This window comes from Arcanobacterium bovis (assembly GCF_004331995.1).
Lineage (GTDB): Bacteria > Actinomycetota > Actinomycetes > Actinomycetales > Actinomycetaceae > Arcanobacterium_A > Arcanobacterium_A bovis.
Genome location: NZ_SJDT01000005.1, coordinates 1 through 115,343, shown reverse-complemented (window position 1 = coordinate 115,343; position 115,343 = coordinate 1). Strand labels below are relative to the sequence as shown.

Annotated in this window: 96 protein-coding genes and 3 tRNA genes (1 of these 99 running past the window's edge); 48 read left to right on the top strand and 51 right to left on the bottom strand. The window is 50.9% G+C overall.

Annotation, left to right across the window (positions count from 1 at the left end):
• The 5 genes from EZJ44_RS07140 to nrdH form a co-directional block, all read right to left on the bottom strand.
• Positions 1-330, bottom strand: partial view of a low molecular weight protein-tyrosine-phosphatase gene (locus EZJ44_RS07140; RefSeq protein WP_131281771.1) — the 5' portion only. 285 nt of this gene lie to the left of the window's left edge; only the first 330 of its 615 coding nucleotides appear in the window; its start codon is at positions 328-330; its stop codon lies off the left edge, out of view.
• Positions 331-341: 11 nt separating this feature from the next.
• Complete coding sequence (gene nrdF, locus EZJ44_RS07135) at positions 342-1,319, bottom strand: class 1b ribonucleoside-diphosphate reductase subunit beta (protein WP_131281767.1); 978 nt, start codon at positions 1,317-1,319, stop codon at positions 342-344.
• 56 nt (positions 1,320-1,375) lie between these two features.
• On the bottom strand, positions 1,376-3,523 hold the full coding sequence (gene nrdE, locus EZJ44_RS07130; RefSeq protein ID WP_206661872.1) for a class 1b ribonucleoside-diphosphate reductase subunit alpha: 2,148 nt from the start codon (positions 3,521-3,523) through the stop codon (positions 1,376-1,378).
• Positions 3,508-3,909: a class Ib ribonucleoside-diphosphate reductase assembly flavoprotein NrdI gene (nrdI, locus tag EZJ44_RS07125; protein WP_131281760.1), complete on the bottom strand. Its 402-nt coding sequence runs from the start codon at positions 3,907-3,909 to the stop codon at positions 3,508-3,510. The genes nrdE and nrdI overlap by 16 nt, the downstream gene beginning before the upstream one ends.
• A gap of 112 nt (positions 3,910-4,021) precedes the next feature.
• Entirely contained in the window at positions 4,022-4,270 is a 249-nt protein-coding gene (gene nrdH / locus EZJ44_RS07120) for a glutaredoxin-like protein NrdH (RefSeq protein ID WP_131281756.1), read from the bottom strand.
• Positions 4,271-5,022: 752 nt separating this feature from the next.
• On the opposite strand from nrdH, the gene EZJ44_RS07115 reads away from it, so the two are divergent.
• Together EZJ44_RS07115 and mtnN are read left to right on the top strand one after the other, a co-directional pair.
• Positions 5,023-5,448, top strand: a complete 426-nt coding sequence (locus tag EZJ44_RS07115; RefSeq protein ID WP_131281752.1) for a Fur family transcriptional regulator — start codon at positions 5,023-5,025, stop codon at positions 5,446-5,448.
• A gap of 244 nt (positions 5,449-5,692) precedes the next feature.
• Positions 5,693-7,096, top strand: a complete 1,404-nt coding sequence (gene mtnN / locus EZJ44_RS07110; protein WP_131281749.1) for a 5'-methylthioadenosine/S-adenosylhomocysteine nucleosidase — start codon at positions 5,693-5,695, stop codon at positions 7,094-7,096.
• A gap of 86 nt (positions 7,097-7,182) precedes the next feature.
• On the opposite strand, the gene EZJ44_RS07105 is transcribed toward mtnN, so the two are convergent.
• Both EZJ44_RS07105 and EZJ44_RS07100 read right to left on the bottom strand, forming a co-directional pair.
• On the bottom strand, positions 7,183-9,276 hold the full coding sequence (locus tag EZJ44_RS07105; RefSeq protein ID WP_131281743.1) for a S9 family peptidase: 2,094 nt from the start codon (positions 9,274-9,276) through the stop codon (positions 7,183-7,185).
• Between the two features lie 206 nt (positions 9,277-9,482).
• Positions 9,483-9,959, bottom strand: coding sequence for a ribonuclease H family protein (locus EZJ44_RS07100; RefSeq protein ID WP_131281739.1), 477 nt, complete (start codon positions 9,957-9,959; stop codon positions 9,483-9,485).
• A gap of 235 nt (positions 9,960-10,194) precedes the next feature.
• Between EZJ44_RS07100 and EZJ44_RS07095 the strand changes: the two genes are divergently transcribed.
• The 5 genes from EZJ44_RS07095 to EZJ44_RS07075 all read left to right on the top strand — a co-directional run bounded on the left by EZJ44_RS07095 (position 10,195) and on the right by EZJ44_RS07075 (position 14,877).
• Positions 10,195-11,100 (top strand): macro domain-containing protein, encoded by a 906-nt coding sequence (locus tag EZJ44_RS07095; protein WP_131281736.1) that lies wholly within the window; start codon positions 10,195-10,197, stop codon positions 11,098-11,100.
• Positions 11,101-11,107: 7 nt separating this feature from the next.
• The gene (locus EZJ44_RS07090) at positions 11,108-11,848 is read left to right on the top strand and encodes a trimeric intracellular cation channel family protein (RefSeq protein ID WP_131281733.1); all 741 of its coding nucleotides are present in this window, start codon (positions 11,108-11,110) and stop codon (positions 11,846-11,848) included.
• A 189-nt stretch (positions 11,849-12,037) separates the two neighbouring features.
• Positions 12,038-13,666, top strand: a complete 1,629-nt coding sequence (locus tag EZJ44_RS07085) for a sodium-dependent transporter (RefSeq protein WP_131281731.1) — start codon at positions 12,038-12,040, stop codon at positions 13,664-13,666.
• Between the two features lie 36 nt (positions 13,667-13,702).
• Positions 13,703-13,813, top strand: a complete 111-nt coding sequence (locus EZJ44_RS07080) for a methionine/alanine import family NSS transporter small subunit (protein ID WP_131281729.1) — start codon at positions 13,703-13,705, stop codon at positions 13,811-13,813.
• Between the two features lie 119 nt (positions 13,814-13,932).
• Positions 13,933-14,877 (top strand): DUF808 domain-containing protein, encoded by a 945-nt coding sequence (locus tag EZJ44_RS07075; protein WP_131281727.1) that lies wholly within the window; start codon positions 13,933-13,935, stop codon positions 14,875-14,877.
• A gap of 114 nt (positions 14,878-14,991) precedes the next feature.
• On the opposite strand, the gene nadE is transcribed toward EZJ44_RS07075, so the two are convergent.
• Positions 14,992-15,813 carry an ammonia-dependent NAD(+) synthetase gene (gene nadE, locus EZJ44_RS07070; RefSeq protein ID WP_131281725.1) on the bottom strand — a complete coding sequence of 274 codons (822 nt, stop codon included), beginning with the start codon at positions 15,811-15,813 and terminating at the stop codon, positions 14,992-14,994.
• A 266-nt stretch (positions 15,814-16,079) separates the two neighbouring features.
• On the opposite strand from nadE, the gene EZJ44_RS07065 reads away from it, so the two are divergent.
• On the top strand, positions 16,080-21,689 hold the full coding sequence (locus tag EZJ44_RS07065) for a S8 family serine peptidase (RefSeq protein ID WP_131281723.1): 5,610 nt from the start codon (positions 16,080-16,082) through the stop codon (positions 21,687-21,689).
• A 168-nt stretch (positions 21,690-21,857) separates the two neighbouring features.
• Here the strand turns inward: EZJ44_RS07065 and EZJ44_RS07060 are convergent, their stop codons facing one another.
• Entirely contained in the window at positions 21,858-22,850 is a 993-nt protein-coding gene (locus EZJ44_RS07060) for a class II aldolase/adducin family protein (RefSeq protein ID WP_131281721.1), read from the bottom strand.
• Positions 22,847-24,307, bottom strand: coding sequence for an aspartate aminotransferase family protein (locus EZJ44_RS07055; RefSeq protein ID WP_131281719.1), 1,461 nt, complete (start codon positions 24,305-24,307; stop codon positions 22,847-22,849). The genes EZJ44_RS07060 and EZJ44_RS07055 overlap by 4 nt, the downstream gene beginning before the upstream one ends.
• A gap of 132 nt (positions 24,308-24,439) precedes the next feature.
• Between EZJ44_RS07055 and EZJ44_RS07050 the strand changes: the two genes are divergently transcribed.
• Together EZJ44_RS07050 and EZJ44_RS07045 are read left to right on the top strand one after the other, a co-directional pair.
• Positions 24,440-26,041, top strand: coding sequence for a xylulokinase (locus EZJ44_RS07050; RefSeq protein ID WP_131281717.1), 1,602 nt, complete (start codon positions 24,440-24,442; stop codon positions 26,039-26,041).
• Positions 26,038-26,490, top strand: a complete 453-nt coding sequence (locus EZJ44_RS07045) for a GtrA family protein (protein WP_131281715.1) — start codon at positions 26,038-26,040, stop codon at positions 26,488-26,490. The genes EZJ44_RS07050 and EZJ44_RS07045 overlap by 4 nt, the downstream gene beginning before the upstream one ends.
• A gap of 184 nt (positions 26,491-26,674) precedes the next feature.
• Here the strand turns inward: EZJ44_RS07045 and EZJ44_RS07040 are convergent, their stop codons facing one another.
• Entirely contained in the window at positions 26,675-27,340 is a 666-nt protein-coding gene (locus EZJ44_RS07040) for a hypothetical protein (RefSeq protein WP_131281713.1), read from the bottom strand.
• A gap of 513 nt (positions 27,341-27,853) precedes the next feature.
• Positions 27,854-27,940, bottom strand: a tRNA-Leu gene (locus tag EZJ44_RS07035).
• Positions 27,941-28,255: 315 nt separating this feature from the next.
• Between EZJ44_RS07035 and EZJ44_RS07030 the strand changes: the two genes are divergently transcribed.
• From EZJ44_RS07030 to pknB, 6 genes are all read left to right on the top strand, one after another.
• Positions 28,256-28,954: an FhaA domain-containing protein gene (locus tag EZJ44_RS07030; protein ID WP_131281711.1), complete on the top strand. Its 699-nt coding sequence runs from the start codon at positions 28,256-28,258 to the stop codon at positions 28,952-28,954.
• On the top strand, positions 28,951-29,448 hold the full coding sequence (locus tag EZJ44_RS07025; RefSeq protein WP_131281709.1) for an FHA domain-containing protein FhaB/FipA: 498 nt from the start codon (positions 28,951-28,953) through the stop codon (positions 29,446-29,448). Before EZJ44_RS07030 ends, EZJ44_RS07025 begins: the two co-directional genes overlap by 4 nt.
• Complete coding sequence (locus EZJ44_RS07020; RefSeq protein ID WP_131281707.1) at positions 29,445-30,896, top strand: protein phosphatase 2C domain-containing protein; 1,452 nt, start codon at positions 29,445-29,447, stop codon at positions 30,894-30,896. The genes EZJ44_RS07025 and EZJ44_RS07020 overlap by 4 nt, the downstream gene beginning before the upstream one ends.
• 10 nt (positions 30,897-30,906) lie before the next feature.
• Complete coding sequence (locus tag EZJ44_RS07015; RefSeq protein WP_131281705.1) at positions 30,907-32,478, top strand: FtsW/RodA/SpoVE family cell cycle protein; 1,572 nt, start codon at positions 30,907-30,909, stop codon at positions 32,476-32,478.
• Positions 32,475-33,911: a peptidoglycan D,D-transpeptidase FtsI family protein gene (locus EZJ44_RS07010; RefSeq protein WP_131281703.1), complete on the top strand. Its 1,437-nt coding sequence runs from the start codon at positions 32,475-32,477 to the stop codon at positions 33,909-33,911. Before EZJ44_RS07015 ends, EZJ44_RS07010 begins: the two co-directional genes overlap by 4 nt.
• A gap of 115 nt (positions 33,912-34,026) precedes the next feature.
• A complete protein-coding gene (gene pknB / locus EZJ44_RS07005) occupies positions 34,027-35,871 on the top strand; it encodes a Stk1 family PASTA domain-containing Ser/Thr kinase (RefSeq protein ID WP_131281701.1) in 1,845 nt (614 codons plus the stop codon).
• Between the two features lie 67 nt (positions 35,872-35,938).
• On the opposite strand, the gene EZJ44_RS07000 is transcribed toward pknB, so the two are convergent.
• Genes EZJ44_RS07000 through EZJ44_RS06995 form a run of 3 tightly spaced genes read right to left on the bottom strand, consistent with a single transcriptional unit; the run spans position 35,939 to position 37,612 of the window.
• The gene (locus EZJ44_RS07000; protein ID WP_131281698.1) at positions 35,939-36,505 is read right to left on the bottom strand and encodes an anthranilate synthase component II; all 567 of its coding nucleotides are present in this window, start codon (positions 36,503-36,505) and stop codon (positions 35,939-35,941) included.
• A complete protein-coding gene (locus tag EZJ44_RS08755; protein ID WP_165496146.1) occupies positions 36,505-36,660 on the bottom strand; it encodes a hypothetical protein in 156 nt (51 codons plus the stop codon). Before EZJ44_RS08755 ends, EZJ44_RS07000 begins: the two co-directional genes overlap by 1 nt.
• A gap of 55 nt (positions 36,661-36,715) precedes the next feature.
• Positions 36,716-37,612 (bottom strand): class E sortase, encoded by an 897-nt coding sequence (locus EZJ44_RS06995; RefSeq protein ID WP_241658629.1) that lies wholly within the window; start codon positions 37,610-37,612, stop codon positions 36,716-36,718.
• 292 nt (positions 37,613-37,904) lie between these two features.
• Here EZJ44_RS06995 and EZJ44_RS06990 point away from each other — a divergent pair, with 292 nt between their 5' ends.
• Positions 37,905-38,180, top strand: a complete 276-nt coding sequence (locus tag EZJ44_RS06990; RefSeq protein ID WP_131281696.1) for a cell division protein CrgA — start codon at positions 37,905-37,907, stop codon at positions 38,178-38,180.
• Positions 38,181-38,756: 576 nt separating this feature from the next.
• Here EZJ44_RS06990 and EZJ44_RS06985 read toward each other — a convergent pair.
• Complete coding sequence (locus EZJ44_RS06985; protein WP_131281694.1) at positions 38,757-39,389, bottom strand: rhomboid family intramembrane serine protease; 633 nt, start codon at positions 39,387-39,389, stop codon at positions 38,757-38,759.
• Between the two features lie 8 nt (positions 39,390-39,397).
• Positions 39,398-39,919 (bottom strand): peptidylprolyl isomerase, encoded by a 522-nt coding sequence (locus EZJ44_RS06980; RefSeq protein ID WP_131281692.1) that lies wholly within the window; start codon positions 39,917-39,919, stop codon positions 39,398-39,400.
• Positions 39,920-40,167: 248 nt separating this feature from the next.
• Between EZJ44_RS06980 and EZJ44_RS06975 the strand changes: the two genes are divergently transcribed.
• Positions 40,168-40,956 carry a hypothetical protein gene (locus tag EZJ44_RS06975; RefSeq protein WP_131281690.1) on the top strand — a complete coding sequence of 263 codons (789 nt, stop codon included), beginning with the start codon at positions 40,168-40,170 and terminating at the stop codon, positions 40,954-40,956.
• Between the two features lie 343 nt (positions 40,957-41,299).
• Positions 41,300-42,097, top strand: coding sequence for a CAMP factor family pore-forming toxin (locus tag EZJ44_RS06970; protein WP_131281687.1), 798 nt, complete (start codon positions 41,300-41,302; stop codon positions 42,095-42,097).
• A gap of 344 nt (positions 42,098-42,441) precedes the next feature.
• On the opposite strand, the gene EZJ44_RS06965 is transcribed toward EZJ44_RS06970, so the two are convergent.
• The 10 genes from EZJ44_RS06965 to dnaA form a co-directional block, all read right to left on the bottom strand.
• Positions 42,442-42,514 (bottom strand) — tRNA-Ala (locus EZJ44_RS06965).
• 24 nt (positions 42,515-42,538) lie between these two features.
• On the bottom strand, positions 42,539-42,661 hold the full coding sequence (locus EZJ44_RS08975; RefSeq protein WP_277751403.1) for a hypothetical protein: 123 nt from the start codon (positions 42,659-42,661) through the stop codon (positions 42,539-42,541).
• A gap of 32 nt (positions 42,662-42,693) precedes the next feature.
• Positions 42,694-42,767: transfer RNA gene (locus EZJ44_RS06960), tRNA-Ile, on the bottom strand.
• Positions 42,768-42,974: 207 nt separating this feature from the next.
• Positions 42,975-43,415, bottom strand: a complete 441-nt coding sequence (locus tag EZJ44_RS06955) for a DUF3566 domain-containing protein (protein WP_241658628.1) — start codon at positions 43,413-43,415, stop codon at positions 42,975-42,977.
• Positions 43,416-43,482: 67 nt separating this feature from the next.
• On the bottom strand, positions 43,483-46,095 hold the full coding sequence (gene gyrA, locus EZJ44_RS06950) for a DNA gyrase subunit A (RefSeq protein ID WP_131281877.1): 2,613 nt from the start codon (positions 46,093-46,095) through the stop codon (positions 43,483-43,485).
• An 83-nt stretch (positions 46,096-46,178) separates the two neighbouring features.
• Entirely contained in the window at positions 46,179-48,155 is a 1,977-nt protein-coding gene (gene gyrB, locus EZJ44_RS06945) for a DNA topoisomerase (ATP-hydrolyzing) subunit B (RefSeq protein WP_241658637.1), read from the bottom strand.
• A 310-nt stretch (positions 48,156-48,465) separates the two neighbouring features.
• Complete coding sequence (locus tag EZJ44_RS06940; protein WP_131281682.1) at positions 48,466-49,209, bottom strand: DciA family protein; 744 nt, start codon at positions 49,207-49,209, stop codon at positions 48,466-48,468.
• Positions 49,206-50,432 (bottom strand): DNA replication/repair protein RecF, encoded by a 1,227-nt coding sequence (recF, locus tag EZJ44_RS06935; protein WP_131281680.1) that lies wholly within the window; start codon positions 50,430-50,432, stop codon positions 49,206-49,208. Before recF ends, EZJ44_RS06940 begins: the two co-directional genes overlap by 4 nt.
• Positions 50,433-50,444: 12 nt before the next feature.
• Entirely contained in the window at positions 50,445-51,578 is a 1,134-nt protein-coding gene (gene dnaN / locus EZJ44_RS06930; RefSeq protein ID WP_131281678.1) for a DNA polymerase III subunit beta, read from the bottom strand.
• 439 nt (positions 51,579-52,017) lie between these two features.
• The gene (dnaA, locus tag EZJ44_RS06925; RefSeq protein ID WP_131281676.1) at positions 52,018-53,676 is read right to left on the bottom strand and encodes a chromosomal replication initiator protein DnaA; all 1,659 of its coding nucleotides are present in this window, start codon (positions 53,674-53,676) and stop codon (positions 52,018-52,020) included.
• A gap of 403 nt (positions 53,677-54,079) precedes the next feature.
• On the opposite strand from dnaA, the gene rpmH reads away from it, so the two are divergent.
• From rpmH to EZJ44_RS06885, 8 genes are all read left to right on the top strand, one after another.
• Entirely contained in the window at positions 54,080-54,220 is a 141-nt protein-coding gene (gene rpmH / locus EZJ44_RS06920) for a 50S ribosomal protein L34 (protein WP_084707475.1), read from the top strand.
• Between the two features lie 7 nt (positions 54,221-54,227).
• Positions 54,228-54,608 carry a ribonuclease P protein component gene (gene rnpA / locus EZJ44_RS06915; protein WP_131281674.1) on the top strand — a complete coding sequence of 127 codons (381 nt, stop codon included), beginning with the start codon at positions 54,228-54,230 and terminating at the stop codon, positions 54,606-54,608.
• On the top strand, positions 54,605-55,078 hold the full coding sequence (yidD, locus tag EZJ44_RS08995) for a membrane protein insertion efficiency factor YidD (RefSeq protein ID WP_131281672.1): 474 nt from the start codon (positions 54,605-54,607) through the stop codon (positions 55,076-55,078). The genes rnpA and yidD overlap by 4 nt, the downstream gene beginning before the upstream one ends.
• Positions 55,079-55,147: 69 nt before the next feature.
• A complete protein-coding gene (gene yidC / locus EZJ44_RS06905; RefSeq protein WP_131281670.1) occupies positions 55,148-56,305 on the top strand; it encodes a membrane protein insertase YidC in 1,158 nt (385 codons plus the stop codon).
• A 33-nt stretch (positions 56,306-56,338) separates the two neighbouring features.
• Positions 56,339-56,917, top strand: a complete 579-nt coding sequence (locus EZJ44_RS06900; protein ID WP_131281668.1) for a Jag family protein — start codon at positions 56,339-56,341, stop codon at positions 56,915-56,917.
• Positions 56,918-57,013: 96 nt separating this feature from the next.
• Positions 57,014-57,670 (top strand): 16S rRNA (guanine(527)-N(7))-methyltransferase RsmG, encoded by a 657-nt coding sequence (rsmG, locus tag EZJ44_RS06895; RefSeq protein ID WP_131281666.1) that lies wholly within the window; start codon positions 57,014-57,016, stop codon positions 57,668-57,670.
• Positions 57,671-57,876: 206 nt separating this feature from the next.
• Complete coding sequence (locus EZJ44_RS06890; protein WP_241658627.1) at positions 57,877-58,839, top strand: ParA family protein; 963 nt, start codon at positions 57,877-57,879, stop codon at positions 58,837-58,839.
• Positions 58,840-59,188: 349 nt separating this feature from the next.
• The gene (locus tag EZJ44_RS06885) at positions 59,189-60,487 is read left to right on the top strand and encodes a ParB/RepB/Spo0J family partition protein (RefSeq protein ID WP_131281664.1); all 1,299 of its coding nucleotides are present in this window, start codon (positions 59,189-59,191) and stop codon (positions 60,485-60,487) included.
• A 96-nt stretch (positions 60,488-60,583) separates the two neighbouring features.
• Here EZJ44_RS06885 and EZJ44_RS06880 read toward each other — a convergent pair whose 3' ends face one another.
• The 7 genes from EZJ44_RS06880 to EZJ44_RS06850 form a co-directional block, all read right to left on the bottom strand.
• The gene (locus EZJ44_RS06880; RefSeq protein WP_165496145.1) at positions 60,584-62,857 is read right to left on the bottom strand and encodes an oxidoreductase; all 2,274 of its coding nucleotides are present in this window, start codon (positions 62,855-62,857) and stop codon (positions 60,584-60,586) included.
• Positions 62,858-63,141: 284 nt separating this feature from the next.
• Positions 63,142-64,098 (bottom strand): D-alanine--D-alanine ligase family protein, encoded by a 957-nt coding sequence (locus tag EZJ44_RS06875; protein WP_131281662.1) that lies wholly within the window; start codon positions 64,096-64,098, stop codon positions 63,142-63,144.
• A gap of 66 nt (positions 64,099-64,164) precedes the next feature.
• The gene (locus tag EZJ44_RS06870) at positions 64,165-65,487 is read right to left on the bottom strand and encodes an aminotransferase-like domain-containing protein (RefSeq protein WP_131281871.1); all 1,323 of its coding nucleotides are present in this window, start codon (positions 65,485-65,487) and stop codon (positions 64,165-64,167) included.
• A gap of 41 nt (positions 65,488-65,528) precedes the next feature.
• Positions 65,529-66,455 carry a thioredoxin-disulfide reductase gene (gene trxB, locus EZJ44_RS06865; protein WP_131281660.1) on the bottom strand — a complete coding sequence of 309 codons (927 nt, stop codon included), beginning with the start codon at positions 66,453-66,455 and terminating at the stop codon, positions 65,529-65,531.
• Positions 66,456-66,574: 119 nt separating this feature from the next.
• Positions 66,575-68,764 carry a hypothetical protein gene (locus tag EZJ44_RS06860; RefSeq protein ID WP_131281658.1) on the bottom strand — a complete coding sequence of 730 codons (2,190 nt, stop codon included), beginning with the start codon at positions 68,762-68,764 and terminating at the stop codon, positions 66,575-66,577.
• Positions 68,765-68,911: 147 nt separating this feature from the next.
• Positions 68,912-71,197, bottom strand: coding sequence for a DUF6049 family protein (locus tag EZJ44_RS06855; protein WP_131281656.1), 2,286 nt, complete (start codon positions 71,195-71,197; stop codon positions 68,912-68,914).
• Entirely contained in the window at positions 71,194-71,688 is a 495-nt protein-coding gene (locus tag EZJ44_RS06850) for an NUDIX hydrolase (protein ID WP_131281869.1), read from the bottom strand. The genes EZJ44_RS06855 and EZJ44_RS06850 overlap by 4 nt, the downstream gene beginning before the upstream one ends.
• Before the next feature lie 193 nt (positions 71,689-71,881).
• On the opposite strand from EZJ44_RS06850, the gene EZJ44_RS06845 reads away from it, so the two are divergent.
• From EZJ44_RS06845 to rplI, 8 genes are all read left to right on the top strand, one after another.
• A complete protein-coding gene (locus tag EZJ44_RS06845) occupies positions 71,882-73,297 on the top strand; it encodes a CCA tRNA nucleotidyltransferase (protein WP_131281867.1) in 1,416 nt (471 codons plus the stop codon).
• Complete coding sequence (locus tag EZJ44_RS06840) at positions 73,294-74,613, top strand: MFS transporter (protein WP_206661871.1); 1,320 nt, start codon at positions 73,294-73,296, stop codon at positions 74,611-74,613. Before EZJ44_RS06845 ends, EZJ44_RS06840 begins: the two co-directional genes overlap by 4 nt.
• A 100-nt stretch (positions 74,614-74,713) precedes the next feature.
• On the top strand, positions 74,714-76,288 hold the full coding sequence (locus EZJ44_RS06835; RefSeq protein ID WP_131281652.1) for an AI-2E family transporter: 1,575 nt from the start codon (positions 74,714-74,716) through the stop codon (positions 76,286-76,288).
• A 15-nt stretch (positions 76,289-76,303) separates the two neighbouring features.
• Positions 76,304-78,523: a transglycosylase domain-containing protein gene (locus tag EZJ44_RS06830; RefSeq protein ID WP_131281650.1), complete on the top strand. Its 2,220-nt coding sequence runs from the start codon at positions 76,304-76,306 to the stop codon at positions 78,521-78,523.
• Positions 78,524-78,685: 162 nt separating this feature from the next.
• Entirely contained in the window at positions 78,686-78,988 is a 303-nt protein-coding gene (gene rpsF / locus EZJ44_RS06825; RefSeq protein WP_131281865.1) for a 30S ribosomal protein S6, read from the top strand.
• Positions 78,989-79,016: 28 nt separating this feature from the next.
• Positions 79,017-79,532, top strand: coding sequence for a single-stranded DNA-binding protein (locus tag EZJ44_RS06820; RefSeq protein ID WP_131281648.1), 516 nt, complete (start codon positions 79,017-79,019; stop codon positions 79,530-79,532).
• A 133-nt stretch (positions 79,533-79,665) separates the two neighbouring features.
• Complete coding sequence (gene rpsR / locus EZJ44_RS06815; RefSeq protein WP_131281646.1) at positions 79,666-79,902, top strand: 30S ribosomal protein S18; 237 nt, start codon at positions 79,666-79,668, stop codon at positions 79,900-79,902.
• Between the two features lie 18 nt (positions 79,903-79,920).
• Entirely contained in the window at positions 79,921-80,367 is a 447-nt protein-coding gene (gene rplI / locus EZJ44_RS06810; protein ID WP_131281644.1) for a 50S ribosomal protein L9, read from the top strand.
• 139 nt (positions 80,368-80,506) lie between these two features.
• Here the strand turns inward: rplI and EZJ44_RS06805 are convergent, their stop codons facing one another.
• From EZJ44_RS06805 to EZJ44_RS06790, 4 genes are all read right to left on the bottom strand, one after another.
• Positions 80,507-82,252, bottom strand: a complete 1,746-nt coding sequence (locus tag EZJ44_RS06805) for an FAD-dependent oxidoreductase (RefSeq protein WP_131281642.1) — start codon at positions 82,250-82,252, stop codon at positions 80,507-80,509.
• Between the two features lie 65 nt (positions 82,253-82,317).
• Complete coding sequence (locus tag EZJ44_RS06800) at positions 82,318-83,811, bottom strand: DHA2 family efflux MFS transporter permease subunit (protein WP_131281640.1); 1,494 nt, start codon at positions 83,809-83,811, stop codon at positions 82,318-82,320.
• A 109-nt stretch (positions 83,812-83,920) separates the two neighbouring features.
• The gene (locus EZJ44_RS06795) at positions 83,921-85,237 is read right to left on the bottom strand and encodes an MATE family efflux transporter (protein WP_131281638.1); all 1,317 of its coding nucleotides are present in this window, start codon (positions 85,235-85,237) and stop codon (positions 83,921-83,923) included.
• A 45-nt stretch (positions 85,238-85,282) separates the two neighbouring features.
• On the bottom strand, positions 85,283-85,771 hold the full coding sequence (locus EZJ44_RS06790) for a hypothetical protein (RefSeq protein ID WP_131281636.1): 489 nt from the start codon (positions 85,769-85,771) through the stop codon (positions 85,283-85,285).
• A 572-nt stretch (positions 85,772-86,343) separates the two neighbouring features.
• Between EZJ44_RS06790 and dnaB the strand changes: the two genes are divergently transcribed.
• A complete protein-coding gene (dnaB, locus tag EZJ44_RS06785; RefSeq protein WP_131281634.1) occupies positions 86,344-87,693 on the top strand; it encodes a replicative DNA helicase in 1,350 nt (449 codons plus the stop codon).
• A 260-nt stretch (positions 87,694-87,953) separates the two neighbouring features.
• Here dnaB and EZJ44_RS06780 read toward each other — a convergent pair whose 3' ends face one another.
• From EZJ44_RS06780 to EZJ44_RS06760, 5 genes are all read right to left on the bottom strand, one after another.
• The gene (locus tag EZJ44_RS06780) at positions 87,954-88,640 is read right to left on the bottom strand and encodes a hypothetical protein (RefSeq protein WP_131281632.1); all 687 of its coding nucleotides are present in this window, start codon (positions 88,638-88,640) and stop codon (positions 87,954-87,956) included.
• Positions 88,641-88,657: 17 nt separating this feature from the next.
• The gene (locus tag EZJ44_RS06775) at positions 88,658-89,536 is read right to left on the bottom strand and encodes a C40 family peptidase (RefSeq protein WP_241658635.1); all 879 of its coding nucleotides are present in this window, start codon (positions 89,534-89,536) and stop codon (positions 88,658-88,660) included.
• 92 nt (positions 89,537-89,628) lie between these two features.
• Positions 89,629-90,327, bottom strand: coding sequence for an HD domain-containing protein (locus EZJ44_RS06770; protein WP_165496144.1), 699 nt, complete (start codon positions 90,325-90,327; stop codon positions 89,629-89,631).
• Positions 90,327-91,127 carry a bifunctional hydroxymethylpyrimidine kinase/phosphomethylpyrimidine kinase gene (gene thiD / locus EZJ44_RS06765; RefSeq protein WP_131281626.1) on the bottom strand — a complete coding sequence of 267 codons (801 nt, stop codon included), beginning with the start codon at positions 91,125-91,127 and terminating at the stop codon, positions 90,327-90,329. The genes EZJ44_RS06770 and thiD overlap by 1 nt, the downstream gene beginning before the upstream one ends.
• A gap of 18 nt (positions 91,128-91,145) precedes the next feature.
• On the bottom strand, positions 91,146-91,994 hold the full coding sequence (locus EZJ44_RS06760; RefSeq protein WP_131281624.1) for an aldo/keto reductase: 849 nt from the start codon (positions 91,992-91,994) through the stop codon (positions 91,146-91,148).
• 39 nt (positions 91,995-92,033) lie between these two features.
• Between EZJ44_RS06760 and EZJ44_RS06755 the strand changes: the two genes are divergently transcribed.
• Entirely contained in the window at positions 92,034-92,732 is a 699-nt protein-coding gene (locus EZJ44_RS06755; RefSeq protein ID WP_241658626.1) for a methylated-DNA--[protein]-cysteine S-methyltransferase, read from the top strand.
• 113 nt (positions 92,733-92,845) lie between these two features.
• Here EZJ44_RS06755 and EZJ44_RS06750 read toward each other — a convergent pair whose 3' ends face one another.
• The 4 genes from EZJ44_RS06750 to ilvA are packed head-to-tail and all read right to left on the bottom strand — an operon-like array spanning position 92,846 to position 97,263.
• Positions 92,846-94,234 carry an alpha/beta fold hydrolase gene (locus tag EZJ44_RS06750; protein WP_131281622.1) on the bottom strand — a complete coding sequence of 463 codons (1,389 nt, stop codon included), beginning with the start codon at positions 94,232-94,234 and terminating at the stop codon, positions 92,846-92,848.
• 50 nt (positions 94,235-94,284) lie between these two features.
• Positions 94,285-94,881: a 1-acyl-sn-glycerol-3-phosphate acyltransferase gene (locus EZJ44_RS06745; RefSeq protein ID WP_131281620.1), complete on the bottom strand. Its 597-nt coding sequence runs from the start codon at positions 94,879-94,881 to the stop codon at positions 94,285-94,287.
• A 4-nt stretch (positions 94,882-94,885) separates the two neighbouring features.
• Complete coding sequence (locus EZJ44_RS06740; RefSeq protein ID WP_131281618.1) at positions 94,886-95,806, bottom strand: DsbA family protein; 921 nt, start codon at positions 95,804-95,806, stop codon at positions 94,886-94,888.
• A 47-nt stretch (positions 95,807-95,853) separates the two neighbouring features.
• Complete coding sequence (ilvA, locus tag EZJ44_RS06735) at positions 95,854-97,263, bottom strand: threonine ammonia-lyase IlvA (RefSeq protein ID WP_131281616.1); 1,410 nt, start codon at positions 97,261-97,263, stop codon at positions 95,854-95,856.
• A 34-nt stretch (positions 97,264-97,297) separates the two neighbouring features.
• Here ilvA and EZJ44_RS06730 point away from each other — a divergent pair, with 34 nt between their 5' ends.
• Both EZJ44_RS06730 and EZJ44_RS06725 read left to right on the top strand, forming a co-directional pair.
• Complete coding sequence (locus tag EZJ44_RS06730; protein ID WP_131281614.1) at positions 97,298-97,975, top strand: CYTH domain-containing protein; 678 nt, start codon at positions 97,298-97,300, stop codon at positions 97,973-97,975.
• Between the two features lie 524 nt (positions 97,976-98,499).
• A complete protein-coding gene (locus EZJ44_RS06725; RefSeq protein WP_131281612.1) occupies positions 98,500-100,278 on the top strand; it encodes a BCCT family transporter in 1,779 nt (592 codons plus the stop codon).
• Positions 100,279-100,509: 231 nt separating this feature from the next.
• Here the strand turns inward: EZJ44_RS06725 and EZJ44_RS06720 are convergent, their stop codons facing one another.
• Entirely contained in the window at positions 100,510-101,409 is a 900-nt protein-coding gene (locus tag EZJ44_RS06720; protein WP_131281610.1) for a DUF4862 family protein, read from the bottom strand.
• Positions 101,410-101,557: 148 nt separating this feature from the next.
• On the opposite strand from EZJ44_RS06720, the gene EZJ44_RS06715 reads away from it, so the two are divergent.
• The 4 genes from EZJ44_RS06715 (at position 101,558) to EZJ44_RS06700 (ending at position 106,512) form a co-directional block, all read left to right on the top strand.
• A complete protein-coding gene (locus EZJ44_RS06715) occupies positions 101,558-102,394 on the top strand; it encodes a DUF4261 domain-containing protein (RefSeq protein ID WP_131281608.1) in 837 nt (278 codons plus the stop codon).
• A gap of 574 nt (positions 102,395-102,968) precedes the next feature.
• Positions 102,969-103,757 carry a queuosine precursor transporter gene (locus EZJ44_RS06710; protein WP_376988310.1) on the top strand — a complete coding sequence of 263 codons (789 nt, stop codon included), beginning with the start codon at positions 102,969-102,971 and terminating at the stop codon, positions 103,755-103,757.
• A 46-nt stretch (positions 103,758-103,803) separates the two neighbouring features.
• Entirely contained in the window at positions 103,804-105,033 is a 1,230-nt protein-coding gene (tgt, locus tag EZJ44_RS06705) for a tRNA guanosine(34) transglycosylase Tgt (protein ID WP_131281606.1), read from the top strand.
• A gap of 255 nt (positions 105,034-105,288) precedes the next feature.
• Positions 105,289-106,512 (top strand): dicarboxylate/amino acid:cation symporter, encoded by a 1,224-nt coding sequence (locus tag EZJ44_RS06700; protein ID WP_241658625.1) that lies wholly within the window; start codon positions 105,289-105,291, stop codon positions 106,510-106,512.
• 145 nt (positions 106,513-106,657) lie between these two features.
• Here the strand turns inward: EZJ44_RS06700 and EZJ44_RS06695 are convergent, their stop codons facing one another.
• The gene (locus EZJ44_RS06695; RefSeq protein WP_131281602.1) at positions 106,658-107,992 is read right to left on the bottom strand and encodes a DUF1444 domain-containing protein; all 1,335 of its coding nucleotides are present in this window, start codon (positions 107,990-107,992) and stop codon (positions 106,658-106,660) included.
• Positions 107,993-108,225: 233 nt separating this feature from the next.
• Between EZJ44_RS06695 and EZJ44_RS06690 the strand changes: the two genes are divergently transcribed.
• The 5 genes from EZJ44_RS06690 (at position 108,226) to EZJ44_RS06670 (ending at position 112,958) form a co-directional block, all read left to right on the top strand.
• Positions 108,226-108,870, top strand: a complete 645-nt coding sequence (locus tag EZJ44_RS06690) for a TetR/AcrR family transcriptional regulator (RefSeq protein WP_165496143.1) — start codon at positions 108,226-108,228, stop codon at positions 108,868-108,870.
• Positions 108,871-108,942: 72 nt separating this feature from the next.
• Positions 108,943-109,587, top strand: a complete 645-nt coding sequence (locus EZJ44_RS06685) for an HAD-IA family hydrolase (protein WP_131281598.1) — start codon at positions 108,943-108,945, stop codon at positions 109,585-109,587.
• 14 nt (positions 109,588-109,601) lie between these two features.
• Positions 109,602-110,750: a methyltransferase domain-containing protein gene (locus EZJ44_RS06680; protein ID WP_206661870.1), complete on the top strand. Its 1,149-nt coding sequence runs from the start codon at positions 109,602-109,604 to the stop codon at positions 110,748-110,750.
• A gap of 108 nt (positions 110,751-110,858) precedes the next feature.
• Positions 110,859-111,788 carry a diaminopimelate epimerase gene (dapF, locus tag EZJ44_RS06675; protein ID WP_206661869.1) on the top strand — a complete coding sequence of 310 codons (930 nt, stop codon included), beginning with the start codon at positions 110,859-110,861 and terminating at the stop codon, positions 111,786-111,788.
• 9 nt (positions 111,789-111,797) lie between these two features.
• A complete protein-coding gene (locus tag EZJ44_RS06670; RefSeq protein ID WP_131281596.1) occupies positions 111,798-112,958 on the top strand; it encodes an LL-diaminopimelate aminotransferase in 1,161 nt (386 codons plus the stop codon).
• A gap of 96 nt (positions 112,959-113,054) precedes the next feature.
• On the opposite strand, the gene gdhA is transcribed toward EZJ44_RS06670, so the two are convergent.
• Complete coding sequence (gene gdhA, locus EZJ44_RS06665) at positions 113,055-114,392, bottom strand: NADP-specific glutamate dehydrogenase (protein ID WP_131281594.1); 1,338 nt, start codon at positions 114,390-114,392, stop codon at positions 113,055-113,057.
• Positions 114,393-114,575: 183 nt separating this feature from the next.
• Positions 114,576-114,827 (bottom strand): ribbon-helix-helix domain-containing protein, encoded by a 252-nt coding sequence (locus EZJ44_RS06660; RefSeq protein WP_131281592.1) that lies wholly within the window; start codon positions 114,825-114,827, stop codon positions 114,576-114,578.
• Positions 114,828-115,343 lie beyond the last annotated feature (516 nt).

The window sequence follows — 115,343 nt, the reverse complement described above, 5'->3', positions numbered from 1 at the left end:
GCGGCTAATATCGCCACCTACAGATTCGACCATCCGCCGCAACGAGCGCGCATGCCCCACTGTCATGGCGAGGATAAGATCGGAATTTCGCAGCTCGTCGTCAGTAGCACGATGCGCATGGTGAGGTTTGGACGTATCGTAACCATGCTCGGCTAACACCGACCGCGCCCGCGAATCTACTGGATTACCTGATTCTTCCGTAGAAACGCCGGCCGATCGCACGTCAACATCACCAAGTCCCGCACCGCGTAATCGTTGCCGCAAAACGATCTCACCCATAGGCGAGCGGCAAATATTACCTGTACAGACGACGAGCACACGAAAAGTCATAACGAACCTGACTAGAAATCCCAATCGTCGTCGGTGGTTGCTTCGGCTGTGCCGATCACATACGACGAACCTGACCCTGAGAAGAAGTCGTGATTCTCGTCCGCACTTGGGGAAAGAGCAGCCAAAATAGCTGGATTCACCGCAGTCTGATCTGGACCAAATAAGGCCTCGTATCCAAGATTCATCAAAGCCTTGTTCGCGTTATAGCGCAAGAACATCTTGACGTCTTCGGTCAAGCCCATTTCGTCATACAGCGATTCGGTGTAGCCTTCCTCGTTATCGTAGAGATCGAGAAGGAGTTCAAAGGTGTAATCCTTGAGCTCTTGCTGACGCTCTGGTGAGGACTTCTTCACTGCCTGCTGGTACTTGTAGCCAATGTAGTAGCCGTGCACAGCTTCGTCACGAATAATAAGGCGGATCAAATCAGCAGTATTTGTGAGCTTTGCGTGAGCCGACCAGTACATCGGCGCATAGAAACCCGAGTAGAAGAGGAAAGACTCAAGCATGGTTGAGGCAACCTTGCGCTTCTCTGGATCGTCGCCACGGTAGTAATCGAGCACGATCTTCGCCTTCTTCTGAAGGTATTCATTTTCTTCCGACCAGCGGAAAGTCTCCTCAATTTCCTCGGAGGAAATGAGCGTGGAAAAAATCGAGGAGTACGACTTCGCGTGTACCGACTCCATGAAGGCGATATTGGTGTAAACCGCTTCTTCGTGAGGAGTGATGGCATCAGGAATCAGTGAAACTGCACCAACCGTGCCTTGCACCGTGTCGAGCAAGGTCAAGCCCGTAAAGACGCGCGTCGTCATCATCTGCTCGTGCGGCTTGAGGGTGTTCCACGACTGAATATCGTTCGACAGCGGAATCTTCTCAGGCAACCAGAAGTTTCCAGTGAGACGATCCCACACTTCTTGGTCTTTTTCGTCGGTGATCTTGTTCCAGTTGATAGCCTGAACGCTATCTACCAGCTTCAACTTTGGTGGATTCATCGATACCTTCTTTACAGTAGTTGGCTCACGTATATATAAGAAATAGTCACACGCTGCTAGAGCATGCAGGAAACACAGCCTTCAACTTCAGTTCCATCCAAAGCTGCTTGACGAATTCGCATGTAGTAGAGCGTCTTGATGCCTTTACGCCACGCATAGATGTAGTTCTTGTTCACATCGCGGGTGGTCACTGTGTCTGGGTAGAACAGCGTGAGCGAGAGTCCTTGATCCACGTGCTGCGTAGCCACAGCGTAGGTGTCGATGATGGCTTCTGGGCCAATCTCATAAGCATCTTTGTAATACTCGAGGTTGTCGTTCGTCATGTAAGCTGCCGGGTAATACACACGGCCAATCTTGCCTTCTTTTCGAATTTCGATCCGCGACACGATTGGGTGGATCGACGACGTCGAGTTGTTGATGTACGAAATCGAACCAGTTGGAGGAACTGCCTGAAGATTCTGGTTGTACATGCCGTATTTCTGCACGTCAGCCTTTAGTTCACGCCAATCTTCTTGAGTTGGGATGTGCACATTCTTAAACAGTTCAGCCACACGTTCGGTTTGTGGTATCCACTCTTGATCAGTGTATTTATCGAAGAAGACTCCCGCGGCGTAATCAGAGTTCTCAAAATTATCGAAACGCTCGCCACGCTCTTTGGCGATCTCCATTGAGCTCTTTACCGCATGGAACACCACCGTATAGAAGTACATGTTAGTGAAATCCAGAGCTTCTTCGGAACCGTAATGAATCCGCTCACGTCCCAAATATCCATGCAGATTCATCTGCCCAAGACCAATCGCATGTGACATCCGGTTTCCTCGCTCAATGGAAGGAACCGAGGAAATATCCGATTGATCAGAGACGGCGGTCAGCGCCCGAATTGCCGTGCGAATCGTCTTGCCGAAATCTGGGGAATCCATCGTGCGTGCAATATTGAGCGAGCCCAAATTGCACGAGATATCCTTGCCAACCTTGGCATACGACAAATCAGCATTAAATTCAGATGGCTCGGATACCTGGAGAATCTCCGAGCAAAGGTTCGACATCGTGATTCGGCCCTCGATCGGATTCAGCTTGTTCACTGTGTCTTCAAAAAGAATGTACGGATATCCCGACTCAAACTGGATTTCAGCGAGCGTCTGGAAGAAGTGACGGGCATTGATCTTCGACTTGCGAATGCGCTTGTCATTAACCATTTCCTCGTATTTTTCCGTCACGGAAATCTCGGTGAACGGCACGCCATAGACGCGTTCAACATCGTACGGCGAGAACAGATACATATCCGCGTTACGTTTCGCCAGGTCAAAAGTGATGTCTGGAATTACGACGCCGAGTGAGAGCGTTTTAATTCGGATCTTTTCGTCCGCGTTTTCACGCTTGGTATCCAAGAAACGCAAAATATCTGGGTGATGAGCGTGCAGGTAAACAGCACCTGCTCCTTGGCGAGCACCAAGCTGATTCGCATAAGAGAATGCGTCCTCGAGTAGCTTCATCACTGGATTCACGCCAGAAGATTGGTTTTGAATCTTCTTGATCGGAGCACCAAGCTCGCGAAGGTTCGAGAGGTTAAGCGCCACTCCGCCACCGCGCTTTGAAAGCTGCAACGAGGAATTCACTGCGCGAGCAATTGATTCCATGTTGTCCTCCACGCGCAGCAAGAAGCAAGAAACAAGCTCGCCACGTGCTGCTTTACCCGCATTGAGAAATGTTGGCGTAGCTGGCTGGAAGCGACCTTCAATGATTTCTTCCATGAGTTCCATTGCTAGCTGCTCGTTGCCCTCAGCAAGCGTTAGTGCAACCATGCACACACGATCTTCAAACCGCTCCAAATAACGGGTACCATCGAAGGTTTTAAGCGTATAAGACGTGTAGTACTTGAAAGCGCCCAAGAAGGTTGGGAAACGGAATTTGTGAGCGTAACACGCCTTGTAGAGACGCTTGATGAAATCAAAATCGTACTGGTCAAGCACACGCTTTTCGTAGTATCCCTCTTCCACCAAGTACTCCATTTTTTCTTCCAAATCGTGGAAGTAAACAGTGTTCTTGTTGACGTGCTGCAGGAAGTACTGACGCGCAGCTTGCCGATCGGCGTCGAACTGAATCTTGCCATCGGCGTCGTAAAGATTTAACTGGGCATTAAGCGCATGGTAATCAAGCGCCGGATCAGTAAGTTCTTCACCAGTGTCGGTCAAAGTCGTGTCCAAAATTCTTCCAATCCTTTACGAACTTTTTGCACGTCAAGCGGCGTGCCCAGTAGCTCAAATTTGTACATATGAGGAACGTGAGTTTTTGCAGAGATTATGTCTCCAGCTAAACAGTATGCCTCACCAAAATTTGTATTCCCACCCGAAATCACACCTCGGATAAAAGAGCGATTTTTTTCGTTATTGAGGAACTTAATGACTTGCTTCGGCACAGCCCCTCGCTCATTTCCACCACCATAGGTAGGGACGATGAGCACATATTCCTCATCCACTTCAAGAAAATCTTCATACGGATAGAGGGGAATACGTTTGGCAGGAAAACCTAATTTCTCAACAAAGCGCTGGGTGTTATTCGTTGCTGATGAGAAATACACGATGTTAACCATCGATTTATGCCTTCCCTGCATTCGTCTTGCTGTTTTATTTGCCTAGAAGTTTTTAATTGCCACAGTGCCGTTGCCAAAGCATTTAACCACTTCGGCAACGGCACTGAGCATATTAAGCAGTTGCAACCTTTTCGGAGACCGTTACCAATGCCTTGATTTTGTCTGGGCGGAAACCTGCCCAGTGATCGCCGTCAGCAAATACAACTGGAGCCTGCTGATAGCCTAGGGCTTTGACTGTTGCAAGAGCTTCTTCGTCCTGCGTCAGATCAACTTCAACATAATCCAAACCACCCTTATCAAGAGCGCGCTTGGTTGCATTGCACTGAACGCAGGAGGGCTTTGTATAAACGGTGATGCTCATTGGCTCCCCTTCCAAATCTGCTATAAATCAACTTTTCATATTCGCACACAGGCCGTTATTAACTGCTTAGTAGCCGTCTAACAACTTTCTGCGAGGTACGAATATAGACACTACACCTAGTGGTGGAAGTTTTTCGATACCACTAGATGGCGTGCCGTCGCGTTCTATCTCACTGTTTTTCGAGGTGCAAATGTGAGTAGAATGTGGATTCCCTGCGAACACTTTTCTCACCTTCGATCCTCTCGCGAACTAATCCACTATTGACTCGCAACAATATCCACGATCGCTCCGAGAAAATATAGCTCTGCACAGAAATTTGAACCGGACACTCCCATTGTGAAATTCGCTTCCCGCCAAAAATGCGTGCCAAGAATCCATGCCGGAAAATTTCTCAGCCTAAAAATATCCACATATCCACATAGTGTGGACAAAAATTTATGCACTTTCCCCACTATGTGCACAAAAATATCCACAACTGTGGACCAGATGCTGAAATCTTCCTCTTTCCACAGCCAAATCCAGCCGATTTTTCTCCCCAGAAATCGGCGTGTCGTATTTATGGGAGTGTCGCGCTCGTGGGCTTATCGGGTGCGCGGGAACTTGCTCGCGACTGCACACTGCCTTCCTACCTGCCACGCACCCACCACACCCACTGCACATCTCACCAAAAGCTAATAAAACCGACATTTAACCACAGTAACCAAATGTGTGAAATGTTGAACCATTGAGAAAAAGCGGGAACAATAAAGCCTATGAATTCAAAGTTTTCGGACACTCTCCGCCAAGCAGGCCTGCGCGTAACTCGGCCGCGCATTTCCGTGCTTGAAGAAGTATCCCGAAAGCCTCACACAAGCGCCGAAACGATCAAAAATGGCGTTACATCCAAGCTTGGATCGGTATCGACACAAGCAATTTACGACGTGCTCCACACGCTAACCGCCAAAGGATTGCTACGAAAAATTGAACCAGCAGGTTCAGTGCCACTCTATGAAATTGCCACTCACGACAACCACCATCATCTTGTGTGCCGCAATTGTTTCACAGTGATCGATATTCCCTGTGTCACTGGAGTTCCTCCTTGTTTAGAAATCCCAGATCCCCACGGTTTCCTGATTGATGAAGCCGAAGTCACCTTTTGGGGATTCTGCCCACGCTGCTTAAAGAACCTGCACAAATAGGCGACCAAACCGCGCGTCGTCGATCAATACCGCACGCACAATATTTCATTTACACACTCGTTTACAGAAGAGCATTAATTTCGCGCTATAATAACAGGGAAGCATTATAAAGTGAACAATCCGTTCTCTTAAATTTATTTAGAGCATCTTTGTGTGGGCAAGACACGAAGAAAATAGCGGATGAACGGATCACTGCATAGAACGCCTCATCTACCCATCAATACCATTTGGAGAATGTACACATATGAACGGCGTAAACGCCCTTATCGTTGCGGCAATGCCTGAGGAAATGGCCACTTTCCGGTCACTTCTCGATGGCTACACAATCAGCACAGTCCCTTCCCCTGGTGGAGACTGCTATCTCGCCAAACGCGGCTCCATCTCGCTCTTATTGCTGGTGAGCCGAATCGGAATGGTTTCAGCAGCTTCCAAACTCACTTGGGCTCTCACTCACTACCTTCCTAGAGGAATCATCAATATCGGCTCAGCAGGCGGTTTGAGTCCAGACGCGCGCGTAGGGCAGGTAGTGATTGGTAACCAGTACGTCAATGGTGGTGCGGACGGTACCGCATTCGGATACATGCGTGGCCAAGTACCAGGCCAGCCCGCCGTCTTCCCTGGCTCAGAGATACTTCTTTCCTCCGCTCGGGATCTCATTAACGATATTCACGACGGCGTGATGCCTACGGATTCCGCAGACCTCATTAACGCTGATACCACAGTACGTATCGGACAAATGCTATCCTCAGATTTCTTCGTGACTGAATCCAACGTGGGAGACATGCGCGAGGCTTTCCCAGACGCGATCACAGCCGACATGGAGTCGCAGGCATTTGCGCAGGTAGCAAACGTATGGGGAATCCCATTCATCGCTGTGCGTGGAATTTCTGACCTCTGTGGCGAGCCAGACGAGCAATCAGTGAGCTTCCATGCTGAGCTGTCTGAAGTGGCAGAAGCCGCTGCATGCACCACGCTCTCGATTTTGCGCCGCGCTGCTCAGCTCGCCATTGATTTCGAAACGAGCAATGTTCAGCAGTTCTTCGACAACACCGCTCTTAAAGCATCGCTCTATCTTATGTTTGGTGTGAAGAACAAACTCACCGAAGCGGACCTGAGCAAACTCCCAGTTGACTACGTGGAAGTGGTGCGTCAGCATCTACATTTCGTGCCTGCTGAGCAGCTTGATACCGTGCTCACTTATATCGCCGCTGCCCGCGAAAAGATCAAAGAATGCAACGGTGCACAATGTGCACTGTCGGCAAAAGATTACGACTCAACTCGAGCGCTTATCCAAGAAAAATTGGGAATGTCGAGCAGTCGCGGTCAATACAGCTGGCCACCGACGTCGCAAACCCTCATCAAGCGCTTTAACGGCTACTGGAACGACGCTTTGCAATCGATTGGTTTGAAACCACAGCGTGGCCGAGCTCGTGGTGGACTCAAGTTCACTGAAACCGACTACACGAACGCCCTGATCAAGTACCGTGTTTACGCTCAAGAAAACGACAAAACTACCTCGTTCGCTGGCTATTCTGAGTGGCTGAAATCCTTGCCAGGTAATCGCAAGTACCCATCTGGAGCAGCTATCCGCCAGCGTTATGGCTCATGGCGCTCAGCGCTCGCCACGGTTGCCGACCAGCAAAACTGAGTTACTGTTGGCAATGACGAACTGAACTGGCGGAAAGTAGCAAGACGCTACTTTCCGCCAGTAGTTTTAGGTCACTACATGTAAATTTACTCAGTAATGCCCAGTTGATCGAAGATAAAAGCTAGCTGGTGAGCGCGATCTTCCCAGCGCTTATATCTTCCCGATCCGCCGCCATGCCCTGCTACAAGCTCAGTTCTTTGCAAAATGGGCCGAGCTTCGAAATCATTAGCCACCGTGGCACGCAATTTCGCAACCCATTTAGTAGGCTCAACAAAACTCACTCGAATATCGTTGATCGACGTAGAAGCCAAAATCGCCGGATACTCCACCGCCTGAATATTCTCATACGGGGAATACGACTTCATGTATCGGTAGATTTCTTCCGATTCAATCGGATTGCCCCATTCTTCCCATTCACCAACCGTCAAAGGAAGCTCAGGCTTCAAAATCGTGGTCAAGGCATCCACAAAAGGCACAGCAGCGTGGATTACGCGGAATCGCCACGGCGCTAGGTTGGCAATCGCGCCCATGAGTAAGCCACCTGCCGAACCACCTTCGGCAGCTACTCGCTCACTCGCCACTAACCCTAAGTCCACCACGTGCTGCGCGGCGTCGATAAAATCGGTGAAAGTGTTGCGTTTCTGGAGCATCTTCCCCTGCTCGTACCACTTTCTTCCCATCTCGCCGCCACCACGAACATGTGCAACCACATACACCATGCCACGGTCAAACATCGGCAGATAAGCTGCACTAAACCACGGATCCATCGAAATCTCATACGAACCATAGCCGTAGATTAGCCCTGGATTATGCCCTTGACAGTCAAGATCAGCGCGATGTGCAATAGTCAGCGGGATTTTGGTTCCGTCCTGCGCCGTCGCCCATTCGCGGTACTCAACATATGCCTCAGCGTCGTAACCAGGCACATGCGTAACCTTCACCGTGCTCGTCTCGCCCGTCCGCACGTCGTAATTCAGATGCGTAACAGGGCGGGTCAACGACTCCACCGAGAATAGGATCGATGTCGCGTCCCAATTGGCTTCGGCATTCAACTCAATTGTGGCAAGCTCCGCACCTGGAATCACCTGCGGCTCGAGCCAATTATCCCCATCGCGCTTCATCACGCGAAGTTGTTGCGAACCGCCCGAGCGCATCTGCACAACAGCGAAATCTCGGAAAGCACCCACACCATTGATATGTTCACCATCACCAGCAGAAATAACCAGTTTCCACTGCTCGGGCGTACTAATTCCAATAGGCGCGCGAGAAATCTCGAAATCCGGGTTGTGGGCGTTGTGGGTAATGAGTAGATGATCGCCGGCCACTTCCGCAGCGTATTCGAGATTTTCCATACGCGGGCACACCAATATTGGTGCGGCAGCGACGTCGTCCAAGGAAAGCAACCGCTGCTCAGACTGAGTAGTAGAGCCTGCGAGTATGGACATCCACTTCCCGTCGCAGGAACGCATGATACCCACGTTGAATTTCTCGTCATCTTCTTGGTAAATGAGCTGGTCAGCCGAGGGATCAGTGCCAAGTTCATGGCGCCACACCTGGTAGTTGCGCCACGCCTCGTCGGTGCGTGTGAAGAAAATATGACGCGAATCGGCGCTCCACACCAGTCCATAAGCTACATCGCTGAGCGCATCATCGACCACTGCACCCGATTCAATATCGTGGATACGCAGCGAAAATGTTTCGTCACCCGAATCGTCAATCGCGAGCGCAGCTAACTTCCCATCAGGAGAAATCGCCGCCGAACCGATCGAGAAAAACTCTTTTCCATCTGCTAAGACATTGCCGTCGTACACCACGGTTGGGTTAGAAATCTTCAGCGGATCTGGGCGCACGTTCGGATCGACGACGGCGGTGCGGAAAAGTCCCGGATAACTCTTACCTTCCCAGGTGCGAGTCCAATACCAGTAGTCACCTTGCCGAATAGCTGGTGAAACGTCATCTTCTTTGGTGTGGCGAGCGATCTCATCAACGATATTCTTACGCAGACCCGCTAGATGCTTGGTGCGCTCTTCATAGTAGGCGTTTTCTTGCGTAATATGCTCCATGACCTTCGGATTTGTTTCGTCACGGAACCACTCGTAGTCGTCGAAAAATTCATCGCCATGAAAGACGCGAGCCACTGGCTGCCGCTCAGGCATAGGGTATGTTTGAACTTCACTCATGACACAAGTCTATAAAACCGAGTCAAATTGGATATTGATAATCAACCATGTGAACAGCTCAGCGTAAACTCATTGTCACAAGCGCTTTGAGCTACACGCGACACCTACCGTGAGCTCCACGCCGCACCTAACGCGATCTAGGCACGCCACCTCGCGCGAACTACACGAGTTAGTCACCGTGAGCCACACACAACGCGCAGCTTGAACTACTTGGCGTGAGCTTGGGTCTGTGCAACCGCAGCTCGGTCAACAAACTCATTTGCTTCGTCGCCGCTGTGTCCACGCACCCACTCCACCTCGGTGTAGCCCGTCCGCGACTCGTAGAGATTCAATAGCCGCTCAATCAATTCTTGGTTAAGCACTGGCTTACCGTCCGATTTGCGCCAACCTTTCGCGCGCCAACCTTTGGCCCACTTCGTCATCGAATTAATAACGTAGGAGGAATCAGCACGAATAAGCAGGCTACCAGCAGGTCCAACGAACTCAAGCGCCTTAATCATTGCCGTGAGTTCCATAATATTATTGGTGGTTTGCGCCGAGCCGCCCGATTCAGAGCGCCCAGAAATCTGCTCGACCCAGGCCCAGCCGCCCGGTCCGGGATTGCCAGAACACGAACCGTCAGTGGCAATCACAAAATCAAAGCCCGGACGCGGTTTTCCAATCGGCTTCTGAACTGGCATCATTCCTCATTTCCGTAAATCTTTTACAGTAATACTCGAGAAATCTTTCACAGTGTTACTGGGACAGTGTTACTGAGCGATTCTTTCACAGTGACTCGACCAACACGATACACAGGATCACTACAGCGCCTGCTATTTTATCGCGAAAAGCGAGTTTTATCGCCAAAAGCACGTTCCCTGTATTTCAGTTGCTCGCATTCTTCGCTAATCTAGTAAGTAGAACTGAGAAAGGGCCACAATGCTGAAGCTTTCCGAATATCGCGACCTTATCAACCTCGATTGCGACTTCCCGGATCCGAAAAAAGACAAACGATCAAACTACGATCTTCTCATGACGGCGCTCGGCGGGCTCCGCAACAAGCACTTCACCGGCACGTCGTCTATGGCGCATCTTTCCACCGACGACGGTCTGTTCCGTTGGCTTCAAGCCGAGCTATCGTTGCGTGAGCCAGCAGCAATCGATCCAATCACCTCCCGCGCCATCAACACCTTGCTCTATCGCGAGACTGGAAAACGTGGGCGCGTCGAGGCATCTCACCTGCGACGCGTATCGGAAATTTTGCCTGAATGCGATTATCTCGACGCAAACCAGGTAGTTCTCTACCGCGGCGACATTCGCCAACTTGTGGTGGACGCCGTCGTCAATCCTGCCCTGCCTGAACTCACCGGTTGCCCAATCCCGCTACACGGCTGCTTGGATTCCGAAATTCACGCGCAAGCTGGCCCGTGGCTACGCAACGATTGTGCGAAGATCATTGAGCTCCAAGGTCATAACGAAGAGCCGGGCGATGTGACCATGACCCGCGGCTATCGTATGCCCACCAAGTACATCATTCACGCACTTGGCCCAGACGTGAAGAATCGTGAGGCGACTGACGCCGATCGCCTCGCCTTGCGTAACTGCTATCTGAACGCGCTTGATCTTGCTGCGGAAAAGGGCGATATTCACTCAATCGCATTCCCGGCAATCTCGACTGGTTGGAATGGATTCCCAGTTCACGAAGCCGCCACGATTGCCTTGGGCGCCGTTGAGGACTGGATGAAGAACCGAACATCAGAGATGGATCTCGTGGTCTTTTCGGTGCATTCTGATGAAGATGCCGAAGTCTATATGGATATTTTGGCTCGTTGGGTAGCTGACTAGGAGTCTCGTGAATCCAGAAGATCTTTTTCGTCTTGTTGACGTTACTGGCGTAATCGCCAACGGATTAATTGGTGCAGCTCTTGCACGTAAATATGGATTTGATCTGATCGGATTCTTAGTTCTTGGCGCAGCCTCCGCTCTAGGCGGCGGTTTGTTGCGTGATATGATGCTCGGAATTGGTTTTCCAGTGGCATTGACAGATCCTTGGTACTTGGGCGGCGCCTTTGGCGCCGCCACCTTTGCCTACTTCGTACCTTTGGAAAGTAAATGGTCACAACGCGCCTTGAGCTTTGGCGACGTCTTAGCCTTGGGATGCTGGTCAGCTACCGGAGCTTCAAAAGGTTTATCCGCTGGTCTCGGCGTTGTTTCCTCGATATTTTTGGGGGTTGTTACCGCCGTATGCGGCGGAATGATCCGTGACGTGCTCGTCAATCAAATCCCCTCTATCTTTGGCGGCAATCCCCTGTATGCCACCTTCTCTGTATTTGCAGCAGCTCAGATGGTATTTTTCCAGAGCCGGCATCAATATGCGCTAGGTATGGGGCTGGCTATCGTGCTGTGCACGATTTTTGGGATCTTGGCGCGCCGTTATCAATGGATTTTCCCCAAAGCCTACGATCTTCGCACAGCTACCAGCAAAATGCGCAAACGGCGTCTCCAACAACCATCTGCGAAAGCTGGACGTAGAAACTTGCGTTTTTTGCGGCGTCAGCATGAAGAGCAGCAGCACAACAACCCAAGTTCCTGATCCTTTCAAACCAATTTCACCACACGACTCGTCTCAATCGTTTTCAACGGCTGATTTCATTCAATGTGTTTTCACTGAATCCTTAAAACCGCAGGTCAAATCACCCCATCTCCACATAATGGACACATATTCCTCAATGTGATACACCCGTGTAGCTTGTAAATCCGGAAAATAGTTCACGGAGGAATCATGTCTGCTGCAGCAAAGCAACACTCAAAACATCACGGTCATCGTGAAGAATGGTCGGGCCAATTCGGATTTATCATGTCCGCAATCGGTTCAGCAATCGGTCTTGGCAATATTTGGCGCTTCCCAGGTGTGGCTTACACCAATGGTGGAGGCGCATTTCTCGTTCCGTACATCGTAGCGCTTCTCACCGCAGGCATTCCGATTCTCCTCCTCGACTACGCCCTCGGCCACCGCTATCACGGATCGTCACCTACCGTATTCCGACGTCTCGGCAAGGCTTGGGAATCGGTAGGTTGGTTCCACGTGATGATTTGCGTGGTAATCACGTCGTATTACGCCGTCATTCTCGCCTGGGCAGTGCGTTACGTTATGTTCTCCACCAACCTCGCATGGGCCGACGACACCACCTCCTTCTTCCTCAAAGACTTCCTCAAAGTGGGAGAGCCTGGCGTAAATGCCGATATCGTGGTGGGAATCTTCATTCCGCTCGCGCTCGTATGGATCGCCGCGTTCATCGTCATGGCTCTGGGAGTGACGCGCGGAATCGAACGTATCAACCGATTCTTCATTCCCTTCCTCGTAGTAATTTTCGCAGCTCTCGTAATTCGCGCCCTCTTCTTGCAAGGCGCCCTTGACGGACTCAATGCTTTCTTTACGCCGAATTGGTCGGCTTTGTCTGATCCTGGCGTATGGATTGCCGCGTATTCACAAATCTTCTTCTCTCTCTCAGTTGGCTTCGGAATTATGCTCACCTATTCGAGCTATCTCAAAGCCAAATCCAATATCGTGCCAACTGCGCTGGTCACCGGCTTTGCCAATTCTTCGTTCGAGATCCTCGCGGGAATCGGCGTGTTCGCCACTCTAGGTTTCATGGCTGCTCAGCAAGGTGTCCCAGTAAATGAGCTCCAAGGTTTGAGCGGACCAATCCTCTCCTTCGTGACTTTCCCAGCCGTGATCTCTATGATGCCGGGCGGTCCACTGTTTGGAATCGTATTCTTCCTTTCGCTCACAATTGCTGGATTCACCTCGCTCGTTTCCTTGCTACAGGTAACTTCGGCAGCCTTCCAGGAAAAGTTCGGTATCTCTCGGCGCTCCGCAACCATGTGGATCACGGGCGTTTCCGGCGTCGCCTCGGTATTTATCTTCTCTACTACCGATGGGCTCAACGCCCTCGATGTCGTGGATAAATACATCAATGAGCTGGGAATTATCGGCGCAGCTATCGTTGCATGCGTTGTTGTGTCATTCGTGCTTCGTCGTCTGCCTTTGTTGCGTGCGCACCTGAACTACAACTCGATGTTGAAACTTGGACCTTGGTGGTACGCGATGGTTGCAGTGCTCGTGCCAGCTGTGCTGTCGGTGATTTTGGTGGCTACCGTCATTGAGCTCATCAAAGAGCCTTATGGCGGATACCCAGTGTGGTTCAACGCCACGTTTGGCTGGGCAATGATTGTGGGCACTATTGCAGCCTCGGTGATTTTCAGCTTGCTCCGTTGGAAGACGCCGGTGGACGATTTCGATCCGATGACCTTCCATGGCATCGAAGCTGCAGGCGGTTACAACGATTCTCCTGTTGGTGCCACGGCAACCGAAGCTTCGGCGTCGTCGTCAGCCTCTACGAAGCAATAGAACATACAACTCACTTCAAGCAGATAAGGAAAAGACATGGGAACTTCTGCAATCGTCATGATGGTGGTCTCCATCGGCACTGTATGGGGCGGGCTGATTGCCTCCATCGCATACCTCACCACTCATCCAATGGATGACTCTGAGTAAAGCTACAACTATCTGATTCAATCCAAGGTAGTTGAGACCTCCGAGATAATATCGAGTTGAAACCGGTAGACTAAACTCTGCATTACCGTTTCGGCGCTATATTTCTCGGAGGTTTCCTCATGGCTGGTGGTCTCGCCGCTCTTCTCGACGACGTCGCAGCAATTGCGAAACTTGCTGCCGCGAGCGTGGACGACGTCGCTGCTGCCGCAGGTAAAGCCTCAGTCAAAGCGGTGGGAGTTGTGGTTGACGACGCCGCAGTAACCCCGCAGTACGTGCGGGGATTGTCGCCCAAACGCGAACTTCCAATCATTTGGCGTATCTCCCAAGGCTCGATCCTCAATAAGTTGATCATCATCTGCCTCGCACTGGCTATGAATCAGTGGACTCCGTGGCTACTCACCCCACTGCTCATGCTCGGCGGCACCTACCTTTGTTTCGAGGGCACCGAGAAAGTTATTGAGCACTTCACATCACGCGGAAACCATGAGGAAAAACCTGCCGTCGACCAGGGTAAAGACGCCGAAAAAACGGTGATTCGCGGCGCAGTGCGCACCGATTTCATTCTCTCTGCTGAGATTATTGTGATTGCGCTCAACGAGGTCAAAGACAAATCTTTCGGGCTAATCCTCGGCGCGCTCATCATCACCGCTTTTGTGATCACCGCTGGCGTCTACGGCGCAGTAGCCGTGCTTGTGAAGATGGACGACGTTGGCATCAGCCTCATGACACGAAAACGCACCACCACCGTCGGGAAACGCATCGGCGCTGGTCTTGTGCGTGCGATGCCCAAAGTCATGGAGTTCATTTCGGTAGTGGGTACGCTGGCGATGATGTGGGTGGGTGGTCACCTTTTCATTCAAGGTCTCGCCGATCTGGGGTGGTCGCCAATTTACGACGCCGTACACAACGTTTCGCACGCACTGAGCGGCATCGCCGGTATCGGCGGCTTTTTGGCATGGACCACCAACACAGTTCTCTCGATGCTCTTTGGTTTCCTGTGGGGATCAGTGTTTGCGATGCCAATTATGGCACTTCACCAGCGGAAATCGAACGCAGCAAACTAAACAAGGCATAGCGATCTGAAGCCAGTGCGGCAAAATGGCACAGAAGCACAGCACTCTAGCTAGTGGTAGTGATCTTGTGTCCACGATCAAACGATAAAGCGCAACAGCGTTGCTTTACTTCCACCACGTTTCCCAAGGCGTCACTGGCATTGTGCGCTTGTGGCGGGTGCGTAAAAACATCGTTTCGATCTTTTGAGCAGCGGATTCGTTAACGTCTTGCCCTTCAAGATAGTCGTCAATATCTGCGTAGCGAAGGCCGAGCTCATCCTCATCGGCTCGACCCGGATTTTTGTCGAGCAAATCGGCAGTGGGAACTTTCATCGCGACTGATTCCTCTCCGCCGAGATACGAAACTAGCGATCTTACCTGCCGTTTGTTCAAACCAGAGAGGGGGGTGAGATCTGCACCGCCGTCGCCATACTTCGTATAAAAACCCGTTACAGCCTCCGCCGCATGATCAGTGCCAATAACCAAGAGGTGCTCATCGCCAGCAATCGCATATTGCGCCACCATTCGAAGGCGCGCTTTGGTATTTCCCTTGGTGAAATCACTCATTTGCATGGCCACGGAGCGATCGTATTCCTGTTCAAAGGCATCAACTGCGTCACCAATATTGAAGGTGACCACTCGATCAGGCTGAATGAAACGCAAAGCTGCCTGAGCGTCGTCTTCGTCTACTTGAATCCGATACGGAAGACGGACAGCCACAAACGTAGCCTCGTGCCCTTGTTCGCGTAAGCGTTCCACAGCGAGCTGGGCAAGACGCCCACCAAGGCTCGAATCGACTCCCCCAGAAATGCCCAGTACAAATCCCTTTGTTTTCGTAGCCAGGCAGTAATTGACGAGGAAATCCACACGTTTTTCCACTTCAGAGGCAGGATCGATGCTTGGCTGCACGCCAAGCTCGGCAATAATTTCTCGCTGTAGTTCTCGCATAGTATGTAGCCTACTCTGAGAGCTTAGTTACGGAAAATAGAAGACATAGCTACCACCAGCGGTTTTAAGTAATTATGTTCACAGCATATTCATCAATTGTCCATAGACGACTTATTGAGAATGTGCGAGACTGAGAGAGTTATCGAAAATTAGGGAATTTAAGAGTTTCTCCCGTATAACGAGGTACCCCCAAGGCGCATCATAATATTGTTTTGGAATATCTCCCCATACGTAATGATTTAACTTTTAACTACTTTGGGGGTAATATGCGTTCCCGACTTCAACTATCCACAGCTACGCTTGCTGCGGCTTTATTATTTATTTCTGGTCAAGCCGCGGTGGCGACCAACGCCTCGGCAGCTCCTTCCACAGTAAAACAACAGACGGTCGCGACTGCACCACAAAGTGTGGAACCACCTAGTCCCACACCACCCTCACTTAAAGAGCTGGGCGGGATTGAGAACCTCGCCCATGACTCTGTCAAGGTGATGGTTATCCTCAAGCAACAACCAAGCACACCGTCGTCTACCGCTGAGAAAAACAATCTCAATACCCAAAACACTATGCTCAGCGACTGGCAAAGCAAATATGGCATCACCGTTGATCGCCAGTTTGGGTACTTGGTCAACGGATTCTCGGCAACGATGCCTTCTGCCAATATTGCTCGCCTTGCAACCGATTCGCGCGTGGAATCAGTCAAGATTGAGCGCGTCTACTACCCAACCGAGACTAACGCTCGCGAACTGGAAGGCGCATCGGCAGCTTTCACTGCCGCTGGCGTGGATGGTACCGGTATGGTTGTGTCAGTTATCGACACGGGAATCGACACCAAACATCAAGATATTCGTCTTGACGACGGCAAATGCGCCGCCTCAAAAATCCAAACTTACGACACCTCAAAGGGTTTTACCTGCAAAGTTCCAGCAGGTTATAACTACGCTGACGAGAACTACACGATCATAGACACCACTGGCTCAGAGCACGGGCAGCACGTAGCTGGAATCATTGGTGCCAACGGCGGAGTTGGCGATGCTCCAGCTCCTCCAGGACGTCTCGACGGTATTGCACCAAATGCGCAGCTACTCGCCATGAAAGTCTTTTCTAATCGCGGTGGCGGAGCAAGTGATTCGGATATTATTGCCGCCATCGAAGATTCGGTGAAGCTCAAGGCAGATGTCATTAATATGTCGCTCGGCGTACCCAACGGGGCAAATAACACCTCTGACGGAACATTCCGCGCTATCGCCGCAGCTCGTAATGCTGGCGTAATTACGCTGGTAGCTGCTGGAAACGAAGGTCTCAACTTCTCTCCAACTGGGCAAACAGACGATAAAATCGGCTACTACGACGACGCAACAGCGGGAACGCCGGCAGTGTTTACCGATGCTTTCGCCGTCGGATCAATCGACAACGCCCCAGTTGTTACCTACACCGGCTACTGGAACGACGGCACTGATAAATCGCTATCTTACGTGCAGGCAACGGGCACGCCAGACGGCGCTAACCACGAGCTAGTTAATGTGAACCTTGGGCGTACCGAAGACTACACCACCCTCGGAATCACTGATCTCACTGGCAAATACGCGCTCGTTGAGCGTGGCACCACGACTTTTGCAGAGAAGTATCAAGCTGCAATCGATCACAAGGCAGCTGGCATTGTTATCTTTAACTCGGCAACGTACGGCGAGGATTTCGTGGCGATGTCCGGCATTGAATCGTTCACAATTCCAGGCACCTCGATTCATCGTGCCGATGCCTTATCAATCCGTACAGCTCTCCAAGCTGGCAAGACAGTCAATATTCGATTCACTTCGGAGTCCACCAAGAGCATTCCGACCACGCTTCAACCGTCGTCGTTCAGCTCATGGGGGCCGACGCCAAATTTGGACTTCGCACCACAGATTTCCGGCATCGGTGGCGGTGTGAACTCCACCCTCAATGGCAACCGTTATGGTTATAAATCTGGCACGTCGATGGCTACCCCAAATGTGGCTGGCACTTCGGCGCTCCTCCTCCAGAACTTCGCTCAGCGATTCCCTTCGCTCACCGGCACCGCGAAGGTAGATAACGTCAAAGTTGCGCTCATGAATACTGCGCAAATCCCGGTTGATGCACAACAAAAGCCATTCGCACCACGCCAAGTTGGTGCAGGTCTTGCGCGTATTGACCTCGCGTTGAAGAACAACGTGTTCGCCACTGTAAACGGTTTGCCATACGTGTCGCTCCACGAAGTTAATTCATCGCGTACCTTTACCGTTACACTCAGCAATCAGGGAAGTAACGCTGTTTCGTACTCACTACCAGCACAAAAAGTGCTCAATGAGACGAACGCAGCGCAGCAGTACACAGTAACCACGCTCTCGTCTGAAACCTTGACGCCGAGCGCACAAACTGTAACCGTACAACCAGGCTCCACAGCGAGCGTAACCTTCACGTTGGCCCCAAATACTGGTTCGTCGCACTTCATTGAAGGCTGGGCACAATTTAAGTCTACGACGGCTGACGCGCCAGATATCGCAGTTCCATATCTCGGTTTCGTTGGAAACTGGAACGCAGAAAATATTATCGACGACGGTTCCAAACTCGGCTACGAGAGCTTCCTCGGGCTCCAGTACCAGGGAAGCTATGTACCGGTCGCGGCGTCGTCGCGCTCCTATGAGTACTGGCTTTCCCCGAACGGCGACGGAAACTTCGACTACGTCACTCCGGTTCTATTCTTGCTACGAAATGCAACGGAAGCACGCTACGAAATCTGGGATTCATCCAAATCTCAATTCATCACCACGGTAGGTGAAGAAGTTTCTTTGCGACGTCAGATATTGAGTCAAGTGACGCGTCTGGGCACGTCTTCTCGTTACGCTGCCGCCTCAGGTAACTTCGATGGAAATACTTGGGATCCGCAGGCAGTAGCTTACAAGAATCTTCCAGACGGTCGCTACACTTACCGTGTTAAAGCGAGAGTTGGTACAAATTTCGATTGGCAAAACAAAGATTTCTCGTTCGGCATCGATACCACTCAGCCCACCATTTCCTTTGGCTCTGTTGTTAACGGACAAGTGAGTGTGACAGTTGGCGATACTGGTTCTGGCATTTTGCAGGCACCAACTGCAAAGTCGTCCAATGGCGCTAGCTTGACAGTGACACCAACCGGCACGAATACCTATTCGATTTCCCTACCGACTGACGGTTCAACACAAATTTTCGCCTATGCTTATGATCGAGCCCTCAACTCGACTGTGAGCTCGAAACTTATATCCGGCGCATCGGTGCTGGTGGCAAGTGCCGATTTGCTTACATCGTCGGTCATCGGACCTTCAAATCCGTTGGTGCACGACGGCAGCGTTGAGATTCGCGGTGTTGTGAATGACGATATTTCCAAGGTCATGGTCAATGACCAAGAAGTGACGCCGAAAAATGGCACCTTCTCAGTGATGGTCCCACTATCGGAAGGCGTGAATGAGCTGTCGGTGCGCGCATACGTCGGTGATGCCCAAGCTGGCGACGCGATTAATTTGGCGCCAATCTACGATTCTTCGGCACCGAAGGTTGAGTTCGATTCGAAATCCCTTACCTCCGATGGCAAGCTTCTGATTGCCGACGACGGTTCGGCAACGCTCACAGGTACCGTCACTGATTCACGTAACGGCGCAAAGTTGTCGCTGAACATCAACGGTCAAAACGTAACAGTTGCCGACGACGGAACCTTTAGCTTCACGATCAAGGACGCTACCTCGCTCAATTCCTTGGCGATCAGCGCTTCCGATCAAGCGAACAACACACTTGCTACGCTGGCAGTGCCAACTGTGAGCCCAACAGCCACATTCGTGGAGCCAACAGTCACAAATGCTAGCTGTAACGGGCTTATAACCTGCTTGGTTCCTCCTGTATCGTCAGATACCACTACTCAAGGATTCACGGTTCGTGGCACACTTGGCGATGCTAAGAGCATCAGCTTCCAACCAGGAGATCGCGCTATCAGCAGCGGAGCCTATACATCGAACACTCCGATCAACGTAACCACTGCTGCTGATGGAACATTCACTGTCAAATTGAATTTAATCACTGGTTTTAACGATTTCCGAGTGAAGGTTTACGATTCCACCGGCGCTGTACACAGCGATTTTGCGTCGTCGTTCCTATTCGACGTAACGCCGCCAAGCGTGAAATTCTCTGATCCTAAGCTTTACCACGGCACCTTGATTACGAATCAAGATTCGGTAGTCATGCGCGGATCAGCGTCCGATGATGGTTGGGGCTACAAGCTGCTGCTTAACGATATTTCCGCCAAGGAAGTATTTGAGTACGGCGGAATCGGACCTGCATCGAACCAGCGTACCTTTGATCAGACCTTGCCGGTACAGCAAGGCGATCAACTTCTTGTTGCTTTCGCAGATCAGATGGGCAATGCTCTGTCGGGACTCATTCCAGTAGTGGTGGATAAAACTGCACCGGGTTTGAGCTTGACCGGCTTGACCGCAGGATCACAAATCAATAAGGATACGCCGGTGACGGCAACCGTCAACGACCCATATTTGGCCAATATCAAGGTTTACCTTGATGGAGCACAAATCGGAACACAATCCACTCAGTTCTCACAAACCACCAATCCTGTTGAATCAATTTTGGTACAAGGAAGTAGTGCGCCAGTAAATACCGCCGCGACTTCAACCGAGACCACTCTTCAACAGGCAGTGGTAGCGTCAGCACAAACGGCCGGCTACCACAAGATAACGGTGACGGGAACCGACGTCGCGGGCAATACTGTTTCGCAGGACTTCCCTTACGCCGTCAACCTCGGCTATACCTTGCTCGGGCCTGATACGCTGACGATGGATATCACCACTGATCAGCTCGCCGATCAAGCTAAGCTCTACGCCACAATTGCGTCGAACTACAAGGCCTCGTTGACGACGGACACCTCAGGTATCGATCCAAATGCTAAGGTTACGGCGACATCACTCTCGTCGCTCACGAACGGAACACAAACCGTCGTCATCACGACGACGAACCAGTTCGGAGTGCAAACGACGAAGTCGATCACCTTGACTTTGAATGCAACCACTCCGCCGCTTCCACCCACCACACTTTCGCTGTTGTGGATGGAGCGCACCTACGATATGGCTGTGGGCGTCTCACCATCGCCAAGTACTGATCAGCTTGAATACCGGTTCCTCTCTTACAACCTGTCCACCAACAAATGGACGGTGTTCCAAGACTGGAGCACGGCAAACTGGGCAGGATGGACCGCCGATAGCGGTACGTATTGGTTACATGTTGAGGCACGACACAAGGTGACCAAGGCGAGCGTAAGCGATAAGACGATTGCCTTCGCTTATCCAAAGCTCAAAGGTGATTTGTCCGGCACAACGTTCTCGCTGTTATGGATTCAACGTGAAGAGGATATGGCCGTTGGTGCTGCTCCATCAGTTAGCACCGATCAGATTGAGTACAAGTTCTTGAGCTACAACACTCAAACAGGCACTTGGAAAGTTCTACAAGATTGGAATGTCAGCAACTGGGCAAGCTGGAGAGCAGCAAGCGGTTCCTACTGGCTCCGAGTTGAAGCGCGAAATAAGGTGACGAAAGCCTATATTGGCGACAAAACCATCGCGTTTGCATATCCACACTTGTTGGACATCAGTGGCACCTACGTTGCTACACAAAGCGGCTATACACTCACCGGAGTGTCGTCATACAACCCGAAGGCTACCTTCAAGACTTCCATATATGACCACAGCACAGGACAATGGATCTCATCGTCCACGGTTCAGTGGCAAAAATGGTACTTGAAACCAGGAAACTACACCGTTCGTTTCGACGTATTCACCTCCGGCGGGGAACTCATCGAACAGCGCTACTACGGTTTCACGGTATAAAACCCAATCAGCGGGTGTGCACTGCTAAAACTGCACAGCTAATTGTGCGGTAACAACTAGAAGGTTCGGGTGGGAATGATATCATTCCCACCCGAACCTATGTGTATCCCAATGAAAATCCAGTGCCTTAACACGATTCCATATCGTGTAAGCCTTATTTAACTCACGTTATGCCGACTTCTTATCCTTCAGTTTCGAATATTTGAGTCGATAAACCGCATTCATCAAGATTCGATCAAAGAAAGCAATCGGCTTTGCCGCAAAGCTGCGAGCCATCGTTGCCGCGAGCGCATTCTTGTGTACAACCATGCGCACAGCCTCAGCGTCAGAAGCATCTTTGCCGAGGTAGTAAACAGTTCCTGCCCCAAATACCGCATTGGCGAACGGGGTGTCAGTCATACGCAATCCAACGAGCTGCGCGAAATCATCCAAGTACGGCACGAGCTTGTCTTTGAAGTTGAGAGCAACCGGATCCTCATCGGCGTAGATCACCTCAACGTCGTCGCGCTTGGCGAAAATATGCGCAGCTTCTGCTGGAATACCCGAATCGTTACGCTTCCACATCTTTGGAACAAGCGTTTCGTCAGGAACTAACGATGTGCGCTTGGCAAACTCCGCCCGGCAAAACTCTTCCACGTCCAGCGCAAGCTGTAGAGCTTCGTCTGCACTGCGGCCAAATACGATCATTCCATGCGCTTTCATCAAAATCGCATGAGCTCCCGTATTGCGAAGCACTTCCATAATGGCGTTATGAAGTTTCTTCTGCCCAGGAAGACCATAGTTAGCAATCGGCAATGAGTCGCTACCAATCTTCTGTGCCAAGTCGGCAGGAAGTGGGTACGGCTTATTACCCAACGACATCGCCGAAGCATAGGGCTGATGAGTGTGAATAATAAACTGAGCATCTGGACGCTCGGAATAGATCAGAGCGTGAAGTGAGCGTTCGGTGGTTGGTTTGAGATCGCCGTCGTAACTACCGTCCAAACGCACCTTAATCATTTCCTCTGGAACAAGATCCGTGTAATTACGCCCAGACGGGGTGCAGTAAAACGTTCCCCCGTCAATACGCTGCGACAAGTTGCCCCACGTACGCGCCACTAGCCGCTTTTCAAGCAGCTTCTGCGAGGTAGCGATGATATTGTTTTGGATATCGTAGCTCATGGCAGAACCTCAACATGCGCAAAGACCCGATCAAAACGACGCAGAGCTTCGTCAATCATCTCTTCGGTGTATGCCGCTGAGGTGTACAAACGCGACCCAGCGAGCGTCACCAATCCTTCGGCCATGTATGCAGCACCCATGTGCTCCATTTCCTTCTTGCGCTTTCCAGTTTCTTTCAAAACGTTTGGAATCGTCCATGGCTTCTTCCAGTTGATCGCGAAATGCATCGTTCCAACCGTTTCGAGGTGGCACACCGATTCTTGGTTGAAAGCAACAAATGGCAGGTTGTGCTTGCGAATCAATTCTTGCAAACCAAGCGTGAGACGATCACCCATTGCTGCGGCCTTTTGGCAAGCACCTGTCTCTGCGATTTCTTTCAAAGTGTAGTAGCCAGCGAGCGAAGACAGCGGCGTAGCAGCCATCGTTCCACCAATGAGTGCTTTCTTGACCTTGTCGCCAGTTTGGATACCGGCAGCTAGGTACTTCATGTACTCCTTCTTGCCGCCAAGGCCGCCGGCACCTGGATATCCACCTGCGATGACCTTTCCAAATACGGTCAGGTCTGGCTCAACTCCGAAGTACCCTTGTGCGCCATGCTCGGAAATACGGAATGCAGTAACCACTTCGTCGAAAATCAACAAAGCGCCGTAACGGTGAGCGAGTTCCTGCGCGCCGAGCAAGAATTCTTTGTCGATTGGGCGAGTTCCTGATTCCGGTCCGATTGGTTCGATGAGCACGGCTGCTGTGCCACCACGGAACTTCTTCGCCTTAAGCTTGCGCTCCAAATCTTCAAGTGAGCCTGGGAAGAATTCGTCAGTGTAACGGAAGTAGGTGAGCGGGACGCCGTGTGCCTGGGTGAACTTCGAACCTGGGATACGAATACCGTAGGCAAGGGAGTCTGACCAGCCATGGTATGCGCCACCCATCTTTAGAACGTGCTTGTTTCCAGTGGCTAGGCGGGCTACACGGATCGCGGCCATATCAGCTTCGGTGCCTGATCCGAGCATACGGAACATATCCACATTTGGGATGAGCTCGCAGATAAGGCCAGCCAGTTTGGCTTCGTACTCGTGGAACAGACCTGTTGATGGGCCACAGGTGTTGAGAAGGTCAATCACCTTCGTGCGAATACTTTCCGGATTGGATCCCAACACTGTTGGACCACCTGCTTGCAGGAAGTCGAAGTACTCGTTTCCGTCCACGTCGCGCAAGATTGCACCAGAGGCTTTATCGAAAGCGAGTGGGAATGGGTGGTTGAAAGCCAAGTTGTGCTGTACTCCGCCAGGAATGACTTCGCGGGCAGCATCAATCATTTCTTTGCTCTTTTTGCATTTCTTTCCGAAATACTCTTCTTCATAGTTCTTTAATGCTGATGGGCTGATCGAATAAATCGGCTGCTGAATCAGGTTGTCGAGTTGCTGTACGATACTGCGCACGCTTGGTTCGTTCATCGACATTGGTGACTCCTCATCGAGTTGTTTGGGTAACTTCCTCTTTTATGTTACCGCGAACACAGTTTTAACGATACTCTAAATCCTAGATAGATTTTGGAAAATATCTATCACTTAACAAAGATGTTGAGGAGCACTATGTACATACTTTCTTATGATATTGGCACGAGTGGAGTAAAAACTTGCCTTTACCTGCTCGAAGACCAAAGTCTCACCACAGTAGGAAGTTCTCTACGCGAATACGATCTTCATATCTATCCCGACGGCGGTGCCGAACAAGATCCTGAGCAGTGGTGGGAAGCGCTGTGCGAGTCCACCCAAGAGCTTCGAAAAACCTACCCAGATCAACTCGATCAAGTAGAAGGAATCAGCTTCTGCTCCCAAATGCAATCGGTGGTTTTGGTAGACGAAGACGGAAACGCCCTGCGCCCATCAATGAGCTATATGGATCAGCGTGCCGAGAAGCAGCGCCGAGAAGGTATTGCTCATGGTGTTCAGATTGCCGGCCTCAATGCCCGCAAACTCCTCGTTAGCCTGCGGCACACTGGCGCAGTGTCCGCCTCGGTTAAAGATCCTGTTTGGAAGTACCACTGGGTGCGCGACAATGAGCCAGAAATATTTGCCAAAGTTCACCGCTGGGTTGACGTCAAAGAATACCTTATTGGACGCATGACCGGGCGTTTCATTATGAGCGAGGACTCTGCGTTCGCTGCTCTGCTCCTCGATGTCCACGCCAAAACCCCACAGTGGTCCAAACCAGTTTGCAAGCTGTTCAACGTAAACATGGATCACTTGCCTGAAATCGTGGCTTCCACCACCGTCGTCGGCCCCTTGCGCGCGAAACAAGCGGAAGAACTTGGCCTGCGCGAAGGCGTCAAAGTGATCGCGGGCGGCGGCGATTCCTCGCTGATTCCAGTTGGTGCTGGTGCCGCGAACTTGAACGACACCCATATCTACTGGGGAACTTCCGGATGGGTGGGCACTGTGACCAACAAACAGAAGGTGGATCTCAGTGCAATGATCGCATCAGTGACCGGAGCTCAGCACGGTTATTACAACTATTTCGCGGAACTGGAAACCGCCGGAAAGTGTTTCCAATGGGTCCGCGATCATCTAGCCTTGGACGAAATTAATATCTATCTGGAGAAAAAGGACATCACCTCCGATCCAGAAGCTCAAAACACCTCACTATACGAGTACATGTCCAAGGTGATTGAAACTTCACCACCGGGAAGTAACGGAGTAATTTTCACGCCATGGCTGCACGGGAATCGCTGCCCATTTGAGGATCCAAATGCGCGCGGCATGTTCTTCAACCTCGGCATTGAAACCGGCAAGCGTGACATGATCCGCGCGGTTATTGAAGGCGTGTGTTACCACTTGCGTTGGTTCGTCGAAACACAGGAAAAGAAGGTGAAGACGTCGAAGGCGGTTCGTTTCGTTGGAGGCGGAGCTTTATCGCCAACAACCTGTCAGATCTTGGCGGACGTGCTTGGGCGAACCGTCGAAATCGTTGACGATCCTCAAAACGTGGGCTCGGTCGGTGCTGCAATCGTTACCGCGTGCGGTCTTGGCGCTTACAACAGTGTGAACGCAGCTGCACAGCTCATTAAACCCACCCATCGCTACACTCCCAATCCTGATAACCGCGCTGTGTACGATCACAATTTCGCAGCTTTTATCTCACTTTACAAAAACAACAAAAAGACGTTCGCAATGCTCAATGGAGGCAAAAAATGAACTCGACTGGCAAACAGGCCGTACTCTTCACACTACTATCTCTCACCGCGGGTGCTGTTGAAGCAATCAGCTACGCAATATTCATCGAATTCACCCCGATGAGCGCTGGTTGGGCGCAAGCTCTTTCCCTGATTTTATCCGTGGTGTACAACTTCACCATCAACCGTAAATTTACCTTTAAGTCTGCAAACAACATTCCCATCGCGATGTTGAAAGTAGCCGCGTTCTACGCAGTGTTCATTCCAGCTTCGGCATGGTGGGTTGAAGCACTGACGAATGCAGGCTGGCACGAGTACTTGGTCAAGGTAATCACGATGCTCATTAACTTTGTTGGCGAATTTACCTGGTGGAAGTACGTTGTATTCCGCAATTCGGAGGGTTCAGCCGTAAAGAACAACAATGCTCAAGCCCCAATCGAGAGCAACGACGATCTCGGTTCTGCGAAGTAAAGCTTAGTTAGGCATCGCTAGCAATGCGGTGGCGGGTGAAGCAAAGACGCTTCACCCGCCACCTTGTTTAGCTCATGTATTAGTGGTTATGTGCCTACTTGTAGCCATTGACCGCTTTTGGTATTGAGCATGTGCATTGATCCGTCTAGCACTAAGACAGCGCTAGACGGATCAACATTAGGCACTACTTCTTAGGCTTGATCACAACACCGCCAATAACAAGCGCTGCACCAAGTACGATCAACACAATTCCTGCATAGAGAGCAATTGTGCCAACCAAATACCAGCCGTAAGCATTGAGCAACATTCCACGTAGCGAGTTTCCATTCAAGAAAGTGTTGGTACGAAGATCGCTGAGCTTAGCAATCTTCTGTGCTGTTTCATTGGTGGTCGCTTTATTAGCAATTTCCTTTGCTACAGCAGCATCGAGGGCTTTATCGTCAAGAGCAGGGTTCGCAGCCTTGAGTTCTTTACCAAGCTTTGCTTTTTCTTCATTGACTACTTCGCCAATTCCTTCAAATGTGGCTTTGTCGTCTGGAATCTTGGCTGCTTTTGCAGCGGCCGTCATGTGTGCAGCGATGTAATGATCGGAAAAGGCGCGTGCTTGTGGGCCGGTAGTCATCATTTCACCAGCAAAAGGATAGAGGGCATCGGCGTCTTCCTGCGCAATGCGCCCACCTTTAACTTGCCCATCAAGAGCATCTTTTTGTGGCATCTCAATTTTCTGTGCACCGAGCTGGTCGGCCACGAAAGAGTGTGCAAATTTTCCGCCAAATGCAGCACCTGATCCAATCAAAATCAGGGCAATTCCAACGATCGTGGCGAGTGTTTTGTAGATTTTTGCCGTCATAGCTATTCCTAACCGAGTGTTAATTTTCTGATGTGGTTGTGAACAAATCGCATCGAGAACAGTCCTCTTAAATCTCTCTGCATCATCTTGTGTGACCAGCCCGAGACTCCCCGATTGCTACGTTGCAAATGTTCCACACACCACCCAAAGTAGTTGAAACATAAACTTTGTACTTTTTACACTATTGATCTACAACTTCAACAGCCAACCTCAGAGGGGTTTTTATCTTCATGATACCTTCTCTTAATAAGATAAAACCCCAGCTAAAAATCACGGATGCAAAAATATCGACACTAACACAAGAATATTCTGGGACTTTGGTCGAGGTTATAAACCGCTATAAAAACCCCAAATTCAACAAGCATCGTGAAGAACTTTCCCTAACACATGCGATTTTTTGAACATCGAACTCATATAAGGCGATGGATAAGAGATCGCCTAAGTTCGGGAAAGTAGTTTAAGTTTGGGAAAATGGCTATAACCCCACCTGCAATGCAGGGATTCCTTAACCTGTGGTGCTCAAGGGGGGAGTTGAACCCCCACGCCCTTGCGGGCACACGGACCTGAACCGTGCGCGTCTGCCTATTCCGCCACTTGAGCTTGTACCGACCGATTTGCCACTATCTGCTTGCAATCCGCAGCACGTCTCGCCGTCCCGGTCAAACAAGATCGAACGAGACCAAGCTAGATCAAGCTAAACAAATCAATATAGCAACGATCAGCTTACACTCCTACCAATGCTATGTCCAAGCAGACAAAGCGAACCTACAAGGTGATTCTCCACACCAGAATGCACGCCAAGCGGGGAATTAGATACCACAACAGCCAAAAACAAAGTAACCTTTGAGTGACTATGCTTTTATGTATCGCAATTTTCTTGCTACACCAAAGCGCAAAAATAGATTGGAGCTACGGATGGGTGCTTTCGACAAGATCGAACGCAGCGTCGAGAACGCAGTAGATAATATGTTTTCACGCGCCTTTCACTCAGACCTCAAGCCAGTTGAACTCGCTTCGGGCATCAAAAAGTCAATGGACGATCGCGCCGCGTCAATCACTCGCGACCGCACCGTCGTGCCGAATGACTTCCTCATAAGCCTCTCATCAAGCGATTTTTCGAAAATCGCTGAATGGGGCGAAGATGAACTCATCAGTGAACTCATTGACGTCGCCAAGCAACACGCCCAAGAACAGCGCTACACCTTCCTTGGCCCAATCACCATTCGTTTTAGCAAAGATCCAAATCTCACCCGCGGGAAGATCTCCGTTCGTGGCACATCAAAGCGTGGCGCGGTAGCCCCAGCCACCACCTCAGACGCTTCAGCACAAAACCCAATTCTGGAAATTGGTGCCGATAGATACGTGCTGACCGGCGCAGTAACCACTATCGGGCGCGGATCGAGCTGCGATATCACTGTGGACGACTCCGGTGTCTCACGCAAACATCTTGAAATCCGCATAACGCCTGGCGGTGTAATCGCCAAAGACCTCGACACCACAAATGGCTCTTTCGTCGAAGGCCACCGAATCAGCGCCGCCACTTTGCTCGACGGCAACACAATCACTATCGGGCGCACAAAAATAATGTTCTGGACCTCGCCGGAGGTTCAATGAGCACGTTATTTATCACGCTTTTGCGTTTCGGTTTCCTTCTCCTTCTGTGGCTTTTCATCCTATTTATGCTCATTACGATACGTAATGACGTATTTGGAACCACGGTGACGGATCGTCGTCAGAAGAAAAAGAACAACCAACGCGCGCAAGCGTCGTCGGCTACTCAGGGTAAGGGCACAACCCCTCCCAAAGACGCCGCAGCCCCCCAGCTCAAACTGGTCGTCACGCAAGGTCCGCTCGCCGGAACTGCGCTTCCACTCGGCACACAAACGCTTCTCATCGGTAGGTCGCCCGACTCCGCTCTTGTGCTCGACGACGGTTACGCCTCGTCGCGCCACGCTCGCGTATATTACGACGCCGGGTACTACTACGTCGAGGACCTCAACTCCACAAACGGAACGTGGGTTGGCCAAGAACGCATTCACCAGCCGATCCCCTTGAATATCGGCACACCAATCACGATCGGCAAAACTGTGATGGAGCTTCGCTCATGACGATTCAGCTGCGCTATAGCGCCTTCTCCGATACCGGTTTGGTTCGTAAAAACAATCAAGATTCTGGTTACGCATCACCAAATTTGCTGGTGCTTGCCGATGGAATGGGCGGAGCGGCTGCCGGCGACGTGGCATCTTCCGTTACGGTAGCGCACTTGGCTCAGATCGACGACGTTCACCCCATTGACGATCTGCTACCAACCTTGCGTCGCGCCCTCGCTGGGGCACATGACGAACTCATTCAGCGCGCAACCGAGGATCCACAACTTGCTGGCCTTGGCACTACTTGCATCAGCTTGCTGCGCTCAAACAACAAGCTCGCGATGGTGCACATTGGCGATTCGCGCGCCTATCTTTTGCGTGACGGCGTCCTCACGCAGGTCACGCGCGATCACACCTTGGTTCAATACCTTGTCGATCATGGGGAAATCACTCCTGAACAGGCAGAAAACCATCCAAAGCGCAATGTTATTATGCGTGCTTTGGGTGATAACCCAGGCGATCTCGAATTCGACGAATCAGTGCGCGAAGCTGTGCCAGGAGATCGGTGGCTGTTATGCTCGGACGGCCTTTTCGGCGTCGTGTCTAAGGAAACGATTACACAGACCTTGATCGAATGTGCGAACATCGACGAATGTGGCCAGCAGCTTGTGGAACTTGCCCTGGCAGGTGGAGCGCCTGATAACGTCACGGTTGTGCTCGCTGACGTTTATGCCACTGCCGACGTCGAAGATCTGCGTGAGTGCGATCGCGGGGCGATCGTCGTGGGTGCGGCTGCTAACAAGCCAGCCACTACCAACAAACTAATGACGCATCCCACCCGAGCAGATGGGAAAATGTCAGCAGCCGAGCAAGCTGCACAGCTCATTCCTCCAGCTGAGGATGCAGAAGATCCTATCGAAGAACCGTCTCGACGCCGCACGCCACTGGCGAGACTCGCAGTGGTTATGGGAATCTTCGCGGTTATTGGAATTGCTTTGACGGCCGCATACGCCTGGACTCAAAGCCAATATTACGTGGCGCCCGCTGGCGAAAATATTGGCATCTACAAGGGAATTCCCCAAGATATCGGCCCAATTTCGCTCCATTCGCTTGAAGAGCGCACTGACGTACGAATCAAAGACCTCACTGAAGTGGTGCAACATCGCCTCGAAACTCCGATTACTCGCTCCTCCCTAAGCGAAGCTCGCGAACTCGTTGCCACATTGAGTGAACAGCGTGCTACTACAGAACTCACGCCAATCACTCCAGCAAATCCTTTGAACCCTAACGGAACTTCTCAAGTAACACCGACTCAACCTGGTTTGACCTCGGTGAATCCTTCCGCGCCTAGCACGAACCAACCGGCACCTGGCACGCAAAGTACGGCGCCAGGCACTTCACCGAGCACTTCTGGCACCACTCAAAGTCCTGCGTCGCCCTCCACAGGTGGAACAGGTGGAAAGTGATGAACACTAGATGAGCGTTATTAGCCAACGTCCTGCTAGAACCGGCCGAATCCAAGAGTTTGGCCTACTTGTGCTTGCCTTTTCGCTTGGGCTAATAGCGTGGATTTTGGTGACGATTGGCGTGTCGCCGTCAGCGAATATCCAAGCAATCCCAGACAATTTCGTTTTCGTTGCCGTGCTGCTCGGCGCTGTTGTTTTTGGCGCACACTTCCTCATCAGAAAAACCGCACCGTGGGCTGATCCGGTACTGTTTCCCACCGCCGTCGCCCTCAATGGCCTTGGGCTGGTGATGATTCACCGGATCGACACCACATTGGTGAAAACAAGCGGTAGAACGGAAGTGGGAAGCCAGCTCATTTTGAGCATCGTGGGTGTGGCGCTGATGCTCGGCGCGATTATGATTATTCGCGACCATCGTAAGCTGCGGAAATACACTTATATATCCTTACTTGCTGGAATCACACTCCTCCTTTTACCGATGCTTCCCGTAATCGGAAAACAGATCAATGGTGCGCGACTATGGATTCGCGTGGCAGGATTTTCTTTTCAGCCTGCCGAACTCGCAAAGATCGCGTTCGTTATATTCTTCGCAGGATACCTCATTTCCCAACGCGACAACCTCGCCCTCGCAGGGAAGAAAATTTTTGGAATCCAGCTTCCACAGCTGCGGCACTTCGCCCCGATTTTGGTGGCGTGGGCTGCGAGCCTAGCAATTCTCGCGCTCGAAAAAGACTTCGGAACTGCACTGCTCTTCTTCGGTCTATTCGTGGCTGTACTCTACGTAGCCACTGAACGAGTGTCATGGTTGATTATCGGCGGCATACTGTCAACTGCCGGAATTTATGTGATTGTTCAGCTCATGCCACATATCCAAGCTCGTTTCACAGTGTGGCTGCACGCGCTTGATGGCGAGGTGTACGACCAAGCCTACGGTTCCTACCAACTGGTACAAGGTCTATTCGGCATGGCATCAGGTGGTCTTTTCGGCACTGGCTGGGGCAATGGCTACCCAACCAAATCCTACGCCTCAAACTCCGACTTCATTATTCCCTCTTTTGGCGAAGAACTCGGAATGATTGGCTTGCTTGCCATTCTCGGTCTCTACTTAATCCTCGTGTTCCGCGCCTTTAGCACCGGTATCCATTTACGTGACGGCTTCGGCAAACTCCTTGCTGCCGGCTTCGGTTTCGCCATTGCGCTACAGTGTTTCGTAGTGGTTGGAGGCGTCACGCGCGTTATCCCGCTCACGGGTCTAGCAATGCCGTTCTTGGCGCTCGGCGGTTCCGCTTTGCTCGCCAACTGGATAATTATCGGCGTGCTTATCCGTATGTCCGACGACGCACGGCGTCCCGTCACCCCTGTATCCACCCCACTTTCCGCCATCGACACGGCTAACCTGCGCGAGTTGATTGGCGACGACGCCCTCACCCCGAGCGGCGAATCAAACTCGAGCACCGACTCGCGTTCGGGTGCCACCGACACTGATGCGCCGGCGTCATCCGAAACACGCAACGGCTCCAACGCGCAGATCGACGACGAAGACGACGGAAACTCCCAGCTTACCGAGGTGGTCCGCCTATGAATCCGCCCTTGAGAAAACTTTCAACTGTAGTTGCCCTCATGTTTGTCACGCTTATGCTGGCAGTGACGTATATTCAGTTCTTCGCCGCACCATCGTTGAATGCCGACTCGCGCAATGTTCGCACGCTTTACCGTGAATACGGCACAAACCGAGGGCCGATTGTTGTTGCTGGTCAGCCGATTGCCCAATCCGAGCCAATTGACGATGCCTACCAATTTTTGCGCAAATACCCTGGTGGCGAGTACTACGCCCATATCACTGGCTTCTTCTCGGTGGCGCACAACTCAATGACAGGTATTGAACGCACCGAAAACTCGGTGCTTGGTGGCTCAGATTCTTCACTAGTAGCATCACGAATTCAAGATTTGTTTACTGGTCAGGCACCTCAAGGTGGCGGCGTCGCTTTGACAATCAATCCCGCTGCTCAGAAGGCTGCATTTGACGGATTAGGCAATCGTCGTGGTGGCGTGGTGGCAATTGAGCCTAGCACCGGAAAGATTCTTGCTCTTGTTTCTAAACCGTCGTTCGATCCAAACTTGATCGCGACTCACGACCGTACCCAGGCGAAAAGTGCTTGGTCTGCTCTCAATGAAGCTGATAACAAGCCGCTTCTCAACCGGGCACTCGGTGGCGATCTTTACTCGCCGGGTTCCGTATTTAAGGTTGTTACTGCCGCTGCGATGCTAGAAAACGGCATGACGCCGGATACCATCGTTGATTCGCCAACGACGTGGTCACCTCCTGGCACTTCTGCACAGATTGGCAACGATGAAGGTAAATGTGGTGACGGAAGTGGAAAGAGCCCACTTCGCACCACTTTCGTTGAATCGTGCAATACTACGTTCGCTATTTCCGGCGTCAATCTCGGCGCAGAAAAAATGGTGAAGATGGCGCAGGCCTTTGGCTTCCAGAAAGATCTTTCGATTCCGCTTTTCGTGCGTCCTTCAACTTTCCCGATGCCGAGTGATAAACCCACGTTGGCCATGGATTCTTTCGGTCAACGTGATGTGCTTGCAAGCCCGCTTCAAATGGCAATGATTGCGGCAACTGTTGCAAATCGCGGCGTCGAAATGAAGCCTTATTTAGTTGATCAGGTGCTTTCACCGGACCTTGAGACGATTTCTGAAACAAAGCCAGAAGAGTTTGCGAAGCCAATTTCTCAAGGAACCGCAGCGCATTTACGTTCGATGATGATTGATGTGGTTGAGAAAGGCACCGGAACTTCGGCTCGTCTTTCTGGTGTTCCGGTAGCAGGAAAAACTGGAACTGCCCAAGTTGGTGGCGGCCGCGATGCTCATTCTTGGTTTATTGGCTTCGAGGCCACCGATAATTCTCGAGTAGCAGTGGCTGTTTTTGTGGAAAATGGTGGCTATGGCAACGACGCAGCAGCACCGATTGCACGAAACGTCATCAAGGCGGTGGTAGGCAAATGACCAGTACAAACGCATTTTGTAATGGAATTGCAACCATTCCTAGCTACACTTTTTCGTTTTCAACGAGCAGTATTAACAAAGATAGTTACCTAGACGCATACAGGAGCGCGAAACAATGACGGACATTCCACGCATCCTCGGTGGACGATACGAAGTTGGCGACCTCATCGGTCGCGGTGGCATGGCGCAGGTGCATATTGGATATGACACTCGCTTGTCGCGTACCGTGGCCATCAAGGTGCTACGCGCCGATCTTGCAGCTGACCCAACATTCCTCGCGCGATTCCGCCGCGAGGCACAATCAGCGGCAGCTCTCAACCACCCAGCGATTGTGGCGGTATATGACACCTCTGAAGAGCATGTAACCACCGCTGCTGGCCGCTCACTCGCGCTGCCTTATATCGTGATGGAGTATGTGCGTGGTAGCACCGTTTCGAAGCTACTGTCGAACGGTCAGGCATTGCCGATTGACGAAGCTGTGCAAGTAGTAGCGGGTGTGCTCTCAGCACTCGAATACTCGCATCAAGAAGGCATCATCCACCGCGACATCAAGCCCGGCAATATCATGATGACCCAAGATGGCAAGGTCAAAGTGATGGACTTTGGTATCGCACGTGCAATTGCCGATTCTGCGGCCACCATGACCTCTACTAATTCAGTAGTTGGCACGGCACAATACCTCTCACCTGAGCAAGCCCGCGGCGAAGTGGTAGATACTCGCTCCGATCTGTACTCCACCGGCTGCTTGCTGTACGAACTTTTGACTGGAAAGCCGCCGTTCCAAGGCGATTCCGCTGTAGCCGTGGCATACCAGCACGTATCGGAAATGCCCAAGCCCGCATCGCAAATCGCTCCAGACATTCCTGATGCTATCGACCGTGTTGTGATGAAATCGCTGGCAAAGAAGCGTGAAGATCGCTACCAGAATGCCGCCGAGATGCGCCTTGAGCTGCTACGCGCGGCACGTGGTGGAGCAGTATTGGCGCCCGACGTCGATACCTGGCAAACGCGCGTTGTGCCTACGCCTCCCCGCCCTTCCGACGCAACGACGGTGGCACCGGCGTACGTTCCACCAACAGCAGTAGCAGCTGCTCACACCCAAACTGGTATGACACCAGTGGCTACGGAAAATGAACCAGCTAAAAAGAGCAAGGCATGGATTATCGTTTTGGCGGTCTTCCTCTTTTTGCTCGCAGCTGCAGGCATCACGTATGCGCTGACGCGCGATAATAATACCGAAACTACGCCCACTCCGGCTGTGGTGAAGGTTGATGTACCTGATCTTGCGAATGCAGACCAAGCCGAAGCACGAAAGACGCTTGAAAAAGCTGGTTTGAAGTTCGTTCTTGGCGATCCAGTCAATGACGATAAGATTCCAGTTGGGCGGTTCGTCTCCTCTGATCCTGCTGCCGGCACTTCGGTAGACAAAGATACAAAGGTCACTGTGCATTTTTCGGCAGGTCCAGGATCGGTAACGGTACCTACTTTGAACACTGGAAGCGTTACCGAAGAGCAGGCTCGTGCTGAGCTTGAAAAACTCGGACTGGTAGTTGGAAGTGTGGAAACCACAAATCAAGCTGGCAAAGCCAAGGGCATTGTGGTGGACACCGAACCGAGTGCTGGAAGTAGCGTCGCTAAAGGAACTGCCATCCACCTGTACGTGGCCTCTGGAAAAATTGAGTTGCCAAATTTGGTTGGCAAGACTCAAGAGGACGCTCTCAACACACTCTCGGCACTTCGCCTCAATAGCAGCGTTAAATCAGTAGCAAGCGATTTGCCGAAGAACACGGTAATTAAGCAAGAGCCGCTTGCTGGGCCTATTGACGTGTCAACAACCGTCAAACTTGAGATCTCTGACGGTCCTGCACCAACACCGGCACCGGCTCCAAAGCCGGATCCGAATCCGAACCCTACACCGAATCCAACACCAAATCCGCCAACAAACAACAACGGAAAGTAGTTGACTGGTTAGCGTTATCAGAATTGGTTAGCGTTATCAGAATTGGTTCGGGTTATTTAGAATTTATTTAGAATGACTCGAGCCAATTTTGTAGCATTTTCAGTCCGCTTTGCGTGAGCACCGACTCAGGATGAAACTGCACACCGAACAGCGGTTTCGTGCGGTGTTTGAGCGCCATAATGATGCCGTTTACATGCGCTGTTGTAATGAGCTCGCTTGGGAGGCTCTCAGGCTGCACCGCCAATGAATGATAGCGCGTTACAGTAAGTGGATTGGGCAAGCCATCCATAATCACTGAATCGTGGTGGACTATTTCCGAGGTTTTGCCATGCATAAGCTCAGGAGCATGGGAAACGACGCCGCCAAAAACTTCCGCGAGCGCCTGATGCCCTAGGCACACTCCAAGCATTGAAATCTCGTGTTCGGCACATTTTTCGATGACTGTAGGTGAGAGACCGGCGTCGGCAGGCGCGCCAGGACCAGGCGAGATAAGCACGCCGTCGTACTGCGTAAGCGTTGATAAATCGACGTGGTCGTTTCGAACGACGTCTACAGACGCACCAAGCTGGCACAGATAGTCAACGATCGTATAAACGAACGAATCGTAGTTATCAACAACGAGTATCCGAGCCATTATCCCACCGTGTTGTCGATAATATTTGTGTGCTCCACTACCCATGGAAATCCGTAGGTGAACAAGAATGCCACCACCGCAAAAATAAGCACAAGTGCTTCGATCAGCTTGAGCCAGGTTGGCCCAGGAAGTTTACGCCAAATTGCCGAATACATCTTTTTCCTCGTTATGCTGCTAGCTTGCCAAATGTTTACTGGATAGGTCTGTTTGTTACTTGTCGGGATCCACGAGTTCTTGTGGCATTCCGTCGGAGCGTTTGACCCAATGATCAAACTCGGCATGAACAATCCAGCGTTTGTTGGAGACCATCGGCGGGTGGCAGGTGGTGATTGTCAGCAGACGCCGGGAAGGAGCGGTAGTTGGTATGTTACGTCCGTTTTTGACGGCTTCCCCAGCCACGAAAGGATCGGGCAGGATCACGTGTCCGTCAGTAGGGTCAACAATCTCGTAGCTGATCATCTTGTACACGAGCCAAGCGTCTGGAGTTTCGACGACGATAGGCGTGCCAGTTTCGAGCGTGTCCACATGGAGCATGCGAGCACCGTAGACTTCCCTGTGCACGGCAGTGGAGAAGTTTCCTACTTCGCCAGGTAGAGCCGTTTTCGGATAATGCCCAAATGCGCCGGTGTCGAGTACCTTCTTCGATACGCCTTCTTTTATTGGGGTGGAGTGATCGTATCCAAAAGCGGGGATGTGCATAACCGCGAGCGCAGCACCTTCAGTTTTATCAGGCGAAATAATGGGAGGTTCACCTGTTTGTGGTTGTCCAATTTTTTCCGGAACTTCACCAAAATCTTCGTGAATCTGGCTCACTTCAGATTTGATCGACGCCGTAGCCTCAACGTTCGTCCACCACAGCTGCCAGACAATAAATAATCCAATAACAAGACCTGCGGTAATGAGTAACTCACCGAAAATTCCGAGAAGCCAGCTGAACCAGCCGCCTCGCTTCTTTTTCTGCTTCTCATCGTCCACATCGGCATGCGAAAAGCTTCCCTGATCGGCCTGAGCTGATTTAGGGATAGATTCTTCGTCTATGCTTTGATTTTGTGGATCTGCCAAGAGATCTTCAAGGCGATCTTGCTGAGGTGCCGAGTGTTTGCCCACGTATCCTCTTTCTTCATGCTATTTCTACTTATTATTCTAATCTGCATATGTTCGATAGTGGCAACAGTCCACAGTTATCTGTGATCACTGCGCAAGTTATTTGGAATAGCGTATTTGAAGTGCATATACGGGAAGCAGCGCACTTGGGATTGTTTCAGAATATTCGGAATCTAGCTTATTTCAGGAACATTTTGGGATGAAGGTTTTCGGGATAGATGCAGAAGATATTTCGTTTTCTTGCCCATGTAGAATAGTCTTAGTGTGGAAAACATCATTGTAGATAAGGATTGCTATGCCTGAATCAAAAAAGCGTCGCAAGGTAGTTGAGCGCGAAACTGCGAAGGCACGTTCTGCCAGCAAGAAGGTTGAGAAAATCGATCAGCATTCTCCGCGTTGGTATGCACCACTGATGGTAACTCTCGCCATTCTTGGTCTTCTCGTTGTGGTTACCGCGTATGTGACGAATGGCGGATACCCATTCCCCTTCTTCAGTAACGGCAACTACAACCTTTTTGTGGGAATTGGCTTGATGCTCGTTGGATTCTTGATGACGATGGGGTGGAAGTAACCACATCGCTGTTGCTAGAGATCAACTAGCTCATAGCTTGTTCGTTGCTGCTCATGACGTGATGCTCGTTGATAATCATTGCCTAGCTCATAGCCGTTCATAGTTACGTTTTGCAGGCAATGAAAATTTGAAAATTACGACTCGGTTGTGGGGGAGAGCAGATGCTCTCCCCCACAATTTTTGTCCTTACCCCATTTTTGCTTTTCAGTTTCGGTAACTTCTTGTATTTCTGTTCCTATTTTCTAAATTACATTGATGTAATTATCCACAAGTTACACACAGCTGTGGAGAATTACATTGATGTATTTCCACAGGTTGTGGCAATTTTGTGGGTAAAGTCCACAACAATTCGCTTTGCCATTCTTCACACAAAGTGTGGTGAAATGCGGATAGTGATGAACCTGGTGAACATAAGAGAAACTATGCGACATAAGCGAGAAATTACGAATACGTAAGCGAACGTCGTCATAAACAAACGGTGTTAATACGCCCGCCACAGCAATAAATCGGCGGCAACAATTCGCAGCCAGTACGTATCAACTAGTACCTAACGCGAGGTGCTAAAGGTACTAGCCATCAATACCTCGAACGATACTTTCTGCTGCAAAACAATGCTGTGAAAACGAGCCCGCCGAGCAGGCCGCCCACATGCGACTCCCACGAAATCTGCGGAATCATAAAACTCATCATCAAGTTCACAGCCAGCAGCACCAAAATACTTCGGAAATTCGATGAACCCCGAGCTAGTAGCAACATTGCACCGAACAGTCCAAACACGGCACCTGACGCTCCAACTGCCGCAACTCCCCAGTAGCCAGTGAGCCATGCATAGGAATAAACAGCAAGATTCCCAGATACAGCGCTGACGACGAGCAGTCCAACGTAACGCCAAACACCTAAGGCAGGTTCTAAGGCCATCCCCAGCATCCACAAGGCATACATATTGAATAGCAAATGCGCCACGCCACCATGCAAAAATGCCGAGGTAATGAAGCGATATGGCTGATCAATCGCCAAGGGTGGGAAAAAGAGCAACTCGACTTCTAGCTGAGGAATTACCAGTTCTACCAACGCAATCGCTACACAAATTCCGATAAACACCATCGTCACCGGAATCGACGACGAACGCCACATCCGGCGTCCCTTTTCCCAACCATTATTGCGGTCAGGTGGAAAACTACCTGATGTGGCGTCCGAATAGTACGTCATTGAGTGCGTTACTCCGTTACAGTGATGCTATTGATGACGATGTCGTTCACTGGGCGATCCATCGCACCAGTTGGAGTGGTGGCAATCTTGTCTACCACTGCGCGTGAATCTTCATCCACAACCTTGCCGAAAATGGTGTGCTTGCCATGGAGCCACGTTGTAGGAGCTACAGTGATGAAGAACTGCGAACCGTTCGTTCCACGACCCATGCGGGTGCCAGCATTTGCCATAGCGAGCATATAAGGCTCGTTGAAGTTCACTTCTGGGGAGATTTCGTCGTCAAAGGTGTAGCCTGGTCCACCAGTGCCAGTGCCCAGTGGATCGCCACCTTGGATCATGAAACCGTCGATCACGCGGTGGAAGATAACGCCGTCATAAAGCGGTCGCGATACGCGCTCACCAGTGCCAGGGTCGGCCCATTCGCGCTTGCCGGTGGCAAGTTCGGTGAAGTTTGCAACCGTTTCCGGCGCATATTGTGGGTAGAGTTCAACGGCGATGTCGCCCATATTTGTATGCAATGTTGCTTTCATGGCTCTATTTTCCCATACTCGCAAGGCGAGGCGAGAATTTCGATCACTTTCTGTGGAAAGTCCTTGCTATCAGCTTAATTTATCCACAATTTGCATGGTTTGCTGAAAGAATGGCTATTAAATGTAATGATTGACTGTATAGATCAGTGAATCTTTGACTTTCGATCATTGCTCGATCTAATCATTGGTTCGATCTTTCGACGTGACGTCTCCTCCCGGAGCCGTCCAAGACGCCTGGAGGTGGCACTATGTCGATTATCCATTGCAAGAATAAGAAGAAGGTTAAGGCAGAAGCGCTTGACGTAAAGGAAACAACCCAGGAAGTTGTTTCTGATCTGCTTGACGAAGCAAAGGAAGCTGGCCGCAAGTTCCGCGCATGGGCTGGTCCACGCCTCGAAGATGCAGGAAAGCGTATTGCTCCAGTTGCTCAAGAGACTGCACAACGCGTGAACGAGGTAGCTCACGATGCTGCAACTAAGGCTCGCCCTTATGTGGAAGACGCCGCAGACAAGATTCGTCCATACGTTGAAGATGCGTCGGAGAAAGTTCGCTCGGACTATATCCCGATGATGGTGGGTGCAGCTACTGCTACTCTCGACGACGTAAAGTCGAGTTCCAAAGAGCTGAAGAAGAAGGCAAAAGCCGCAGCTGATGCCGCTAAGAAAGAAGCTCTCAAGAAGCAAAAGGAAATGATGAAAGCTCAGAAGAAGGAAAAGCGTAAGGCACGTCGTAAGAAGTGCTTCGTATCCACACTCATTGTTGGTTCAGTGGCATCTGTTGGATACTACTTCTGGAAGCGTAGCCAGCCGGTTGAAGATCCATGGGCCGAGGCTTACTGGGAAGATGTTGCCGCATCTACAGATGAGCCAACCTTGCGCGATTCAGTTGCAGACACTGCCGAGGATTTGAAGCAGAAGGCTTCTGAGGCTGGCACGAAGGCAAAGCATGCTGCTCGTGACGCTGCGGATGCTGTTAAGGAAGCTGCTAGCAAGTTGGGTTCTGATAGCTCTGACAAAGAAGAGTCGGCAGAAAACTGAAAATATCAGCCTCAAATACTGAGTGAAAGCAATAGAGAAAAGTAGTTGAAAATTACTCAATTTTAGATAGGCTAACTTAACCAGGCTACTCCATCTAAAAACTCAATTGCAAGAATTACTTTTGGTTGTGGGTTTGGATGAAAATTCGAACCCACAACCTTTTCTTTATCTCGTGCGGAATAGTGGATGTCAGTTTATGGGAGATTTGTCTTATAGTTGAATTATAAATTGTATCACATTTTGGACATCTTTCTTCGTTCTTCCGAATTGGACATTCAGGTCATAAACTCAAAATTGTTAGGACGACCGTCCCGACAATAATCGAATATTCGAGGAGACTAAGATGAAGAATCCAATCGTTTCGTTGGCATTGGCCACCTCTCTGATTGTGCCGGGCGCAGGCGTAAGCCTCGCACAGCAGGATTCCAATCTGGATGCAGCTGCCACCTCAGCTGTCTTCACCTACAGCAGCGCTGATCAAGAAAAGGCTAAGAAGGCCTTGGCTGATGTTGATGCAGCCATCAACAAGATCAAGAAAGCTAACGAGGGAGTTCCACAGCCTAACTGGGGCAAGGAATTCATGGAACTTTTCCAGACTGCCGCTGAGCTTCGCAAGGAGATTGAGGCAATCATCTCGGGTGACATCATTGCTTTCGATCCAAGCACCATCTTCGCTCGCGCTGAGTTGGTAACCCAGGTTGGCATCACCATCGACACCGCTGTGCACACCCTTCAGAACAAGGTTCAGGCTGCACACGTTGAAATCGGATTCTCCGTAACCAAGGCGATTCTCCGAATCATCAACTTCACCGCAACCGAAGATCAGTTGAAGGCTTCCAAGCAGGATCTGATTGATACCCTTGCTCGCGTAAGCACCTACCCAGATCTCACCCCTGGTGACATCGCTACCGTTTACGTGAAGCACGAACTGCGCAAGGATATTTGGCAGACTCGCATCAACCGCGATGCAAACATCCTCGGTAAGAAGGATTTTTCGGTTTACAACGAGCTGAACATGGCAATCACCCACGCAGTGGGCGTATCGCTTGACCCAGGCGCAACCGTACAGCAAGTACATGATGAAGTAACTGCCCTCAATGCAGCTTACGCAAAGGCAATCAGCGCTCCAGACAAGAAGTGACTATGCCAAGATGGTAAATCCTTCTTAACGCACCTGTGTGGGTGGGACTCCCGTTATGCGAGTCCCACCCACACTGCTATAGAGTTGAGCGTCTATACCACTATCGATCCGAGCTTATTGAGTTTTTATCAAACCCATGGTGGTACCCTACACCCGTGCCCTAACTTATGCGATTCTTTAGGAATGGGCGCTATATAGGGCGATGTTAAAGGGATCACCTAAATTAGGGCAAAGATGAAAAGACGATCAAAACTCGAGCTGACAGCGGGTTAAAACTCAGGCAACCACACCGCAAACCTGAAAAACAAAGAAGCGAGCGACTTTCGTCGCTCGCTTCTCAATTGTGGAGCTTACGGGACTCGAACCCGTAACCCCCTGCTTGCAAAGCAGGTGCGCTACCAATTGCGCCAAAGCCCCTTTGATACCTGAGGCATCTTGCTTCTAGGACTCTACCCTATTTGCTGCTTGATGCCAAGTTCCTTGACGTTGAGCAGCTTCTGAGCCTTTCAGGAAGAGGGCGTATCCCACAACACCAAGAGCAATCCAAACGATTACTTTCTTCATTGCTTCTCCTCTACCTTCGTTTCCCGAAGCAGTGGGCCTAGATGGACTCGAACCATCGACCTCCACATTATCAGTGTGGCGCTCTAACCGACTGAGCTATAGGCCCTCTCTGAGGTGCTGCACCATTAACGGTGCCGAATAAGATTAACTCACTTCGTGCCAAATATCCAAATCTGAATACCCACTTAGCAATGCACCTCACATTTTGGCTGCCGACCAGCCTAAATCAACCACAAAGCAGTTGAATTTCGTATCACCAGCTCACTGAACTGTCGGAACATCAACTGATCGGCATGCCGCCAATTCGCTGAGATTATTCGTCCGTCACGGTGATGTGTAATCCGCCCACAAGCACGGCAATCACGTTGAAAATCACTGCCATCAATGTGCCAAGCGCAGTCAAGAGCACAACTTCAATCACCGCCACAACTACCGAGAACGGGATCAATCGCCCGAACTGTAAGAACTGCCCAAGCTTCATGAGTTGCTCGGAGTTTAGCGTCTTGAGAAGATCATCAATGCCTGCCCACACGTGCATAGCATCAAAGACCAGCCACAACACGATTGACGCCACGATGAGCATGATCCCGATTGCAACCGACACCAAGAAGGAAATCTTCAATGCCGACCATGGATCAATATGCGAAATCGTCATGTGCACCTTGCGGATGCCAACCGTTTTCTTCGCCTTTTTCTCTGCCCCATCCGACTTCACAGCAGGTTTCTTAGGAGTCTCAGTAGTCGAAGCTGTCATAATATTTCTCCATCACGCCTCGTGAAGAGCATAGGCCCGTCATTTCAGCTCTGGTTGATAAGTTGTTCTACTCGCTAATAATATCGCTCGCTGGCGCATTTTCAGCGTCATTTTGTACGTCTGTAGTATTTTCTTCCGTTACGGAGTCCGATTCTTGCGCCGCAGTATCTGCTTCGCCCGTTGCGGAGTACGCTGTCGAACTTTCGTCGCCCGCCACAGAGCCCACATCCTCAGTAACTACACCCTCCGATTCTTCGATCTCCTCTTCACCGGCACTCTCCAAGTTAAGAGCAACTGCGATAATCGAATCGTTCTTGTCCGGACGCGCGAACTTCACACCTTGCGTATTACGCCCCGTCAGGTTCACCTCGTCGACTGACGACCTTACAACCTTGCCTGACTGCATAATAACCATGACTTCGTCGCCAGGCTGTGTAATCAACGCACCCACCAACTCGCCACGCGCCTCAACAAGGTTAGCCACCTTAATACCGATTCCCGACCTACTCTGCGTACGATATTCATCAACGCTGGTCCGCTTAGCAAATCCGCCTTCGGTAACGATAAATACTTCGGCGTCGTCGCGCACGACGTCCATCGTGAGCAGCTTGTCGCCGGTGCGGAACTTCATTCCCGTTACGCCCGACGTCGATCTGCCAGTTGGTCGCAACGCCTCGTCTGTCGCCGTGAAACGCAAGGACTGGCCGTTGCGTGACACAAGCAGAAGGTCATCGCCTTCGTTGATCAGTCGCGCAGAAACTACCTGATCCGTAGTTCCATCCTCGTGTTCGCGCAGCTTGATAGCGATCAATCCACCAGTACGCGTCGAGTCATAGTCGGTGAGCTTTGTTTTCTTAACCAAGCCATCTTCGGTGGCGAGAATCAAGTAATCTGCTTGATCGTAGTTGCGCAGCGTAATTGCCGAGGCAATAGTTTCACCTGGTTGGAACGCCAAAAGGTTGGCAATATGCTGACCTTTGGACTCGCGTGAGCCTTCGGGCAGCTCATATCCTTTAATGCGGTATACGCGCCCCATATTTGTGAAGAACAGGTGCCAGTCGTGAGTCGAGGCGATACCGAAATGTTCGACGACGTCGTCGCCCCGGAGCGTCGTGCCCTTGATACCTTTACCGCCACGATGCTGAGCTCGATATTCACTAACTTTCGTGCGCTTAACGAAGCCCGATCGGGTGATCGTAACCACCACGTCTTCTTCTGGAATAAGATCCTCAACGGTCATTTCGCCGTCGAAAGGAAGAATCGTCGTACGACGATCATCGCCGTAGCGATCCACGATTTCTTGCAATTCACTCGACACGATCTGACGCTGGCGCTCAGGCTTGGCGAGAATATCTCGGTACTCTTCACACAAAGCTTCTTTCTCGGCTTTTTCGTCAAGAATCTTTTGACGTTCCAGAGCTGCCAAGCGGCGCAACTGCATCGAAAGAATGTGATCGGCTTGAATTTCGTTGATATCGAGTAACTCCATCAAGCCTTGACGTGCCTCATCAGGTGTCTGAGATGCGCGAATCAAAGCGATAACAGCATCGAGCTGGTCGAGAGCCTTTGCCAGACCCTCCAAAATCATCAAACGTTCTTCGGCTTTCTTCAAACGGAAAGCGGTGCGGCGCTGGATGATTTCCATCTGGTGCTGTACCCAATGGAACACGAAGCCATCAAGCGAAAGCGTACGCGGCACGCCGTCTACCAGCGCAAGCATATTGGCTGGGAAGTTGTTTTGGAGCTGGGTGTGCTTGTACAGGTTGTTCAACACAACTTTGGCAACGGCGTCGCGCTTGAGCACAATCACGATACGTTGGCCAGCACGTCCTGAGGACTCGTCACGGATATCTGCAATACCAGGCAAACGGCCATCTTTGATGCCTTCAACCATCTTGTCGAGCAAGCGATCTGGATTGACCTGGTAAGGAAGATCGGTCACCACTAAGCACTGGCGACCGTTGATTTCATCAACTTCTACCACTGCACGCTGGGTAATCGAACCGTGGCCAGTGCGGTACATTTCTTCAATACCGCGAGTGCCAAGGATCATCGCACCTGTTGGGAAATCAGGACCTTTAATACGAAGCAGAAGCTGAGCTAGAAGTTCGTCACGTGAAGCCTCGGGATTCTCCAAGTACCACTGCACACCTGCCGCAACTTCGCGTAGATTGTGCGGCGGAATGCGCGTTGCCATACCAACCGCAATACCTTCAGAACCATTAACCAACAGGTTTGGAAAACGCGAGGTGAGCACAACTGGCTCTTGCACCGAACCGTCGAAGTTAGGCTCAAAATTCACGGTATCTTCGTGAATATCGCGCACCATTTCTACTGCTAGCGGAGCCATGCGCGCCTCGGTGTATCGAGGAGCTGCTGCGCCAAGATCACCTGCTGTTCCGAAGTTTCCCTGTCCGGCAACGAGTGGGTAGCGCAAGTTCCACGGCTGGACCATGCGTACCATCGTGTCGTAAATTGCGGCGTCGCCATGTGGGTGGAAATGACCCATTACGTCGCCAACGATCTTCACCGACTTGGAGAATGACGAATCAGGGCGGTATCCGCCGTCCCACATCGCGTAGATAACGCGACGGTGTACTGGCTTCATACCATCGCGAACATCTGGGAGCGCTCGACCCACGATAACCGACATCGCGTAGTCGAGGTAAGAAGTCTCCATCTCTTTTTGGAGATCAACCTCTTTAATCGTTCCGTGGTTGTACACTTCTTCGTTAGTTTCGTTTTCTTTGCTCACGGTAACCCTTAGATGTCGAGGAAGCGAACGTCGTGTGCGTTGCGCTGGATAAAGCTTCTACGTGATACAACATCTTCACCCATGAGGATGGAGAATGTTTCATCGGTGGCTGCAGCTTCGCCAATGGAAACTTGCTTGAGTGTGCGCGTTTGCGGATCCATTGTGGTCTCCCACAATTCTGAATCGTTCATTTCGCCCAAACCCTTGTAGCGCTGGATTCCCTGGCCTTCTGCTTTCGGCAACTTCTTACCAGCAGCAAAACCGGCAGCGAGCACTTCGTCACGCTCTTTATCAGAGAACACATAATCGTGTGGAGCGTTCGTCCACTTGATTCGATACAACGGCGGCATCGCCAGGTAAACGAATCCGCCCTCAATGAGTGGCCGCATATAGCGATAAACCAAAGTCAGCAACAAGGTGGCAATATGCTGACCGTCCACATCGGCGTCGGCCATGAAAACAATCTTGTGGTAACGCAACTTCGCAATATCGAATTCATCGCCCACACCAGTGCCAAATGCAGTGATAAGGCTTTGAATCGAGTCGGACGAAAGCGCTCGATCAAGCCGAGCCTTTTCTACGTTGAGGATCTTTCCACGGATCGGCATGATTGCTTGATGCTTCGGATCACGACCATTCACAGCCGAACCACCAGCGGAATCACCCTCGACGATAAAGATTTCGCACTCTTCAGGGTTGCGTGATGTGCAATCTTTGAGTTTTCCTGGCATCGCTGCCGATTCGAGCACCGACTTACGGCGAGTAGCTTCCCTAGCTTTACGAGCAGCGAGACGCGCAGAATATGCTTGCGATGCCTTGCGAATAATTTCGCGTCCCTCCGACGGATGCATATCCAGCCAATCGGCCAAATAGGCGTAAGTTTGCTGCTGCACGAAAGTACGCGCTTCGGTATTGCCAAGCTTGGTTTTCGTTTGGCCCTCAAACTGTGGTTCGCCGAGTTTTACCGAGATGACGGCGGTAAGTCCTTCTCGAATATCCTCGCCTGAGAGGTTTGGATCCTTTTCCTTCAAGAGGTTTTTATCACGCGCATACTTATTGATGATCGAGGTCAAAGCCGTGCGGAAGCCTTCTTCGTGCGTGCCGCCCTCGGTGGTATTAATCGTATTTGCAAACGTATGCAAAGCTTCGGAGTAAGCACTCGTCCACTGCATCGCAATCTCCACCGAGATTTTCTTTTCTTTATCTTCGGCTTCGAAGTAAATTGGCTCGGCATGAACGCGCTCGACCTTCTTCGTTTGCACGAGGTAGTTCACGTAATCGTGCAAACCGCCGTCGTACTTGTACGAAATTTTACGGTAACCCGACGCAGGAAGATCCTCGACGCTATCTGAATCGCCAGTTACCTCGTCGCCCTCTTGCACTGCTTGTGGACGCTCGTCAATGAGCGTGATACGCAAGCCTTTGTTGAGGAAACACATTTGGTGGAAACGCTTGCGCAGGGTTTCGTAGTCAAATTCTGTGGTTTCGAAGATGTCGCCGTTTGGCCAGAAAGTTTGGGTGGTGCCCGTTTCTTCCGTTGCCTCACCTTTTTCAAGCGGTGCTACGGGGACGCCGTTTTCGTACGAAATCCTCCACACGTGTCCGTCGCGACGCACTTCAGTATCCATCCGCGTAGATAGCGCATTGACGACGGAGATACCGACGCCGTGAAGACCACCGGAGACAGCGTAAGAGCCATTACCGAATTTTCCACCTGCGTGAAGCACAGTCATAACAACTTGAACTGCGGAAACACCTTCAGTTGGGTGAATGTCTACCGGAATACCACGCCCATTATCAACAACTTTCACGCCGCCATTTGCCAGTAGCGTTACGGTAATTTCATCAGCGTAGCCAGCCAAAGCTTCGTCGACCGAGTTATCCACCACTTCATATACCAGGTGGTGAAGTCCGCGCTCCCCAGTGGAACCGATATACATTCCGGGGCGCTTACGTACAGCTTCAAGACCTTCGAGAACGGTAATATCTGAAGCTCCATAAGAGGATTTTTCCGCTTGGGTGGAACTTGTTTGCGCCTCGTTTTTTGGCTGCTCTTCTTCGTTGGACACGCTTAGAGATCTCCTCGTTGCATAATTTGCGCGAACCACACCGATAAATGTGGCCCATATCTCAAAATGAGACTAGAATCGCTTTCTAATCCATTTTAGCCCCAATGAGGTAGGGACCTACATTCCACAAGGGCAAATTCAGTATAGCGCGTTTAACGGCGATTTTCGAGCGCATAGCTGCGCCGGTATCGCCTGTTTATGTTCATTTTTAGTGTATGTGGGCGTATTAGTCGTATGTGTCGCGCGGACCGCGCCCTTTCACCGACAACCGACCGTGCTTCCAACTGCGCACGTGCGGGCCGTTGATAATAATTTCTTTCACCACGCCTTCTCCAAGCTCCTGCGCTAGTCGCTGATCAAGCGTGGCTGCAAGTGCTCTCATCTGCGTTTCCCAAGACACTGTTCTCGCCCGCAAAATCAAAACACCATCGTGGTCAAAAGATTCAACCACACAATTTGCTGCCACAGTTTCACCAACAAGTTGTGGCCACCGAGTAGCCACAGAAGCCACATCAAGCTGACTGCCCCAACCGCGCTCTTTCACAGTAGCGCGCAACATGACGCTCAAAGGTTTCGGATCACGCCATGAAGCACGAGCTCCGGACCCAACTTCTTGCCCTGGTGAGGGAACAAATACATCCGCGCCAATCTTCATATCTGACTGGGCAAATAAGTCTGAATCTTGGGAGGATTGCATTTTCACGCGCACCCACCCACGCTCATAAGCCAGTTTTCTCATCGCTTCGAGGCGTTGCAATGGGAGTTTATCTCCGTATTTTTCTGCCGACGCAATTTTAGCGGCTTCAATTTTGCCCGGTGAATCATTCACAGCTTGGGCATCATTTGTGCTGGCTACAGAGTCAGCTAGAGAGTCGATATTGCTAGCAATTTTTCTGTTGCTAGCAATATCCCTGTTCCTAGCACTACTTGTGCCTACTACAGTGTCTGCAATTTCCGAACTGCGCTTCATGGTTGCTCCACCATTCGCACACTACCAGCCTCAACCCAAAAACGATCACCAATGAGCTCGCTGGGAACGTCGTCGCCAACCGCAGCCGTGACAAAGACTTGCTGCGCTTGGGAGATAATCTTCGCCAGACGTTCACGACGACGCGAATCCAACTCAGCGAAAACGTCGTCGAGAATCAAAATCGGCTCGGCGTCGTCTTCCATCCAAATGTCATTATTCTGCTCGCGCATCACAACCCACGAAGCAAGGCGCAAAGCGAGAGCATACGACCATGACTCGCCGTGCGAAGCGAATCCTTTCGCAGGTAAAGTTCCCAATGTGAGGCGTAGATCGTCGCGGTGGGGGCCAACAAGATTAACTCCGCGTTCGATTTCAATTGGCCGCCACTTTTTCAAAAGTTGCAGCATAATTTTTTCGTTCTTGACGACGTCGAGCAGCTCGTTCTCGCGCGCAGCAATATCCGCGAGCGCCTGATCCGTATGCGTATGCTCTGGACTGGGCAATTGCCACTCGAGCCGCTTGAGGAGATTAGCTTCGTAATCTATACGCGCAATGCCTTTTCCGCCCGAGACTTCTTGATAAAAATCCTGCACTGGCTGGCGTAACAGCTGAATAATTGCGATTCTTTGCGCTATGAGTTGCGCTCCTAGCCGCGCAAATTGGGCATCCCAAATATCGAGGCTGGTTTCGTCGAATATTCCGCCGCGTCGCTTAATTTTTGCAGCACTTTTTAACAAAGCCGCGCGCTGCTTCAAAACCTTTTCGTATTCACTCTTGATACCCGCTGAGCTGGGCTTGAATTGAATCATGAGCGAATCAAGAAAATTCCGGCGTGCACTTGGATCTCCGCGCACGAGCTCGAGATCTTCCGGCGCAAATAGAACAGTTCGAACAATTCCGAGCAAATCACGCACTTTAACATTGCCACGATTGATCCGAGCCCTGTTAGCTTTACCAGCCAAAATCTCTAACTCCACCACTGTAGGGGAGTCGTCATGAACCACTTTGGCACGTATTACCGCAGCTGAAGCACTTTGGCGAACGAGGGCGACATCAGCGGCAACTCGATGGGAAGAAAACGTTGCCAAATAACCAATCGCTTCAATCAGATTGGTTTTTCCTTGTCCATTCTCCCCAATGAATGTCGTTACTCCAGGTTGTAGCTGTAAAACTACCTCTTGGTAGGACCGAAAATCATTGAGAGCGAGATCTGAGATGTACACGCCTAAACAACACTAGTTGGATCCGAATGTGCGGATTGGCATCAAAAGCATACGGAAACTTTCGTCTGCCTCTCCCTCATCATTTTCCTGCGTGATGACAGCTGGCTTCGTTGGATGTGTGTAGGAAAGGCGAATATTTTGCTCGCTCATCACACTAATTCCCTCTTGAAGGAAGATCGGATTGAATGCCAAAGAAATATCTTCACCGTGAAGATTTGCTTCCAAAGCTTCCGATGCTTGAGCTGCATCGCCATGACCAGCCTCAACAACCAGTTCACCCTCTGTGAATGACAATCTCACTGCGGAATTCTTTTCCACAACCAAACGTGAACGCTTAATCGCATCAAGCATATTGGCGCGATCAATTGTGGCGTAGCCGGCAACTTCAGCAGGGAAAAGCGAACGTACTTGTGGATATTCACCTTCGATAAGTTGAACCGTGTTTTGCTTGCCACCAGCAGAAAAGCCAATCAGCGCTGAGGAACCAGATTCCTCGAGAGAAATCTCCACTGATCCAGCAGTGCCAAGAGACTTTGCAATATCAAGCAAACGCGAGCCGCGCACCAAAATCCGCTTGTTAATTGAAGAATCTGTAGGCTCCCACGTGATGTGACGCACTGCCAAGCGGTAACGGTCGGTAGCCATCAAAGAAATCGACGAGCCTTCAATTTCAATGCAAACCGACACGAGCATAGGCAGCGTATCGTCGTTTGACGCTGCCACTGTTACCTGCGAAACCGCTTCTTGCCACTGATCTCCGTCAACAGTTCCGACGACGGGCGGCATCGCTGGCAACTCGGAGTAGTCATCCATAGCCATCGTTTTCATCGAAAAACGGGCAGAACCACACTCAATTTCAAGCTTGGTTCCCTCAAGTGAAAAAAGAATTGGCTTTGACGGCAACGATCGGCAAATATCAGCTAATAGCTTTCCGTTGACGAGAATTTCACCAGGAATCTGAATATCACCTTCGATATCGATGTGCGACGTGATATCAGAATCACGTGACCCGAGTGAAATTTTTCCTTCTTCGGAGGCAACAATTTTTAGACCTGCTAACACAGGAATCGCTGGACGATTAGGGATTGTTCTTGCTACCCACGTTACAGCTTCTGTGAAAGTCTCGCGTTCGACTTGGAATTTCACTGCTTACCTACTTTCTTCATTACTACTGTGTAACTCTACTTGAGTTTGCGCGTTCTTCAATACTTGCTTTCGCATTTGTTCATAACTTCTTATCGACACTTTGTATCTAGAAAAAATATTTTCCAAATCTAGGATCTAGGCATCACATTTTTCATTCGAAAAGATATGATTGAACCTCCACCGCAGTCGGCTGCCATCCGGAATTTGTCATTTACTTATTTGTAGTAGTTGTAGTAGCTATTGTGGATTCTGTGGATAACTACCTTTTGTATTGATACGTCGCACTTTTGGGCGTGAATATTTTTGTTTAGAACTTTAGGTCATATCGAATCAAAATGTGGATGAACCATTTTGTTGTGGAAAATATACACAAGAGACTTAAATTTATCCACAGAATTTCAATTCTTTTCAAAGAGATATTCGCATCTTTTGTGGATAACTACTCTTTTCGTTGTTGTGCCTGCTCTTTAGCCGATTGTTTGACTCTGGCAGTCAATTCGGAGACTTGATTAAAGATGTGTTGCTTTTCCGCCATCATTTTTTCAATTTTTCGTAAAGCGTTGAGAACTGTGGTGTGATCACGCCGGTCAAAACTCTCAGCAATTTTAGGTAGTGAAAGATCCGTCATTTCACGGCATAGATACATGGCAATATGGCGTGGAGTAGTTAATGAACGGGTGCGGGTCTGAGACTTAAGCTCATCAAGGCTAATATCAAAATAAGCTGCAGTTTGTGCCATCACGAGCCCGGCGGTGATTTGTACCGACTCAGGATCAGAGATCATATCCTTGAGCACAAGTTCAGCCATATCAAGCGAAATTGGGTTGTGGGCAAGATCGGCATAGGCGGTGATCCTACGCAATGCACCTTCCATTTCACGCACATTCGTGGTCATTTTCGAGGCAATAAATTCCAGAACAGGACGTGGAACGTGTAATTGTTCTGCCGCAGCTTTCTTTTCCAAAATAGCGATTCGAGTTTCGAGGTTCGGCAAATCAATGCTGGCTGTAATACCTGAGGCGAAGCGAGAAATCATTCGATCTTCGAATCCGGTGAGCAGTTTTGGAGCGACGTCGGACGTAATCACAATCTGCTTATTGGCATTGGACAGCGCATTGAAGGTATGGAAGAACTCTTCGAGAGTGGAATCTCGGTTCGAAATAAATTGAATATCGTCGATGAGCAAAATATCCACGTTACGGAACTGATCCTTGAAAGTGTGGATCTTTTGATCGCGTAGCGCGTTAATAAAAGCGTTTGTAAACTCTTCCGACGAAATATAGAGCACTTTCTTATGTGGATAGAGCTTAACGGTGTAATTTCCAATCGCGTGGAGCAAGTGGGTTTTGCCCATACCGGAGTCGGAATAGAGGAACAGAGGATTGTATGTTGATCCAGGAGCCTCCGACACAGCCAATGCAGTTGCGTGAGCGAAGCGATTTGATTCGCCGGTAACAAAAGTTTCAAAGGTGTATCGCGGATTCAATCGCGCTTGGGTTTGTACTGAGTTTGAGTCAGGAATATGAGGCAGATTTTTTGCCAAGCGTGACTGATATTCAGGGCGATGATCAACGTACGACGTCGTGTGGCTGGGTTGCTGATGTGAGGAATAGTCCTCGTGAGCTGGGTATTCGGATTGTTGATATTCGTTGTGATAATCCGATCCGGCAAATTCTTGGTGAGAGTAATCAGAGGTCTGCGCCGGCAGCTGCGAAATATGGGGATAATTAGGTTGAGAAAATTGCTCAGTTTCCGAAATATGATGCTCTTCTACCTGCGTAGGAGTCCAGTTCGGCTGTGTAGGCGCAGTATTTGCTGGTGCTTGTTGCTCGCTCAAGGAAGGATCAACTGAAATCATTAGCTTTACTTCGCGACCCAATATTGCGTTGAGCTGTTCAGTCATTGACGACGCTACGTGCTGGAGGATCCATTCCTTGACAAAATCAGATCCAACTCCAATAACGAATACATCATCAACGGCAGCTAAAGGTCGAGCCATACGCACAAAAGCTGTTTGAGAATCTGAGAGTTTTCCTGCTGATCTCAGTAGCTCAGTGGCTGCTGTCCAAGCATCGCGAGCAGCAAAACTTTCAGTCATAATATTGGCTCCAGGTATTCGTTGATAAATCATCCCATAACAGATAACTCGTTAATAATAAAACAGAAACTGTGGAAACGTCCACAGTTATCCACAGCGATATTCACAGCTGTGGATATTACATCTTTGTAATTTATATCGCTTCTCGGCTAAAAATCAGCAGAAAGTCTTTTTCCGAAAAATAACCACAGGTGTGGAAAGCGAAAGAAAATGGAATTGTTCATATTTAGGCCTTGAGATATCAGTCACGAGAAACCGGATATTTATTGACCTGGCGGCGAAAAGTCGCGTAGAGTCATATGGTCATGTGTGCATAGAAGGTACACACACCAAAATATGATTGAGATATTGACGATTTCAGGAACATTTTGGTGAAGTAAGTTCAATAAGTGGGAGTTAACCCATGTCTACCAAGCGTACGTTCCAGCCGAACAACCGTCGTCGTGCGAAGGTTCACGGCTTCCGTAAGCGTATGAGCACCCGCGCAGGTCGTGCAGTTCTCGCTGCACGTCGTCGCAAGGGTCGCGCAAAGCTATCCGCCTGATGTAATTATGCTGCCTGCAGCAAACCGGATGCGAAAATCTGGCGAGTTTTCACAAGTTTTTCGTCATGGTAAGCGCAGCGGAAATCAGTTTCTAGTTGTCCACACATTGTGTGATGGGCAAGTCAACGAAGCCGGCCTCGATGAGGTCGGCTTCGTTGTGGATAAAAAGATTGGTTTTGTGGTTGGCAAGGCGGTTGGTAACTCGGTTGTGCGGCATCGCGTTACACGCAAACTTCGGCATATTTTGAGGAATTATGTTGATGATCTTGAATGCGATGCGCTTGTAATTCGCGCGCTTTCCCCTGCAGCTGGTGCCGACTTTCACACATTAGAAAAGGCACTTGTGCGCGAATTTCGTCGGCTCAATATTCTTCAGGAGTCACGATGAATAATCAATCGCACACAAATCACCAATCGCATACATGCGGCAAAGATGATTTTTCTCCGTTTGGCGCTCAAACAACTGCACAACGAGATGTTCAACCCAATGATCAACCAAATGTTTATCCCGGTGCGCAGGGTGAAGAACAGCTTTCGAGAAATCCTCTTTCTCGCCTATTTGTGGCCTGTATTAGGTGGTATCAGCGCAATATTTCGGCTTATACCCCACGTAGATGCCGCTATCAACCAACGTGCTCTCAATATGCAATTGAGTCAATTCAGATTCATGGGCCAATCAAGGGTACACTTTTGACTAGTTGGAGAATTCTCCGCTGCAATCCGTGGAGCAAAGGTGGCGTGGATTGGGTACCTCAGCCCGGTCAATGGCCACACAAGCCACTCGGTTATGCAGAACTAATAGAATATCGACAAAAACAAGCTTTAGATCCTAATGCTACGTCTAATCAACAAGATTAAAAGCGGCGTAACGAACAAATAGTTCGAATAGGATTTATAGAATAAAAAGACCAAACCGAAAGTAGAACAGTGGATACAATTCTTTATCCGATCATGTGGATTATTGCCTGGATTATGTCCGGCGTACATTCGCTTCTTACCACGCTAGGTATGAGCGATGGCGCTGGAGTAGCGTGGGTGCTATCCATCGTCGGTCTCACCGTCGTCGTTCGTGCCCTGATGATTCCGCTCTTTAATAAGCAGACCAAAGCGGCGCGCTTGGGGCAACAGCTGAATCCAGAAATTCAGAAGATTCAAAAGAAGTACAAGGGTCGCAAGGATCCACTCTCTCAGCAGCGCCAGCAAGAAGAAATGATGGCACTATACCGCGAGCACGGTACGTCGCCATTTGCATCGTGTATGCCAGTATTGATCCAAATGCCAATATTCTTTTCGCTGTTCAGACTTCTCTACGCTGTTTTACCACTCTCTGAGGGTAAATATATGCGTCCATCGATTGGTCCGATCAATGAAACAGTTGCAAAACATATTGCAGAATCAAAAGTTTTTGGCGCTCCCCTAGCTAGCTCCATCGGAACATCGTCGAACTTCAGTTCGCCACGCTCAGTCATTGTGGTAGCAGTTGTACTCATCGCTTTGATGATCGCTACACTGTTCTTCACTCAGAAACAGCTGATGACGAAGAATATGCCCGACACCGCTCTCGATCCTTCCAACCCTGCATACAAGATGCAAAAGTACATGCTCTACGGCATGCCACTCATTTACATCTTCACTGGTACTACCTTCCAGATTGGTGTGTTGGTGTACTGGCTTACCGGAAACATTTGGAACATTGGCCAGCAAACATGGATGCTGAACAACAACCCAACTCCAGGTTCGGAAGCCTACCGTCAGCGTCAAGAGAAGCTCCGCCAAAAGCGAATTGCAAAAGGTCTTTCCCCCGAGGAAGATGCGGATGATTCTGAAAACCAAGGTGGTCAGCGTGTTCAACCGCTAGGAAAAGCTCGCTCAAAGAAAGCCGCTGCTAAGAATGTTCTACAGGAGCCAACGCCGTCGGAAGAAAAGAACGAGAGTTCGGAAGTACGTGGACTTGACGGATTAACCGACGCCGAACGCGCACAGAAGCGCTACGAGCGTCGCCTTGCTGAGCGCCGTCGTGCACAAGAAAAGAAGAACGCACGCAAGAAGCAGCAGCAAAACAACAAAAAAGATCGAAATTTCTGATCCTGCCGCCAAGGCAATGAAGTAAGGAAAATTATGACTGAAGAAGAACTTGAAATGGACGAAGTCTTGGTTCCTAATCTCGACGAAGAGGGCGATTTTGCTGCCGATTACCTCGAAGAGCTGCTCGATATTGCTGATCTCGACGGCGATATCGAGATTTCGGTGGAGGCAGATCGCGCGTCGGTTGCCATTGTGCACGAAGACGGCGGCGATCGTCGTCTTAAGCGATTGATCGGTAAACGCGGCGAGTCTTTGGATGCACTCCAGGAGCTCACGCGCCTTGCTGTGCAGAGTCAGACAGGTATGCGTTCGCGACTGATGCTCGATGTGCTTGGTTATCGAGAAGGCCATCGCAAAGAGATTCAAGAGATTGCGCAGGAAGCGGTTGCAAAAGTTTTGGCAACGGGCGACGACGTCGCGCTGCGTCCGATGAATCCTTTCGAGCGCAAGGTGGTTCACGACGTCGTAGCGGCTGCAGGTCTTTTCTCGGATTCGTCCGGTTTTGGTGCGGGTAGGCACGTTGTTATTTCGGTTCCTGACGAAGAGGATGTTGAAGAGCTTGACGAAGAAGGTTTTGAAGACGAAGAAGAATTTGCTGATGGTGAGGAATGATCTCACAGTAATTGGTGAATGATTTACTGTTTGGAAAACTCTCCAGCTTTGAGTTGGGGAGTTTTCCTTTTCTAAGATTCATGGTGAACTTGTATTATGACGAATCAAAATGGCGAGATTGAAGTGCAGGATCCCCCGGCAGGCGGAGCTGAGAAATTTGGAGCTGACGTGTGGAGCAAACTATTAAAGTTTGCGAAGCTTTTGGAAGATGAAGGTCAGCTTCGTGGATTGGTGGGTCCACGTGAGATGGCACGGCTATGGGATCGGCATATCCTCAATTCTTTGCCGATTTGTGAATATGTGTCGCAAGGAGCGTCATTATCCGATGTTGGTTCGGGCGCAGGTTTCCCGGGCGTGGTTATCGCGGTGGTGCGCCCTGACGTAAAGGTGTTTTTGATTGAGACGATGGAACGGCGCGTAGAATGGCTACGCTATGTGGCTGAGCAGTTGGATTTAGCTAATGTAGAAATCCTTCATGCACGCGCCGAGGATTTGGTGGGGAAACATACAACTGATTATGTGACTGCGCGTGCAGTTGCGGCGTTGAAGAAGTTGATCCCGTGGACTCTACCGCTGACAAAACTAGGTGGCTCATTATTGGCCTTGAAAGGCGGAAAAGCAGAACAAGAAATTGATGAGGCTGTTCCACAACTTAAGAAGTACAAAGTTAAATGGGCTGATATTTACGATGTTGATGTTTGGGGATGTGACGAAGGTACAAGGGTTGTTGAGCTCCGCAAACACGATGCTTGATGTTGATTGGGTAATGGGATGGCTAGACTAATGGTGCGTAATAGCAAGTAGATATGCGGGCAACCCTATTTGTTTAATTTTGGGACGTTGCTGCGATGTTTCACGTGAAACATGGTGTGCTGGGTTTTGCACAACTTGTTAGATCGCAGTATTGAATATTGTCGAATCACTGTAGACTACATGTAGACGTAGACCAAGGAGTAGTTGTGGCTGATCCAAGAAAAATGCTCGAAGCTGATTTAAGCGGAGTAAAAAATAGTAATACCGATACGCAGGCACGGTCATTTACTGCTTCATTTTCTGAAGACTCTCCACTTGGTGCCCAACTAGCTCACGATCACGAAGTATTGCGCGAAGTAAAAGCTTCTCGCTTCAAAAAACCTGAAGTTACCCGTATTATTACCGTTGCCAATCAAAAAGGTGGAGTGGGTAAAACAACCTCCGCGGTAAATATGGCGGCAGCTTTAGCGGATGGTGGCCTTACTGTTTTAGTAATCGACTTTGATCCGCAAGGGAACGCTTCTACTGCACTTGGTGTTGAACATAAGTCGGGTATTCCCTCTATCTACGATGTTATTACTGGCGAAAAATCTCTAACTGAGATTGTGGCGAAGTGCCCCGATCTAGAGGGTCTTTATATTGCGCCGGCCACGGTAGATCTTTCTTCTGCGGAAATTGAACTTGTGATGGCAGATGATCGTGAATATAGATTAAAGCGCGCGGTGGAAGAATATATCAATGTTTCACGTGAAACATTGAATGTGGATTATGTGATTATTGATTGTCCACCGTCATTAGGTCTTCTTACCTTGAACGCTCTTGTTGCTGCGCAGGAAATTATGATTCCGATTCAAGCTGAATACTACGCACTTGAAGGTTTGACGCAGTTGATGAAGACGATCAACAACGTAAAGAATTCGTTGAACCCTAAGCTTTCAATTTCCACTATTCTGCTCACGATGTTTGACAAGCGCACAAATCTTTCTCAAGATGTTGCCCAGGAAGTTCGAAACTATTTCCCGAACGAGACACTTAGCGTAGAAATTCCCAGAAATATCCGCATATCTGAAGCACCTAGTTTTCAACAGACGGTGATCACTTATGATCCGCGCTCCACAGGTGCGGTGGCCTATTTGGCAGCTGCAAAAGAACTTGCGTCCCGTGCTTAATAAAATCGAGTCGGGCGACGGTATGAAACTTTATACAGCATGAACTTACTACAGCAGCGAGGCTATTTAGAGACCCACAGACAACATATTTCGTGCTGTATGCCTTTGCTCAAGATGGTTCAGATATGGACGCTTCGCATAACATAGCATCGCAGGATTTTGGGTATACAAGGAAACGATAAGTCAGCGCAAGAAGCTCATAGCTCATACAGGCTTCATAGAAATTCGGATTCTGAAGTAGATGTGAACAGAATGATTTCATGAGAAGATTTACGCGATCGCCTGTTACTACATAGAATAAAAAATATTGGCATCGATATAAAGAATAAGAGAAGAGGATAAAGGAAATATGGCTGAAAAACGTAGGGGCCTTGGACGCGGAATTGGTGCGCTGATTCCTGAAAGTCAGACAGAGAATAAATACAGCCCGATTGACGTATTCTTTAATAATCCTCGTCAAAACGATGCCGTTCCTGCTAACAGTGAAGGTTCTGCAATTGTTGGTAGCGAAGTTCGTAAAGAGACTGGTGTTGGCATTGGTGCTGATACCGGTGCAACAACGGCAACTACTAAGACCAATGCTGTAGCCACTGGTCAACAATCGAAGCGAGCTACAGCCTCTGACTCAACCAAGAAAGCCAAGAAGTCCACTGGTAAAGCGCCAGTCAAAAAGATTGAGCAACAAGTGGATGGTTCTGCGGGTCAAGCAGATCAAAATGTTGCAGAAGTATCAGTGGGAGCTAAGCAAGTAAAAGATAGAGTGGCTAATGGTGCGCCAACCAAACATGAGCCGGCTACCGTTTCACGTGAAACGGATGAATTAGTTCCGGTGCCTGGTGCCACGTTTGGTGAGATTCCTGTAGGCCAGATCATCCCTAACACCAAGCAGCCACGCCAAGTGTTTGACGAAGACGATCTACAAGAACTCGCAGATTCTATTAAAGAAGTTGGCGTTCTCCAACCAATTGTGGTTCGGCCGCTAACAGCTCCAATAAACGAATATCCTAACGCTCGATATGAACTTATTATGGGTGAGCGCCGCTGGCGAGCATCACAACTTGCAGGCAATGAGGTTGTTCCAGCGGTTGTACGTAGAACCGAAGATGGCGATCTTCTTCGCGACGCTCTCTTAGAAAACCTACATCGAGCACAATTGAACGCCTTGGAAGAAGCCGCCGCTTACCAACAACTCCTTGACGATTTTGGTTGCACTCAAGAAGAATTGTCGCGGCGAATTGCGCGCTCTCGACCACAAATTTCCAACACCTTGCGTTTGCTTAAATTGCCAGCACTTGTGCAACGTAGAGTTGCCGCTGGAGTTATTTCAGCAGGTCACGCGCGTGCACTCTTGGGCCTACCTGATCCAGCCGCAATGGAAAGAGTTGCGCAAAAGATCGTGGCGGAGGGCTTATCAGTACGTGCAGTCGAAGAACTTGTTGCGATGGGCGATGAAACACAGCCAAAAACTAAACGTACGGCATCGTCACACGCACAGGCACCAGAACTCGCAGATATTGCAGCTCAACTTGGCGACACCTTTGATACCCGCGTGAAAATTACGATGGGTCAACGTAAAGGCAAGATCACGATTGACTTCGCCTCGATGGACGATCTTGAGAGAATCCTCGACGTTATCAAGCGTGATTGATAGAAGATTCTGAATATAAAAGCTGGCGGTACAACAGCTGTGAATCGCTGTTGTACCGCCAGCGTCCTTGTGTTGCCAGCTTAAATTAAGTTGTCATCACACAGTTAATGCAAGACGATACCCTGCACTAACAGCTTCCCAAATACGTCCGCCCTTGAAAGAGTCACCAATATTGTGTACCTCTGCGTGCTCGCCAGCGTGAACTAAATCGAAATAGAGTGAGTCATTCGCGTAGCCGCCAGTAGCAAATACCACAAGATCAGCACTAATGGTGCGCCGCTCAATCTCGATACCTACTTTAGGTGCCAGCGGATTCTCGATATTCTCTGGCAAAATTGGTGTCCATGTATTGTAAGGATTCGGTATGTTCTTATGCACATTTCGTGCAATCTGAACGTTATCGCCTGCGATCCGCTCAACTTTCGCAACGTTAATTAACTCTACGCCAGCTGCTTCGAGAGCGTGGATGAGATGGCCACGGTTGGCTGTGCACGTACCGTCCATGAAATGGTTACGCATTTCAACCACTTTTACATCCCGATGATGTTCGTAAGTTAGCCAATGCGCCAACTCGCAACCTACCGATCCACCACCGATGATAGTCACCGATTTTACACCCTCAAGCAAAGCCGGATTTTCAAACAAATCCACAGCTTGTACACATGTAGCCGTATCGATTCCGTCAATTGGCGGAAGTGCATTATTGGTACCAATCGCAACTACAACGGCGTCGTAATCCTTCAGATCGGAATGGGTAACTGCGGTGTTCTTTTTGAAAACCAAACCCTTGGCGACGTCGTCGTCAAGCCGCCGCTGTAAGAAACGAAGGTAGTTTCCGACATCGAACTTCGTGCGTGGCACGCTACCTGCGTTAATACGTCCGCCGATGCGATCGCTAGCCTCAAAAAGATGTACCTCGTGACCTCGGGCAAAAGCAGTGTGGGCGAAGGTTAAGCCGGCCGGACCGGCACCGATCACCGCGATTTTCTTTGGCTTGTCCGTACGTGGCGGCACCGGAGGGAACTTGAACTCGAAGGATGTGCGTGGATTGACGGCGCACTGCGGGTGCCCGCCTTCCACAAATTCGTTTACGCAACCCTCTTGGCAACCGATACATGGAATGATGTTTTTTACCGCTCCTGCTTGCGCTTTCGCAGGCCACTGTGGGTCGGCAAGCAATGGACGCCCAAGCATCACCATATCGCACATATTCTCCCGCAGTGCTCGCTCAGCAAGATCAGGATAACCAAGTTTACCAACGGCAACGATCGGCACAGGCACGCCAGCGTTGGAGAGGATATTATGGCGCTCGAAATGTTCCTTCGCGATTTTGGAAACATCAAGGAAACAACCGGCAGGCATGGAAGCGGGAGGATGAGGAAGCCACCAGTTGTCGTAACAGCCGAGATCAACGTCGAAAATATCGACGCCGGCACGCACTAGGCTTTCCATATAATTCAAGGTATCGGCCACCGTGCGACCACCACGGAATTTGCCGAGGTAAGTAGAATCGAGCACCTTATCGGAATACGTTTCTTCCAGCGCTAAGGACAAATCGATTCGATACATGATGGGATAATCTGGCCCAACACGACGCCTAATTTCCTTGACAGTATCAACACCAAAGCGCTGCCAGTCGGTATATTTTCCGAGCTTACGGCGGTTGAATGCCGGGCTGGTCATTTGGTCGAGCAAATATCCCTCATGCCCATGGAGATAAACGCCGTCTATTTCCATAGCTTTCGCTGTAGCCGCAGCTTGACCAGTGTTTTTGATGATCTTTCCAAGTTTCACATCAGACATTGGGAGGGAAGGAATGGAAGGAATGTAGAAGTTTGGATTGAGCGACGCCGATTGGGGGAACTTCTTTTGGTGCACGAGGCATTCTGGGTTACCAACACGTCCTAAACCGGAGGTGAGCTGGATAAATACCCGCGATCCGTGAGCGTGAATACCTTTGGCGAGGTCGCGCCAACCAGCCAATACAGTGCGGCTTCGATCAATGCGAGGGAAGTAGCTCAACTTACCAAGTTCGGTAACAGAAGCATCGAGTCCGTGGCTCACCGGCACAAGGCCGGTGGTGATGAGTCCAGCACCGCCACGTGCCCGCTCAAAGAAATATTCAAGCATCATGGGGGCAGGGCGGCCGTTCTCTTCGGCCATATTGATATTGCCCATCGGAGCCATCACAATACGGTTTTTGATCGTGAGCTTGTTGATCTTGATCGGTGAAAACAATTCGGTATAAGGATGGAGATCGTTGGTCATGCTCGCCTCGCGGCCATACCAATTCTCGCTCGATTCTGGCGTTTCACCAGCCCAAGCATCGTAATGTTCAATGAGGTTTGTGATGGTGCGTTCTCTAGCCATGGCTCACTCCCTTGTGAAATATGTATTTTGTGCTGTTTATTGAACAAACCTGCTACAGCTTCGCCGAAATTTCGGAAAACGAGGTTTCTGATAGTTTCGTTGATACTTAGAGTATCGGGAATATTATGCAAAGTCTGGCTAAAAATGAATATTTTTGAGTTGTGGTGGCGCGAGCATAACGAAACTGTAGCAATGCTCGCGCCACCACGGACCAAGAGCCTAAATCTCAAAGATCGCCGGCAATTTTACCGTGGTAATAACAGGTATATATAAATAGCTGCCCATCACAGCGCAGCGCGCAAAATATCGACGTAAACGTCGTCAACGCTACGGTCAGTCGTTTGCGCATACGCTGCTGCTGCTTGCGGGAATATCGACGTTTCCGTCATTCCTGGGGTGGTGTTGACGTCGATAAACCACGCTTTGCCAGCTTCGTCCAAGATGACGTCGGTGCGAGAGTAGTGCCGCAGGTCAAGTACCTTGTGCACAGTCAATGCAAGATCGGTAATCGCCTGTAATTCTGCCTCGTTTACCCGTGCCGGCACGAAATACTCAACTCTGCCTGGGTAGTAGCGGGCGTCAAAGTCATACGGACCGCTAGCCTGTACTTCTACCGGTGGAAGCACACGCGGGCCATCGCCGTCGCCCAAATCAATAACCGCAACCCCAAACTCACGTCCGCGCACAAAAGACTGCACCAAGGCGACGTCGTCGTACGCGAAACAATCCACCATTGCGCCGGGAAGCTGTGCCTTGTTTTCAACAATCGTTAATCCAAGCGATGAACCGCCCTTAGCTGGCTTTATTACCACAGGGAAGCCATATTGGGACTCGATGAGGTCAAGAACAGGGGTTACGCCAACTTCACGGAAAAGTGGTTGAGGGAGCGCCGTGGCGGTGGGAACGGCAACACCTGCACGTTCAAGCACGGACGACACCACGGCTTTGTCGGATGCGAGCCGGCAACCAGCAGGCTCAGTGCCAACATAAGGGTAACCAGCGAGCTGCAAAAGATCTTGTAAAGCGCCGTCTTCACCTGTGGATCCATGAACGAGTGGCCAGACGACATCGGGATCAAGCGCGTCCAAACGCTGTAGTAGCTGCGCATCGACGTCCAGAACCTTGACCTGAACACCGCGGTTCCTTAGAGCGCCGGCAACGCGACGTCCTGAATGCATAGAAATATCGCGCTCATGAGTGAGTCCTCCAGCAAGGATGGCTACAGTTAGCGGACGATCCATGGCTACCTACTTTCTTTTCCGTTGAAAACGAATCCAGTGAACAGCGACTTTATTGAAAACAAAAGATTAAAGGGATGTGACGTTGGGAGCGGCGTCGGAATGAACGCCACCTTGAGTGGCGTGGAATCGATTTTGTACTCCAAACATATCCACAAGTTCAGCTTCGGCCTTGACAACCTCAGAAAGACGCCGAATTCCTTCGGTGATGTTCTCGGGCGTGGGGTAACAAAACGACAGTCGCATATGGTCTTCGCCCTGGTTATCAGCATAGAATGCCGTACCTGACACATATGCAACCAAGTTTCTGGTTGCACGTGGAAGCATTGCCTTGGCATCGAGCCCGTCAGGAAGCTTAACCCAGGTGTAGAAGCCGCCATTAGGCACGTTCCATGAGCACTGAGGCATATAGGTATCCAGAGCAGCGAGCATGGCATCGCGACGCTCACGATACATTGATCGATACTCGCCGATCTGCGCCATCCAGTCATAGGTGCGCAGATACTCGGAAATCGACAGCTGTCCCATCTTCGTAGGGGAGAGAACAGCGGCTTCATTCGCGAGTGTGAGGCGCTGGATGACGGCGTGAGGCGCGAGCGTCCATCCTACCCGGTAACCAGGTGCGAAAGTTTTCGAGAAAGATCCTAGGTAGAGCACAGTTTCAGGATCAAGGCTCTGGAGACACGTCATGGTTTCACCGTCAAAGCCGAGCATTCCATAAGGGTTATCTTCGAGCACAAGAACGTGGTGGCGCCGGCAGATTTCTACCACCTGAGGGCGGCGCTCGTCAGACATACACACACCACCAGGGTTATGGAAATTCGGGACGGTGTAGAGGAACTTAACTGGGCGACCCTCCGCCTCGAGCTGGTTCAGAGTTTCTTCGAGACTCTCAGGGATCAGACCGTTTTCATCGATCGGTACATGAACAACGTTTGCCTGGTAGGAGCGGAAGACGCCGAGTGCGCCCACGTACGAAGGAGCCTCCGCAACGATGACGTCGCCGGGGTTGATAAAGATCTTGCAGATGTTATCGAGCGCCTGCTGGGAACCGGTGGTGATCATGATGTCGTCCGGATGGGCGTTGATACCTTCAGGCTTCATGACCTCGACGATCATCTCACGCAGCTCTTCTTCGCCCTGTCCACCGCCGTACTGTAGGACGGCGGCTCCGCGCTCGCGGATGAGCTTAGCGGTCATGTCTGCAAGGAAATCGAGTGGGAGGCCTTGAATAAAAGGCATTCCGCCAGCTAGTGAAACCACTTCTGGGCGGTTGGCGACGGCGAATAATGATCGAGTTTCTGACTGCTTCATTCCAAGCGCGCGGTCGGCATAATGATCGAACCACGGATCAAGGCGAGTGCCTTGAACACTTGAAAGGGCATGGGAAATCCGATCTTCGGATTGTTGATTCACGATGGCACCTTTCGCAGTCAGAGTGACGCTAGGTAATTCTGTGCATCAAGTGCGGCAACACAGCCGGTGCCGGCGGCCGTAATCGCTTGGCGATACTCGTGATCGACGACGTCGCCACACGCGAAAACGCCCGGAAGGTTTGTGCGTGCGGAGGGGCTTTCGACGACGATGTATCCAGCGTCGTCCACCGTGACCTGCTCCGAAACAGCAGCGGAACGTGGTTCGTGACCGATCGCCACGAATAGGCCGCCAACCGGAAGCTCCGACTTCTCACCGGTAACTGTATCTTCCAAGGTCAGAGCCTCGAGCTTATTCTCACCCTGGATGTCGGTTACGCGGGAATTCCAGTGCATTTGCACGTTTTCGTCGGCAAGCAGGCGATCAGCCATAACTTTGGAAGCGCGCAGCTCATCGCGGCGGTGAATCACGTGCACTTTGGACGCAAAGCGCGAAAGGAACAATGCCTCAGTGACGGCAGAATCTCCCCCGCCAACCACGGCGATTTCCTGGCCTTTGAAGAAGAAACCATCGCAGGTAGCGCAGTAGGAAACACCTTTTCCAGAAAATGCTGCTTCGGCGTCCAATCCAAGCTTTTTGTATGCCGATCCAAGTGCCAAAATTACCGCTTTGGCCTCGTAAGTTTCTGAATCGGTCTTGATAATCTTGGTATCACCGGCCAAATCAAATTCGATTGCATCTTCGTATTCAACCTGCGCACCGAATCGCTCCGCCTGTGCCTGCATCTTTTCCATGAGTTCAGGGCCGAGAATGCCTTCTGGCCAGCCAGGGAAGTTCTCTACTTCCGTGGTGGTCATTAACGCGCCGCCCGCATCGAGCGTGCCGGCGAGCACCAGCGGGTTCAATCCCGCTCGCGCAGTGTAAATAGCTGCAGTCCAACCTGCAGGTCCGGAACCAACGATGATAACGTCGTACTGTGTAGACATTCTTAACCTTCCTGAACGGATCAACATCTGAGCTATTTGGGCGACTCGCTGATGCACACAACCATGCTCGTAGCAGCAGCTAAATCATGCTCCGATGTATATTCGACAATATCAAAAGCCTATTTAATTGAAATTTCGTTGACTACTACGCGCAGCTTACCTTCTTTATCGACTGGGAGTGAGTCGAACCAAATGACGAGCTCTTTGGTGGTGACTGGCGCACTGGCTTTGAGCGAAGTTTGGGCGTTCATCGCGCTGTTGGCAACAGCATCGCCTTGAGCTGGATTTGTAGCCGTGGCCTTGATCCAGCGCACATTGCCACCTTCACCTGCAATATTAAGGCCAATCTCGCTTACAGCTGCTTCTTTCTCCAGCTCAATATGCAAGCCGAGTTTATTTTTGTTGTAGGTGGAAGCGTTCTTAAACCACCACGATTGCCACGCGGTTGCCGAATTTCCGTCAAATGCGAGATTTGTGGTGCTTACCAGGCGTTTCGTGGAATCGTCTTGATCTGCGAGGAAACTTGGGTTTTGTGCCACCACAGTGATCTTCGTAATTTTCGGAGCGACGGCGGTGGGCTCGGCGTCCTTTTTAGCTGCGTCTTCTGATTGGTTGCTATTACCAGCATTGCCTTGTGAACTTTGCTTCTCCGAATCAGGTTTAGTTACTGACACAGGATCAAGTGGCTTAAAGAGCTGCGAGAATGCAAAAATCAATCCAATAACGGCAAGGATTCCAAAAATGATAAACACAGCCCTTGGCGCGCTGAACTTCTTATTCAGTACAACACTTGGCACATCATTGCGCTCACCAGTGGATTCGTTGCTGGTAGCCGTCGATGTACTCTTTCCAGATTTATCAACGAATCCAGATTTATCACCAGTTTGAACGCTTGACACACGCTCTGTATCTGCCTGGTTCTTGGAACTTGAATCAGAGGTGCGGTCAGATTTTTGCTGCTCACGTGAGTACGACGACGGTACGACAGTCTCACGCAAGGACTCCAAGATACTCGTTCGTTCTGGAATCACTACTGGAGTGCTGTTCTCGAACAAATCGCTTGTGTGTGATTCAGTGGTTTCTGGCAGTTTTGGCCACGCAAGCCGCGGAAGTGCGCTAGTTTTATCAGCGCGAACAGGAGTGATCTGTTCGGTTGGGGGATTGTCGGTAACATCGGCGGTAGTGGCATTAACGTCATGTTCATCGTCATCACCAGCCGGAGCTGGTTCCAGAGTTGCTTTTGGACTTGGCTCTATATTTGACTCACCAGTCACATCAGCAGGAGTATCTGGATCTGCCGAAACAGCATCGTGTGCTTGCGTTGGCTCACCCTCGGTATCTTCCAGCTCATCGTTTTCCACCTCTTTGGCGTGGGTAGATTCCGCATTGGCGGCGACGAGGGTTGGCCATACAGGCTGCGAGCTCAGTTGGGATTCCTCAACCAAATCGTTTTCTTGTGCGAACTGTGCTGCGAAAACGGAAGTATCAGTAAGTTCATCGTTCGGCGCCTCCACAGGTGAGCCATCGCCGTCGGAATTGCGTGGAGTGGGAAGCATGGAAAAATCGATCTCTTCCCACGGCATAATCATGCGCATAAAATCGCCAGCAGCCCGAATAGGTTTGTCGGAATTTTCTTTTGCGAATAGATCAACCAATTCTTGTGGCAGCTCAGGAATATCGCGCGCCGACGCGATCAAAGAGTCGTGAGTGCTCGGATCGGTGGGGAAGTCCTGACCATGCAAGAGCGCAGCGAGCATCACTACCAGGCCACGCGCTTCGTCGCGATCCAATTCAGCACTCAGCCTATTGGTGTCAACACCGGCAAGAGCAGCATTAACGCCAAGACCGTCAACGAGAATGTCACCCGAATCGGTGAGGTAAATCTTATTCGCCGCCAGCTGGAGATGGCGCACACCCCGCTGACTTGCGTTGTGAATAGTCGAGGCAAGCTGACCCATAATCGCCGTCACAGCTTGCGGATGAAGCGGCTTGTCGTTGAGGAAGGCGCTGAGTGGGGTTCCGAGCGGTATTTCGGTAAGGATTACTGCGTCGGTTGCGTTATCTACTACCGAGACGACGGCGATGGTGTGCGTATCGTCGATCAGTGAGGAGCGGCGGGCTGCGTCGATGACTGCTTCTCGGTGCGGATGATGGATGTCGACGACGATTGCTCGCACTTGGCGTGAAAGTACCGTATCGTTGGCAAACCACGTGGCCGTGGACTCAGCACCGAAAGAATATGGTGTAGGCGCAGTAAGTTCAAACCGATCCGCTATTCGTTTACCGGCGAAAGCAAGCTCCTCGGACAATTGATCCCCCAAACGCAAATGTGTATATATCTGACACAAGTTTACTCTGTTGAGGGCTTTTTAGATATTCGCAAGCTTGACCAATACGATTTTCTTCAATACTGCTCAATTGACCCTTTGTTGATTCGCTCCTACTCGAATGTGCAGCTAGTCGAGTTTCGGCAAATCAATATCGGCTTTGAGCGATTCTTCCTCGGCAAGTTTAGCGGCTTCCAGTTTCGAAGTGAATTCTTCTGGATCAACTGGTGCCGAACGTCGTCCTTTGCGAATTGACTTCACTAGGCCGAATACCAAGATGCCGGCAACCAGAACCACAGCGATAACAGTACCGGTCGATTCCCATGTAGCCCGCACACGCACGTCAACGTTCATTGGCTTGCCAACTGCCATTCCGGCGTCGTCAGTGATCGACAAAACAACCCGCAAGTTTCCTGAACCACGCGCCTCCACCGGAACCGAAACGCTTGTGGTCGATTTTGCCGGAATCACGATTTTAACGGGTTGAGGTGCAAAAAGACGCGAGTCAGACGCTTTGAGTCGAACTGTTACTTGCACTGGAGAAATAAAAGGATTTGTAATGCGCGCAGGGATCGCTGCCGATTCAGAGATCATATTGATTGTTGATAATGGCTGGAAATGAATTTCTTGGAAGATGCCAGAATCTTCAGATAGCGCAGCAAGCAAGGTGGATCGAGCTGCGGTATGCGAGCGGAAATTCGTTGAAAGGAGTCGATTCGAGTGCTGCTCAACGAAATCGGCAAAAGTCTTCTTATCTACCCAGCTTGAGGAAAACTGTTTCAGGAGTGCCTGGGATTGGTTGAGATTTTCCATGTCTTTCGGCGAAAACTCACCATCGTTTGGTGCGTTTTCTGGGAGCGCGCGGTATTTAGCTTCGCTGAGCGGTGATTTTTGCATCGCGGCAAATGACGCTGGGCTCAACCATGGCGCATGCAATACAGCTTGCACATTTGTTAGTGTTTGCGGCGACTCCACAGCTTGCCGTGGCACAGAAATCAGAATCGGACGCGATAAATTTGGGGCTTGAAATGTGTGAATAGCGGTGAGTGCCAAAGAGGCTTGGCGCGCATCAACTGGATCGAGGTCCAGAGGTTTCCCGTCCTTGGGAGCTGGCAGTTTTCCAGAAATAGCTGCATTTACCTCTGAGTCAGTAACAAGTACGTCCAACTCAGAGTTAGCAGCTGGAAGTTTGGTATGAGCTGAAGGAGTGTAATAGGAGCTATTACGCTGGCTTAACGCATCACTTGGAACAATGGCACCTGGGATTCCTGACGTGCGTACGAGATCGAGGACGCTCTGATCCACGTTTCCCTCAAGATAGGCGTATCCGATTCCGGGTTGATTAATGGCATTTTGACCAGCCGCGATGCTTGAACTCACAATATTGCGGGCGATTTCGTACTGATGGGTGTGGGCGAGAGCTGCGTAATCGGCGTCGTACATGGGAAGGAGATCAGCAGTGGCGTGTTGTTTCGTTGCCAAAGCGGTGCGGATCATCGGCGATTTTAGCGCTATTGGATCTACCAAAAAATGCACGCCATCGACGTCGTAGTCATGGATCTTTTGAGTGAGCTCGCCTCGATCCTCTACATCAGCTGGCTCGGAGTTTGGCTTAGAATCTGGCTCGGAATTTTTTTCAGAATTAGCCTCAGGATTAGCCTCCGCATGCCGTTGAGTCTCTGCTTCGGGAACATTGCCAGTGAGCTCGTCAAATAAGCTCGGGGTTTGAGAAAGCGCATCAACTGAATCCGTTAGCGGAACCACCACATTGACGGGCATAGGAGAGGTGGCTTGTCCGTTCGAGGTTACGACCAGTGAACGGTCGGAAATATCGACTTCTTTGCTATCTAGCTTGGCAATCGCATGGGCTTCGATACCGTGCACACCCCACGTATCGTTGCGCCCCCAAGGTAGGTTAGCTGCCGGAACGGTCAAGGATACTCGTTGTTGTGAGCCTGCTGGAACGTTGACCTCCGGATTTGTGGTTAACAGCTTCGTTTTATACGAGGTGCCGTCGAGCCAATCGTATATTTGCGTGGAACGAATATTGTTTTGCGTCTGCGCCACAAGCTCGATGTTGCTTACCGTCGCGTTGTGATCGCTATTGTTTTTGACGACGGCGGTGACGTGCAGATCCTGCCCCGCCATGAGCACCGATTCAGCAATATCGACGATTTTTATGTCCAGCGATTTGTTTTGTTTGGCTGTTTCTTGGCTTTTACCTGTGTACACGTGCATTGCGCTTGTAGAAATACCCGCGGCGAGATTGGTTTGTGAGGCGGAAAAGTGCGCTGCGTCGTCGGCAAAAGAGTCAAAAGAACTGGCACCGCACATTGGCATCCCAGCCAGGGACGAAAGCATAGTGGTGGAAAAGATGATGGACGCGATTTTTGCAATACGAGAACGTTTGCTCACCGACGTCCTCCTTCAAGTAATTCGCGGGCTGCGGCAACAATTCGCCGCTCGTTGGGGTATGCCAAACGAGATGCAACTTTATCGATCTGTACCCACTCTACTTTTTCAGCCTCGTGGTCTGGGTCATTTTCGGTCGTGAGTGTTCCTGAGAGAGCCTCAAGCAAGAAGTGGTGCACCACTTTGTGAACGCGGCGGTCAGTACCGGAGAACCAGTAGTCAATTGAGGCAAGATGGCGCAGTACGCGGCCATGAATACCTGTTTCTTCACTGATTTCGCGCACCGCTGCTTGCTCGGCGGTTTCATCGCCTTCAAGATGGCCTTTGGGCAGACACCACTCGAGCCGACCACCGCGATTACGACGTGCGATCACCGCCACGAAAGCGGTGTGATCTTGCACCGAAACAATGATTCCACCTGCGGAAGTTTCATGCACGATTGGCAGCGCATTTCGGCGCGTCGAAGTGTATGAAGCGGCAGCAATACGCTTCATACGGCGTGGTCCACCTGTTGAGTTAGGTGTAGCCTGCGGATTATTCGACATAGCTTCTACTGTAGTGAGTTAGGTTCTTCAATATATGACCTGGAGGTGCAATTCGTGGCACTCTTGGAGAGTGACGAAAAATAATCCAGATTCATTTATTTCAGAGACGGACGTAAACACTGGCGCTAACCAGCGTGCCCGGATGCTCACTCAAGGTCACCAAACCTTGAGCTCACTTCCGACGGCAATTCTTGAACTAGGATCTATTTTCTCACGTAATGGGGTGGAATTGGCACTCGTGGGTGGACCAGTTCGCGATGCCTTCCTTGGAATGCCTATTCACGACTTCGATTTCACCACGTCCGCTAAGCCGGAAGAAACCCTACGTCTGCTTACAGAATGGGGTGGAAACACGTGGGAAATCGGTCGAGAATTTGGCACGATCGGCGCCGCAAAAAATGGAATTGTGGTAGAAGTCACAACCTACCGCACTGAGGAGTATGTGGCTGCTTCGCGCAAGCCAGAAGTACAGTATGGAGATTCGCTGGAAGGCGATCTCACCCGCCGCGATTTCACTGTAAATGCAATGGCAGTGCGCCTACCCAACCTTGAACTTGTGGATCCATGCGGCGGTCTTGACGATCTGGTGGCGGGCGTGTTGCGCACCCCAGCGCCGGCAACTCAATCTTTCGACGACGATCCCTTGCGTATTATGCGAGCCGCGCGTTTCGCCGCACAGCTCGGCTTCGACGTCGCCGAAGACGTTATGAACGCGATGATTGAACTCGCCCCACGGCTCGAGATCGTATCGGTTGAACGTATTCAAGCAGAGCTCACGCGCCTAATTATTTCGCCTTACCCTCGCCGCGGAATTGAGCTGATGGTTCACACAGATGTTGCGATGCGTGTGCTTCCTGAGCTTGCCAATTTGCGTGAGACTGTTGATGAGCATGGCCGCCATAAGGACGTTTACGAACACACACTTACGGTTTTGGAACAAGCGATGGAACTCGAAACCGATGCTGACGGCGCTGTGCCACGCCCAGACTTTGTGCTGCGCATGGCTGCGCTCATGCATGACGTCGGCAAGCCCGCTACCCGCCGGTTTGAGGCGGATGGCAGCGTTTCCTTCCACGCTCACGACGTCATTGGTGCGCGAATGACGACGAAGCGCCTCAAGCACCTTCGCTTCGATAAGCAAACCACGAAAGACGTGGCGCGCCTCGTTGAGCTGCATCTTCGTTTTCATGGTTACGGCGAGCAAGCGTGGTCTGATTCTGCTGTGCGTCGGTACGTGACCGACGCCGGGCATCTGCTTACGCGCTTAAATCGCCTCACTCGTGCCGACTGCACCACTCGCAATCGGCGCAAAGCTCGCTGGCTACAAGCAGGAATGGACGATCTTGAGCAGCGCATTCAACAGCTAAAAGAACAAGAAGAAATAGATGCTATCCGCCCTGATTTGGACGGCCAGCAGATTATGGAGATTCTTGACCTCAAACCAGGTCGCGAAGTAGGAATCGCCCGCAATTTCTTGCTTGAACTGCGCATGGAAGAAGGACCACTCGGTGAGGACGAAGCACGGCGTCGCCTACTTGAATGGTGGAATGCCCGTTGAGTGTTGCGCAGGACTTCCTCGCGTGCGTGAAGCATCGAGAACTACGCAAACTTCTTGCCGTGCGGCTAGCTTCGCAGATCGGCGATGGAATTTTCCAGGCGGGCCTAGCAAGTCTATTCTTCTTTAATCCGCAGAAACTCGCGTCTGCCACTGATGTGGCTGTGGCCTTTGCGGTGCTCTTGTTGCCATTCACGCTGGTTGGACCATTCGCCGGCGTGTTTATCGACAGATGGCGCCGCCGAAATGTGTTGGTTGGTGCCAGTGCGATACGTGCCGTATGCACTTTAGTGACCGCCCTGCTAGTGATGAATTTTCCTGGATCGTGGGGCGTGTATGTCGGCGCTCTCATTGTGTTGGGCGTGAACAGGTTCCTACTCTCAGCGCTATCAGCTGCCTTGCCACACACTTTGCCAGGTCATTTGCTGCTCTTGGCAAATTCAATCATTCCTACGCTGGGCGGGATCGCTGCTGGTTGCGGGGCGGCGCTGGGTGCCGTCGTCGCCCTGATGACGGGGCAAGGCGAGTTTCGTAACGTGCTTCTGCTCGTTATTGCTGCGCTTATGTTTATCACTGCATCGCTTTTGGCGAGCCGTTTTTCTCCTAATGCACTTGGCCCACACGGTGGAGCGATTTCAAAACAGGCAGCGGAGTCAATCAAGCCAATTAGCAGCGAGATTGGCTCTGTGATAGCGAGTTTGATTGAAGCGGCGAAGTATCTGATAACGGTACGAACGCCTACCGCTGCGCTCGCGATCATGGCCGTGCACAGATTCATTTATGGAATGAACTTCATCGCTTTGGTGCTGATGTCGAGAAATTTGCTTGCCGATCCACGTGATCCGCTTGCGGGTTTGGCGGTATTTGCGGCGATTGCTTCCGTATCGATTGTCGGAAACGTGCTGGCAATTGTGGCAATTCCACTGCTCAACGAAAAATATCAGCCCAGGACACTCATTATGTGCTGTCTGGGTGTTTCGGCGGTGTCGCAGGTGATGTTGGTATTGGGATATACGCAATTCTGGATCTCCGCCAGTGCGCTTTTGCTGGGATTTTCTGTGCAAGGTGCGAAGATTTCAGTAGACACAATTGTGCAACGAGATACTGCAGACGAATATCGCGGTAGAGCGTTTTCTTTATACGATATGCTTTTCAACTCAGCTTTTGTGAGTGCGGGTGCAGTGGCGGCATTGACGATCCCTGATAGTGGGTGGTCACCAATGTATTTTGGAGTTTTGGTAGTGATTAATCTGCTGCTGATCGCGTGGTATCAGGGAAAAATTAGGGAAAATTACGACCCTGGAATGACACAAAAGTAGGGTGCGTCCTAATAGACTGTTCATGAACTGTATTCTGGGCTGACGACGTAATCTACAGCCTGACTGTGGTTGTAGGTAGTTTCTCGAGAAGGGTAAGGCTGTGGCTAGTACGAAGTATTCGGATAAGGGATCCGCTGGATCAACCGTATCCACTGGTGAAGCTACCCAAGACGAGCTTTTAGGAAATAACCGCAGCTCAACTGGTGAAGACGGCGCAAAGGTTGATTCCGGCGTCGGTGAGATTGCTGGTTCGGGTACTGGCGTGGCTGCAGGATCGGGCGCTGGTTCGGGCGTTAATGCGAGTATCGATGCACGCACCGATGCAAGTGCTGGTGCCGAGGAATCTAAGCCGTTTGAAAAAGCGAACCCCAGCAAAAACTCGGACGACTCTGACCCTGATCATTTGCCGGTAGACGTCGACGAAATCAATGGCAGGCCAGTCACCGGCTTAATGATCCTTGGAGTTGGCGCGCTTTTCACAATTACGATGGCGGGGCTGAATTACATCAACTCAGTGTTCACCCCAATATTTTTGGCGCTCACATTGGTGTTGGCTTTCCGTCCGATTGGTCGCACCCTTATTAAACGAGGACTGCCGAGTTGGTTTGCCATCCTCACCACGTTCATTGCTTTGATCATTGTGTTTACCGGAACGGTTGCGGTTACGGTATGGTCGCTCACGCCAGTGCCTGAAACTTTGATGCGCTACACCGGCAACTTTGAGAAGATGGTTGGGCAAATTACAAGTCTGCTCGACACATACCATATTCAAACTGACGACCTCAGCAAATACCTCAAAGATCTGAACTTCAATTCTTTGATTAGCTGGGTGCTCGGCTTGCTCGATTCGCTCAGCTCGATCAGTGGTTTGATTACAATTGCGATCATCGCCTTGTTCTTCATCACGTTAGATACAACGACGACGGCGGCGCGTTCGCACGTTATCCGCAAGTCGCACAAGAATCTCGCCAATGCCTTAGCCGGATTCGAAAAGCGCGTTCGTCACTACTGGATTATTTCCACCGTCTTTGGCTTGATTGTGGCAGTTATCGACGTATTTGCCTTGGAATACATGGGAATCCCACTCGCGTGGACGTGGGGTATGTGGGCGTTCATTACAAACTACATTCCAAACGTGGGCTTTGTGCTCGGCGTCTTGCCACCAATGCTCATGGCAGCCCTCGATCAGGGCTGGGAAGCGATGCTCATTGTGATGGTAGTCTACTCCGTGATTAACGTGGTCATTCAGACTTTCTTGCAGCCAAAGTTTGTTGGAGATTTAGTTGGCCTCTCGCCTACCGTCACATTCTTCTCATTGATTTTGTGGACGTCAATCGTTGGCGTGCTTGGTTCAATCCTTGCCGTTCCGCTCACCTTGTTCTTCAAGGCAATACTGGTAGATTCAGATCCACGTACACAATGGTTGGATGTTTTCTTGGTTTCTGAAGGCGACACGAAGAAACGAAATGCGTTCGGACTCTACGACGTGGATCAATCTGTGGAAGATCCGCTGACGGAATTGCGTAACCCGCTCTCTGAACGCCGCATTCATCCAATTGCATCAGGAAAACTTAAACTTTCTAGTTTGTCGCGTCAATTAAAACGCGAAGCACGTACTTCGCAACAATCTGTAGAATCTGGTGGTAACGAGCGGCCAGACGCAGGAACAAAGTAATCGAGGTGAACCTTTATGACCAAGCGCATAGCTCCAGAATCGGAGGCAATGGCTGGCAAAAAAGGCGTAAAGAAACGTCGCTGGAATTATCCACGAGCAGGTAAAGGGCGTGTTCAGCGCTGGCTTCCATCGTGGAGAGTTGTGGTAGGAACAATTCTTACTGGTATGGCTGTAGGCGTGGGGTTATTCGTAGGGCTCTATGTAACCACAGCTGTTCCAGAGCCTGATGATTTTGCTCTTGCGCAGTCCACCACTGTGTACTACTCCGATGGACAGACTCAGCTTGGTAGGTTTGAGCAGGTAAACCGTACCACGGTGAAAATGAAAGACATCCCAAAAACGATGCAGAACGCCGTCGTCGCTTCTGAGGATCGCACGTTTTATGAGAATAACGGTGTGTCACCTAAAGCAATTTTGCGTGCGCTTATCAACAACTTGCGCGGTGGTTCCACGCAAGGAGGTTCTACACTCACCCAACAGTATGTAGAGCGCTACTACACGGGCACAACAAAGTCGATTTTCGGGAAGGCCAAAGAGGCAATTTTGGCGATCAAGATTGACCGTTCCCAAACTAAAGAAGAAATCCTTGAAAACTACCTCAACACCATTTACTTTGGCCGTGGTGCTTATGGTGTTGAAGCAGCCTCGCAGGCGTATTTCGGCATTCCTGCCTCACAAATGACGCTTTCGCAATCAGCGATGTTGGTGGGCATTATCCCAGCTCCGTCGGCATGGGATCCGGCGAAGAATCCGGAGCGGGCGAAAGAGCGTTTTAATCGAGTCATTAAACTCATGCTTGAAGACGAATGGATTACTGCTGAAGAAGCGAAGGCAGCGGCGTTCCCAGCTACGTTGGATCCCTCAACACGCAATAGCTTTAATGGAACAAATGGATATTTGCTTGCTGAAGTGCGAAAAGAGCTTATTGCCAAGGGTGGTTTCAAGGAAGATGAAATTGAAACCAATGGCTACAAGATTGTGACCACCATAAATAAGGATATGCAGCAAGGTGCGGTGGACGCCGTCGCCAGCCTTCCGAAAGATAGGCCAGTAAATAACTATGTTGGCTTGTACTCGATGGATCCCAACAATGGTGAAGTGCTGGCGATATATGGCGGCTCGGACTATATGAAACGCCAACGTAATACGGCTACGCAAGATCGGGCGCAGGCAGGATCTACCTTCAAGTATTTTGGTCTGCTTGCGGCTATCGAGAAGAAGATTCCGCTTACGGAAACGTTCGCGGCTCCTGCCAAGCAATGGATTCCAAAGCTCCAAATTAATATTACGAACTCGGGAAATGTGGGCTACGGTTACCTAGATATTATTGAGGCAACAAAATATTCTTCCAATACCGCCTACGTGAATATCAATGAAAAAGTTGGGCCGGAAAACACGCTCAAGATGGCACATAAACTTGGCCTTGCCGAAGATACGCCTGGTCTTGACGCTAATTTTGCCAATGTGCTCGGCTCGGCATCGGTGACGGCGAAAGAGATGGCACGGGCGTATGGCGTATCTGCCAGCGGTGGAAAACTCGTTGATCCACATGTTGTTAGGCAAGTGACGAATAACAAGGGCGAAGTGCTTTATCGTGGGATCACAGATGGCACGCAAGTTATCACTACTGACCAGGCAACACTAGCAACGTATGCTCTTGAATCAGTGTTCTCGCCTGCGGGTACAGCTGAAGATGTTAGCTTGGGTAAGCGCCCTATCGCTGGTAAGACGGGTACGTCCACCGGTCCAGTTTCTGCTTGGTTCGTTGGCTACACGCCGCAGGTAGTGACGGCGGTGAATATGTTCCAGTCTGGTGCGAATGGTCAAGAGGAAGTTTTGACGCCGTTTGGGCGGGTTAAGACGGTGTTCGGATCAACGTATCCTGCTCAGGTGTGGGAAGACTATATGAAGGTGGCTACCGATAGCATGGAGATTCAAGATTTCCCAGATGCCACGAAGCTACTCAAATCTCAGCGTCCAAAGGTGAAGAAGGAAAAAACTCCGACAACGCCTACTACCCCGACAGATCCAAGTCAGCCAACCGTGCCGACTGTTGATCCGAATCAACAACCAGGAAATAACACTCCAGCTCCCGTGCCTGCACCAACACCGGCACCTGCGCCGGCACCGAGCCAACCTGGAAATGGAACGGGTGGAAATGGTGCAGGCAATGGCAATAACAACGGTGCTGGTGGAAACAATGGCCAAGGGAAGAACGGTAATCCAAACGGTTAAAACGCTTTAAGTGTGGCGGAATACGCAGGACTTTGCCGCGAGTTTTCGTGTAGAGTTGGCTCTTGCGTATAGTTTTGGCGAACCCTCGCGAAAACAGCGCATATGCATGACCCTCCTGTCACGGAAAGACCGTGACCGTAAAGACCAAAGGAGGTGGGTAAATTGCGTAAGTATGAGATGATGATCATTCTCGACCCAGAGGTAGATGAGCGTAATCTACAGCCATACCTAGACAAGCTACTCGCAGTCGTCCCGGCCGAAGGTGGAATCCTTGACCAGGTTGATGTGATGGGTAAGCGTCGTCTGGCCTATGAAATCAAGAAGAAGTCCGAAGGTATCTACGTTGTTGTTTACATGACTGCAACGCCAGCAACCGCTCAGGAACTCGATCGCCAGCTCGGCCTCAATGAAGCCGTTTTGCGCACCAAGCTGCTCCGTTACGAGCCAGCTCCAGTAGAAGACTGAGTTACAAAGTAACCAAGGGAGATTACTCATGGCAGGCGAACCGATTATCACCGTAGTTGGCAATCTTACGGCTGATCCAGATTTGAAATATGTTGGATCAGGCACGCCAGTGGCTTCATTTACAGTGGCATCGACTCCACGTACGTTGAACCGCCAAACCAATGAATGGGAAGACGGCGAAGCGATGTTTATTCGTTGTACCGTGTGGCGCGAATACGCTGAAAACGTGACGGAATCTCTTTCTAAGGGAATGCGTGTGGTTGTGACGGGCAAACTTCAAGTCCGCAACTACCAGCGAAACGATGGTTCACAAGGCACCTCAATCGAGATGCAAGTAGACGAAGTTGGTCCATCTCTTCGCTATGCCACGGCAAAAATTACTCGCGCCCAAGGTGCGGGTAACGGTGCTCCCCGAGGTGACTTTATCCAGGGAGGCGGCCAACCGGCACGCGCTTCCTACGATGCTCCTGCCGGTGGATCGGCATATGATCCGTGGATGAAAGCTCCACAAGGATCGTCGTTCGACGACGCCCCACCGTTCTAAGCATCATCAGACTTTTGATGTGTGAAAGATTGTTTCGCTAACGCGGAGCGTGTTTGCCAGCATTGGCAAACACATAGTGCTCATTGATGTGGCAAAACGTGTTTCACGCGTTGTGATTGAAAGAGGATTCAAAATGGCAAAGCCAGTATTGCGCAAGCCAAAGAAGAAGGCCAACCCATTAAAGTCGGCCAAGGTCGAGTTGATCGACTACAAAGATACCGCAACTTTGCGTAAGTTCATTTCCGATCGTGGCAAGATCCGTGCTCGCCGCGTGACCGGTGTTTCTGTGCAGGAACAGCGCCAGATTGCTCGTGCAGTTAAGAATGCACGCGAGATGGCACTTCTGCCCTACTCGAGCTCTGCTCGCTGATAAGAGAGGAAGATAGATATGAAGATCATCCTCACTCACGAAGTAAAGGGTCTCGGATCAGCAGGCGACGTCGTCATCGTTAAAGATGGCTACGCTCGCAACTTCCTCGTTCCACGTGGCTACGCCACTGTGTGGACCAAGGGTGCACAGAAGCAGATCGATCAGATTGCTGAATCGCGCCGCAAGCGCGCAACGGAAGACATCGAAGCAGCACGCGCACTGCGCGATGCTCTTGAGGCAGATACCGTTGTTATCACCAAGAAGGCTGGCGAAAACGGCCGTCTCTTCGGTGCGGTAACCACTGCGGATGTAGCTGTTGCAGCTTCTGAGCTCACCGGCAAGTCGGTAGATCGCCGCTCGGTAAACCTCCACACCACTGTAAAGTCGGTTGGAGACTACACCGGTGTTGTGAAGATTCACGATGATATCGTGGCAAACATCAAGGTAAAGGTTGTTGCAGCCTGAGCTAATTAAAAGCTCACGCACAGCCACACGATAACGATCACGTTATTGTGAACAGTGCCTACTAAAGGGTGGTGGGTGAGAATCGGAAGATTCTCACCCACCACCCTTGTTTTATCAACCACCGGTATAGCCAGGCTGATTAATGGGCAACCACCTCTTGTGGCAATTGATCTGCGATCTCGTTAGCTGCAATATGGCCAAATACCAGCGCAGCACCAATCGAAGTTCCACCAGCGGTGTAAGTGTGACCAATGATAGACTTCGTGGTATTTCCTGCTGCGTACAGACCTTCGATAACCGAGCCGTCTTCACGGGTCACCCGCGCCTTGGTATCGATTACCAAGCCGCCAGAAGTGCCGATATCACCTGGATACACTCGGGTGGCGTAGAACGGACCCTTCTTCACTTCACCAAGCGATGGATTTGGCTTGTGGTAGCGGTTGCCGTAGAAGCGGTCGTGCTCATCTTCGCCACGATGGAAATCTTCATCGATACCCGTGCGTGCAAAGCCGTTGAATCGTTCAATCGTCTCTGCGAGTTCTTTCGCTGGCACGTTAATAGCCCGTGCAAGTTCCTCAAGGGTATCGCGGCGCACCACAGCACCAGAGTCGTAGAACTCTTGTGGAAGATCAACAATCGGCATGTATCCGTAGGCGAACATGTACTTATTGCGGAATTGCTGGTCAAAGATGAGCCATGCCGGAAGATTTTCAGCCTCGCCTTCACCCTTTCCAAACTTACCGCCGTAGAGTCCCTGGCCAGCGGCGCAATAAGGAAGTGCTTCGTTCATGAAACGCTTGCCGCTGCCATTGACAATCAGGGTGTGTGGAAGCGAGCGGTCAGGAACAATAAAGCGCTCGACGTCGTCAATCACAATCGGAGTGAAGGACTTAACCTGCGGCAACTGAATCACAGGCGACCAAATCGCGTCCGCCATATTGTCGATCGCAGCGCCATGCTCGACGCCGATTTCGATGCCGTCGCCGGTATTGCCCTCTACGCCAACAGTCCACTCGCCATTGATGGGGTGGCGCTGATACTTCTGGCGCATTTCGGCGTTGCGCTCAAAGCCGCCACAGGCGAGGATGACGCCGTGGTTTGCCTTGACTTCAATCTCTCGGCCGCGTTGACCAAGTACAACGCCTGAAACACGATCTTTATTGAAGGTGAGATCCACAATCGCCGTCTCGAGCTTCACCTCGACGCCGCATTTGAGCACGTTATACATCATTGCGCCGGTGAGAGCAGCGCCCATGGTGACGATCTTCTCGCCACGCAGTTTCTGCTTGATATTGCGTGCTGTGAGCTTCGCGCCACGGATCAGTGGCTTAGGGTTAGTAGCGAAAAGCAACAAATCAGCAGAATCGAAAGAGCTGAGATCCACGTTGATTGGCGTGCGGAAGTACGACTTTACATGCGTACTCTCCCACTCGCCCAGCAAGCGCGTATCAAAAGCACCGGCTTCCACACCACGACCCGTTTTGGCGGCGCCGGGGGCATTTAACCAGTAATCTGGATAGCCTTCCATATTGCGCCATTCCAGCTCAGGACAAGAGGCGGAGATGAAGTCCATCGCCTTTTGCCCCTCGATAAGGAAGGTATCGATCATCTCGTCGGATGTGCAGTCGCCAACGGTGGCTTTCAGGTACTGCCGACCAAGGTCGATAGAATCGTGTTTTCCAACTTGAGGAAGAACATTATTTCCCGGTACCCACACCATCCCGGCGGATTTAGAGGTGGAACCTCCCCATTGTGAGGATTTTTCCACGAGGAGCACGCTCAGACCGCGACGTGCGGCAGTGAGCGCGGCGGAGAGTCCGGCAGCACCGGAACCCACCACTACAACATCATAAGCATCTTTGCTTGGAGCGGTATATGCGTTCATAGCATTATGCTAGCGTGTTTTAGACCACTCGTGGGCAAAAACTGTGAATTTGAGTATTAGGTATTTTAATTCTTGGTGCTGAGCTTTGCTTTTACTCGAAAACTGAGGAAAACTGCGGCTGCCAGACCCAATGCGAGGAACACCAACGAAGCGATAAGTGCATTGATTGTTCCATCGGTGAATAGCTGTGCAGTTGTGTGGGAGAAGTCCACGCCGATGGAGTGAGCCAAGATCGATCCGGCGAGTGCGCTTCCAGTTGCATTTCCGAGTTGGCGCACGGTGCTTTGGGTTGCCGACGCCGATCCGGCAAGTGTGTTGGGGACGTCGCCGAGCACTGTGGACGTTAGTTGCGCAGATGCTAAACCTAATCCAAAACCGTAGATTGCCAATGTGACCGCGATAGCTTGAGCAGACGGAGAGTTTTCAAGAAGAACAACTGTAAGCCCAACGCCTGCAACCTCTAGCAATAATCCGAGAATGACCACTTTGATAGCGCTGAACTTCACGGCTAATTGGCGTGCCATTCCACCAGCTAGGAAAGCTCCTCCAGCCATTGCCGCAAGCACCCAGCCTGACTCCAATGCGTCGAGGTGGAGCACCGAAACAAGGAAGAGAGGAATCACGAACACCAGCACAAACTCGCCTATTGAAATCATCGCTGCGGCAATATTTCCAGTGCTGAAGCTCGTAAATTTGAAAAGAGAAACATTGAGAAGTGCGCTGCGATCCAAGCGTGTTTGCCGAGTTTCCCACAGTAAGAACACAGCGATGCTCACAATCCCGACCGCAAGAGCGATAGGAGCAGCGGAGATGTTCCAAGGCCATGTGAATGATCCGATTTTGAGTGGCTGTTTAACATCCCACCAGCCGAGTGAGTTTCCTTCGATTAAGCCAAAAATCGTGAGCCCGAATCCCACAGCGCTGGTAGCAAAACCAAAAATGTCGAAGCTGTTGTGTACTTCGCCGCGAGTGTTGCGGATGAAGAATAGTCCAAATCCCACCACAAATATGCTGATCGGGATATTAACAATGAAGATCCATCGCCATGAATACGATGTTGTAAGCCAGCCGCCAAGAAGTGGGCCGATAGCAGCGGCGCCAGACATAACTGCACCCCAAATGCCGAAAGCGGTAGCGCGATCCTTTCCGCGGAAGATTGCATTTACAGTGGATAACGAACTGGGCAGAACCATTGCGCCGCCGATTCCTTGAATGGCGCGAGCCGCAATAAGAGTTCCGGTTCCGCTGGCAAGTGCTGCAAGTAGCGAGCTAGCTGCGAAGATGACGATACCGACGAGGAAAACGCGCTGGCGCCCACCGGCGTCGGCAATTCTTCCGACGGCGAGAAGTAGGGCGGCGAACACGACGGAGTAGAGCGAATTGACCCACTGTGCGTCGGTGAGGTTGAGGTGGAGATCTTGGATGATTGAGGGGAGTGCTACGCCGACGATGGTGCCGTCAAGCACGATCATTCCGAGTCCGACGGCGAGAATCGCCAGGCCAAACCAGTCTTTGCGGCTCGTTGGCGCAGGTGTTGAGGTAGAAGTCTTTTCGTTCATATAAATTTGCCTAACAAGATAAGAAAATATGATTTAGCGACACTGTGTCGCTTACAGAATATATACTGCTCCCCGAACGGTATATTGTCAAGATGGCGACACTGTGTCGCTAAAATGTGGTGCGCACCCTATAAAGCATCGTCAATCCACGCACCGCCATAAAAAGCACCGCATAGGCGCCCCAAAGAAGTAGCATTCCCGCGGTGCCCCACTGTGCACCCCAGATCACTATGGCAAGGGCAAATGGAGAGAAAGCAGCCAGAGCGAGCAGCATGTACTTCGCGAGTTTGCGTGTGTCACCCGCGCCAATAAGCACGCCGTCAAGCATATACGCAATTGAGGCTATCGGTAGCGCGGCAGACGTGACCCACAAGGTTTGCGTCGAAAGCCAGCGTACGGCGTCGTCGCCCGAAATAAACTGTGGAATGACGACGGAAAGGATCGCGAGCACCGCGCCAAGCACTGCGCCCGTGCGTAAACCCCACGTTAAACAACGCCGGAAGACGGCATGAACGCGCTCGCGGTTCTTCGAGCCGAGACTCTGACCCACCAAGATCTGCGCTGCCGTTGCAAGCGCGTCGAGTCCGTAAGCAGAAAAATTCCACACCATCATGACGATTTGGTTCGAGGCGAGAGCCACAGTTCCCAGCGTGGTGGCCGCTGCGATTTGGAGCAGTATCGCGCCACGTAACGACGCTGTGCGCACGATGAGCGGCAAGGCCTCACGTAGGGAGCGCAGTACGCCGACGCCGGTGGGTAGGAGTCGTACCTCAAGCTGTACCGCGCGTCGATACACCGAGAAGCATAAATAGCTTGCCATCAGGCTCTGCGCTATCGCGGTGCCTAAGCCAGCACCGCCCACGCCAAGATCAACTACATAAATGAGCAGGTAATTCAGTGGGATATTGAGTAGCGCGCCGGCGATTGTGGCGCGGAGTGGAGTTTGTGCGTCGGCGAAACCTCGTAAGGTGCCGGTGGCTGCTAAAACGAGCAACATTGCAGGCAGACCAAGTGAACTGAATCTGGTGTAGCGCACAGCGTCAAGCAATACGGCGTCGCTCGGGTTAAAGAGGGCGAGGATAGCTGGAGCAAAGGAAAAGAGCACTACACCGAGGGTGACTCCGAGAATGGCTGCAAGCCAAATGCCGTTTATTCCGTGTTGTAGGCCGACGGCGGGGCGATCCGCGCCTACCATCCGTGCAGTGGTTGCCGTGGTTGCGTAGGCGAGAAATATACACAGACCAACTATTGCGGTGAGTACGGTAGAAGCAAGTGAAAGGCCTGCTAGTTGATGAGTGCCGAGCCAACCGACCATTGTGGAATCAGCGGCGATCAATAAAGGTTCGGCAAGTAGAGTTGCGAGAGAAGGTAGAGCCAGTTTGAAGATTGCTGAATCGATGGCGTGGTTGTCTTTTGAGAATGGCATTGAGAACTTATAGTCAGTGGTTTTCGGATTCAGGGTACGTGCGGATTAAAGGAACTTAAAGTAAGCAAAAATTACGAATACAACTATCCAGAAGACTACGTTGAAGCAGCCGGAACCTTCGTCTTTTTTACCCTTATTTTTTGAATTTTGGCCGGACTTTTTCTTGGGATTCTTCGCGGGAGCCTGCTGCTTTTTCTTATCGATCTCTTGAATTAAGTTGGTAAAGCTGCTGGAGAAATAGCTTCCTTTGCTGAGCTGGGCACGGATATCGGCAACCGTAACTTTTTGTGATTCATTCTGAGCGGAGCGCGATTCATGCTGTGGGATACGGGAGTCTTGATCGTATGAGCTGCGAGCTTGTGAACGGGATTCTGATTTCGCTGATTTGTGAGCGTATTTATTCTGTTGTTTACTTAGCTCGCCTGCTAGAAAAGGCGAGCTAAGATCTCCGGTGCGGCGCGCTGCGCTGCGGTAACGCCGTGTTCCTAACCATGCAGAACCCGATGTGTTATCAGAATAAAATGCCGGACTCATAGCTATGCTCCTCGAGTGAAAATTCCCCACTTCTGTTCTATACAGTATCAAATTTGTGGGTGTGAAATATTGAGCAATTCATCATTTTGTTGGGGTGGGTATGGCTGATGGTTACTTTAAGTTTTCTCGGAGTTTCAAAACTACGAAAAGTAATTAGACAGAAAAAGATATCCACTGTTGTGGAGAAAATTGGGGACGAAAACAAGCCGTTTTCCATAAATATTCCACAGGTGTGGATAGTTGAAATAGTAATTGTGGAGAAAGTGGGTGTGTCGTCCACGGTTTATCCACGATTCTCCCGGCGTGTATCCACAAAATTTCTTAAAGAATCCACAGGTGGATAAAAAGTTGATTTGACAAAGTCGAAAATAACCTACTTTTTCCACTACCAGCTGAGTCTATAAATATGTGTCAATATGCAGTCGCTATGCACCGAGAAATCGTCATTTGATATGAACGAATTTGTAGAAAATTTGTGTTGATATGACGCATAGGGAACAGCGCACATAGTATGCAGGCACGGTGCGATTCCTCAGCAAGTAAGGCATACTTGATACGTCGAGGAGGAATGTATGTCTAATGTTTCCACGCATGGTTTTGACCGTGTGCCGCCCCAGAATATCGCCGCCGAAGAATCGGTGCTTGGTGGAATGCTGCTCAGCAAAGATGCGATTGCAGACGTGCTTGAAATTCTTAAGGTGCAGGACTTTTACAAACCTCAACACGCCCGCATATACGAAGTGATCCTTGATCTCTTTGCTCGTGGTGAGCCTGCGGACGCGATTACGGTTGGAAACGAATTACAACGTTCTGGAGATCTGGATCGAATTGGCGGCTTTGCATTCTTGCATACGCTGGTTCTTTCAGTTCCTACGGCAGCCAATGCGGCGTACTACGCAAATATCGTAAAAGACCAAGCGAAACTGCGCGCCTTGGTAGAGGCCGGCACCCGTATCGTGCAACTTGGTTACAATACCGACGGCGGGGACGTGCAGGGCCTACTCGACATGGCACAGGCGGAGATGTTTGCTATCACGGAATCCCATGTAAAAAATGACTATGCCGATTTGCATGAGATCGTACCTTCGGTGCTTGAAGAGATCGAAAAGAATGCTGCCCGCGACGGCAAACTAGCCGGACTTGAAACTGGATTCACTGATCTTGATAATGTTTTGTCTGGTCTGCGGCCTGGACAGATGATTATTGTGGCAGCTCGACCAGGTATGGGTAAGTCCACCTTGGCGATGGATTTTTGCCGCAATGCCGCGATCAAGAATGGGCGTCCGGTAGCGTTTTTCTCGTTGGAAATGAACCGAACCGAATTGGTGATGCGTGCGTTAGCAGCCGAATCGGATATTTTCCTCAACAATCTTATTAAAGGCGATCTCAAGCAAGACCAGTGGCAGCGGATTCTTGAAACCTGCGAACGGCTCGACAAGGCACCGCTCATTGTGGACGACTCGCCAAACCTTACAATGACCGAGATTCGAGCCAAAGCGCGCCGACTGCGTCAGCAGCATCAGATCGAGCTAATCGTTATTGACTACCTTCAGCTTCTTACCTCTGGTGGTCGCACGCCCGAATCGCGCCAGCAGGAAGTTTCGGAGTTTTCGCGATCTATTAAGCTGCTTGCCAAGGAGCTCGATATTCCTATCATCGCGGTGGCGCAGCTCAACCGAAATCCAGAACAACGTGCCGACAAGAAACCGCAAGTAGCGGACCTTCGTGAGTCTGGTTCGCTCGAGCAGGATGCCGACGTCATCCTCTTGATCCATCGGAAGGACGACGACGGTTCACCAGACATGCCGCCGTCGGAAATCATCATCGGCAAGCACCGTGCCGGTCCAACGGGATCGGTGGAACTGATGTTCCAAGGTAACCGCGCCCGCTTCTCAAACTTTGGCGGCAGCGGAGATTATTAAAATATCAACTAAAAAATCATACCTGAGTATGATGCCCGAACTTAGGTTCACCATACATAATAGAAGTATCTACTTATTCGATAACGCCTAACGAATAACTCGTTAACTACAGGTTCCCTAAGCCTGTGCAAGTAGATTTTTATTTGCCCGGTGCGCTGTTTTCCTTCCAGCGCACCGGGCAAATTCAGTTCCTAGCCAACGGCGCGGTAAATCGCACTCTTTACAGGTTCTAAGATCAGCTAACTGGCAATCAGCGGTTCTTAAAATAGTACGGGCCAGCTTGGCATGCAGAGGCTTAGGTGGTCTATGGCGGTGGCTATTTTGTTGGATCTGATGGTGAATTCGGGGTTTATTTGGGGTTTCTTGCCTGATGCTAGGTCGATTTGGGCTTGTTTTTCGTCTAGAAATTGTGGGACTTTGCCGTTAAGCATGTCCGGTGCGAGCTCTGCGTAATCGGATAGTGCGCTTAGGGCTTGGCGGGCGTGTTCGTCGTCTGCTGTTGCTTTAGCTAGGGCTTCGTGTTGAGTTCCCCAAAAATCGACAACGAAAGCAACCCACGCATCCGTCACAATCTTATTGCGCGCAAGAAGCTCTGACGGATCATTCACGTTTGCACGTTTTTTCTGCGCTGCGACGAATTTTCTACCAAGGGCACTACTTGAAAAGCTACTTACGAGTATCTTGTTCATTTCAGCGCAGTGGTCAGAAGGAGCCGAAACTTTAGGAAGTGAAGCGTTTGGCTCTTGCCCAGAATTCTTGTTTTCTGTGGAACTTGGGTTATTGGCATCGGTTTGATTCGGTATAGCCGGTTGCGCAACAGACGTACTTTGCTGGCCGTCAATATTACCAGCGTGTGTAGGCTTCTGTGCGCACCCAGCTACACCACTACCCAAGATGACTAGGATTGCTACCGTAGCGCATAACTTGTGTGTTTTGTGTTGAGGCATTCTCTTCGCCTAGCGAATCACGAAGCTTCGCGCGGGAAGGGCCGAATTGCAGTCGGCGCAATCCTGGGTTTGAATACCGTATCAATGCGGGCAGGTCTGCCCATCCAGTCGGTGTGGATAATCTGATCGTTGCCAATATACAAGGCGGTATGAATGACTTGTCCGTTGCGGTCTGTGTAAAAGACGATGTCGCCACGCTCTCGCTTTTCCACGGGCACATGCTTGAAGTGCGGATACTTATACAGCTCTTGCGAGGTGCGATAATCAGGATAAGCGTGAAGGAGCACATTAATTGGCTGAGGATCGAGCCCTCCGCGGTAAAGCGTTTGCAACATTAACCCTGAGCAGTCAAAACCTAGGGCATAGAATCCCGCACCGCCCCATGTGTAGCTAGAGCCGATTTGTTGAGACGCAAAGCGGATCATAGCGTTGATTCGCTGTTCACGGTTTTCCCACAGCGGAACTGGGGTGGCTTGGTAAGTATCGATCCGCCACATCCAGCCGGTGTTCATGTATTTCCAAGTGGTTTCGTCAACTACTCCGGTAGCAGGGAGACCTACTCTGCGCTGGAAGGAGCGCACGGCAGCGATAGTCGCATCATCCATCGAAGCGAGCTGCTGTTCATACCAAATGCCTAGTTTTTGTTGAACAATTTTGACTTTCACGCCGTTAAAGCCTGGTGTGAGAGTATTTGTGGCATTTCCGAGTGAGGTGATGTGATCGGTGACTTGTAAGTATGGATATGGCGCGTGGTAACTAATATGCGACGTGGTTCCTTTGGAATCGGCCGCATAGGAAGAAGAAATGTGCAAGAACGGTGAGAGTGCGATGAGGGCCGTTGTAATAATTGCAAGAATCAACTTTTTAGGCGTACGCCTACCTGTATTGCTAACCATGATTTTCACACTAGCAAGCATAAACCTGCATGTAAATGCCCTATTTTCAAGCCAAAATGGTTAAAATATTTGCTACCAACTCAGTGCTGGGGTTATACACCAATCTCGTTCATGAGCCGCTTAAAGAACATCGCCTGGTAGTTGAGGTTTTCGATCCACATTTTCTGAGCCATTTCCGTAGCGCATTTTTGGTCACGGCAGGTGTGCAGCGTGTCTACATAATTCATAATCCACTCACGCTGCGAATCTTTGTCCATGCCCAAGAAATCGACGTAATGCAACGTATCGCAAATGCGATATGTGGAATAGCGGTCGATATTATCGCAGTCCCCGATAGACTGCGCGAGCACGCTTGGCTCATGCGCAAACACAAGATAGGGTTTGCCCTCGGCATTTGTGCCAGTGCCTTCGGCGTCAGTGCGGGCATTCCAGTAGCCATCAGTGTGCATGGCAATACCCTGGGCGAGATCGGCGCAAATCTCACTCGGCAATTCAGCCTCACACAGCAGATCAAAAGCAAGCAATGCCCCAGCTCTACCGTGGTCGACGGGATCCTCAGCATCCCATTTGCCGATGTCGTGAATGAGGCAACCCAGCTCCAAAAGCTCAGCATCCATGCCCTCAACTTCAGCAACTAAACGTCCAATTTTCGCAACGCGTTCACAGTGCTCAATGCGGTATCTTTTGGCTCGCTCAGTAGGGAGTTTTGCTTGAAGAAGATGCGAAACTAGCGCTTCGTGCAAAAACGCACGCAGCTCAGCGAAAGTATCAAATTTTCCGTAAGTATCCATCAGGCGGAATAGGCTCCTTGCCATACAGTGTCGAATGGAGTATGTGCGCTCACACGTGCATCAATACCTTTCGTCACCATTTCTTTTGCAATGCGAACTGCATCGTGAATATCTGTGCCTTTGGCGAGTTCAGCAGTAATTGCAGCTGCGAGCGTGCAACCCGCTCCAGAAACTCGCTCATTGCCGATCTTTGGCGTGCGGTAAGCAGTTGCTTGCTCACCGTCCCACAGAACGTCAACGGCGTCGTCGCCTGGGAAATCAATACCGCCCTTAACCACAACGTACCGTGGGCCAAGTGCGGAAATACGACGTGCGGCTTCTTCAAGATCCTCAACAGTGTTAAGAGAATCCATGCCGGCAAGTGTGCATGCCTCAAAATAGTTAGGAGTCGCCACAGTGGCAAGCGGAAGAATGAGCTCGCGCAAGGCGTTGTCGGTGTCCAGTGCGTGACCCGGTTCCTGACCCTTGCAGATCAGCACTGGATCGAGCACGATATTGCGCCACTCTTGCTGGCGCAAGCTCTCGGCAACTGCCTTGATCGTCTCGGGGTGTCCGAGCATGCCGATCTTTACCGTATCGAGATCCTGCGCTTTAGTGGCTGCCTCGATCTGATCACGAATCACCTGCGGATCGACAGGCACAAAACGGTGCGCCCAATTATTCTTCGGATCGAAGGAAACGATGCAGGTTAGAGCACCCATTCCGTAGGTTCCGAGCTCGTGGAAGGTCTTGAGGTCAACCTGAAAACCGGCACCGCCGGTGGCTTCAGAGCCCGCGATTGTGTATGCGAACGTGACCATAATTCCGCCACTCCTCTCTCAGTTAGGAATCAGGTTCATCTCGTCGGGGTGTTTACCCGTTCGGCCAGCTTCACCTTTATCTAACGCGTCGATAGCTTCCATATCGGCTTCACTCAGTGAAATGTTCGCAGATTCGAAGTTCTCGCGCTGCCGTTCCACTGAACTTGCCTTCGGAATCGCTATATTACCGTGTTGGAGGTGCCAAGCGAGAATTACCTGTGCGGGCGAGGCGCCGATGCGGGTGGCGATCTCCACGATTGTGGGATCTTCAAATTGGCGTCCACGACCTAGCGGAGACCACGCGGTCACCGCAATTCCTTGATTCCGGCAAAACTCCCATGTGGCCTTATTTAGGAGATAAGGGTGCAGCTCAATCTGGTTAGTGGCCGGCACAATAGTGGCTTCACGCAAGATTGGAACTAAGTGATGGGGTTCGAAATTCGACACACCGATGGCACGTGCGCGCTTGTCGATTGCGAACTCTTCCATCACCTTGTAGGTTGTGACGAAATCGCCATCGTAGAGCTTCGGCAGCGGCCAGTGCATAAGGAACATATCGACGTAATCCGTGCCGAGTTTTTCGAGCGACTCATCGAAAGTGCGCCGAGCGTCGTCAGGAAGATGATTTCCATTGTTGAGCTTGGTGGTGAGGAAGATTTCCTCGCGCGGAATTCCTGACTCCTTGATCGCCAAACCGACTTCACGCTCGTTGCCATACATCTGAGCAGTATCGATATGACGGTATCCGATTTTCAGGGCTTCAAGCACTACTTCGGTGGCGTTGTCTGGGGTGAGCTTGTACGTGCCAAAGCCAAGCTGTGGCATGAGCTTTCCGGTATTGAGCTTCACTGCTGAAATTTGCGTCATGAACCTATTGTGCCCAATTTTTCTACTAAGGTGTTAGGCGTGAACGAAAATTGGAACAACATACTTTCGGGCCTGAGCGGCGTTGTGCTTAACATCCCACTTAACACTGGGCACGAGTACCTAGATTCCTTCCATTTCGTCTACGTTTTGGACCACACCGTTGCCATCAGTCACGCGTGGATTATGCCAGCCGAAAGTCTGTTGCACGTGACGACGCCGGATAAGCAACCGCACGTCGTCGCCGTCGCTGTAGAGCGCGTTGAGGCTGCTATTGCAGCCTGGGGACGACGTGATGCCACGGCTTTCGATCACCTACAGCTCGCTCCGGCGCGCACGGATTTTTCCGCTCATGCGCGGGAAGCGATGTGTGCGATTCCGTTCGGAAGCATGGCAACATACGGCGATCTAGCTGCGGAAATTGGCAATCCTCGCGCGAGCCGTGCCATTGGGACTGCCTGTGCACAAAACCCAATTCCGCTCATCGTGCCTTGTCATCGCGTGGTGCCGCAACACACGGTTGACGCAATGCGCCAGCGTGACGAGCTTCGCGCGAAGAACGGCGGAGCGAAAGACGTTAGGAGTGGCGTGGCTGTTGGTGGGAAGGGCGTTAGGAGTGGCGCAAAAAATAGCGCTGAAAATAGCGAACTTGCAGGTCTTGGGCGTCTCGATGTAGGAAACTACGCCATCGGCTCGGATCTCAAATACGCGCTGCTGGAATTTGAAGGAGCGCTTGGCTAGGCGGCGAGATGCGCTAAGCGGTAAAGAACGCCAAACGGTGAGGCTAACCGACTGAGCTATGGTTGATAGCCGCGAGCGCTCAGCTGTAAATGGCCGTTAGCTACGAATAGACGTCAGCTACGAATAGCCGCGAGAAGCCCATCCACAATCTGATCAGACGACGTGCGCAAAGCATCATGATGGAATTCGTCGGAAATGATCGGCACTAGACCTTTGATAGCGTTCGCAGTTTCCATTGAGATATCAAAGGGCACGAACATATCCGGGCGGTAGATCCACGCTGCCGTTTTAACAGTATTGCGCGCTAGCACGTCCGCATCGTGCAGAGGTGGGAAATCTTCGCGCTGTGCAAGGATTTCGACGGCGGGTGCGAGCGCTCGTAATGCAGGATCTTCGCGTCCTTGCCACGCGAACACATGCTCCCCCGAAAAACGGAAGCCAAAACCGGCAGCGCGCATGCGTTCTTCCAGTTCACGCTCGCCTTGTGAGCCTTCCGAGAGCTGAGGAACGCTGAACTGTGGAAGAGTCTGGCGTACTCGATCGGCGGCCCAAGCTGTGGCACCCGAACTTTCTTGTGCGTAAATCGACTCGTGCAAAGCCCAGTACAAAGGCATACCCGTATAGCTGAGCTGGCTACTCATTGCTGCCAAGAAGCGCTCACTGAGCCTTTGTACGTCGTCGATCTCCACAAAAGGATCTTCGAGAAGGAAGTGTATTGTTTCGAGCCCATCCGATACGCCCAAAGAAATTCCCAGCGTTCTAAACCGTGCTGGGGTTAGCCGCTCACCTGTGGGCAAGTACTCGTCCACATCTGCAAGGTGACGCACGATTCGCCAACACATTTCTTCATCTTGTGGATAACGTTCGAAAAACTCGCGATTGCGCTCCTCAGTGCGTTGCCAGGTGCGTTCATAAACATCGGTTGCTGGTCTGTAAAGCGAGGGCAGACCGGCAGTAATCATGGCTTCACGTAAGCCGTGCGGCGCTCGCGAAAGATACGTTGTGACGCAAAATCCGCCAAACGACTGTCCCAACACGCTCCACGGTTCAGCGCCTTGCAAGGCGATACGCAGGGCTTCGGAGTCGTCCACAATCGAATCGGCCCGGAAACACGAAAGGTAGGCCGCTTGCAGTGAAGCATCACCGACGGCGGTAACGCGAGTCGCGTCAAGCGCATGAGACAGCCCGTTGCCACGCTCGTCCAAGAGTACGATGCGGTAATCCTTGAGTAGCTTCTCCATCCAGCCATTCACCGAGGTAGGACGCGGCGCGGCAAAGCCTGGTCCACCTTGGAAGTAGACGAGTCGCGGAAGCTCCTCGCCACCGGCGCGCACAAACTCTCGAGCGAAAATCTCGATACTCTGCGGTAATTTTTCCTGTTCAGAACGGGTGAGCAGGTGGCCACTGTGGTCGAGCGGCACCTGTAAACGGTGTTCAAAGGTGCGGTGACCAGGATAAAAAACTTCACGCGTGTTGAGCGTAGTTGCCGGAGTGGTTTCCAAGGCGGACTCCTCTGTGGTGCTGGAGATGTGAGGTGCTGGCGAAACTGAGATCAGTTGCTCGTTGTTTCAGGTTCTGCGGGCTCATCTTCCATCCGTAAGCGAGGCGTGCTCTTCCACTGTGGGTTAATTCCCTCTTTATCGGCATAGAAAGCGCGAATTGCATCCATATCGGCGCCCACGTCACCGGTGAGGTCAAGAGCATGTGCCCAGCCGTAGGTTTTGGTATTTGTGTCGATATATCCAAGTACAACGGGGATATTGGCTTGGCGTGCAATATGGTAGAAGCCAGACTTCCAAAATTCGCGCGGTGAGCGCGTGCCTTTTGGTGCGATAACCAGCAAAAATTCATCTGACTCCACCGCTTGCTGTGCAATTTGTTCCACTAGGCCATGAGCGGAGCTGCGGTCTACTGAAATTCCGCCCACTTTGCGAATGATAGGGCCAAATGGCGATTTCATTGCCGAATCTTTGACGAGGAACTTAAATGCGCGCTTGGCGTCCCAAAAGGCCACAGCCATGAGAATGCCGTCCCAGTACGAAGTGTGTGGAGCTCCAATAACAATCGCTTTCTTGGGAAGTGGCTGATAATCGAGCTTGAGACGGGAGAATTTTTGGAAGGTATGAGAGATGAATGTAGTAACTGACATGGGGTTACGCAGCCTTTTCGCGTTTGAGTTCTGAATTTACAATTTGGTTGAAGGTTTCAAAAGGAATGCCGCCTGGCACGTATTGGTAGCCAATGAGGAAGGCCGGAGTGCCGTTGATCCCCAGTTGGCGTCCGTTTTCTAGCTCTTTGCGCACTGCTTCAACTGTTTGCGGCGATGTCAGATCAGCCCGGAACTTCTCGACGTCTTTGATCCCCACGGTTTTTGCGAGGTCAGTAAGACCATCGGCAGTGTACGTGACGGATTTTGTGGCAAGGCCTTCATAAAGGGCGTCGTGGTACTGCCAAAACATTCCTTGGTTTGCTGCTGCTTGTGCAGCCTGAGCTGCTAATACAGACTCTTCGCCGAGCACTGGGAGGCTGTTAAATTCGTACCGAATTGTGCCGTCGTCAATCATCTTCTTCAACTTCGGCTCCACGTTCAAGGAGAAGTTTGCACAGTGTCCGCAGCGGAAATCCGCGTAAATCTCGACTACTAGGCGCGCATTGACCTTGCCTTTCGCGCGTGGATCGTCGGCCTTGAGGCGGTGCTGAGAATCAATGATTTTGCGAATATTGTCCGGGACTTCTTTGGGTGCTGCACCTGCCGAGTCCCCGCTACCGCCTTGCCCTGACTGTCCGTTTTGCCCTGACCGTCCAGCGCCTTGGCGATCTGGATGGGCGGAATCGGGTGCCTGTGCGGAGTTGCTGGTCTGAGCGGACGTCTTCGCGGCGTCGTCGGGCGTATGGCGGGTGACGAGCAATGCCACGAGCACTCCGATCACAGCGAGAAGCGCGACGACGGCGATCACTAGCGCCTTATTAACGCCCTGCTTGCGCGGAACTTGCGTTACGCCCAACTCTTTCGGCTGCTCATAGTCGGTTGAATCAGCGTTGTGCGGCGTATTTAGATCGTCAAGATTACTCATAACATCCTCATCGAGAAACAGAAACTGCGGCTAAAGCTACCTCTAGCCTAAAGCAGGAAACCGAAACTTGGGGAGTTCGGCTCGAGTTTTTCGGTGTGAATTGCCGAAGCATCCATGCGTTTTAGCAGGGAATCTAGGTTATTTGGATCGTCAATTTCGATTCCCACGAGTGCTGGCCCTGTTTCCCTATTGTTCTTTTTGGTGTATTCAAACAAGATGATGTCTTCGCCGTCGGAAAGGACTTCGTCGAGGAAGAGACGCAACGCGCCTGGTTGCTGCGGGAAAGTGACCAGAAAATAGTGGCGCAAACCTTCGTGGATCATTGAGCGTTCCACGATGTCGTCGTAGCGCGAAACGTCGTTATTGCCTCCGCTAATGATGAAAGCGATTGGACCAGGCGGAAGTTGGTCGAGGTCAAGGTATCCGCGGAGCGCAGCTACGGAGAGCGCGCCAGATGGCTCGGTAATAATCCCCTCAACTTGGTATAAATCAAGCATCTCGGAACTGATGGCTCCCTCGGGAACTGTTACGACGGCGTCGCAAAACTGACGCGCCATTTCAAAGGTGATATTTCCGGCACGAGCTACCGCAGTTCCGTCTGCAAAAGAATCGACTTCGCTCAGCGTAACCGGCTCACCTGCTGCTAGAGCCGCTTGCATCGAGGCTGCTCCGCTCGGTTCTACCCCGATCACCTTTACACTAGGGTGAAATTGCTTGACCCACGCGAGGGTGCCGGCAAGCAATCCACCACCACCGATTGGCACCACAACGCACGTCGGAGTCTCTTGCGCCTGCTCAAAAATTTCTTTCACGACTGTACCCTGACCTGCGATTGTGCGCACGTCGTCGAAAGGATGAACGTAAACTCCGCCGTGTTCAACAGCAAATTCTGTGGCTCGGCGAGCACATTCGTCGAAAGTAGTGCCGTATTCGATAAGCTCAATCCAATCACCGCCGATGTCTCGAATCCGGTGACGTTTCTGGCGGGGCGTGGTGGTCGGGATAAAAATCGTGCCGCGAATGTGGAGCGTATTGCAGGCAAAAGCGACTCCCTGGGCATGATTACCTGCCGATGCGCACACAACGCCGCGCGCGGCGTCGGCCTTATCGAGCGACGAAATAAAATTGAAAGCACCACGCACTTTGTAGGAGCGCCCCACTTGAATATCTTCACGCTTGAGGTAGATCGTACGTTGGGCGAGAGCGCTCAGCCGCGGGGAGATTTCCAGCGGCGTGCGGCGGATCGTATTTCCCAAGGTTTGAGCTGCGAGGACGACGTCGGTGCCCGTAGGAAGCTGTGGGGTATCGGCAAGGTCGGTGGTTGAGTTGGTGATGGGATCAGGGGCCAGGCTGGCGCTGAGGTTCGTTGCCGGGGCAGCTGGGTCTGTGGCTGGCTCGGGGACTGGCTCGGGGACTGGCTCGGGGACTGGCTCGCGATACGGGTTGCGGTTACTCATACAAGTAATGCTAGCTTTCAACTATGATTTGAGCATGAGCATTCCATTTTCGCAGGCAGACGATCGTGATTTCCCTTTTGAATTCGAGCGGAAGTTTTTCGTAGACGAAATTCCGCAAGATGCACTTGATCATGGTTCTGAGCAGATTATCGTGCAAGCATACGTATTTGCCGAGGCAGGCTATGCCATTCGAGTGCGAATCACGTTCCGTGGCGTCGAGATTGAGTTTCCGAAATTCGATGATCGCACTGATTATGTGGGTAGCTATGAGCGGCGAGTGCTGGCGGCTTTGATGATGCACGAGGACATTGAATCCCACGCTTCTGCTACGATGGGCGTCAAGTCGCCGTCGATCAACGGGGAACGTTATGAACTGGAGACGGAAATTGCACTCGATGTTGCAGTGCAGATTTTGCAACATTCTGCGAATTTGATACTTAAAAGACGCTACTCGATTTGGTATGGTGAAGACGGGTGGGAATTCGATCTTTTTGCTGGTCAAAACCAAGGTTTGATTGTGGCGGAATGTGAGCGACTCACTCCGGTGGTGAATCTTGAGATTCCTCAGTTTTGCGTGACTGAGGTGACGGGTGATCCACGTTTTACAAACGATTCTCTTTCGAAAGAACCGTGGACGCAGTGGGATACGATATATAGAACAGAGCTCGCTGCGAGGGGGCCGTACTTCTTAAACTTCGGAAGTGAAAAATAGGTACATATGGGGGTGTTTCTCCTGAAAAAGTGAGAAATTTCGAAATGTAAGAAAATCTAGGCATTTGTCGAAATTTCATGATAGCGTTGTGCTATAGAAAGCTTTGCGCCGCAGTAATGTGAGCGCAGGCGAAGGATATTCTCTTTCCAACTGAGGTGAGCGGGAGGTCTGCAGAATCCTTCGTTTTTATCTGGCTGGTGCGGAATTTTGCTGTGTTCTGCACCAGCCAGTTTCTTTTTCGCGCTCGGATTCGTGGGCTAGTGTGTGGATGGGTGGACTTGTGGGCTCGTGTGTCCGTGGACTTTTGTGGAAAGTTGGTGCGATTTTCGCAACATCTGCATATATATCGAGATGTTGCGTCAAATTCCCCAAGTTTTCCGCACTATTGATGGCTTGGCGCCAAAATTGTCCTTTTTGTACCATGCTTCAACTTGTCTTTCAAAGATTTGTGACATAAATCCTCAATTTTGCTCAATTTTCAGTAAAAAGTTGTTAAGGGAAATGCTTTCTAAAAGAATGAAAGTATGGACAATATCGATAGTGATAGACAGACAGATACGAAACTAGTTCAAGAACCGGCGTCGGCAATGGAAGCGTTAATGTCGGTTGAGCGTGAAATTAGAGAAGCTGATCTCGCCGAAAAACCAATCGAACTTGCCTCTGAAAACGACGATGCGCGCATTACGTGGTCAGTCGTGATTCCCGCCGTCGCCCTTGCGCTCGCGGTGGTGGTTTGGGGTCTGAGCGCCCCACTAAGCTTCGGTAACGTAGCATCGGGCGCATTTAGCTGGGTGCTTGAAAATCTCGGGTGGGCGTTCGTCTTGGCCTCCACCGTCTTCGTGATTTTTGTTTTGGTGATTGCCGGAAGTCGGTTCGGTACGATTCGCCTAGGTGCCGCTACCGAACAGCCCGAATTTTCGAATGGCTCGTGGATCGCGATGATGTTCGCAGCGGGTATGGGGATCGGATTGATGTTCTACGGAGCTTCTGAGCCGCTCGCTTTTTATCGCGACGGCGTTCCAGGTCACAAGCCTAACGAGGTTGGAACAGCGATGGCCACGGCTATGTTCCACTGGACTCTTCATCCGTGGGCTATGTATGCGATTGTTGGTTTAGCGATTGCATACTCTACTTACCGACTTGGAAGAAAACAGCTCATTTCCTCGGCGTTTACCCCGTTAATTGGCGAAAAGAACGTCAATGGCGTGCTTGGAAAATCCATTGATATCTTGGCAATTTTTGCAACCATATTTGGCACTGCGTGCTCGCTCGGTCTCGGAGCGCTACAAATCAAGGCAGGATTGGAAGTAGCCGGATTTGTGAAGAACGCAGGCACTGGACTTGTTATTTCTATTGTGGCAGTTCTTACGCTCGCCTTTCTCCTTTCAGCGATGAGTGGTGTTGGTGCTGGCATTCGTACTCTTTCGAATATCAACATGGTGTTGGCGGCGATTCTTGCGATATTCGTATTCGTGTTCGGCCCAACCATCGTGCAGCTCAATCTGCTTCCCGGTTCAATCGGAGCCTATATTTCAAACTTCTTCGAGATGGCTGGTAGAACTGCGGCTGCAGCCGATGGAACTGCTGGTAGCTGGCTATCTTCATGGACTATCTTCTATTGGGCGTGGTGGATTTCGTGGTCGCCATTTGTAGGAATGTTCATCGCCCGTATTTCGCGTGGACGCACAATCCGCGAGTTCTGCATGGGAGTTTTGCTTGTTCCGACTGGCCTATCAACGATCTGGTTTGCAATATTTGGTGGCAGTGCCATCCATATGGAACAAACTGGGCAATCGATATATAGCGACGGAAATGCGCAGGGGCAGCTTTTCAATCTGCTCCATAACTTGCCGGGAGGATTCTTCTTTGGAATTGTGGCAGTTTTGCTGCTCAGTACCTTCTTTATTACATCGGCCGATTCGGCGTCCACAGTGATGGGTTCTCTTTCCCAAGGTGGGCGCGTAAACGCTTCGCCGTGGCTCTCAGGGATTTGGGGTTTGGTGACGGCGTTAATCGGACTTACGTTACTCATCTCCGGTGGAGATTCGGCGTTGAATAATATTCAGAGCGTTACCATCGTTGCCGCTACACCATTCCTCTTCATCGTATTTGCGCTGATGTTTGCACTCGTCAAAGACTTACGTAACGACGTTATCTATCTTGACCAGCGTGAACAAGAACGATTCAGCAGAGAACTTGCTATCGCTCGGAGAATCCATCGCGAGAAAGAAGAGCTAGCTAAGCTCAAGCGGCATACTCGGCCCCGCCGATCACGAAAAAATACACAGAGTAGCTCGCAGTAGGGCATTATGCGAAAGCAGGGGCGGTTTGGGGCAACAACGCACAAGCGTTGCCCCAAACCACCCCTGTAAATCAACCCATGCCGCAATCTGGAGAACTAGCTAAGTCGCAATCTTGCGGACTACTTAAGCAAGTAGCAAACAATGCAGCGGACTGCTTGATCAAGCCCGACTGAACTGTTTGAGCAAGCCTCACCTAACTGTTCGTGTAATTTGCACAAGTAACACTGAGAACTACAGCGATGCCGCAATCTGCTCGAGCATGTGCAAGCGCTCTTCATTGCTCGGACCAGGAAGAATGGTGACCTTTGCGCCAAGGTAGCTGACGTTGTGTTGCACAGCTTTGCTGCCGGCTTCAGCCACGATCTCACGAGTAAGAAGAGATTGTGGAACGAACTCTTGCAAGCCAACATGAGCATCTTCCCAAGCTGGACCCCAAGCATTTTCGCTGTTATGGGCTCCGGAGAAGATCAAACCTTCCAAAATTCCAGCACGGCCAGCCATATCGACGTGCTCAAGCGGGAGTTCTGCGCCTTGACCTTCAATAGCAGAGCGACCCCAGTTGATCGACACGCCAACTCGGCCGTCAAACTCTCGTGCAGCAGCGATTTCATCGCACAATTCCAAGAAACCCTTGCTAATCACGCGTTCGGTGGAGAAAGAATCACAATGCTCAATCGTGAGTTTTGCGCCGTCGATTTCCCATTCAAGCAGCTCTTCAAGCGAACGAATGAGGCTATGCACGTCGCCACCACCGCGTGGCGCTGTGTGCAGAGCTAGGTGGGTGAAAAACTGCCGACCAAGCCTATCGTTGAGGTCTTTCATTGTCTCGGTGGCGCCTTTGAGGAACGACAGCGCAGCGGCGCGCCCGTCGTCATCCGTAGACGAAATTCCCCACGACGAATCGCCTACGAAACTCATGGTGCCTGGAATAGGCGTGAGCACGTTCGTCGTGAATGTTGACCCGAGCTGCTCGGCGAACCATTGCGGATCATCTTGTAGCCCAGTGGCGGTAAACGGGATTTCAAGACCGTTCACCCAAGGTGCCTTGTTCAGTAACTGGTAAAACTCTTCTTGTGCTGAGCGTTCCTGTGGCTTAGCGGCATACGCTCCGATAATAAAAGGTATGTTCATTCTCTAAGGCTACACCCAAATTTTTCGAAAATGTGTCTGAAAAGTCCTATTATGGTGCACTAATATCAATCTCTTGCGAGAAATTACGTAGTTCGCGAGAAGACACGTAGCCTACGAGAACTCAGGTGCCGTGCGCTAAGCTAAAACCATGGAAAATCTTGGAGTATCAGCAATTCATCCACCGGCTCCTGAAGTTCTCTCGGCGGTGGCACTTTTTTCTGCGCCGATTGACGTGGATGCTGCGCTCGCGCGGCTCAAGGAGTTGTGGTCGCTGGATATTGACCCGCAGTGGCAGCATGTGGAAGCTGATCCAGGCAATCCAAATCTTGTGCCAGGCGACCTCGTCCATTTTTCCAACCAGGGCGTGCAAGTGATGCTCTCGCCGTTGAATTATCCGCTAGATTTCGACGGCGGAGCGCTCCCGCAACACGTATTTCACGTGCCAGTGACGTTGTATGCGCCGAGTCAGGGCGCTACTGAGGGGGTTCTCGCAGGTGAGAATGCTTCGGGTGAGCAAGAATCAGTCGAGCTCAAGCGTCGTAAGCGGATGGTGTCGGCACATATTTTGCTCACTGAGGTGCTCGATTCCTTAATGCGTGAAGACGCCGCAGTGGGGGTTTTCCGTGCAGAGTTGGGTATCGTACAGCCGCCGCAGATGGTGGTGACGATGGCGGAGCAGCTCACACGCGGTGAAGCGCCACTTCCTTTGTGGATCAATATTCGTACGGTGAAGCCAGATTTGACGGTGGGGCGCACGCTTGGTTTACCTCTTTTTGGGCATCTTGACCTTGAGATTCACGAGTCGGTTAAATCAGAAGACGACGTGTACGCCATGCTCGCCAGTATCGCGAATTACATCATCACCGGCGACACTTATCTGCTTCCAGGGCAGACTTTAGGCAGCTCAGATGGGGAGAAAATTGCCATCACCCAAGATCTTTCGCCTTTTGATAAGAGTCCCGTTATTCGGGTGATGTATAGCTGATGAGGTTGGTGTACAGCTGAGATGTGGTTAAATATCTGCTGACTGCCGACTCATGTGCACTAACTTAGGCTCCGGCTTATTCATCGGGTTATATATGTACGATGTGCAAGGAATCGCCAAAGTTAGGGCAGGTGTAACCGTGAACTTAGTAGACATAACCGCTAACTCGGGCAATATGTGTGGTTCGCTAATCAAAATCACTGAAGTTTGTTAGCTAATTTTATTAGCTAACTCTGAACTTTTGATACGATTACGTTCGGAGTTTGAGCGATCGGCTCCACAGAAGCGCCAGATGACGGCGAAAACCCTAGTAGCGAGACTGTTGCGGGAGCTTCGTTGTAGCGTTAGCGCGCTTCTGCGCCTCGGTGGTGGCAGTGCCAGGCGAACCAGTTGAATATCCACTTGCGGTGCATGTCCGTATGCGCGGGTTCAAGCGAAGATTTGTGTTGGTTTTCGCCCATAATTTCGCTAGATCTTGCTCAGCCTTAGTTGCTAAGCCTTGCTCGGTCTTGCGCCTGACGTGGATAAATCTTTGTTCACCCTGCTCAAACAGAGCTTCCACGGAGGGATAGTTGTGGCAAATATAGCTTCACACACAGGTAATGGCGCGGTAAAAAAGCGCGCAATGTTCGATATTTTCGCAGTTTGTTTTGTCGCGTTTTTGCTGTTGTCGAATATTGGCGCTACGAAATTGATCGAAGCTGGACCATTGATTTTCGACGGCGGTGCGATTCTGTTCCCGCTCACATACGTGATTGGTGATGTGCTTTCGGAAGTATATGGTTTCCGCTTGGCTCGCCGCGCGATTGTGATGGGTTTTGTGCTGTCAATTGTGGCGTCCGTGGTGTTTTGGCTGATTATTTTGGCGCCACCTGCCGCCGACTATCAAGATCAGCAGGCTTTCCAAACCGTTCTGGGCGTAGTGCCTCGCTTTGTGATCGCTTCTTTGGCTGGTTATCTGGTTGGCCAGCTGTTGAATTCTTGGGTGTTGGTGAAAATCAAGGCGCGTTCAGGTGAGAATAATCTGTGGTTCCGCTTGATCGGTTCCACAGTGGTGGGCGAGTTTGCCGACACCGCGATTTTCTGCGTGATTGCGTGGATCGGCGTGATGGACTGGGGTGTTATTTTGAACCTCATGTTCGTTGGCTATATTTATAAGGTGGGAGTTGAAGTGGTGCTTTTGCCAGTTACCTACACGGTGGTTGGATGGGTGAAGCGCCATGAAATCACTTACCATGGCACGCCAGACGCGCTCGATACACAGGCTGCCGACACGCAAACCGCAGGTACACACGCTGCAACAGGCGCGCGAGGCGACGTAACGTCAAGTGCAAACGAGTCAAGCATGGCAATTCAGCACTGAGACTTTCCAGCTCATTAAAAAGCATTAACAAGAAACGATAGATTGCATGACCTTCGAAATTCAGCAGCGGTTAGAGACTTCAGCAGGTAAAGCGCTCGGCCGCACCGGCGTCATCCACACTCCGCACGGAGATATTCAAACGCCGGCGTTCATTCCGGTTGGCACGAAGGCGACCGTCAAAGCGGTTTTGCCTGATTCGGTGAAGGCTTTGGGGGCTCAGGCGGTGCTCGCAAATGCTTACCATCTGTATCTCCAGCCTGGTTCTGACGTGCTCGATGAGGCAGGTGGCCTCGCAGCTTTCATGAACTGGGGTGGGCCTACCTACACTGATTCGGGTGGTTTCCAGGTGATGAGCTTGGGTTCTGGTTTCAAGAAGGTGCTTTCGCAGGAGTTTTCAGGAAAAACAGTTGCCGACGACGCTGTGGCGGGTAAGCGAGAGCGCTTGGCAAATGTGGACGACGACGGCGTGTGGTTTCGTTCGCACCTGAACGGCACCAAACATAGGTTCACGCCGGAGATTTCGATGCGTATCCAGCATGAATTGGGTGCAGATATTATTTTTGCTTTTGATGAGCTCACAACTTTGTTGAATTCGCGCGCGTATCAAGAGGAGTCGTTGGAGCGCACGCGTTTGTGGGCACAGCGTTGTTTGCGTGCACACAAACAGCTCACCGAAGAGCGTGAAGGAAAAGCGTATCAGCAGCTCTTTGGAGTAATTCAAGGAGCTCAGTACGAGGATTTGCGTCGAAAAGCTGCGCGCGATCTTGGCGCTATGGAAATTGATGGGCAGTGTTTTGACGGCTTTGGTATCGGTGGTGCTTTGGAGAAAGAAAACCTCGGCACGATTGTAGGTTGGGTTTGTGAAGAACTCCCAGAGAACCGTGCCCGCCATCTTTTGGGTATTTCTGAGCCGGATGATTTCTTCCGTGCGATTGAAAGTGGAGCAGATACTTTTGATTGCGTGAATCCTTCTCGGGTGGCGCGCAATGCCGCAATTTACTCGCCGGACGGCCGGTTTAATATTACTCGTGCGCAGTTCAAGCGTGATTTTTCGCCGGTTGTGGAGGGCTGTGAGTGTTATACCTGCACTCATTATTCGAAAGCTTATTTGCATCACACATTCAAAGCCAAAGAAATGATTTCCTCAACTTTGGCAACGATTCATAATGAATATTTCACTGTGAAGCTCGTGGATGATATTCGCAAAGCGATTAATGAGGGCTATTACGAAGCTTTCAAAGCCGAAACTCTAGGCAGGTTCTACTCACAGAACTAAGCCGCAGGCTCATGCAACCACACGTCTAATGCAGGCAATGCTCGCTTGAGTCACTACTGTTCGGCAACTACAGCGATAGCCACAGATGTGTGGCAGTGCTTACTTTTGCTGGTGGGTGCGTCCATAAAATGGACGCACCCACCATAATATGAACACCTCTCATACGGTAGTTATGTTTCCACGCATCATATCACCGAGATTTTGGGAGTTTTTATGAATGCCGTCGCTTCTTCGGAGCCTGGCCTATTTAAGCGAATGTTGAGGACCCTCCTCTTTTGGGTGGTGTTGGCGATTGTGGTGGGCGCACTGCTTGGGCAGTTCCTACCAGCATGGATGATCGTTCCTTTCGCAACATTCAACGATTTGTTCGGAAAGTTCCTCGCTTTCGTCGTTCCGCTGATCATCGTAGGACTCGTAACGCCAGCGATTTTCGAACTTGGAAAATCTGGTGGTAAGTGGTTACTGGTTACAGTCGGCATTGCGTATGGTTCAACAATGGTGGCTGGATTTGGCACGTGGGGTTTAGCTGCACTTATATTCCCTAGCCTGCTCGCTAACCAAGCAGTTCCAGACCTCGCCGAACCGAAGAACGCTGTCGCGTCACTCATGGATCCTTCCTTCACGTTACCACCCGTTTTTGGCGTGATGACGGCGTTGATCCTCGCCTTTATTTTGGGTATCGGCATGGTTTCTACCCAGGCGCAACGCATGATGGAAATTTTCGTTGAGTTCCGCACTTTGATGATGCGTCTCATCTTGAAAGCTATCGTGCCACTGCTACCTTTGCATATTTTTGGAATCTTCTTGAATATGTCGAAATCAGGGCAGTTTGTGCATGTAATCGTGGCGATGGCAAAAGTTATCGTCTTTGCTTTCGTACTTACTGTAGTGATGATGCTACTCCAGTATCTAGTGGCGGGAGCTGTGGCGAAACGCAATCCACTCAAAGCCTTGTGGGGCATGCGTGACGCTTACTTCACGGCGCTGGGCACGGCGTCGTCGGCTGCAACTATCCCTGTAACCGTGCGATGCACCCGCGCAAATGGGGTGAGCCACGAAATCTCCGACTTCGTCATTCCGTTGTGTGCCACGATTCATTTGGCTGGCTCGACCATCAAAATCACGGCGTTTGCGTTGGCCTTGCAGTATATGATGGGCATGACGCCCAATCCATCAAGCATGGCGGGATTCATTTTAATGCTCGGTGTGATTATGGTGGCGGCACCAGGCGTGCCGGGCGGTGCTATTACAGCAGCTCAAGGCGTTTTGCAGAGTATGTTGGCATTCACTGATCCGATGTACGCCATTATGGTTGCGATGTATGTTGCTGTGGATTCCTTCGGCACGGCTACGAACGTGACGGGTGACGGCGCAATCGCAATTATCGTCGATAAGCTTGCCACGGGAACACTTGGTGCTGAAAAAGAGAGCGCACAAATTGCCGCAGAGGAGATTTCTGCGGGCCGTGAGTTGGGCTAAAAGCGAACGAAGTCCGGGCGGCCTGACGGGCAAGACGCCGGTGGGTGGGTTTGAGTGAGCTGAACAGAATCCCTGAGTTTAAGAACTGACGGCACACCCTGAGCCTCAATAACTAAATAAGGCGTGCGATATCTGCCGGCCGTGTCTAAAATTCACGGTCGGCAGATTCACGTAATTTATCTAGTTGCTCCTCAGAGGGGAAGCCCTTGACGAACCAACGCGGTGGCCAGGCGTTTTCGTCACGTTCGAAGCCCTCGGGCCACACTTCGCGGGCGATATGTGCCCTGATCGGCAGATTTACACCCTGATCTGTTTCCCATGGGTGTGGTGAGGGTGCCCGTTTGAAAATGATGTAATCGGCGTCGGGAATTGAACCAAACCGGTCGATATTGGACCATTCCGTGGTGGAAACGCGCTCGTTATTGCGCAGACGTCGAGAAGAAAAGTCTTTGAGTGCGCCAAATTCTCCCCATGTGCTCATCTCTTTTATTTGAGCTGCATAGATAGACTCGCGGAATTGGTTGCGTAGCGTTCCCAGCACTTCTGCCAGTTCAGACCCAGGGAATGGCACCCATTCGCGCCAGCCGTCCGCAGCTACTGTGTGCGGCAGCGGATAGACTGCTTCGTTGGAATCGCGTTGGGCGAGCAGAACTTTGAAAAAATCGGCCAAATGTGGATCTTCGGAAAAAACGATGAACAATTTCGTGCGTGAAGCTGGCACGAACAGTGGAATATCATCAGAAAACTGAGCGGAAACCTGCTCGGCTACCTGCTGCATCATGTCGAGATCGCAAAACCATGAGAGCTCGTAATTTGCCGGCTGTAAAAAGGTGAGCACCCGCGCGCCCACAATGTCGATCATGCCAATTTCTACTGTGTGGTGCACCGAGCCAGTCATGTGACGCAAAGTGAGCACGGAATCGGCGAGGATTTCACCAACTTCGCGCGCGTCGTCTTCAATCTGTGAATAGTAAACAGGCTGGATCGTTTGCGGCAGATCAAAGGCTATACCTGCGGCAATAAAATCGGTGAGCGGAACGTACACCATTGAGTCCGCTTCTTGGTGAGAGCGCAAATAGTAATCGGCCGCGCGCACAATTGGCACGATGGGAGCTTCGACATCAGGCGCAGCGAGATCGGGAAGGTCCGTGGATTTGCCAAGATCAAGCCCCAGATCATGAATTTCTGAACTTTGTGGCGAAGGTGCCGTTTGTGGTGGATTTTCTTGCGTTTGTGCGGGTATGTCAGCCTCGGCGGTGGGATGCTCAGCTTGGGCAATGCCAATAGAAATAAGTTTGTTAAGGATTTCAGTACGCTGCTCCTCGGGGGCGTTCTCATTGAGAAGTGCACCAGGGCGGAAACGGAATGCGCGGCCGTCCGGCAAAAGGATATCGAGTGAGGAATCGTCCGAGGTGACGAGCGCGTCCTTGAGTTCTGGGTGTGCAATAGCTGTTTGGAGAGCCCAGGTCATAAAATCCATGATCTTATTTTTGCAGGTTTTGCGACGAATTGGGAGTCGATTCGGGCGTATAACTCCCAGCGTTCAATAAATTTGGGCACATTCTGATTCGTGATTTATTGAATATGATAAGGGGATATGTAGCTGCATAGTACGATATCGATCTGCCAGTTATTTCTCGGGGTAAATCTCGAGTAGTATGAACAATAATTGGAATGTGTCAAAATTACGAGATCGATAGAAAGGATCGGGACATGCCATCCATTTCTGCACCCACGGTCAAAGAGCATCATCGAATCATGTTTGACAAGCTCGTGGATGCGGCTGAGGAAATCCTACGCACGCACGGACCAGAAGATCTTACTGCTGGTGCTGTTGCAAAGGCAGCAGGAATTGCCCGAAACTCAATCTATCGATACGTCACTTCAATCGACGATTTGCGCATTTTAGTGCTGGAACGCTATTTGCCACAGTGGCAAAAGTCAGTAGACGACGCCATTGATCGTGATGCGCCGCCGCAAGAACAAATTCTTGCGCTCGCGGTTGTGAGCTTGGAACTCGCGCAGAGCACAGGCCATTCATGGCTTATCTCTGTTATGAAATCGGCACGTAGCGCTCGCCCGTCCCAAGAACAAGATGTGCCACAGGTGCGTTCTGAGTACCACTCCGAAAGCGTGGCAGATTTCCACATCGAATTTGCGCGCCGCGTTACTTTGCTGTGGACCCAAGTTGATCCACAGACGGCGTCGCTCCATTCGCGAATTAACCGTGCGTTAATCGATGTAGGAATGAAGTCCCTCGATGCCGGAGAGCCGTTTGAAAAGGTGAAGCGTTCTGTTTTGGCTGGTATTTCGGGGCTTTTCGCTGCGGCATCGAGTGAGTCTGCCACTACGGTGTGATTCCGGCGTCTTCCGCTCTTGAAAACAACTCCTCGTTCGCGCTCGCATAGTGATGCCCGTAAACTTTGCTTTATGACCCTTCCTCAGAAAACCGTGCTCTTCGATCTGTATGGCCTGTTCATGCGCAATCAGAGCGACGCCGCTAAACAAGAGATCGAAAAAGCTGCTCAGCTTGAGAGTTTGGCAGTAGAGCCTGTGAAATTTTGGCAATCCTATCGTGATTTGCGTGCTCCTCTTGACGCCGGTCGGATCAATTTTGCGCAGTACGTATCGGCGATGGGTGAGGAGCTTGGTGTAACATTTCCGAGCTGGGAAGCGATTTTCGAGGCGGATTGTGAATCTTGGCGTTTTCACGACGACGCTATGGTTGAGTGGCTTTACGAGCTGAAAGACGGCGTAAAGAACGGCGAGCACAGTGCCCGAATTGCATTGTTGTCGAATATCCCCGCAGCTTTACTGGCAAAGATTCGGGAAGAGAAACCTTGGTTACGCGAGTTTGAGCCAGCGTTCTTCTCCTGTGGGTTGGGCATAGCTAAGCCAGAAGAAAAGATATTCACCTACGTAGTGAAAGTCCTTGAAACAACGCCTGATCGCATTCTGTTCCTAGACGACACTAAAGCAAACATCGATACTGCCGAAAAGCTCGGCATTAACAGTCACCATTTCCTTGGTATTGACGGCGCTCAGAAGGCCGTTGCAGAATTTGTGGCACGATAAAAATGGGTGATCGTATGGGCGAGCCAATAATTGACTGCGAGTATTTTTCGGCAGGTGTGTGCCGTTCCTGTACCCATTTGGAGACGCCTTATAACGAGCAACTGGCTGCGAAATTTTCGACTGTGCGCGAGCTGATTGATGCAAAAGTGTGGCTTCCCGCCGTCGCCTCGAAACAGGAATCCTTTCGAAACAAAGTAAAACTCGTGGTCAGTGGCAGTATCGCTCAACCGAAACTTGGCATTGCGGACGCTGATCTGCGCAACTGTCCACTCCCGACCACGGGAATTAGGCTGGCTATTGCGCCGATTGCTGAGTTCATCCGTGAATGTGTGATTCAGCCCTACAACCCCATGACCGACACAGGCGTGCTGAAATATGTGATTATCACAGAGTCAACAACTGGTGAGCTCATGGTGCGATTCGTAGCTCGGCGGCGCGGCGTGCAAGGCATACTATTCAAAAAATACGAGCGGTTGCGCGAACTCGTGCCGATGCTCGCCGTCTGCACCTTGAATGTGCAGCCCGAACGCAAAGCGATCATTGAGGGAACAGAAGAAATTCTTATTAGCGAGCAAAGTTCGCTACCTATGCCGATCGTCGTCTCTGACCCTGCGCAAGAAATGACGGCAGGCGTGCAGCGGCTGGAGCTCGAGCTTCGACCGCAGTCGTTCTTTCAGACCAACACAGAAATGGCGGAAGTTCTCTACGCGCGAGCAGCTCAATGGGCACAGGGCGCCCACAGTGCATGGGATCTTTACTGTGGCGTGGGCGGTTTTGCGCTGGCGCTCGCCCAAGCTGGTGTGAAAAATGTGGTGGGCGTGGAAGTGTCTGACGACGCCGTTGCCGCAGGTAACGAACAAGCCGCGCGGAGTTTTCCGGGAGTCGTTTCGTTCGTGGCGAGCGATGTTGATGAATGGGTGCGAGCACAAGAGACGACGCCGGAGGTGGTGGTTGTTAATCCGCCGCGGCGTGGAATTGGCGCAAAGATGGCTCAGTGGCTCGAAGAATCTGAGGTGCCTACAGTAATTTATTCTTCGTGCAATGCGCGCGGTCTAGCTGCTGATCTTGAAAAAATGCCGAGTTATTCGGTGGAGCAAGCGCAGATGCTCGACATGTTCCCGCACACTGATCACAGCGAAACTATTGCGCTACTCAAGAGATGAGCGGTGAGTCCACGAACTGGGCACAGCAAGATTATTGACGAAATTCCTGCAAGAATTGCACCAATACGTAGTGAATTAACCAATACGTAGTGAATCAAAGGAACTGTGATGGCGATTGACTTCATAAAACTCCACGGGCTGGGAAATGATTTCGTAGTTATTGATGGCATGAAAAGCTCGTTTGATCCCAGTGCTGATCAGGTACGTGAGCTTTGTGATCGGCATTTTGGTGTAGGTGCAGATGGAGTGATCGTAGTACAACCGCCAAAAAATACGGGATCAGCTGGGTATATGCATTACATTAATGCCGATGGATCGCTGGCTCAGATGTGCGGGAATGGGGTGCGCTGCACGGCGAAATTCTTGGTTGACGAAGGATACGTGGACGCTACCTGTGGGAACTTAACCGTTGATACTCTCGCTGGGCCACGGTCGCTGAGTTTCACGGCCGAATCCGGAAAATTGACCACAGCCACGGTGAATATGGGGCAGCCAATCTTTGAACCTGCGCAAATACCTGTTCGTGCGCCACGCGAGAGCTTAGCGAAAAATCCGGAAACCGGCGTCGAATTTGTGCGAAATCTTCAGGTACAAACCCCGTGGGGAGATGTGACTTTCACCTGTATATCCATGGGAAATCCGCACGCCATCTGGTTTATTGACTCTTTCGACGATCTGCCCGATACGCTCTTTGATAGTGGCAACCATGAATCGGGCAAGAATTTGACCACGATGGATATTGATAAGATCGGTGCTTTTCTTGAGGCGCATCCGATTTTCCCGGAGAAGTCCAATATCGAATTCGTTAGTGTGCACGACGGCGCACTCCACACACGCGTATTCGAACGCGGAGTTGGGGAGACTCTCGCGTGCGGCACGGGAGCTTGCGCCACCGGCGTCGCCGGATATTTGACCGGACGCACCGGACGTCGCGTGGACGTGGTTCTACCAGGGGGAACGTTAGAAATCGAGTGGACGGAAAGTGGCGCGGTGAATATGACCGGCCCTGCCGCAGAGTCTTTCAGAGGAACAATTTAAGGAGAACTTATGCAAACGGCACAATGCTTAAACCAGATCAAACCCTATCTCTTCGCGGAAATTGACCGGAAGCGTGATGCCTTGCGTGAGCAGGGAATTGACGTGATTTCGCTAGGTATTGGCGATCCAGATCTTCCAACGCCGCAGCACGTGATCGACGCGATGATGCAAGCGATTCAAAAGCCGCAGAATCATCAATACCCCGATTATGCTGGGTCGATTGAGTTCCGCACAGCAGCGGCAACGTATATGAAGAACCGTTTTGGTGTGGAAGTCGATCCGAAGACGGAAGTTCTTGCGCTGATCGGCTCGAAAGAAGGAATCGCGCATCTGCACACCGCGTTTGTTAATCCAGATGAGTACGTGCTTGCGCCGTCAATCGGCTATCCGGTGTATTCGATTGGCGCCACGCTACAAAATGCCAACACCTACTTCATGCCGATGAAGGCAGAGAATGGTTTCTTGGCAGATTTCGATAATGTGCCTGCTGAGGTGCTTGCTAAGGCGAAAATTATGTTCTTGGGATACCCCAATAATCCCACGGGAGCTATTGCGCCAGTGGAATACTTCGACAAGGCAATCGCATTCTGTAAGCAGCATGGCATTTTGCTCGCCCATGATAACGCATACGCGGATCTGTCGTTCGAGGGATATGTGGCGCCGTCGATACTGGAGCGGCCAGGGGCGAAAGATGTGTGCATTGAATTTTTCAGTCTCTCCAAGCCATACAATATGACGGGCTGGCGTATCGCTTTTGCATGTGGCAATGAGCAGGCAGTTAAAGCCTTGGGAACGGTGAAGAACAACCTCGATTCGGGGCAGTTCACCGCGATTCAGGAGGCAGGATGCGTAGCATTGCTTGAATCTGACGAGTTTGTTGCGCAGATGAATAGCATTTATCAGCACCGGCGCGATCTGGTGGTTGACGCCTTGCGTGCGATTGGTATGCAGGTAGAAGCGCCAAAAGCTACGATTTACGTGTGGGCGCGAGTTCCAAAAGGGGAGACGTCGGAATCCTTTGCCACGAAGTTGCTGGAGAAAGCACATGTGATCGTGACGCCGGGTAGCGGATATGGTCCTGACGGCGAGGGGTATATCCGGATTTCGTTGACGACTCCTGACGATCGCCTACTCGAAGCAGTAGAGCGAATGCGCAGCGCAATGGCTTAGTTTTTAAAGGGAGAGATTCTCAGCGAGAATCTCTCCCTTTAGTTTAGGCATTGATACAGGCTATGAGCTTGTTCTATAAGTTGGTTTGATCTGCGCTCACATAATTCCTTGATCGAGCATGGCCTGGGCAACTTTCTTGAAGCCGGCGATATTTGCGCCAACTTGGTAGTCGCCAGGTTTGCCAACTTCCTCGGCGGCTTCCAAACATGTGTTGTGAATATCGGCCATGATTGCTTCAAGTTTTTCTTCAACTACCTCAAATGGCCATTGAGCCATTCCGGCATTTTGCTGCATTTCAAGAGCTGACGTGGCAACTCCGCCCGCATTAGCTGCCTTTCCGGGTGCGTACATCACGTGCGACTCTTTAGCTGCTTCAATCGCTGCATGAGTCAAAGGCATATTGGCACCTTCGGCGATGAGTTCCACACCGCCGTCGACCATCTGGGAAAAATCGTCAAGATCGACTTCGTTTTGCGTTGCGCATGGCAATGCGATTTGTGCCGGAACTCCCCACGGTTTTGCACCTTCGCGATACTCAGCACTCCGACGTCGACTCGCGTACTCACTGATACGACCGCGTTCCACTTCCTTAATCTGCTGCAGGAGGGCGACGTCGATGCCTTCCGGATCAAAGACGCTTCCGCCCGAATCGGAAACGGTGACGACGTTCGCACCGAGGTTTTGTGCCTTTTGAGCTGCATAAATGGCAACATTGCCAGAACCAGAGATAGCTACGGTTTTGCCGTCTAGGCTTTGACCTTGCGTTTGGAGCATGTTTTGGGCGAAGAGCACGGTGCCGTATCCGGTTGCTTCGGTACGAGCCAAGGATCCACCCCAGTTTGTGCCTTTGCCGGTGAGTACTCCGGCGTCAAAACGGTTGGTAATCCGCTTGTATTGACCGTATAGATAGCCGATTTCTCGTCCGCCTACGCCAATGTCGCCTGCGGGAACGTCGGTATTAGGGCCGATGTGGCGATACAGTTCGGTCATGAATGCCTGGCAAAAACGCATGATTTCGGCGTTGGACTTTCCGTGTGGATCGAAGTCGGAGCCGCCTTTGGCACCGCCAATTTGCTGGCCAGTGAGGGCATTCTTAAAGATCTGTTCGAAACCGAGGAACTTAATCACCGAGAGATTCACAGTTGGATGGAAGCGCAGACCGCCTTTGTAAGGGCCAAGTGCGGAGTTGAATTCGATGCGGTAACCACGGTTGACGTGCACTTTTCCGGCGTCGTCCTGCCATGCAACTCGAAACATGATCTGACGTTCCGGCTCGATCATTCGCTCGAGAATCGCGGCATCACGATATTCTGGACGTGTTGTGAGCAGTGGTTCGATGCTGGTGATAACTTCGGAAACTGCTTGTTGGAATTCGGGTTGTGCGCCGTTGCGATGAAGTGAATCCCGATAGATCTTTTCCAGCAATGCATCCATATAGTACTCCTTAATTTTCCTGCTCAGCATAGGTTTGCTTAGTGAAAGGATAAGGGAAATAGCTAATTGGGGGTATTGCTATCCAATGGGTGAAATGTCGAAATTTGGAACTTGCGCTCGCGTGCTCGGGCTTGCCCTAACTTAGGCGATTCTTTAGGTATCAGCCGAACGAGATCAAGGCCTTTATGCGCGGAGTTTTTCGCGTGCCATTTCTGAAACGCTAACCCCACGTGCTCGGGCTTGCTGTTCGATCCGATTCCATAGTGAAACTGGAACACGGATAGTTTTGGTTACCATGGGTTCAGTTTTTACTTCCCATGGGCGGCCGTCAACTGGTTCAAAGTCATAGTCAGGGAAGCCGTTTTCGGCGTCTTGTGCCCATTGAAGAATGTCTGCGTCAGTGAACTTTTCACCGCTTGCTGCGACGTAATCCATCGTTGTATTCCTTCCTGAATCCCGTAGTTAAATAGTTGGCGTGGAAGATTAAAATCCCTGTATCGGTGTGTATGAACACAAGTTCTATAGCCCTGCCGACGTTATCGAAACCGATCATTGCCCACCGTGGTGGACAGGCTTTTTCGCCTCGTTTACGACCTACTAGGACGTCGTTTCCTGTCTCGTATGCGCTCAAAATTTGCTCATGGGTGAGCCCATGTTTGAATGCATTAGGGTGAATCTGTATTCTCAACCCTCCTGCTCCATTCTGCAAACAAAATTCATTCAAGACTTAGACTACTCGCAGTGTAATGCTGAACGCAATATGTTACGTATTACGTCCTAGAACACGTGCGGTGTTTCACTGTGTATGACTTTATTGGCATACAAATTTCGGAGGGGGTAAGCGTCGGGCTAAGCGTCAGAAAGTGGGTTTTAAACTTGGGTTTCTTGGCGTCTTTATAAGGAAAAGTCAGGGTACTAATGTTGGAAGTTGGGCTAATTATAGCCGCATTT

What these genes read in the sequence shown, in the direction of transcription:
- EZJ44_RS06830 (WP_131281650.1), top strand. Translation starts at nt 76,304, where the DNA reads ATGACCAAGCGCATAGCTCCAGAATCGGAGGCAATGGCTGGCAAAAAA.
- EZJ44_RS07020 (WP_131281707.1), top strand. Translation starts at nt 29,445, where the DNA reads ATGACGATTCAGCTGCGCTATAGCGCCTTCTCCGATACCGGTTTGGTT.
- EZJ44_RS06820 (WP_131281648.1), top strand. Translation starts at nt 79,017, where the DNA reads ATGGCAGGCGAACCGATTATCACCGTAGTTGGCAATCTTACGGCTGAT.
- gyrA (WP_131281877.1), bottom strand. Translation starts at nt 46,095, where the DNA reads ATGGAGACTTCTTACCTCGACTACGCGATGTCGGTTATCGTGGGTCGA.
- yidD (WP_131281672.1), top strand. Translation starts at nt 54,605, where the DNA reads ATGAATAATCAATCGCACACAAATCACCAATCGCATACATGCGGCAAA.
- EZJ44_RS06800 (WP_131281640.1), bottom strand. Translation starts at nt 83,811, where the DNA reads ATGAACGAAAAGACTTCTACCTCAACACCTGCGCCAACGAGCCGCAAA.
- EZJ44_RS06745 (WP_131281620.1), bottom strand. Translation starts at nt 94,881, where the DNA reads ATGTCAGTTACTACATTCATCTCTCATACCTTCCAAAAATTCTCCCGT.
- EZJ44_RS08975 (WP_277751403.1), bottom strand. Translation starts at nt 42,661, where the DNA reads ATGAAGAAAGTAATCGTTTGGATTGCTCTTGGTGTTGTGGGATACGCC.
- EZJ44_RS06725 (WP_131281612.1), top strand. Translation starts at nt 98,500, where the DNA reads ATGGACAATATCGATAGTGATAGACAGACAGATACGAAACTAGTTCAA.
- EZJ44_RS06780 (WP_131281632.1), bottom strand. Translation starts at nt 88,640, where the DNA reads ATGCCTCAACACAAAACACACAAGTTATGCGCTACGGTAGCAATCCTA.
- EZJ44_RS06940 (WP_131281682.1), bottom strand. Translation starts at nt 49,209, where the DNA reads ATGAAGCGCAGTTCGGAAATTGCAGACACTGTAGTAGGCACAAGTAGT.
- EZJ44_RS07000 (WP_131281698.1), bottom strand. Translation starts at nt 36,505, where the DNA reads ATGGCTCGGATACTCGTTGTTGATAACTACGATTCGTTCGTTTATACG.
- trxB (WP_131281660.1), bottom strand. Translation starts at nt 66,455, where the DNA reads ATGTCTACACAGTACGACGTTATCATCGTTGGTTCCGGACCTGCAGGT.
- EZJ44_RS06760 (WP_131281624.1), bottom strand. Translation starts at nt 91,994, where the DNA reads ATGACGCAAATTTCAGCAGTGAAGCTCAATACCGGAAAGCTCATGCCA.
- EZJ44_RS07040 (WP_131281713.1), bottom strand. Translation starts at nt 27,340, where the DNA reads ATGACGGCAAAAATCTACAAAACACTCGCCACGATCGTTGGAATTGCC.
- EZJ44_RS06660 (WP_131281592.1), bottom strand. Translation starts at nt 114,827, where the DNA reads ATGGATTACGTCGCAGCAAGCGGTGAAAAGTTCACTGACGCAGACATT.
- dnaB (WP_131281634.1), top strand. Translation starts at nt 86,344, where the DNA reads ATGTCTAATGTTTCCACGCATGGTTTTGACCGTGTGCCGCCCCAGAAT.
- EZJ44_RS07115 (WP_131281752.1), top strand. Translation starts at nt 5,023, where the DNA reads ATGAATTCAAAGTTTTCGGACACTCTCCGCCAAGCAGGCCTGCGCGTA.
- EZJ44_RS06685 (WP_131281598.1), top strand. Translation starts at nt 108,943, where the DNA reads ATGACCCTTCCTCAGAAAACCGTGCTCTTCGATCTGTATGGCCTGTTC.
- EZJ44_RS06720 (WP_131281610.1), bottom strand. Translation starts at nt 101,409, where the DNA reads ATGAACATACCTTTTATTATCGGAGCGTATGCCGCTAAGCCACAGGAA.
- EZJ44_RS06980 (WP_131281692.1), bottom strand. Translation starts at nt 39,919, where the DNA reads ATGAAAGCAACATTGCATACAAATATGGGCGACATCGCCGTTGAACTC.
- EZJ44_RS07010 (WP_131281703.1), top strand. Translation starts at nt 32,475, where the DNA reads ATGAATCCGCCCTTGAGAAAACTTTCAACTGTAGTTGCCCTCATGTTT.
- EZJ44_RS06670 (WP_131281596.1), top strand. Translation starts at nt 111,798, where the DNA reads ATGCAAACGGCACAATGCTTAAACCAGATCAAACCCTATCTCTTCGCG.
- rpmH (WP_084707475.1), top strand. Translation starts at nt 54,080, where the DNA reads ATGTCTACCAAGCGTACGTTCCAGCCGAACAACCGTCGTCGTGCGAAG.
- EZJ44_RS06690 (WP_165496143.1), top strand. Translation starts at nt 108,226, where the DNA reads ATGCCATCCATTTCTGCACCCACGGTCAAAGAGCATCATCGAATCATG.
- EZJ44_RS06805 (WP_131281642.1), bottom strand. Translation starts at nt 82,252, where the DNA reads ATGAACGCATATACCGCTCCAAGCAAAGATGCTTATGATGTTGTAGTG.
- EZJ44_RS07055 (WP_131281719.1), bottom strand. Translation starts at nt 24,307, where the DNA reads ATGTCGATGAACGAACCAAGCGTGCGCAGTATCGTACAGCAACTCGAC.
- thiD (WP_131281626.1), bottom strand. Translation starts at nt 91,127, where the DNA reads ATGGTCACGTTCGCATACACAATCGCGGGCTCTGAAGCCACCGGCGGT.
- nrdF (WP_131281767.1), bottom strand. Translation starts at nt 1,319, where the DNA reads ATGAATCCACCAAAGTTGAAGCTGGTAGATAGCGTTCAGGCTATCAAC.
- rpsR (WP_131281646.1), top strand. Translation starts at nt 79,666, where the DNA reads ATGGCAAAGCCAGTATTGCGCAAGCCAAAGAAGAAGGCCAACCCATTA.
- ilvA (WP_131281616.1), bottom strand. Translation starts at nt 97,263, where the DNA reads ATGAGTAACCGCAACCCGTATCGCGAGCCAGTCCCCGAGCCAGTCCCC.
- EZJ44_RS07085 (WP_131281731.1), top strand. Translation starts at nt 12,038, where the DNA reads ATGTCTGCTGCAGCAAAGCAACACTCAAAACATCACGGTCATCGTGAA.
- rsmG (WP_131281666.1), top strand. Translation starts at nt 57,014, where the DNA reads ATGACGAATCAAAATGGCGAGATTGAAGTGCAGGATCCCCCGGCAGGC.
- gdhA (WP_131281594.1), bottom strand. Translation starts at nt 114,392, where the DNA reads ATGGATGCATTGCTGGAAAAGATCTATCGGGATTCACTTCATCGCAAC.
- EZJ44_RS06875 (WP_131281662.1), bottom strand. Translation starts at nt 64,098, where the DNA reads ATGGATCGTCCGCTAACTGTAGCCATCCTTGCTGGAGGACTCACTCAT.
- EZJ44_RS06740 (WP_131281618.1), bottom strand. Translation starts at nt 95,806, where the DNA reads ATGAGTAATCTTGACGATCTAAATACGCCGCACAACGCTGATTCAACC.
- EZJ44_RS07045 (WP_131281715.1), top strand. Translation starts at nt 26,038, where the DNA reads ATGAACTCGACTGGCAAACAGGCCGTACTCTTCACACTACTATCTCTC.
- nrdI (WP_131281760.1), bottom strand. Translation starts at nt 3,909, where the DNA reads ATGGTTAACATCGTGTATTTCTCATCAGCAACGAATAACACCCAGCGC.
- EZJ44_RS06845 (WP_131281867.1), top strand. Translation starts at nt 71,882, where the DNA reads ATGCTCACTCAAGGTCACCAAACCTTGAGCTCACTTCCGACGGCAATT.
- EZJ44_RS07100 (WP_131281739.1), bottom strand. Translation starts at nt 9,959, where the DNA reads ATGATGCCAGTTCAGAAGCCGATTGGAAAACCGCGTCCGGGCTTTGAT.
- dapF (WP_206661869.1), top strand. Translation starts at nt 110,859, where the DNA reads ATGGCGATTGACTTCATAAAACTCCACGGGCTGGGAAATGATTTCGTA.
- EZJ44_RS07015 (WP_131281705.1), top strand. Translation starts at nt 30,907, where the DNA reads ATGAGCGTTATTAGCCAACGTCCTGCTAGAACCGGCCGAATCCAAGAG.
- EZJ44_RS06900 (WP_131281668.1), top strand. Translation starts at nt 56,339, where the DNA reads ATGACTGAAGAAGAACTTGAAATGGACGAAGTCTTGGTTCCTAATCTC.
- EZJ44_RS06990 (WP_131281696.1), top strand. Translation starts at nt 37,905, where the DNA reads ATGCCTGAATCAAAAAAGCGTCGCAAGGTAGTTGAGCGCGAAACTGCG.
- EZJ44_RS06885 (WP_131281664.1), top strand. Translation starts at nt 59,189, where the DNA reads ATGGCTGAAAAACGTAGGGGCCTTGGACGCGGAATTGGTGCGCTGATT.
- EZJ44_RS06775 (WP_241658635.1), bottom strand. Translation starts at nt 89,536, where the DNA reads ATGGTTAGCAATACAGGTAGGCGTACGCCTAAAAAGTTGATTCTTGCA.
- tgt (WP_131281606.1), top strand. Translation starts at nt 103,804, where the DNA reads ATGACCTTCGAAATTCAGCAGCGGTTAGAGACTTCAGCAGGTAAAGCG.
- EZJ44_RS06730 (WP_131281614.1), top strand. Translation starts at nt 97,298, where the DNA reads ATGAGCATTCCATTTTCGCAGGCAGACGATCGTGATTTCCCTTTTGAA.
- EZJ44_RS07095 (WP_131281736.1), top strand. Translation starts at nt 10,195, where the DNA reads ATGCTGAAGCTTTCCGAATATCGCGACCTTATCAACCTCGATTGCGAC.
- EZJ44_RS06975 (WP_131281690.1), top strand. Translation starts at nt 40,168, where the DNA reads ATGTCGATTATCCATTGCAAGAATAAGAAGAAGGTTAAGGCAGAAGCG.
- EZJ44_RS06770 (WP_165496144.1), bottom strand. Translation starts at nt 90,327, where the DNA reads ATGGATACTTACGGAAAATTTGATACTTTCGCTGAGCTGCGTGCGTTT.
- EZJ44_RS07065 (WP_131281723.1), top strand. Translation starts at nt 16,080, where the DNA reads ATGCGTTCCCGACTTCAACTATCCACAGCTACGCTTGCTGCGGCTTTA.
- EZJ44_RS06695 (WP_131281602.1), bottom strand. Translation starts at nt 107,992, where the DNA reads ATGGATTTTATGACCTGGGCTCTCCAAACAGCTATTGCACACCCAGAA.
- EZJ44_RS06880 (WP_165496145.1), bottom strand. Translation starts at nt 62,857, where the DNA reads ATGGCTAGAGAACGCACCATCACAAACCTCATTGAACATTACGATGCT.
- nadE (WP_131281725.1), bottom strand. Translation starts at nt 15,813, where the DNA reads ATGCGAGAACTACAGCGAGAAATTATTGCCGAGCTTGGCGTGCAGCCA.
- EZJ44_RS06970 (WP_131281687.1), top strand. Translation starts at nt 41,300, where the DNA reads ATGAAGAATCCAATCGTTTCGTTGGCATTGGCCACCTCTCTGATTGTG.
- EZJ44_RS07050 (WP_131281717.1), top strand. Translation starts at nt 24,440, where the DNA reads ATGTACATACTTTCTTATGATATTGGCACGAGTGGAGTAAAAACTTGC.
- EZJ44_RS06715 (WP_131281608.1), top strand. Translation starts at nt 101,558, where the DNA reads ATGGAAAATCTTGGAGTATCAGCAATTCATCCACCGGCTCCTGAAGTT.
- EZJ44_RS06850 (WP_131281869.1), bottom strand. Translation starts at nt 71,688, where the DNA reads ATGAAGCGTATTGCTGCCGCTTCATACACTTCGACGCGCCGAAATGCG.
- EZJ44_RS07025 (WP_131281709.1), top strand. Translation starts at nt 28,951, where the DNA reads ATGAGCACGTTATTTATCACGCTTTTGCGTTTCGGTTTCCTTCTCCTT.
- EZJ44_RS06680 (WP_206661870.1), top strand. Translation starts at nt 109,602, where the DNA reads ATGGGCGAGCCAATAATTGACTGCGAGTATTTTTCGGCAGGTGTGTGC.
- EZJ44_RS08755 (WP_165496146.1), bottom strand. Translation starts at nt 36,660, where the DNA reads ATGTATTCGGCAATTTGGCGTAAACTTCCTGGGCCAACCTGGCTCAAG.
- rplI (WP_131281644.1), top strand. Translation starts at nt 79,921, where the DNA reads ATGAAGATCATCCTCACTCACGAAGTAAAGGGTCTCGGATCAGCAGGC.
- EZJ44_RS06985 (WP_131281694.1), bottom strand. Translation starts at nt 39,389, where the DNA reads ATGACGTACTATTCGGACGCCACATCAGGTAGTTTTCCACCTGACCGC.
- EZJ44_RS06790 (WP_131281636.1), bottom strand. Translation starts at nt 85,771, where the DNA reads ATGAGTCCGGCATTTTATTCTGATAACACATCGGGTTCTGCATGGTTA.
- EZJ44_RS07080 (WP_131281729.1), top strand. Translation starts at nt 13,703, where the DNA reads ATGGGAACTTCTGCAATCGTCATGATGGTGGTCTCCATCGGCACTGTA.
- EZJ44_RS07075 (WP_131281727.1), top strand. Translation starts at nt 13,933, where the DNA reads ATGGCTGGTGGTCTCGCCGCTCTTCTCGACGACGTCGCAGCAATTGCG.
- pknB (WP_131281701.1), top strand. Translation starts at nt 34,027, where the DNA reads ATGACGGACATTCCACGCATCCTCGGTGGACGATACGAAGTTGGCGAC.
- EZJ44_RS06700 (WP_241658625.1), top strand. Translation starts at nt 105,289, where the DNA reads ATGTTGAGGACCCTCCTCTTTTGGGTGGTGTTGGCGATTGTGGTGGGC.
- EZJ44_RS07030 (WP_131281711.1), top strand. Translation starts at nt 28,256, where the DNA reads ATGGGTGCTTTCGACAAGATCGAACGCAGCGTCGAGAACGCAGTAGAT.
- EZJ44_RS06795 (WP_131281638.1), bottom strand. Translation starts at nt 85,237, where the DNA reads ATGCCATTCTCAAAAGACAACCACGCCATCGATTCAGCAATCTTCAAA.
- EZJ44_RS07105 (WP_131281743.1), bottom strand. Translation starts at nt 9,276, where the DNA reads ATGAGTGAAGTTCAAACATACCCTATGCCTGAGCGGCAGCCAGTGGCT.
- rnpA (WP_131281674.1), top strand. Translation starts at nt 54,228, where the DNA reads ATGCTGCCTGCAGCAAACCGGATGCGAAAATCTGGCGAGTTTTCACAA.
- mtnN (WP_131281749.1), top strand. Translation starts at nt 5,693, where the DNA reads ATGAACGGCGTAAACGCCCTTATCGTTGCGGCAATGCCTGAGGAAATG.
- EZJ44_RS06955 (WP_241658628.1), bottom strand. Translation starts at nt 43,415, where the DNA reads ATGACAGCTTCGACTACTGAGACTCCTAAGAAACCTGCTGTGAAGTCG.
- EZJ44_RS07060 (WP_131281721.1), bottom strand. Translation starts at nt 22,850, where the DNA reads ATGAGCTACGATATCCAAAACAATATCATCGCTACCTCGCAGAAGCTG.
- dnaA (WP_131281676.1), bottom strand. Translation starts at nt 53,676, where the DNA reads ATGACTGAAAGTTTTGCTGCTCGCGATGCTTGGACAGCAGCCACTGAG.
- nrdH (WP_131281756.1), bottom strand. Translation starts at nt 4,270, where the DNA reads ATGAGCATCACCGTTTATACAAAGCCCTCCTGCGTTCAGTGCAATGCA.